General features: G+C 60.3%; 110 protein-coding genes, 7 tRNA genes and 1 other RNA gene (3 of these 118 running past the window's edge). 47 read left to right on the top strand and 71 right to left on the bottom strand.

Going from position 1 to position 112364, the window contains the following annotated elements; translation table 11 throughout:
• Nucleotides 1–938: the 3' portion of an FAD:protein FMN transferase ApbE gene (gene apbE, locus AAIE04_RS20815; protein WP_063919796.1), read on the top strand. It extends 94 nt beyond the left edge of the window; 938 of the gene's 1032 nt are visible here — the last part of the coding sequence; its start codon lies off the left edge, out of view; its stop codon occupies nt 936–938.
• A gap of 62 nt (nt 939–1000) precedes the next feature.
• Here the strand turns inward: apbE and AAIE04_RS20820 are convergent, their stop codons facing one another.
• Together AAIE04_RS20820 and fabB are read right to left on the bottom strand one after the other, a co-directional pair.
• Entirely contained in the window at nt 1001–1222 is a 222-nt protein-coding gene (locus AAIE04_RS20820) for a putative periplasmic lipoprotein (RefSeq protein ID WP_004936201.1), read from the bottom strand.
• Between the two features lie 212 nt (nt 1223–1434).
• On the bottom strand, nt 1435–2655 hold the full coding sequence (gene fabB / locus AAIE04_RS20825) for a beta-ketoacyl-ACP synthase I (RefSeq protein ID WP_016926857.1): 1221 nt from the start codon (nt 2653–2655) through the stop codon (nt 1435–1437).
• Nucleotides 2656–2825: 170 nt separating this feature from the next.
• On the opposite strand from fabB, the gene mnmC reads away from it, so the two are divergent.
• Nucleotides 2826–4847 (top strand): bifunctional tRNA (5-methylaminomethyl-2-thiouridine)(34)-methyltransferase MnmC2/FAD-dependent 5-carboxymethylaminomethyl-2-thiouridine(34) oxidoreductase MnmC1, encoded by a 2022-nt coding sequence (gene mnmC / locus AAIE04_RS20830; RefSeq protein WP_498577632.1) that lies wholly within the window; start codon nt 2826–2828, stop codon nt 4845–4847.
• 41 nt (nt 4848–4888) lie between these two features.
• Here mnmC and AAIE04_RS20835 read toward each other — a convergent pair whose 3' ends face one another.
• The 6 genes from AAIE04_RS20835 to prmB all read right to left on the bottom strand — a co-directional run bounded on the left by AAIE04_RS20835 (nt 4889) and on the right by prmB (nt 9577).
• Entirely contained in the window at nt 4889–5170 is a 282-nt protein-coding gene (locus AAIE04_RS20835; protein WP_016926855.1) for a YfcL family protein, read from the bottom strand.
• 32 nt (nt 5171–5202) lie between these two features.
• On the bottom strand, nt 5203–5760 hold the full coding sequence (locus AAIE04_RS20840; protein WP_063919797.1) for an elongation factor P hydroxylase: 558 nt from the start codon (nt 5758–5760) through the stop codon (nt 5203–5205).
• Between the two features lie 91 nt (nt 5761–5851).
• The gene (locus tag AAIE04_RS20845; protein WP_019453773.1) at nt 5852–6658 is read right to left on the bottom strand and encodes a sulfite exporter TauE/SafE family protein; all 807 of its coding nucleotides are present in this window, start codon (nt 6656–6658) and stop codon (nt 5852–5854) included.
• 3 nt (nt 6659–6661) lie between these two features.
• Nucleotides 6662–7489, bottom strand: coding sequence for a penicillin-insensitive murein endopeptidase (gene mepA, locus AAIE04_RS20850; RefSeq protein WP_025160158.1), 828 nt, complete (start codon nt 7487–7489; stop codon nt 6662–6664).
• Nucleotides 7490–7494: 5 nt separating this feature from the next.
• Nucleotides 7495–8580, bottom strand: coding sequence for a chorismate synthase (aroC, locus tag AAIE04_RS20855; protein WP_019453775.1), 1086 nt, complete (start codon nt 8578–8580; stop codon nt 7495–7497).
• Between the two features lie 64 nt (nt 8581–8644).
• The gene (gene prmB / locus AAIE04_RS20860) at nt 8645–9577 is read right to left on the bottom strand and encodes a 50S ribosomal protein L3 N(5)-glutamine methyltransferase (RefSeq protein WP_025160157.1); all 933 of its coding nucleotides are present in this window, start codon (nt 9575–9577) and stop codon (nt 8645–8647) included.
• Nucleotides 9578–9747: 170 nt separating this feature from the next.
• On the opposite strand from prmB, the gene smrB reads away from it, so the two are divergent.
• Nucleotides 9748–10278: an endonuclease SmrB gene (smrB, locus tag AAIE04_RS20865; protein WP_498577633.1), complete on the top strand. Its 531-nt coding sequence runs from the start codon at nt 9748–9750 to the stop codon at nt 10276–10278.
• Between the two features lie 66 nt (nt 10279–10344).
• Here the strand turns inward: smrB and sixA are convergent, their stop codons facing one another.
• The 4 genes from sixA to AAIE04_RS20885 form a co-directional block, all read right to left on the bottom strand.
• Entirely contained in the window at nt 10345–10827 is a 483-nt protein-coding gene (gene sixA, locus AAIE04_RS20870; RefSeq protein ID WP_033639751.1) for a phosphohistidine phosphatase SixA, read from the bottom strand.
• Nucleotides 10828–11216: 389 nt separating this feature from the next.
• Entirely contained in the window at nt 11217–13382 is a 2166-nt protein-coding gene (gene fadJ, locus AAIE04_RS20875) for a fatty acid oxidation complex subunit alpha FadJ (RefSeq protein WP_019453779.1), read from the bottom strand.
• Nucleotides 13382–14692: an acetyl-CoA C-acyltransferase FadI gene (gene fadI, locus AAIE04_RS20880; protein ID WP_019453780.1), complete on the bottom strand. Its 1311-nt coding sequence runs from the start codon at nt 14690–14692 to the stop codon at nt 13382–13384. The genes fadJ and fadI overlap by 1 nt, the downstream gene beginning before the upstream one ends.
• A 195-nt stretch (nt 14693–14887) precedes the next feature.
• On the bottom strand, nt 14888–15184 hold the full coding sequence (locus AAIE04_RS20885) for a YfcZ/YiiS family protein (RefSeq protein WP_072145088.1): 297 nt from the start codon (nt 15182–15184) through the stop codon (nt 14888–14890).
• Between the two features lie 405 nt (nt 15185–15589).
• Here AAIE04_RS20885 and fadL point away from each other — a divergent pair, with 405 nt between their 5' ends.
• Nucleotides 15590–16930, top strand: coding sequence for a long-chain fatty acid transporter FadL (fadL, locus tag AAIE04_RS20890; RefSeq protein ID WP_025160155.1), 1341 nt, complete (start codon nt 15590–15592; stop codon nt 16928–16930).
• Nucleotides 16931–17043: 113 nt separating this feature from the next.
• On the opposite strand, the gene mlaA is transcribed toward fadL, so the two are convergent.
• The 10 genes from mlaA to ccmA all read right to left on the bottom strand — a co-directional run bounded on the left by mlaA (nt 17044) and on the right by ccmA (nt 24900).
• Nucleotides 17044–17802 carry a phospholipid-binding lipoprotein MlaA gene (gene mlaA, locus AAIE04_RS20895; protein ID WP_019453783.1) on the bottom strand — a complete coding sequence of 253 codons (759 nt, stop codon included), beginning with the start codon at nt 17800–17802 and terminating at the stop codon, nt 17044–17046.
• Nucleotides 17803–17830: 28 nt separating this feature from the next.
• Nucleotides 17831–19048 carry a c-type cytochrome biogenesis protein CcmI gene (gene ccmI, locus AAIE04_RS20900; RefSeq protein WP_498577634.1) on the bottom strand — a complete coding sequence of 406 codons (1218 nt, stop codon included), beginning with the start codon at nt 19046–19048 and terminating at the stop codon, nt 17831–17833.
• Nucleotides 19048–19515: a cytochrome c-type biogenesis protein gene (locus tag AAIE04_RS20905; protein WP_019453785.1), complete on the bottom strand. Its 468-nt coding sequence runs from the start codon at nt 19513–19515 to the stop codon at nt 19048–19050. The genes ccmI and AAIE04_RS20905 overlap by 1 nt, the downstream gene beginning before the upstream one ends.
• Nucleotides 19512–20063, bottom strand: a complete 552-nt coding sequence (locus AAIE04_RS20910) for a DsbE family thiol:disulfide interchange protein (RefSeq protein WP_015378623.1) — start codon at nt 20061–20063, stop codon at nt 19512–19514. The genes AAIE04_RS20905 and AAIE04_RS20910 overlap by 4 nt, the downstream gene beginning before the upstream one ends.
• Nucleotides 20060–22030, bottom strand: a complete 1971-nt coding sequence (locus tag AAIE04_RS20915; RefSeq protein WP_154746581.1) for a heme lyase CcmF/NrfE family subunit — start codon at nt 22028–22030, stop codon at nt 20060–20062. Before AAIE04_RS20915 ends, AAIE04_RS20910 begins: the two co-directional genes overlap by 4 nt.
• Complete coding sequence (gene ccmE / locus AAIE04_RS20920; protein WP_019453788.1) at nt 22027–22521, bottom strand: cytochrome c maturation protein CcmE; 495 nt, start codon at nt 22519–22521, stop codon at nt 22027–22029. The genes AAIE04_RS20915 and ccmE overlap by 4 nt, the downstream gene beginning before the upstream one ends.
• Nucleotides 22518–22754, bottom strand: coding sequence for a heme exporter protein CcmD (ccmD, locus tag AAIE04_RS20925; RefSeq protein ID WP_004936267.1), 237 nt, complete (start codon nt 22752–22754; stop codon nt 22518–22520). Before ccmD ends, ccmE begins: the two co-directional genes overlap by 4 nt.
• Complete coding sequence (locus AAIE04_RS20930; RefSeq protein WP_063919801.1) at nt 22751–23488, bottom strand: heme ABC transporter permease; 738 nt, start codon at nt 23486–23488, stop codon at nt 22751–22753. Before AAIE04_RS20930 ends, ccmD begins: the two co-directional genes overlap by 4 nt.
• A 120-nt stretch (nt 23489–23608) precedes the next feature.
• On the bottom strand, nt 23609–24268 hold the full coding sequence (gene ccmB / locus AAIE04_RS20935; protein WP_019453790.1) for a heme exporter protein CcmB: 660 nt from the start codon (nt 24266–24268) through the stop codon (nt 23609–23611).
• Nucleotides 24268–24900, bottom strand: coding sequence for a cytochrome c biogenesis heme-transporting ATPase CcmA (gene ccmA / locus AAIE04_RS20940; protein ID WP_074055777.1), 633 nt, complete (start codon nt 24898–24900; stop codon nt 24268–24270). The genes ccmB and ccmA overlap by 1 nt, the downstream gene beginning before the upstream one ends.
• A gap of 229 nt (nt 24901–25129) precedes the next feature.
• Here ccmA and AAIE04_RS20945 point away from each other — a divergent pair, with 229 nt between their 5' ends.
• Entirely contained in the window at nt 25130–26056 is a 927-nt protein-coding gene (locus AAIE04_RS20945; protein WP_498577635.1) for a formate/nitrite transporter family protein, read from the top strand.
• A 129-nt stretch (nt 26057–26185) separates the two neighbouring features.
• Nucleotides 26186–26260 (top strand) — tRNA-Arg (locus AAIE04_RS20950).
• Nucleotides 26261–26353: 93 nt separating this feature from the next.
• On the opposite strand, the gene AAIE04_RS20955 is transcribed toward AAIE04_RS20950, so the two are convergent.
• The 4 genes from AAIE04_RS20955 to AAIE04_RS20970 form a co-directional block, all read right to left on the bottom strand.
• Nucleotides 26354–27628 carry a lactonase family protein gene (locus AAIE04_RS20955; RefSeq protein WP_498577636.1) on the bottom strand — a complete coding sequence of 425 codons (1275 nt, stop codon included), beginning with the start codon at nt 27626–27628 and terminating at the stop codon, nt 26354–26356.
• A 20-nt stretch (nt 27629–27648) separates the two neighbouring features.
• Nucleotides 27649–28449: a helix-turn-helix domain-containing protein gene (locus AAIE04_RS20960; RefSeq protein WP_432524593.1), complete on the bottom strand. Its 801-nt coding sequence runs from the start codon at nt 28447–28449 to the stop codon at nt 27649–27651.
• Between the two features lie 707 nt (nt 28450–29156).
• Nucleotides 29157–29378 carry a hypothetical protein gene (locus AAIE04_RS20965; RefSeq protein WP_019453795.1) on the bottom strand — a complete coding sequence of 74 codons (222 nt, stop codon included), beginning with the start codon at nt 29376–29378 and terminating at the stop codon, nt 29157–29159.
• Nucleotide 29379: 1 nt separating this feature from the next.
• Complete coding sequence (locus AAIE04_RS20970; RefSeq protein ID WP_074055774.1) at nt 29380–30351, bottom strand: hypothetical protein; 972 nt, start codon at nt 30349–30351, stop codon at nt 29380–29382.
• Nucleotides 30352–30578: 227 nt separating this feature from the next.
• Here AAIE04_RS20970 and AAIE04_RS20975 point away from each other — a divergent pair, with 227 nt between their 5' ends.
• The 3 genes from AAIE04_RS20975 (at nt 30579) to dsdC (ending at nt 33768) form a co-directional block, all read left to right on the top strand.
• A complete protein-coding gene (locus AAIE04_RS20975; RefSeq protein ID WP_019453797.1) occupies nt 30579–32075 on the top strand; it encodes a helix-turn-helix transcriptional regulator in 1497 nt (498 codons plus the stop codon).
• Between the two features lie 134 nt (nt 32076–32209).
• Nucleotides 32210–32461: a CsbD family protein gene (locus tag AAIE04_RS20980; protein WP_498577637.1), complete on the top strand. Its 252-nt coding sequence runs from the start codon at nt 32210–32212 to the stop codon at nt 32459–32461.
• A gap of 377 nt (nt 32462–32838) precedes the next feature.
• Nucleotides 32839–33768 carry a DNA-binding transcriptional regulator DsdC gene (gene dsdC, locus AAIE04_RS20985; RefSeq protein WP_019453799.1) on the top strand — a complete coding sequence of 310 codons (930 nt, stop codon included), beginning with the start codon at nt 32839–32841 and terminating at the stop codon, nt 33766–33768.
• A gap of 11 nt (nt 33769–33779) precedes the next feature.
• Here the strand turns inward: dsdC and AAIE04_RS20990 are convergent, their stop codons facing one another.
• From AAIE04_RS20990 to AAIE04_RS21000, 3 genes are read right to left on the bottom strand one after another with little or no spacing between them, the layout of a single operon-like run.
• Complete coding sequence (locus tag AAIE04_RS20990; protein WP_498577638.1) at nt 33780–34082, bottom strand: hypothetical protein; 303 nt, start codon at nt 34080–34082, stop codon at nt 33780–33782.
• A gap of 3 nt (nt 34083–34085) precedes the next feature.
• Nucleotides 34086–35009, bottom strand: coding sequence for a DMT family transporter (locus tag AAIE04_RS20995; RefSeq protein ID WP_498577639.1), 924 nt, complete (start codon nt 35007–35009; stop codon nt 34086–34088).
• Between the two features lie 45 nt (nt 35010–35054).
• Nucleotides 35055–35345 carry a hypothetical protein gene (locus tag AAIE04_RS21000; RefSeq protein ID WP_074055769.1) on the bottom strand — a complete coding sequence of 97 codons (291 nt, stop codon included), beginning with the start codon at nt 35343–35345 and terminating at the stop codon, nt 35055–35057.
• Between the two features lie 404 nt (nt 35346–35749).
• Here AAIE04_RS21000 and AAIE04_RS21005 point away from each other — a divergent pair, with 404 nt between their 5' ends.
• Nucleotides 35750–36895, top strand: a complete 1146-nt coding sequence (locus tag AAIE04_RS21005; RefSeq protein WP_019453803.1) for a porin — start codon at nt 35750–35752, stop codon at nt 36893–36895.
• A 57-nt stretch (nt 36896–36952) separates the two neighbouring features.
• Here AAIE04_RS21005 and mltB read toward each other — a convergent pair whose 3' ends face one another.
• On the bottom strand, nt 36953–38041 hold the full coding sequence (gene mltB, locus AAIE04_RS21010; RefSeq protein WP_019453804.1) for a lytic murein transglycosylase B: 1089 nt from the start codon (nt 38039–38041) through the stop codon (nt 36953–36955).
• A 292-nt stretch (nt 38042–38333) separates the two neighbouring features.
• Between mltB and AAIE04_RS21015 the strand changes: the two genes are divergently transcribed.
• The 3 genes from AAIE04_RS21015 to ypdK all read left to right on the top strand — a co-directional run bounded on the left by AAIE04_RS21015 (nt 38334) and on the right by ypdK (nt 39931).
• On the top strand, nt 38334–38786 hold the full coding sequence (locus AAIE04_RS21015; protein ID WP_498577640.1) for a DUF805 domain-containing protein: 453 nt from the start codon (nt 38334–38336) through the stop codon (nt 38784–38786).
• 75 nt (nt 38787–38861) lie between these two features.
• Nucleotides 38862–39299, top strand: coding sequence for a type II toxin-antitoxin system HicB family antitoxin (locus AAIE04_RS21020; protein ID WP_498577641.1), 438 nt, complete (start codon nt 38862–38864; stop codon nt 39297–39299).
• Nucleotides 39300–39856: 557 nt separating this feature from the next.
• Nucleotides 39857–39931, top strand: coding sequence for a membrane protein YpdK (ypdK, locus tag AAIE04_RS21025; RefSeq protein WP_099782600.1), 75 nt, complete (start codon nt 39857–39859; stop codon nt 39929–39931).
• 55 nt (nt 39932–39986) lie between these two features.
• Here ypdK and AAIE04_RS21030 read toward each other — a convergent pair whose 3' ends face one another.
• From AAIE04_RS21030 to AAIE04_RS21040, 3 genes are all read right to left on the bottom strand, one after another.
• Nucleotides 39987–40511: a cytochrome b gene (locus AAIE04_RS21030; RefSeq protein ID WP_498577642.1), complete on the bottom strand. Its 525-nt coding sequence runs from the start codon at nt 40509–40511 to the stop codon at nt 39987–39989.
• Nucleotides 40512–40622: 111 nt separating this feature from the next.
• Nucleotides 40623–41852: an alanine transaminase gene (gene alaC, locus AAIE04_RS21035; protein ID WP_019453812.1), complete on the bottom strand. Its 1230-nt coding sequence runs from the start codon at nt 41850–41852 to the stop codon at nt 40623–40625.
• 119 nt (nt 41853–41971) lie between these two features.
• Complete coding sequence (locus tag AAIE04_RS21040) at nt 41972–42511, bottom strand: GNAT family N-acetyltransferase (RefSeq protein WP_498577643.1); 540 nt, start codon at nt 42509–42511, stop codon at nt 41972–41974.
• A gap of 168 nt (nt 42512–42679) precedes the next feature.
• Between AAIE04_RS21040 and AAIE04_RS21045 the strand changes: the two genes are divergently transcribed.
• From AAIE04_RS21045 to AAIE04_RS21055, 3 genes are all read left to right on the top strand, one after another.
• Nucleotides 42680–43924 (top strand): DUF1479 domain-containing protein, encoded by a 1245-nt coding sequence (locus AAIE04_RS21045; RefSeq protein WP_074055766.1) that lies wholly within the window; start codon nt 42680–42682, stop codon nt 43922–43924.
• 92 nt (nt 43925–44016) lie between these two features.
• A complete protein-coding gene (locus AAIE04_RS21050) occupies nt 44017–45708 on the top strand; it encodes a sensor histidine kinase (protein WP_019453815.1) in 1692 nt (563 codons plus the stop codon).
• Entirely contained in the window at nt 45705–46439 is a 735-nt protein-coding gene (locus AAIE04_RS21055; RefSeq protein WP_019453816.1) for a LytR/AlgR family response regulator transcription factor, read from the top strand. Before AAIE04_RS21050 ends, AAIE04_RS21055 begins: the two co-directional genes overlap by 4 nt.
• A 4-nt stretch (nt 46440–46443) precedes the next feature.
• On the opposite strand, the gene AAIE04_RS21060 is transcribed toward AAIE04_RS21055, so the two are convergent.
• Entirely contained in the window at nt 46444–46776 is a 333-nt protein-coding gene (locus tag AAIE04_RS21060) for a DUF2502 domain-containing protein (protein ID WP_019453817.1), read from the bottom strand.
• Nucleotides 46777–47173: 397 nt separating this feature from the next.
• On the opposite strand from AAIE04_RS21060, the gene AAIE04_RS21065 reads away from it, so the two are divergent.
• Nucleotides 47174–48403 (top strand): L-lactate MFS transporter, encoded by a 1230-nt coding sequence (locus AAIE04_RS21065; RefSeq protein WP_019453818.1) that lies wholly within the window; start codon nt 47174–47176, stop codon nt 48401–48403.
• Nucleotides 48404–48470: 67 nt separating this feature from the next.
• On the opposite strand, the gene glk is transcribed toward AAIE04_RS21065, so the two are convergent.
• Nucleotides 48471–49433, bottom strand: a complete 963-nt coding sequence (gene glk / locus AAIE04_RS21070; RefSeq protein WP_498577644.1) for a glucokinase — start codon at nt 49431–49433, stop codon at nt 48471–48473.
• Nucleotides 49434–49743: 310 nt separating this feature from the next.
• Between glk and AAIE04_RS21075 the strand changes: the two genes are divergently transcribed.
• Nucleotides 49744–50991, top strand: coding sequence for an ion channel protein (locus AAIE04_RS21075; protein WP_154746588.1), 1248 nt, complete (start codon nt 49744–49746; stop codon nt 50989–50991).
• Here AAIE04_RS21075 and AAIE04_RS21080 read toward each other — a convergent pair.
• Both AAIE04_RS21080 and AAIE04_RS21085 read right to left on the bottom strand, forming a co-directional pair.
• Nucleotides 50988–51680, bottom strand: coding sequence for an aspartate/glutamate racemase family protein (locus tag AAIE04_RS21080; protein WP_019453821.1), 693 nt, complete (start codon nt 51678–51680; stop codon nt 50988–50990). The genes AAIE04_RS21075 and AAIE04_RS21080 overlap by 4 nt on opposite strands.
• A 67-nt stretch (nt 51681–51747) precedes the next feature.
• The gene (locus AAIE04_RS21085; RefSeq protein WP_019453822.1) at nt 51748–52200 is read right to left on the bottom strand and encodes a multidrug/biocide efflux PACE transporter; all 453 of its coding nucleotides are present in this window, start codon (nt 52198–52200) and stop codon (nt 51748–51750) included.
• A 98-nt stretch (nt 52201–52298) separates the two neighbouring features.
• Between AAIE04_RS21085 and AAIE04_RS21090 the strand changes: the two genes are divergently transcribed.
• Complete coding sequence (locus AAIE04_RS21090; protein WP_025160151.1) at nt 52299–53189, top strand: LysR family transcriptional regulator; 891 nt, start codon at nt 52299–52301, stop codon at nt 53187–53189.
• On the opposite strand, the gene AAIE04_RS21095 is transcribed toward AAIE04_RS21090, so the two are convergent.
• A complete protein-coding gene (locus AAIE04_RS21095) occupies nt 53165–54826 on the bottom strand; it encodes an alpha-keto acid decarboxylase family protein (RefSeq protein ID WP_498577645.1) in 1662 nt (553 codons plus the stop codon). The two genes, AAIE04_RS21090 and AAIE04_RS21095, sit on opposite strands and share 25 nt — an antisense overlap.
• 189 nt (nt 54827–55015) lie before the next feature.
• Between AAIE04_RS21095 and mgrA the strand changes: the two genes are divergently transcribed.
• Nucleotides 55016–56005 (top strand): L-glyceraldehyde 3-phosphate reductase, encoded by a 990-nt coding sequence (mgrA, locus tag AAIE04_RS21100; protein WP_498577646.1) that lies wholly within the window; start codon nt 55016–55018, stop codon nt 56003–56005.
• Between the two features lie 224 nt (nt 56006–56229).
• Nucleotides 56230–56640, top strand: a complete 411-nt coding sequence (locus tag AAIE04_RS21105; protein ID WP_498577647.1) for a DUF2502 domain-containing protein — start codon at nt 56230–56232, stop codon at nt 56638–56640.
• Nucleotides 56641–56680: 40 nt separating this feature from the next.
• On the opposite strand, the gene AAIE04_RS21110 is transcribed toward AAIE04_RS21105, so the two are convergent.
• The gene (locus AAIE04_RS21110; RefSeq protein ID WP_498577648.1) at nt 56681–57832 is read right to left on the bottom strand and encodes an Nramp family divalent metal transporter; all 1152 of its coding nucleotides are present in this window, start codon (nt 57830–57832) and stop codon (nt 56681–56683) included.
• Between the two features lie 377 nt (nt 57833–58209).
• Between AAIE04_RS21110 and AAIE04_RS21115 the strand changes: the two genes are divergently transcribed.
• Nucleotides 58210–59397, top strand: a complete 1188-nt coding sequence (locus tag AAIE04_RS21115) for a NupC/NupG family nucleoside CNT transporter (protein WP_004936373.1) — start codon at nt 58210–58212, stop codon at nt 59395–59397.
• 120 nt (nt 59398–59517) lie between these two features.
• On the opposite strand, the gene AAIE04_RS21120 is transcribed toward AAIE04_RS21115, so the two are convergent.
• Together AAIE04_RS21120 and AAIE04_RS21125 are read right to left on the bottom strand one after the other, a co-directional pair.
• Nucleotides 59518–59593 (bottom strand) — tRNA-Ala (locus AAIE04_RS21120).
• 59 nt (nt 59594–59652) lie between these two features.
• Nucleotides 59653–59728: transfer RNA gene (locus tag AAIE04_RS21125), tRNA-Ala, on the bottom strand.
• Nucleotides 59729–60036: 308 nt separating this feature from the next.
• On the opposite strand from AAIE04_RS21125, the gene AAIE04_RS21130 reads away from it, so the two are divergent.
• Complete coding sequence (locus tag AAIE04_RS21130; RefSeq protein ID WP_174135606.1) at nt 60037–60822, top strand: formate/nitrite transporter family protein; 786 nt, start codon at nt 60037–60039, stop codon at nt 60820–60822.
• 70 nt (nt 60823–60892) lie between these two features.
• Here AAIE04_RS21130 and gltX read toward each other — a convergent pair whose 3' ends face one another.
• The gene (gene gltX, locus AAIE04_RS21135; protein WP_015378659.1) at nt 60893–62308 is read right to left on the bottom strand and encodes a glutamate--tRNA ligase; all 1416 of its coding nucleotides are present in this window, start codon (nt 62306–62308) and stop codon (nt 60893–60895) included.
• Nucleotides 62309–62602: 294 nt separating this feature from the next.
• Here gltX and AAIE04_RS21140 point away from each other — a divergent pair.
• The 9 genes from AAIE04_RS21140 to AAIE04_RS21180 all read left to right on the top strand — a co-directional run bounded on the left by AAIE04_RS21140 (nt 62603) and on the right by AAIE04_RS21180 (nt 67526).
• Nucleotides 62603–62678, top strand: a tRNA-Val gene (locus tag AAIE04_RS21140).
• A gap of 29 nt (nt 62679–62707) precedes the next feature.
• A tRNA-Val gene (locus AAIE04_RS21145) sits at nt 62708–62783 on the top strand.
• Between the two features lie 39 nt (nt 62784–62822).
• Nucleotides 62823–62898: transfer RNA gene (locus tag AAIE04_RS21150), tRNA-Val, on the top strand.
• Nucleotides 62899–62905: 7 nt separating this feature from the next.
• Nucleotides 62906–62981, top strand: a tRNA-Lys gene (locus tag AAIE04_RS21155).
• Between the two features lie 75 nt (nt 62982–63056).
• Nucleotides 63057–63181, top strand: a non-coding RNA gene (locus AAIE04_RS21160) — RtT sRNA.
• A 204-nt stretch (nt 63182–63385) separates the two neighbouring features.
• Nucleotides 63386–64393: a Fe2+-enterobactin ABC transporter substrate-binding protein gene (fepB, locus tag AAIE04_RS21165; protein WP_498577649.1), complete on the top strand. Its 1008-nt coding sequence runs from the start codon at nt 63386–63388 to the stop codon at nt 64391–64393.
• 216 nt (nt 64394–64609) lie between these two features.
• Nucleotides 64610–65665 (top strand): Fe(3+)-siderophore ABC transporter permease, encoded by a 1056-nt coding sequence (fepD, locus tag AAIE04_RS21170; RefSeq protein WP_019453832.1) that lies wholly within the window; start codon nt 64610–64612, stop codon nt 65663–65665.
• Nucleotides 65665–66702, top strand: coding sequence for an iron-enterobactin ABC transporter permease (gene fepG, locus AAIE04_RS21175; protein WP_063919822.1), 1038 nt, complete (start codon nt 65665–65667; stop codon nt 66700–66702). Before fepD ends, fepG begins: the two co-directional genes overlap by 1 nt.
• A 17-nt stretch (nt 66703–66719) precedes the next feature.
• Entirely contained in the window at nt 66720–67526 is an 807-nt protein-coding gene (locus tag AAIE04_RS21180; protein WP_004936408.1) for an ABC transporter ATP-binding protein, read from the top strand.
• 28 nt (nt 67527–67554) lie between these two features.
• Here AAIE04_RS21180 and AAIE04_RS21185 read toward each other — a convergent pair whose 3' ends face one another.
• The 3 genes from AAIE04_RS21185 to budA all read right to left on the bottom strand — a co-directional run bounded on the left by AAIE04_RS21185 (nt 67555) and on the right by budA (nt 71779).
• Complete coding sequence (locus AAIE04_RS21185; protein ID WP_019453834.1) at nt 67555–69141, bottom strand: ABC transporter substrate-binding protein; 1587 nt, start codon at nt 69139–69141, stop codon at nt 67555–67557.
• Nucleotides 69142–69281: 140 nt separating this feature from the next.
• Complete coding sequence (gene alsS / locus AAIE04_RS21190) at nt 69282–70967, bottom strand: acetolactate synthase AlsS (protein ID WP_074055754.1); 1686 nt, start codon at nt 70965–70967, stop codon at nt 69282–69284.
• A gap of 32 nt (nt 70968–70999) precedes the next feature.
• Nucleotides 71000–71779, bottom strand: a complete 780-nt coding sequence (gene budA / locus AAIE04_RS21195; protein ID WP_004936416.1) for an acetolactate decarboxylase — start codon at nt 71777–71779, stop codon at nt 71000–71002.
• A gap of 451 nt (nt 71780–72230) precedes the next feature.
• Here budA and AAIE04_RS21200 point away from each other — a divergent pair, with 451 nt between their 5' ends.
• On the top strand, nt 72231–73133 hold the full coding sequence (locus AAIE04_RS21200) for a LysR family transcriptional regulator (RefSeq protein WP_019453836.1): 903 nt from the start codon (nt 72231–72233) through the stop codon (nt 73131–73133).
• Here AAIE04_RS21200 and eutC read toward each other — a convergent pair.
• Nucleotides 73112–73903: an ethanolamine ammonia-lyase subunit EutC gene (eutC, locus tag AAIE04_RS21205; RefSeq protein WP_498577650.1), complete on the bottom strand. Its 792-nt coding sequence runs from the start codon at nt 73901–73903 to the stop codon at nt 73112–73114. The two genes, AAIE04_RS21200 and eutC, sit on opposite strands and share 22 nt — an antisense overlap.
• Nucleotides 73900–75285 (bottom strand): ethanolamine ammonia-lyase subunit EutB, encoded by a 1386-nt coding sequence (locus AAIE04_RS21210; protein WP_498577651.1) that lies wholly within the window; start codon nt 75283–75285, stop codon nt 73900–73902. Before AAIE04_RS21210 ends, eutC begins: the two co-directional genes overlap by 4 nt.
• Before the next feature lie 159 nt (nt 75286–75444).
• On the opposite strand from AAIE04_RS21210, the gene AAIE04_RS21215 reads away from it, so the two are divergent.
• Together AAIE04_RS21215 and AAIE04_RS21220 are read left to right on the top strand one after the other, a co-directional pair.
• Entirely contained in the window at nt 75445–75993 is a 549-nt protein-coding gene (locus AAIE04_RS21215; protein WP_498577656.1) for a nucleotidyltransferase family protein, read from the top strand.
• Between the two features lie 52 nt (nt 75994–76045).
• Nucleotides 76046–76513, top strand: a complete 468-nt coding sequence (locus AAIE04_RS21220; protein WP_019453840.1) for a FlxA-like family protein — start codon at nt 76046–76048, stop codon at nt 76511–76513.
• Nucleotide 76514: 1 nt separating this feature from the next.
• Here AAIE04_RS21220 and AAIE04_RS21225 read toward each other — a convergent pair whose 3' ends face one another.
• On the bottom strand, nt 76515–77435 hold the full coding sequence (locus AAIE04_RS21225) for a LysR family transcriptional regulator (RefSeq protein WP_019453841.1): 921 nt from the start codon (nt 77433–77435) through the stop codon (nt 76515–76517).
• Nucleotides 77436–77532: 97 nt separating this feature from the next.
• Here AAIE04_RS21225 and AAIE04_RS21230 point away from each other — a divergent pair, with 97 nt between their 5' ends.
• Entirely contained in the window at nt 77533–78525 is a 993-nt protein-coding gene (locus AAIE04_RS21230) for a bile acid:sodium symporter family protein (protein WP_498577652.1), read from the top strand.
• Nucleotides 78526–78552: 27 nt separating this feature from the next.
• On the opposite strand, the gene AAIE04_RS21235 is transcribed toward AAIE04_RS21230, so the two are convergent.
• The 3 genes from AAIE04_RS21235 to zipA form a co-directional block, all read right to left on the bottom strand.
• Nucleotides 78553–78768 carry a DUF3820 family protein gene (locus tag AAIE04_RS21235; protein WP_004936441.1) on the bottom strand — a complete coding sequence of 72 codons (216 nt, stop codon included), beginning with the start codon at nt 78766–78768 and terminating at the stop codon, nt 78553–78555.
• Nucleotides 78768–80789 (bottom strand): NAD-dependent DNA ligase LigA, encoded by a 2022-nt coding sequence (gene ligA / locus AAIE04_RS21240; protein WP_025160149.1) that lies wholly within the window; start codon nt 80787–80789, stop codon nt 78768–78770. The genes AAIE04_RS21235 and ligA overlap by 1 nt, the downstream gene beginning before the upstream one ends.
• 79 nt (nt 80790–80868) lie before the next feature.
• Nucleotides 80869–81894 (bottom strand): cell division protein ZipA, encoded by a 1026-nt coding sequence (zipA, locus tag AAIE04_RS21245; protein WP_063919828.1) that lies wholly within the window; start codon nt 81892–81894, stop codon nt 80869–80871.
• 221 nt (nt 81895–82115) lie between these two features.
• Between zipA and cysZ the strand changes: the two genes are divergently transcribed.
• The 5 genes from cysZ to crr all read left to right on the top strand — a co-directional run bounded on the left by cysZ (nt 82116) and on the right by crr (nt 87018).
• Nucleotides 82116–82874, top strand: a complete 759-nt coding sequence (gene cysZ, locus AAIE04_RS21250; protein WP_498577653.1) for a sulfate transporter CysZ — start codon at nt 82116–82118, stop codon at nt 82872–82874.
• A 185-nt stretch (nt 82875–83059) separates the two neighbouring features.
• The gene (cysK, locus tag AAIE04_RS21255; RefSeq protein WP_016926786.1) at nt 83060–84028 is read left to right on the top strand and encodes a cysteine synthase A; all 969 of its coding nucleotides are present in this window, start codon (nt 83060–83062) and stop codon (nt 84026–84028) included.
• 399 nt (nt 84029–84427) lie between these two features.
• Nucleotides 84428–84685 carry a phosphocarrier protein Hpr gene (gene ptsH / locus AAIE04_RS21260; RefSeq protein WP_004936458.1) on the top strand — a complete coding sequence of 86 codons (258 nt, stop codon included), beginning with the start codon at nt 84428–84430 and terminating at the stop codon, nt 84683–84685.
• A gap of 46 nt (nt 84686–84731) precedes the next feature.
• On the top strand, nt 84732–86459 hold the full coding sequence (gene ptsI / locus AAIE04_RS21265; RefSeq protein ID WP_025160148.1) for a phosphoenolpyruvate-protein phosphotransferase PtsI: 1728 nt from the start codon (nt 84732–84734) through the stop codon (nt 86457–86459).
• Nucleotides 86460–86508: 49 nt separating this feature from the next.
• Nucleotides 86509–87018 (top strand): PTS glucose transporter subunit IIA, encoded by a 510-nt coding sequence (gene crr, locus AAIE04_RS21270; RefSeq protein WP_004936467.1) that lies wholly within the window; start codon nt 86509–86511, stop codon nt 87016–87018.
• 76 nt (nt 87019–87094) lie between these two features.
• Here crr and AAIE04_RS21275 read toward each other — a convergent pair whose 3' ends face one another.
• The 10 genes from AAIE04_RS21275 to AAIE04_RS21320 form a co-directional block, all read right to left on the bottom strand.
• Nucleotides 87095–88417 (bottom strand): ATP-binding protein, encoded by a 1323-nt coding sequence (locus AAIE04_RS21275; RefSeq protein ID WP_025160147.1) that lies wholly within the window; start codon nt 88415–88417, stop codon nt 87095–87097.
• 6 nt (nt 88418–88423) lie between these two features.
• On the bottom strand, nt 88424–89104 hold the full coding sequence (locus AAIE04_RS21280; RefSeq protein WP_016926783.1) for a response regulator transcription factor: 681 nt from the start codon (nt 89102–89104) through the stop codon (nt 88424–88426).
• A 255-nt stretch (nt 89105–89359) separates the two neighbouring features.
• Nucleotides 89360–90241, bottom strand: a complete 882-nt coding sequence (gene cysM, locus AAIE04_RS21285; RefSeq protein WP_063919973.1) for a cysteine synthase CysM — start codon at nt 90239–90241, stop codon at nt 89360–89362.
• Nucleotides 90242–90325: 84 nt separating this feature from the next.
• Nucleotides 90326–91414: a sulfate/thiosulfate ABC transporter ATP-binding protein CysA gene (gene cysA / locus AAIE04_RS21290; RefSeq protein WP_019453850.1), complete on the bottom strand. Its 1089-nt coding sequence runs from the start codon at nt 91412–91414 to the stop codon at nt 90326–90328.
• On the bottom strand, nt 91404–92279 hold the full coding sequence (cysW, locus tag AAIE04_RS21295) for a sulfate/thiosulfate ABC transporter permease CysW (protein ID WP_019453851.1): 876 nt from the start codon (nt 92277–92279) through the stop codon (nt 91404–91406). The genes cysA and cysW overlap by 11 nt, the downstream gene beginning before the upstream one ends.
• Complete coding sequence (gene cysT / locus AAIE04_RS21300) at nt 92279–93118, bottom strand: sulfate/thiosulfate ABC transporter permease CysT (RefSeq protein WP_019453852.1); 840 nt, start codon at nt 93116–93118, stop codon at nt 92279–92281. Before cysT ends, cysW begins: the two co-directional genes overlap by 1 nt.
• On the bottom strand, nt 93119–94141 hold the full coding sequence (locus AAIE04_RS21305; RefSeq protein ID WP_019453853.1) for a sulfate ABC transporter substrate-binding protein: 1023 nt from the start codon (nt 94139–94141) through the stop codon (nt 93119–93121).
• 201 nt (nt 94142–94342) lie between these two features.
• Nucleotides 94343–95242, bottom strand: a complete 900-nt coding sequence (locus tag AAIE04_RS21310) for a Dyp-type peroxidase (RefSeq protein ID WP_019453854.1) — start codon at nt 95240–95242, stop codon at nt 94343–94345.
• 177 nt (nt 95243–95419) lie between these two features.
• On the bottom strand, nt 95420–96007 hold the full coding sequence (locus AAIE04_RS21315; RefSeq protein ID WP_019453855.1) for an RpoE-regulated lipoprotein: 588 nt from the start codon (nt 96005–96007) through the stop codon (nt 95420–95422).
• Nucleotides 96008–96163: 156 nt separating this feature from the next.
• The gene (locus tag AAIE04_RS21320; RefSeq protein WP_019453856.1) at nt 96164–96628 is read right to left on the bottom strand and encodes a DUF2919 domain-containing protein; all 465 of its coding nucleotides are present in this window, start codon (nt 96626–96628) and stop codon (nt 96164–96166) included.
• Between the two features lie 176 nt (nt 96629–96804).
• On the opposite strand from AAIE04_RS21320, the gene AAIE04_RS21325 reads away from it, so the two are divergent.
• Nucleotides 96805–97203, top strand: coding sequence for a YgiW/YdeI family stress tolerance OB fold protein (locus AAIE04_RS21325; protein WP_019453857.1), 399 nt, complete (start codon nt 96805–96807; stop codon nt 97201–97203).
• A gap of 42 nt (nt 97204–97245) precedes the next feature.
• Here the strand turns inward: AAIE04_RS21325 and AAIE04_RS21330 are convergent, their stop codons facing one another.
• On the bottom strand, nt 97246–97671 hold the full coding sequence (locus AAIE04_RS21330) for a GNAT family acetyltransferase (protein WP_004936504.1): 426 nt from the start codon (nt 97669–97671) through the stop codon (nt 97246–97248).
• Between the two features lie 204 nt (nt 97672–97875).
• Between AAIE04_RS21330 and amiA the strand changes: the two genes are divergently transcribed.
• From amiA to AAIE04_RS21345, 3 genes are all read left to right on the top strand, one after another.
• Complete coding sequence (gene amiA / locus AAIE04_RS21335; protein WP_019453858.1) at nt 97876–98757, top strand: N-acetylmuramoyl-L-alanine amidase AmiA; 882 nt, start codon at nt 97876–97878, stop codon at nt 98755–98757.
• Nucleotides 98758–98822: 65 nt separating this feature from the next.
• Nucleotides 98823–99743 (top strand): oxygen-dependent coproporphyrinogen oxidase, encoded by a 921-nt coding sequence (hemF, locus tag AAIE04_RS21340; protein ID WP_019453859.1) that lies wholly within the window; start codon nt 98823–98825, stop codon nt 99741–99743.
• Nucleotides 99743–100198, top strand: coding sequence for a YaiI/YqxD family protein (locus AAIE04_RS21345; protein ID WP_004936514.1), 456 nt, complete (start codon nt 99743–99745; stop codon nt 100196–100198). The genes hemF and AAIE04_RS21345 overlap by 1 nt, the downstream gene beginning before the upstream one ends.
• Before the next feature lie 22 nt (nt 100199–100220).
• On the opposite strand, the gene AAIE04_RS21350 is transcribed toward AAIE04_RS21345, so the two are convergent.
• The 4 genes from AAIE04_RS21350 to AAIE04_RS21365 all read right to left on the bottom strand — a co-directional run bounded on the left by AAIE04_RS21350 (nt 100221) and on the right by AAIE04_RS21365 (nt 106505).
• Nucleotides 100221–102461, bottom strand: a complete 2241-nt coding sequence (locus AAIE04_RS21350) for a TonB-dependent receptor domain-containing protein (RefSeq protein WP_498577654.1) — start codon at nt 102459–102461, stop codon at nt 100221–100223.
• A 123-nt stretch (nt 102462–102584) separates the two neighbouring features.
• Nucleotides 102585–104711 (bottom strand): S9 family peptidase, encoded by a 2127-nt coding sequence (locus AAIE04_RS21355; protein ID WP_498057681.1) that lies wholly within the window; start codon nt 104709–104711, stop codon nt 102585–102587.
• 54 nt (nt 104712–104765) lie between these two features.
• Nucleotides 104766–105563 (bottom strand): TonB family protein, encoded by a 798-nt coding sequence (locus AAIE04_RS21360; protein WP_198636244.1) that lies wholly within the window; start codon nt 105561–105563, stop codon nt 104766–104768.
• A gap of 102 nt (nt 105564–105665) precedes the next feature.
• Entirely contained in the window at nt 105666–106505 is an 840-nt protein-coding gene (locus tag AAIE04_RS21365; protein ID WP_498577657.1) for a ChaN family lipoprotein, read from the bottom strand.
• A gap of 177 nt (nt 106506–106682) precedes the next feature.
• On the opposite strand from AAIE04_RS21365, the gene mmuP reads away from it, so the two are divergent.
• Together mmuP and mmuM are read left to right on the top strand one after the other, a co-directional pair.
• Nucleotides 106683–108092 (top strand): S-methylmethionine permease, encoded by a 1410-nt coding sequence (gene mmuP, locus AAIE04_RS21370; protein WP_498577655.1) that lies wholly within the window; start codon nt 106683–106685, stop codon nt 108090–108092.
• Complete coding sequence (gene mmuM, locus AAIE04_RS21375; protein ID WP_063919836.1) at nt 108082–109020, top strand: homocysteine S-methyltransferase; 939 nt, start codon at nt 108082–108084, stop codon at nt 109018–109020. Before mmuP ends, mmuM begins: the two co-directional genes overlap by 11 nt.
• Before the next feature lie 9 nt (nt 109021–109029).
• On the opposite strand, the gene AAIE04_RS21380 is transcribed toward mmuM, so the two are convergent.
• Nucleotides 109030–109386, bottom strand: a complete 357-nt coding sequence (locus AAIE04_RS21380) for a type II toxin-antitoxin system death-on-curing family toxin (RefSeq protein ID WP_019453865.1) — start codon at nt 109384–109386, stop codon at nt 109030–109032.
• Nucleotides 109383–109592: a type II toxin-antitoxin system Phd/YefM family antitoxin gene (locus tag AAIE04_RS21385; protein WP_004936539.1), complete on the bottom strand. Its 210-nt coding sequence runs from the start codon at nt 109590–109592 to the stop codon at nt 109383–109385. The genes AAIE04_RS21380 and AAIE04_RS21385 overlap by 4 nt, the downstream gene beginning before the upstream one ends.
• A 109-nt stretch (nt 109593–109701) precedes the next feature.
• Nucleotides 109702–111981, bottom strand: a complete 2280-nt coding sequence (gene maeB, locus AAIE04_RS21390; RefSeq protein ID WP_016926766.1) for an NADP-dependent oxaloacetate-decarboxylating malate dehydrogenase — start codon at nt 111979–111981, stop codon at nt 109702–109704.
• Nucleotides 111982–112196: 215 nt separating this feature from the next.
• Nucleotides 112197–112364: the 3' portion of an Rz1-like lysis system protein LysC gene (gene lysC / locus AAIE04_RS21395; protein WP_172837464.1), read on the bottom strand. The gene runs 6 nt beyond the window's last position; the window shows 168 of its 174 coding nt (coding positions 7–174); its start codon lies beyond the right edge, outside the window; the stop codon is at nt 112197–112199.
• Nucleotides 112351–112364: the end of a DUF2570 family protein gene (locus AAIE04_RS21400; RefSeq protein WP_063919837.1), read on the bottom strand. The gene runs 367 nt beyond the window's last position; the window shows 14 of its 381 coding nt (coding positions 368–381); the start codon falls outside the window, past its right edge; the stop codon is at nt 112351–112353. Before AAIE04_RS21400 ends, lysC begins: the two co-directional genes overlap by 20 nt.

Genomic DNA, 112364 nt, shown 5'->3' on the forward strand with positions numbered 1-112364 from the left:
TCGACGGCAAGACCATGGGCACCTTCTACAGCGTAAAAGTCAGCGGTGACGTCGCGATCGGCAAGCAAGAACTGCAGCGGCAGATAGACAAAGTGCTCGAGCAGGCCAACGACGATATCTCCACCTACCGCGCCGACTCGGTGCTGTCGCGGTTTAACCACAGCGCCAGCCTCGAGCCGCAGCCGATCCCGCGCGGCATGGCGGACATCGTGTTGATGGCCCAACGCATCGGCCGCGATACCGGCGGCGCCATGGACATCACCGTCGGCCCTTTGGTGAATCTGTGGGGATTCGGCCCCGACAAACATCCGGTCAAGGTGCCGGAACAGGCGCAAATCGACGCGGCGAAGCAGCGCATCGGCCTGCAGCACCTGAAACTGATAAGCGACAATCGTGGAGAGTGGCTGCAGAAAGATCTGCCGGACATGTATGTCGATCTTTCGACCCTGGGCGAAGGCTATGGCGCCGATGAACTGGTGCGCCTGATGAACCGTAACGGCATTACCAACTACCTGGTGTCGGTGGGCGGTGCGGTCTCTTCACGCGGCGTCAACGGCCAGGGAAAACCCTGGCGGGTGGCGATCCAGAAGCCGACCGACCGTGAAAATGCGGTGCAGGCGCTGGTGGATCTGCACGGTTACGGCATCAGCACCGCCGGCAGCTACCGCAACTACTTCGAACAAAACGGCCAGCGCTACTCCCATGTCATCGATCCGAGCACCGGCAGGCCGATCAACCATCGACTGGTTTCCGCCACGGTCATAGCGCCGACCGCGCTTGAGGCCGACGGCTGGGATACCGGCCTGATGGTGCTGGGCACGGAGAAAGCCTTGAAGCTCGCAGAGGAGAAAGGGCTGGCGGTCTACCTGATCAGTAAAACCGATGACGGTTTCAGCGCCGTGATGACGCCGCAATTCAAGGCGTTTTTGGTGCAGTAAGATAAAAAAGCCCGGCGCGCAATGGCCGGGCTTGTTGCATGCGCTCGCAGGCGCCGCGCCGATTACTTGGTCAGCGCGATGATGCCGAGGGTCAGACCGGCAACCGCCGCCGCACCGCCGGCGATCGCGCCTGCGGTTTCCCAGTTATCCTGAGTGGTGCCTTTCATACAGGTGTTGGTGTGCACCAGACGTCCCTGGTCATCGTAGACCGGAACGCAGGGAGAATCGGTGGCGCATCCGGCCAACACGGCCGACAGTAACCCAACCGCAATTAACTTTTTCATACTTCTTGCCTCAATGTTCGATCACTTTAAAAAGCCACACCGAGCGATTATCACGCTACCCGGCTATTGTATGCCCAACGCATGTAATGGCGAGGTAATGATGTGTCAGGGGATGTGATTTGGGAAAACTCCGAGCGCCCGGCGGGCGGGCTTCGGGCAGTAAAAAGCCCGCGAAAACGCGGGCTTGATGGCGAGATGGCGCTCAGGCGGGATTATTTCGCCAGTTTGCGCATCACCAGGGTGGCGTTGGTGCCGCCGAAGCCGAAGCTGTTGGACATCACGGTGGTCAGCTCGCGCTGGGTCGGCTGAGTCACGATGTTCATGCCGGCCGCCTGCTCATCCAGAGTTTCGATGTTGATGCTCGGCGCGATAAAGCCGTGCTCCAGCATCAGCAGGCTGTAGATCGCTTCCTGCACGCCTGCGGCGCCCAGCGAGTGACCGGTCATCGCCTTGGTGGAGGAGATAGCCGGGGTATTGTCGCCGAACACTTCGCGGATCGCGCCCAGCTCTTTCACGTCGCCTACCGGTGTGGAAGTGCCGTGCACGTTGATGTAGTCGATCGGCGCATCCAGATCCTGCATCGCCATCTTCATGCAGCGCACCGCGCCTTCGCCCGATGGCGCAACCATGTCGGCGCCGTCAGACGTTGCGCCGTAGCCAACGATTTCTGCGTAGATGTGCGCGCCGCGCGCCAGCGCGTGCTCCAGTTCTTCAACCACCACCATGCCGCCGCCGCCGGCGATGACGAAACCGTCACGATCGGCGTCGTAGGTACGGGAGGCTTTTTCCGGCGTATCGTTGTACTTGGTGGACAGCGCGCCCATCGCGTCGAACTCGCAGGCCATTTCCCAGCACAGCTCTTCGCCGCCGCCGGCAAACACGATGTCCTGTTTGCCCAGCTGAATTTGCTCAACCGCGTTGCCGATGCAGTGTGCGGAGGTCGCGCAAGCGGAGCTGATGGAGTAGTTCACGCCGTGGATTTTGAACGGCGTCGCCAGGCAGGCGGAAACGCCGGAAGCCATGGCTTTGGTCACCACGTAAGGGCCAACCGCTTTCAGACCGCGCGGGCTGCGCATCGCATCGGCGCCGAACACCTGGAAGCGCGGAGAACCGCCGCCGGAACCGGCGATCAGGCCCACGCGTGGGTTGTTTTGATACTCTTCTTCCTTCAGGCCGGAAGAAGCGATCGCTTCTTGCATCGCCAGGAAGGCATAGATGGAAGCGTCGCTCATGAAACGCACCGCCTTGCGGTCGATCAGGCCGGTCGTGTCGAGCTTAACTTGCCCCCATACGTGACTACGCATGCCGGAATCTTTCAGCTCCTGGGAGAAAGTGATCCCAGAACGTCCTTCCTGCAGGCTTGCCAGGACCTCCTGCTGGTTATTACCAATGCTGGAGACAACTCCCAGGCCAGTAATCACTGCACGTTTCATTCAATACCTCTTCCACTATTTACCTACGGGATTTTGCATCGCACTTTAGCGTACAGATGTAAGCCGAACAAGTCCGATCAGCGTTTTTCAGCTTTATTGTTGTCCAGTTTGCGCCGGGGCGCCAGCGCCGTTAGAATTCGCGGCATCCCTTGAATTTCGAGCCATTGACCGTGAACCACTCCCCCATCCAAACCGCAACGCTAACCTGGAACGAACAGGGTACACCTGTTTCGAAACAGTTTGATGACGTCTATTTTTCCAATCAGGATGGGCTGGAAGAAACCCGTTACGTCTTCCTGCACGGCAACCGGCTGCCGCAACGTTTCGCCACCCACCCGCGTTCGCTGTTGGTGGTGGCGGAAACCGGGTTCGGCACCGGGCTGAATTTCCTCACGCTGTGGCAGGCCTTCGCCGGCTTCCGTCAGGCCGAGCCGGACGCCGCACTGCAGCGCCTGCACTTTATCAGCTTCGAAAAATTCCCCCTGCAGCAGGCTGACCTGGCGGCGGCGCATGCGCGCTGGCCGGAGCTGGCGCCTTATGCCGACGAACTGCGCGCCCAATGGCCGCTGCCGCTGCCGGGTTGCCATCGCCTGCTGTTGGCCGAAGGCCGCATTACGCTCGATCTGTGGTTCGGCGACGTCAACGAACTGTTGCCGCAGTTCGACGCCAGCATGAATAACCAGGTCGATGCCTGGTTCCTCGACGGCTTCGCGCCGGCAAAAAATCCCGACATGTGGACCGAGCAACTGTTCGCCGCCATGGCGCGCTTCGCTCGGCCGGAAGGCAGCTTTGCCACCTTTACCGCCGCCGGCTTCGTGCGCCGCGGGTTGCAACAGGCCGGTTTTCAGGTCAACCGCTGCAAAGGCTTCGGCCAAAAGCGTGAGATGCTCGCCGGTTGCCTGCCCGCCGATGCGCAGCCCGCTCCCCACCCGGCGCCCTGGTATCGGCGTCCGGCGGCGGACAACACCGCCGATATCGCCCTGATCGGCGGCGGTGTCGCCAGCGCGCTCACCGCGCTGGCCCTGCTGCGGCGCGGCGCCAGCGTCACGCTGTACTGCGCCGACGAGCAGGCGGCCGAGGGCGCATCCGGCAACCGCCAGGGGGCGATTTATCCCCTGCTGAACGGCAGCGGCGACGCGCTGGAGAGCTTCTTCAGCGCCGCGTTTCCCTTCGCACGCCGCCAATACGACGCCCTGCTGCAACAAGGCGTCGCCTTTGATCACCAATGGTGCGGCGTCAGCCAGTTGGCCTATGACGAAAAGAGCGGCGCCAAGATCGCCAATATGCTGAAAACCGACTGGCCGCCGGCGCTGGCGATGGCGGCCGACCGCGAGACGCTCAGCGAACTGTGCGGCATCGATACCGGCTTTGGCGGCATCACCTACCCGCAAGGCGGCTGGCTCTGCCCGGCCGAGCTGACGCGCGGCGCTATCGCGCTGGCGCAGCGTCAGGGCCTGATCTGCCGCTACCGGCACGATGCGCAGGCGCTGACGCGTGAAGAAAACGGCTGGCGTATCAACTTCACCAACGGTGACAGCCATCGTCATGCCACGGTGATCCTGGCCAACGGGCACCGGTTAGCCGAGCTGGCGCCGACAGAGGCTCTGCCGCTGTACTCGGTGCGCGGGCAGGTATCGCATATCCCGACCTCACAGGCGCTCGGCCAACTGAAACAGGTATTGTGCTATGACGGCTATCTGACGCCGGTCAACGTCAACAACGGCCAGCACTGCATCGGCGCCAGCTACCAACGCGGCGACACCGCCACCGACTACCGCGAGCAGGAGCAGCAGGATAACCGCGAACGCCTGCTGCGCTGCCTGCCGGAACAGGCCTGGCCGCAGCAGGTTGACGTCAGCGCGCATCAGGCGCGTTGCGGCGTGCGCAGCGCCACTCGCGATCATCTGCCGATGGTCGGCGCGCTGCCGGACTATCAGGCTACGCTAATGCAGTATCAGGATTTGCAGCGGCAGAACCAGCGCGGTGAAACCGTCGCCGATGCGCCGGTTTATCCCGGCCTGTTCGCTATCGGCGGATTAGGCTCGCGCGGCTTGTGCTCGGCGCCGCTGGCGGCGGAAATTCTGGCGGCGCAGCTGTTCGGCGAGCCGTTGCCGGGCGATGTGCAGTTGCTGGCGGCGTTGAATCCGAATCGGATGTGGGTGCGGAAACTGCTGAAAGGACGTGCGGTTTAATCAACCCTAAGGGGCGCGGCAATCGCGCCCCGGCATAACGGTCAAGCGGCGGGCGTTGCCGCCTGATAGAGGTTTTCCCACATGCCACGCACCAGGATCTGATCCGGCGGCGAGAGCTCCCCGGCGGCAATCGCCTTGTGCAGGCTCTCTTCCACCCGCGCTTTCAACGCTTCGGCGGTGTGCTCGCCCTGCTCTTCCGCTTCGGCCACCGCCAGCGTCAGATGACCGCGCAGGTAGCCACCGGCAAACAGTTCATCATCGCTGGCGTGCTCTACCATGTCATCAATCAGCGCCAAAATGCGCGCTTCAAATTCTGCGATCATCAAATTTCCTCATTAAATAACGGGCTGTGGCGTCAGTTGAGATCTTCCGGATACGGAAAATGCTCGGCCGCCAACGGTGGCGTATTGTAGAACGATTGCAACGCCTGAATAAAGCGCGCAGGCCGTGTGGGTATTCCCTGCTCCAGCAGCGTCAATACCCGGGCGCGCACCTTGCGCTGGAACGCGATGCGGTCCGGCTCGCAGTCGCCGTTCAGGTTGTCGCAGCTGACGTTGAACGGGAAACCGGCCGCCATGCAAAACATCCATTCCAACGCCTGCGGTTTGATCTCCACCGCTTCGAATTCACTCTGGGTTTGCGCGTCGCGCCCGTCCGGGCAATACCAGTAACCGAAGTCCACCAATTGGCGGCGCGCTTCGCCGGCGATGCACCAGTGCGAGATTTCGTGCAGGCCGCTGGCGTAAAAGCCGTGGGCGAAAACGATGCGGTGATACGGCAGTTCGTCGTCGGCCGGCAGGTAGATAGGCTCGTCGTCGCCCTTCACCAGGCGAGTGTTGTAATCATCGCTGAAACACCGATTGAAGATCTCGATCAGCTGTTCATAGTGATGACGGGTCTGCGTGTCTGACATAAAAAACCCTATAACCACAAAAATAAAGAGGCCATTATACCCGATAACCAGCGGGGGGATATGGGCGCATAACAGACGCCCATTTTCATCGTCAACCGTGCGTGAAGGCAGTCAACCACTGCTGAATCTCCGCGCCGTGGTTGTCGTACAGCAGCTTGAGGCTCATCACCAGCGAGACGATCACGATCATCGGCCGAATCAGTTTCTGCCCGCGGGTCAGCACCATGTGCGCGCCCAAACGCGCCCCCAGCACCTGCCCCACCAGCATCACCAAACCGATGCTCCACACCACCTTACCGCCGATGATGAACAGCGTCAGCCCGCCGACGTTGGAGGTGAAGTTCAGCACCTTGGCGTGCGCCGTAGACTTGGCGAGGTTAAAGCCGCACAGCGTCACATAGGCCAGCGCGTAGAACGATCCGGCGCCGGGGCCGAAAAAGCCATCGTAGAATCCGACGCAACCGCCGGCCACCAGCCCGAACGGCAAGGCGCCGAGGCGGCGTTGACGATCTTCCTCACCCAATCGTGGCATCAGCAGGAAATAGAGACCGATGCCGATCACCAGCAGCGGCAGCATCTGCCGCAGCAGATCGGCGCGCATATGCTGCACCAGAATGGCGCCGACGATCGAACCGATCAGCGTCAGAAATATCGTCAGCTTCTGGTCATTGAGGTTCACCGCACGCCGGCGAATAAAGTACAGGCTGGCGGAGAAAGAACCGCCGACCGACTGCAGTTTATTGGTCGCCAGCGCCTGCGCCGGAGGAACCCCCACCGCCAGCAAGGCCGGCACCGTCAGCAACCCGCCGCCGCCGGCGATGGAGTCGATAAACCCCGCCAGCAGCGCTACCGCAAACAACACCCCGAGCATCTCAGGGCCGATGACGAACCAGTCCATGTGTTATTCCGCTGAGAAATGGTGATCCAGCAATGCCTGACAGGTCGGCGGTAACGGCGGCGGCACGGATTTGCCCGGCTTCGCGTTCGGCTGATGCGGCACGAACCAGCTCGCCAGTTCAGCACCGCAGCCGTCACCCGGTGGCGGCGTATCCTGCTCCTGGCACTCTAGGCTGCCGGCCGGACAACGCAGGCGCACATGCATGTGCGCGCGATGGCCGAACCACGGCCGCACCTTGTGCAGCCAGGCGCGATCGGCACCGGCATCCAGGCACAGACGCTGCTTGATCGCCGGGTTGACGAAGATGCGCGTCACCTCCGCATCCTGCGCCGCCAGCTTGATCAACGACTCAATCTGCGGCTGCCATTGGCTCGCCACCACCTGCTTGCCATCGCCTGACACCAGGTCGATCGGCTGCGGTTTCAGCAATTGCTGCGCGCTCCAGCGTTGGCGCGGCAGCTGCAGCCAAATGTCGACGTCGAGCCCCGACTGATGGCTGGCATGGCCGCTGCTGAAGCGCCCACCGGCCGGCATCGCCATATCGCCGATCAGCACTGTACCCAGCGCTTTCTGGTTCGCCTGGCTGCTGAGGCGCTGAATGAACGCCAGCAGATCCGGGTGACCGAAATAACGGCGTTGGTCGGTACGCATCACCTGGTAGTTCGGTGAATTCAGCGGCAGAGGCTGCGCGCCGATGATGCAGCCGTTGGCGAAACCGCCCACCGCCTGCGGCGCGCCGGCCACCGGATGGTCGATTTTCTGCCACGGCGTCAGCGCCATGGCGGAAGCGGAGGCCGTCAGGGCCAGCAGACCCAACATCCAGTTTTTCATGGTGATTACCAGCGAGGCACGTCGGAAACCACATCACCGTTTTGCGCGCGCTGGCGCAGCAGGTGATCCATCAATACGATCGCCATCATCGCTTCGGCGATCGGCACGGCGCGGATGCCCACGCACGGATCGTGGCGGCCACGGGTGACCATTTCCACCGCTTCGCCCTGGCGATTGATAGTGCGACCCGGCACCATGATGCTGGAGGTCGGCTTCAGCGCCAGATGCGCGATCACCGGTTGGCCGCTGCTGATACCGCCGAGAATGCCGCCGGCATGGTTGCTCTGGAAGCCTTCCGGGGTGATTTCGTCGCGGTTTTCGCTGCCGCGCTTGGTCACCACGGCGAACCCGTCGCCGATCTCCACGCCTTTCACCGCGTTGATGCTCATCAGCGCGTGCGCCAGATCGGCGTCGAGGCGGTCAAACACCGGCTCGCCCAGGCCAACCGGCACATTTTCGGCAATCACGCTGACCTTGGCACCGATAGAGTCGCCCTCTTTTTTCAGCGCGCGCATCAGTTCGTCCAGCGCTTCCAGCTTGTCCGGATCCGGGCAGAAGAACGGGTTCTGTTCGACCTGCTCCCAATCTTTCAGCTCGCAGGTCACGTCGCCGATCTGCGCCAGATAGCCGCGCACCTGCACGCCGAATTTCTGCTGCAGGTATTTCTTGGCGATAGCGCCCGCCGCGACGCGCATGGCGGTTTCACGCGCCGAAGAACGGCCGCCGCCGCGATAGTCGCGCAGACCGTATTTCTGTTCGTAGGTGTAGTCGGCATGCCCTGGACGGAACACGTCTTTGATGGCGCTGTAGTCTTGCGAACGCTGATCGGTGTTCTCAATGATCAGACCGATGCTGGTACCGGTGGTTACGCCTTCGAATACACCGGAGAGAATGCGCACCTGATCCGGTTCGCGGCGCTGGGTGGTGTAACGCGAGGTGCCCGGACGACGGCGGTCCAGATCGTGCTGCAAATCGGCTTCGGTGAGCGGAATGCCGGGCGGCACGCCATCGACGATACAACCCAGCGCCACCCCGTGAGATTCACCGAAGGTGGTGACGCGGAAAATCTGCCCAATACTGTTTCCTGCCATCACGGCTCCTTACCGTTAGTCTTTTATCGTTATGAGGCCCGCCGTGCGGGCCTGGAAATGCGGCTTAGCTGCGATAGAGGCTGAAGTGATCCTTGCAATCCACCAGCTGCTGTTTGGTCAGCATGAACACGCCGTCGCCGCCGTTTTCGAACTCCAGCCAGGTGAACGGAATGTCCGGATATTGTTCCATCAGATGTACCATGCTGTTGCCCACTTCACAAATCAGCACGCCGTCGTCGGTCAGGTAGTCCGGCGCGCAGGCCAGAATGCGGCGCACCAGCTTCAGGCCGTCGCTGCCTGCAGCCAGGCCCAGTTCCGGCTCGAAGCGGAACTCCTGCGGCAGATCGGACATGTCTTCCGCATCGACGTACGGCGGGTTGGTGACGATCAGATCGTACTGGATCGCGGGAACGTCGCGGAACAGATCGGAACGGATCGGGATCACCTGGTGCTCGACGCCGTGCGCCTGAATATTGCGCTCGGTCACCGCCAGCACCTCGCTGGAGATGTCCACCGCGTCCACTTCCGCTTCCGGGAAAGCGTAGCCGCAGGCGATGGCGATGCAGCCGCTGCCGGTACACATGTCGAGAATATGGCGCGGCGGATGCGGGATCAGCGCGCTGAAACGATCGTTGATCAACTCACCGATCGGCGAACGCGGCACCAGCACGCGCTCGTCGACGTAAAATTCCATGCCGCAGAACCAGGCCTTGTTGGTCAGATAGGCGACCGGAATGCGCTCGTTGACGCGGCGGATCACGCGCTCAACGATGCGATGGCGCTCGCTGGAGGTCAGACGAGCGGTGTGCATGTCCTCCGGAATGTCCAACGGCAGGAACAGGCTTGGCAGCACCAATTGCACCGCTTCGTCCCACGGATTGTCGGTTCCGTGACCATAATAGATATTGGCGGCGTTGAAGCGGCTTACCGTCCAGCGCAGCATATCTTGAATGGTGTGCAGTTCGTTCACTGCTTCGTCGACGAAAATTTTGTCCAATTTGCCCTCCGGCAGGCGCTGTGTTTCATGATTTAGCCGCATAGTTTGCCATGAAGCCCGCGACAAATCACGCTCGCCCCTCGCGCTTTTCACTCTGGCCCGAGTTTTGCGTCGACAGCGCTCATTCACAAGGTAAACTAGCGAAATAAACGATTTCCGGTGAATGAAGCATGAAGAACAAGCCCCCTCTGAACAAAGACGAACAACAGCTCTTCAGAGAGTCGGTGGCGGGCGCAAAAAAACTGCGCCAGGACACCATCGTCCACCGCCCGCCGAAGCCCAAGATCAAACAGATTGCGCCGCAGCGGCTGCTGCAGGAGCAGGTCGATGCCAGCTATTATTTTTCAGATGAATACCAGCCGCAGCTGGAAGAGGAAGGCCCGACGCGCTACGTGCGCCCCGGCAGCAGCCCGTATGAGCTGAAGAAGCTGCGACGCGGCGATTATTCGCCGGAGCTGTTTTTGGATTTGCACGGCCTGACCCAGCTGCAGGCCAAGCAGGAACTGGGGGCGCTGATCGCCGCCTGCAAGCGCGAGCACGTGCACTGCGCCTGTGTGATGCACGGGCACGGCAAACACATCCTCAAACAGCAAACGCCGCTGTGGCTGGCGCAGCACCCCGACGTGCTGGCGTTCCACCAGGCGCCGAAGGAATGGGGCGGCAATGCCGCCATCCTGCTGCTGGTGGAGCTGGCGGAATAGCGCTGCACAGAAACGACTCAGGGCGATGTCAGACATCGCCCTGAGTTTATTTTCGCACCGCGCGGCTCAGACCTTGGCCATTACCTGCGACGGGCTGACTTGCCATTCAAACTTGCCGTAGCTGCCGTCCGCCGGCAGATCGACATTGGCGATCGCCGAGGTCGCGAACATCGGCGGGCACTCGCCCGGGCACAGTTCGGCCACCAGATACCCCACCAGCGGCAGGTGCGACACGATAAGCACCGAGTTCACCCCTTGCATCGCCAGCGCCTGCAGATAGCTGCCGACCTGTTCGGCGTTGCCGCCCGGGGTCAGCTCGGGCAGCACTTCTTCGCCCTCCGGCAGCGTCAAGGCTTCACGCACCGTCGCCAGCGTCTGTTCGGCCCGCAGATAAGGGCTGACCAGCACGCGTTCAATATCCACAGACTTGGTGTTCAACCAGGCCGCCATCTGACGGGACTCGTCGCGGCCGCACAGGGTAAGGGGCCTTACCGCATCGCTGGCTGCCTCGAGCGCCGCCTCTCCGTGACGCATAATCAAAACTTGCATATTGCACCGCTGTTGTTGACAAAGTAACGCTATACAGAAACGCCGTGCGTGCTGTACCGCCGAGTTTTACAACCCCAAAGCCAAAGCTTTAAAACGATAACGCGCCGTCTCTTTATGGCGGCCGGGCATTTTGCCTGAAAGTTTGCCTAAAGAAAATGCTGTTTTTTACAGCAACCCTCCCCTGGCAAACCCTGATTGCTCACAGAACAATCAATTCAACAGGTTAAATTTTAACCTCGCCGCCATGAAATTTATTGATGGCGGTCAAGCTAACTTACCGCTGCCGCAGCCATGCTGTACAGCCTCACCGGCTGACGCTGTTGCAAGGAGTGATGGCGATCACAATGCGGCCCTGTTGCAACTATAGTGCAAATCGGGCCGCCCTGCGTTCAGCTCCCCAACGGGTAAAAACGCTCGCCCTGTTGCGCCATGCGCTGCAGGCGTTCACACGGAGTAAAGTGCTCGCCGTGCTGCTGGCGCAGGTATTCCAGCGTCTTCACCACCTTCTCGGCGCCGAGCTCGTCCATATAGCGGAATGGGCCGCCGAGGAACGGCGGGAAGCCGATGCCGAACACCGCACCGATGTCGCCATCGCGCGCGCTGCGGATCACGCCTTCCTCCAGGCAGCGCGCCGCTTCATTCAGCATCATCATCACGCAGCGCTGGGCGATGGTCGCCGGCAGCATATGCGCCTTCGGCGTGACGCCGAGCAGCGAATACAAAGAGGTATCCGCACGTTTACGCCGCTGCCGCTGCTGCCCCTCGCTCGGGTAGAGATAGAAGCCGCGGCCGTTCTTGCGCCCTTTGCGCCCGTCTTTCAGCACCGCATCGAACGCGGCCGGTGCGGCGAAACGCGGTCCCAGCGCCTCGACCAGTACCGGAATGATTTTGGTGCCGACGTCGATGCCCACTTCGTCCAACAACGTGATCGGGCCGACCGGGAAACCGAAATCCACCAGCGCCTTGTCCAGCGATTCCATCGGCTCGCCTTCCAGCAGGCAGCGCGCCGCTTCGTTGATGTACGGCGCCAGGATGCGGTTGACATAAAAACCGGCGCTGTCGCCCACCACGATGGCGGTCTTGCCCTGCTTGTGCGCCAACGCCACGGTGGTGGCGATGGTCTCTTCACTGGTACCTGCATGCGGGATCACTTCCACCAGCGGCATTTTGTCCACCGGGCTGAAGTAGTGCAGACCGATCACCTGCTGCGGCCGCTGGGCTTTCTCGGCGATGAGGCCGATAGGCAGCGAGGAGGTATTGGAGGCGAATACGGTATGCGGCGCACAGTGCGCTTCGACTTCGGCCACCATCTGCTGCTTCAGCGCCAGATCCTCAAACACCGCCTCGACCACGATATCCGCCTGCTCAAAGCCGGTGTAATCGGTAGAGCCGGAGATCAGCATCATCTGCTTTTGCCGCTCCGCCGGACGCATGCGCTTGCTGCGCACCCGCTTGCCGAGCACATCCCAGCTGTATTTCAGCGCGTGATTGATGCCGGTTTCATTGATGTCTTTGATGCGCACCGGCAACCCGCCGCGCGTGGCGGTAACGCAGGCGATGCCGCCGCCCATCAGGCCGCCGCCGAGAATGCCGACGCGATGCAGGGTGTGCGGCCTGGCATTGCCGCCCCGTTCTTTTTTCAGCGCGGTGGAAGCGAAGAACAGGCTGCGCAGCGCCGCCGACTGCGGCGTCATAGCCAATTCGCCGAAGGCGCGCGCTTCGGCCTCATAGCCGCTGGCGCTGCCGTGATCCAGCCCGGTGCGCACCACCTGAATGATGCGCTCCGCCGCCGGGTAGTTGCCATGCGTTTTCGCCAACGTTTTCTTGCGCACTATGCTGAACAGCAGGTTTCTGCCCAGCGGGCCGTTGAGCAGGCGATCCTGCCACGGCAGCTCGCGCTGATGCTTCCAGCCCTGCTTCACCCGCTCGATAGCGGTCTGCAACAAAATCGACGGCGGCACGGCGTCGTCCACCAGCCCCATGCGCAGCGCCTGGCGGGCGCGAATGTGCTTGCCGGTCAGGATCATATCCAGCGCCTTGGCGGCGCCGATCAGACGCGGCAGACGTTGAGTGCCGCCGGAGCCCGGCAGCAGACCCAGCTGCACTTCCGGCAGACCGAGCGCGGTTTTGTCATCCAGCGAACAGACGCGGCCGTGGCAGGCCAGCGCCAGCTCCAGGCCGCCGCCCAGGCAGGCGCCGTGAATGGCCGCCACCACCGGCACTGGAAAAGCGGCGATCTGCGCCAGCGTGCTCTGCCCTTTTTTGGCCAGCGTCTCCGCCTCTTTGGCGCTGGCGCAGGCGGCGATCATAGTGATGTCGGCGCCGGCGATAAACGAGTCCGGCTTGCCGGAAACGATCACCAGCCCTTCCAGCGCGGTATGCTGCTGCGCCCGGATCAGCACGTCGTTGACCTGTTCGACGAACTCGGCCTTGAGCGTATTGACCTTGTCACCCGGCACGTCGATGGTGATCACGCCGATGTTGTCGGGGCGAATCGTCAGCTGAAAAGCCGACGGCGTGGCGCGCTGTTCGTGCAATGCGTTCTCGAAGCTCATTATTCCACCTCCACGATCATCGCGGCCCCTAACCCGCCGGCGGCGCAGGCGGTGGTCAGGCCCAGCCCGCCGCCACGGCGTTTCAGCTCATGCAGCGTCTGGGTGATCATCCGTGCGCCGGTGGCGGCGAACGGGTGGCCATAGGCGATAGAACCGCCCAACACGTTGAATTTGTCCATGTCCACCTCACCGATCGCCTGGCTGCGGCCAAGCTTCTCGCGAGCGAACGCTTCGCTGGCGAACATCTTCAGGTTAGCCAGCGTTTGCGCGGCGAAGGCTTCATGCATGTCGATGAGCGTCAGATCCGCCAGACCGATGCCGGCGCGATCCAGCGCCAGCGGCGTGGCGTAGGAGGGCCCCAGCAGCATGTCTTCCCACACGTCGATGGCGGCGAAGGCGAAACTGCGCAAATAGCCCAGCGGCTGCAGCCCCAGCTCTTTGGCGCGCGATTCGCTCATCATCAATACCGCCGCCGCGCCGTCGGTCAGCGGCGTACTGTTGGCCGCGGTGACGCTGCCATGCTTGCGATCGAACGCCGGCTTCAGCTTGGCGTAGGAAGCCAGGCTGGAGTCTTTGCGGATGTTGTTGTCTTCAGAAAGCTGCGCGCGGTAAGGCGGCACGTAGGCGGTCATCACCTCGTCGCGCAGCCAGCCCTCTCGCCAGGCCTTGGCCGCCAGCTCGTGGGAACGGTGCGCCAGCGCATCCTGCGCTTCACGGGTGATGCCGTGGCTTTTCGCCATCTGTTCGGCGGTATCGCCCATGCGCAGGCCAGTGGAATACTCCGCCACCGCTGGCGGCACCGGCATCAGATCGCGGAATTTAAGCCGGCTGAACAGCTTGAGGCGCTGCGACAGCGTGCGCGCCTTGTTGACGTCCACCAACGTGCGCGCCAGCGCTTTGCTGACGCCGATCGGCAAGACGGAAGAAGAGTCGGCCCCGCCGGCGATGCCGACGCTGATGCTGCCGGCCATGATGCTCTCCGCCACGTTGGCGATCGCCTGGAAACTGGTGGCGCAGGCGCGCGACACGCTGTAGGCGTCGGTGTGGACGCTCATGCCGGTGCCGAGCACGATTTCACGCGCGATGTTCGGCGCCTCGGGCATTTGTACCACCTGGCCGAACACCAGTTGCTCGATAAGCTGCGGATCGATACCGCTGCGCGCCAACAGCTCACTCACCGCCGTTTTCCCTAAATCCACCGCCGGAATGCCGTGATAGGCGGTCGCCTGTTTGGCAAAAGGGGTACGCAGTCCATTCACAATCGCAATGCGGTCACCATGACGGGTCACCAACGGCAGTGCCTTACTCATAAATGCTCCTGAAGAAAATAACGTCAGCGCAATGGGCAGAAAGAGGTCTGACCTGATGAGGTCATTGTTAACCAAACGGTTACATTTGGCAAACCGGCAGAGATCAAAACTGCGAGCAGGCGCACTTTCTACAGGAGGGGATACGGGAAAGGAAATCCCCGGCGCGCAACAGGCGGCGCCGGGGGTAAAGCGGGATTAACGCAGACCGAGCTGGAAGATCAGGGTTTCCGCCTGGCAGGCGAAGGTGAAATCGGCCTCCAACTGCACGCCGCCGTCAACCGGTTTAATGCTACTGCTGATGTCACAAGGGTCGGATTCGACCGCGCGCGCCTTTTCGCTCAGGGCCGCCAACATCGCCTCCGCATCTTGTTGATTGCTGAACACTTGGCTGTAGGATGCGGTGCAATCGGTATTATCCATCACGGTGCCGACATCCACACAGCAGCAGGCTGCGGTTTCCTGGGCGCTGCATTTATTAATTGCATCTGACATGATTGGTTCTCCTCAAGGGCCTCTGTTATCAGCCCAAATTGCCGTTTTACTCACCGGCACAAAGCCACAAAATTCTGCGGGTATTTTACTCCTCCGCGCAGGCAATCACTAGCACTTACTTTTACTGGGTGTTTTAAGTGATGGAAATCACAAATAAAAATGAGCGTCTGCTAAGGAATAGTAAGAATTTTGTTATTTACCGCTGGCTTTTTGTTAAGCGGATCTCTTTTTTGATATCAGGTTAGAAATATTTCAAAAACAAACTTGCAACATCTTCACAGGTCAGACCTATACTTCAGCCACTGGTCTGATTTGTCTGAACGATAACGGACCCTACAATCCCGCGCTCCTTGTTACTTCGTGTAACAATAGTTTAAATAATAAACACATAATGAGGTTTTGGTCATGAGCCAGAAAAACCTATTGACTAAATCAGCTCTCGCAGCTGCAGTGGCAATTATTTCTTCAAACGTGTCTGCCGCAGGATTCCAGCTGAACGAGTTCTCAGCAGCTGGTTTAGGACGTTCGTATTCTGGCGAAGGCGCCATGGCGGATACGGCGGCCTCCGCGAGCCGCAACCCGGCATTGTTGATGATGTATACCCGCCCGGAACTCTCCATCGGCGCGGTCTTCATCGATCCAGACGTAGACATCACCGGCAAATCTCCTTCCGGCGCCAGCCTGGATGCGAAAAACATCGCGCCAACCGCCTGGGTGCCGAACCTGCATTACGTTCACCCGATTAACGATCAGTTCGCCGTAGGCGGCTCTGTCACCAGCAACTACGGCCTGGCGACCGAATTCAACGACGGCTACACCGCGGGCGCTTACGGCGGTAAAACCGATCTGGAAACCCTGAACCTGAACCTGAGCGGCGCTTACCGCCTGGATCAACATTTCAGCTTCGGCCTGGGCTTTGATGCCGTCTACGCCAGAGCCAAACTGGAACGCTACGCTGGTGAATTGCCGAAGCTGCTTGCCGGTCAAGGCCTGCAAACCGGTAAATTAACGCCTCAGCAAGCCGGGATGATTGCTCAAATCCCTGGCGACACCCAGATTTCTCACCTGAAAGGCGATAAATGGGGCTTCGGCTGGAACGCCGGCCTGCTGTACGAAGTGGATGAAAACAACCGTTACGGCTTCACCTATCGCTCTGAAGTGAAAATCAAGTTCGACGGTGACTACAAGAGCAGCCTGCCGGCACAGTACAACCCAATTACCCAGGCGCTGGGCGTGGGCTTACCGTGGGGCACCAGCGGCAGCACCATCCCAGGTTCTCTGGATCTGAACCTGCCGGAAATGTGGGAACTGTCCGGTTACAACAAAGTGGCACCGCAGTGGGCCATCCACTACAGCCTGGCCTACACCAGCTGGAGTCAGTTCCAGGAGCTGAGAGCCACCGGCAGCAACGGTCAAACGCTGTTCCAGAAGCATGAAGGCTTCCGCGACGCTTACCGCATCGCGCTGGGTACCACTTACTTCTACGACGACAACTGGACCTTCCGCGGCGGCGTTGCCTTCGATGACAGCCCGGTGCCGGCACAGAACCGTTCCATCTCCATTCCGGATCAGGACCGCTTCTGGGTCAGTGCAGGTACCTCTTATGCGTTCAACAAAGACGCTTCGGTTGACGTCGGCGTGTCCTACATGCACGGCCAGAAAGTCACCATCAACGAAGGCCCTTACACCTTCAACTCTGTGGGCAAGGCCTGGCTGTACGGCGCCAACTTCAACTACCGCTTCTAATCTCGCTTGAGAAAGATGCCAAAGCGCCCCACGGGGCGCTTTTTCTTTGCCTGCCGCTCGTGGCATAAAAAAACCCGCCTGATGGCGGGTTTTCTTTGGCATAAGGCCAGAGATTACTGCGAGTCGATCTCGTCCAACTCGCCCTGAATCGCCTTGGCGTTCGGGTTCTCTTCCGGCTTGAGCGAACCGCCGTTGGCGATGAAATCGTGGCGCTGGAAGTAAGCCTCGCGCACCATGACATAAGGATCGGAGGAGTTGCGCAGCAGGCCGTCGGAATCCAGCAGTTGGGCGCGAGTTTCGATACCCTCGACCACCCATTTGCCCGCCGACATCCAGAAGGTCAGGTAGCTCAGCATCGGATACAGCGTATCCGCAAAATCACCGCCGTCTTCACGCAGCGTGAAGCTGCCGTAGCCAGGCAACATCACATACGGACCGTAACCCACATCGTAATGGCCCAAGGTGCTGCCGAAACGGTTCGGCTCTTCGCGCGCCAGTTTCGGGTTGGCCATGCCGGCCACGTCGATCAGGCCGCCCATGCCAAGCAGGGTATTCAGGAAGAAACGGTTGAAGTGGATCATCCCACGGTAAGGATCGCCCTTCAGGAAGGCGTTGACCATGCTGGCCGGTTCTTCCAGGTTGGAGGTGAAGTTGCTGATGCCGTTACGCGCCGGCATCGGCACATAGTCGCGCCACGCCACCGCGACCGGGCGCAGGATATAAGGATCCAGGACGTTGTAGTTGAAGTCGAACATCGTCCGGTTAAATCCTTCCAGCGGATCGGAACGCCCTTGCGGCTCGTTGTCTGGCGCGCTGGCACAGCCCACCAGTAATACCGTTGCGAATGCCACCCCAGTCAGGCGAAAATTCATATTTTTCTCCATAAAAACACGTTCGGTCTTATTTTTCAGGGACCTGCTTGTTTATCTGAACGCTAACCTGCTCTTTACCGCTGAATGTCTGCAGCGAGCTTTCGCCGAACCAGTCTCCCGGCTGCGACGTGGCCAATCCGTCCTGTGAGAGGCGCACACGCACCTGCACCTGATGCTGCGCCGAGAGTAGACGCTCGGGCATCATGGCGTTGCTGTCATCCAGAGAGAAAGACAGCGGAAAACGGCTCAGCGGCAATTGTTTTACCGCCACCGGCACCGGGCTGACGCCGTCGGTAACCGAGATGACCAGCGTGCCCTGCGGCGACATGGCTTTCGCCGCCTGCGGTGACAGCGAAACGGTCACATTCAGTTTAACAGTTTCTCCGCCTGCCTGGGCTTTTGCTTGTGCAATGCTGCGCTTTATCACTTCCGCGCGCGGATCGTTGGCCGGCAGAAGCTGCAACATCACCTGCCAGGCGCCGATCGCCTGCTTGAAATCGCCCTGTTCGAAGGCATTGAACGCCAGCAGGCTCAGCACCCGCGGATCGCTGTGATTTTCCGCGATCATGCGCCGCAACAGCTGCGTCGCCTGCTTGTTATCCTCCGGATCGTTGGAGCGAGTCAAGACCTCGGCATAGCCGAGCCGCACTTCCAGACTATTCGGATCCAATTGATAAGCATGGGCAAACGCCTGCGTGGCGGTGGTGGCGTTGTTCAGCGCCATGCCGACGCGCCCCAGCATCATCCAGTCGTTGATGTTGCGATCGTCCTGCTGCAGCTCGGTGCGCAGCCCTAGCCCAAGACGGGCGATCTCTTCCATGCTCAGCGGTTTGGCGCGCTCATTGGCGACGCGCTCGCGCAATTCCGGCATTTGCGCCTGCACCAGATGCCAATCCAACACCTGCGCCAGCCCGCCGGTTTTCAGATAAAAGCCAACCGTCACCACCAACAATAACAGCACGCCCGGCACCAGCGCCCAGCGGTTGATCGGCTTCGCCTGCAGCGCTTGCTGCTCGGCGGGAATGTCGTACAACAGGTTCTGCTGCAGCTCTTTCACCAGCTCCGGGCGCTCGGCCACTACGCCCTGCTGCTCATCCTGCTCCAGTTCGCTGAGGCGATCCTGATAAAACGCCTTGTTCAACGCATCGCGCGTGGCGGCGCTCTGCTTGCCGCGGTGCATCGCCGGCACCACCAGCAGCGCGGCGGCGCCGGCCAGCAACACGCAAATAATCAGCCAAAAAGCCATTAGGGTTTCTTCCTGTCAGTCTCTTGCAACAACGCCGCCAGGCGCTGCCGTTCCCGTTCGGAGAATTCATCGTCTGCCGCTGCACCGGGCCGGCGACGGGTGCGCAGGATCACCACCGCCCCGCCGATCAACACAAACAGCAGCGGGCCGATCCACAAGATCAGCGTCGCCGGCGTTACCGGCGGTTCGTAGGTGACGAAGTTGCCGTAACGCGCCACCATGTAATCGATGATCTGCTGCTTGCTTTGCCCCTGCATCATCAGCTCATACACCTTGGTGCGCATGTCGGCGGCGATGATGGCGTTGGAATCGGCAATGCTGTTGTTTTGGCATTTCGGGCAGCGCAGCTGTTCGGTCAATTCACGATACTGCTGCTCCTGCTCGACGGAGTTAAAGCGATAGGTATCGATCGCCGCAGCGGCGCTCCAGCTCAGCAACGCGGCGCACAGCAGGACAATCAGCCTCATGCTTCACCCCCGTATTTTTTATACAGCGGCAACACTTCCTGCTGCCAGACGCGCTCGTTCATGTCGCCGGCGTGGCGATAGCGAATAATCCCCTGGCCGTCGATAAGGAAGGTCTCAGGCGCGCCGTACACCCCGAGATCCAAGCCCAGCATGCCGTCGCCGTCATACAGGCTGAGGGCATAGGGATTGCCGAGAGAATTGAGCCAGGTCACCGCCTTGGCGCGATCGTCTTTGTAATTCAAGCCGACCACCCGCACACCGCGCGCCGCCAGCGTATTGAGGTACTGGTGCTCCGCACGGCAGGTCGGGCACCAGGTGGCCCAGACGTTGAGCAATATCGGCTTACCGTCGCGCAGCACCGCCTGATCGTAGGTTTTGCCCGGCTGATCCAGCGATTCCAGCCTGAAGGTCGGCACCGGCTTGCCGATCAGCGCCGATTCCAGCATGGTCGGATCTTCGCCGCCGGCGTTGCGCGTCAGCTGCACCATCAGCGCCGCCACCAGCAGCAGAAACAGCACCAGGGGGATAAACAGCAGCTTACGCTTCATGGTTGCGCCTCCAGCTTGCCTTCGCGTTTGAGCTTTTTACTCATGCGGTAACGCGGATCGAGAATGCACAGCAGGCCGCCGATCGCCATAAAGACGCCGCCGAACCAGATCCAGCGCACGAAAGGTTTGTAATACAGACGCACCGCCCAGGAGCCGTCTTCCAGCTCCTCGCCCAGCGCCGCGTACAGATCGCGGCTGAAACCGCCGTCGATCGCCGCCTCGGTCATCATGCTGCGCGCCACGCTGTAGTAGCGTTTCTCTGCGCGCAGCGTCGCCTCTGGCTTGCCGTTGCGCGTGACGTCGATGATGCCGACGCCGCCGCTGTAGTTCGGGCCGCGGATGTCGTGCACGTCGCGGAACACGAAGTGATAGTTGTGGATATCCACGCTGTCGCCGGCCTTCATCCGCACGTCGCGCTCCACGCTGTAATTCTGGCTGAAGGCGATGCCGATCACCGTCACCGCCACGCCGAGGTGGCCGAGCACCATGCCCCAGTGGCTGCGGGACAGCTGACGCAGGCCGCGCCAGAAACCGTGACGATGGGTGGCGCGCTCATGCAGCTCCATCAGCGTCAGGATGATCACCCACAGCGCCATGATCAGGCCCACCACCGTCATGCCGGCGATGCTGTCCTGCAACAGCCACGGCAGCAGGATTGACAGCACCAGCGTCGCCAACAGCGCCACGCCGAGGCGGCGCCACAGCTTGCTCGGCTCATCGCGGCGCCAGCGCACCAGCGGGCCGATGCCCAACAGCAGCGCCAACGGCGCCATCAGCCAGGTGAACATGGTGTTGAAGAACGGCTCACCGATCGAGATGCTGCCCAACCCCAGCTGTTTGTGCACCAGCGGCAGCAACGTGCCCAGCAGCACCACCAGCATGGCGGCGATCAGCAGCACGTTGTTGCCCAGCAGAAAGGTCTCGCGCGAGAAGGTTTCGTGCTGCACTCGGCTGCGCACCTGGCCGCCTTTGACCGCGTACAACAGCAGCGAGCCGCCGATCACGATCACCAGATAGGCGAGGATAAACATGCCGCGCGCCGGATCGGAGGCGAAGGAGTGCACCGAGACCAGCACGCCGGAGCGCACCAGGAAGGTGCCCAGCAGGCACAGCGAGAAGGCAGTGATCGCCAGCAACACCGTCCAGGCTTTGAACGTGCCGCGTTTTTCGGTCACCGCCAGCGAATGCATCAGCGCGGTGCCGGCCAGCCACGGCATAAAGGAGGCGTTTTCCACCGGATCCCAGAACCACCAGCCGCCCCAACCCAGCTCATAGTAGGCCCAGGCCGATCCGAGCACGATGCCCAGCGTGAGGAACACCCAGGCGGCGGTGGTCCACGGGCGCGACCAGCGCGCCCAGGCGGTATCGAGCCGGCCTGCCATCAGCGAAGCGATAGCGAACGCAAAGGCGACCGAGAAGCCGACATAGCCCATATACAGCAGCGGCGGGTGGAAGATCAGGCCGATATCCTGCAGCAGCGGGTTGAGATCGCTGCCGTCGATTGGAAAATTCGGCAGCGTACGGGTGAACGGGTTGGAGGTCATGATGATGAACAGCAGGAAACCGGCGGTGATCATCCCCATCACCGACAGCACCCGCGCCACCGCATCCTGCGGCATCGCCCGGCTGCACAGCGCCACCGCCAGCGACCAACAGCTCAGCAGCAGCACCCACAGCAGCAGCGAACCTTCATGCGCCCCCCAGGTGGCGGCGATGCGGTAATACACCGGCAGTTGAGTATTGGAGTTGGTGGCCACGTAGGCGACGGTAAAATCGTTGACCACGAAGGCGTGCACCAGGCACAGGAACGCCAGCGCAATCGCGGCGAACATGCCGTAGGTCAGCGGCCGCGCCACCGCCATCATGCGGCTGTCCTGCCGCGCCGCGCCCCACTGCGGGTAAATGCTCAGCAGCAGCGCAATCGCCAGCGCCAGGCACAGCAGAAAACTGCCCAGTTCCGGCATCATGACTTGGCACCCTCCGCCTGCGGCGCGCTATACGCCTGCGCCGGCCCTTGGTGGTTCTCTTTCATCGCGTCGGCCACTTCCGGCGGGGTGTATTTCTCATCGTGTTTGGCCAACACTTCGCGCGCGTTGACCACGTTGCCCTCACCCAGCACGCCCTGCGCCACCACGCCCTGCCCTTCGCGGAACAGATCCGGCAGAATGCCGGTGTAGGTCACGCCGATCGCGCCGCGCGCGTCGTAAATCTTGAAGCTGACCTGCAGCGTATTGGGATCGCGCTTCACCGAGCCGGGCATCACCATGCCGCCGATGCGCAGCCGCTGGCCGACTTCGGGCTTCTCATGGTTTTCGCCCTTGCCCTGCAGGATTTCCCCCGGGGTGTAGAACAGATCGATGTTGGAGCGCAGCGCGTACAGCATCAGGGTCGCGGTCAGCGCGATGCCGATCAGCACAACGATCGCCAGATAAAGGCGGCTTTTACGACGTGGATTCACAATGATTTCTCCCGCGGTGCGGCGGATTTTTGTTTTGATTGTTGCGCATGGCGAATGCGCCGCTCGCGCGCCTGACGCCGGCCGATCTCGGCGAGCAGTTGCCGCCGCTGCCAGACGGTGTGCGCCACCAGCCCCAACAGCGAAATCAGCGTGGCGGCGACCGCCAGCCAGACATAGAAGGCGTAGCCGCCCATGGCGAAAAACGCCGACCAGGAATCGAACGCGGCGTTCATGACTGACGCTCCTTATTCACCAGCCCGGCGACCCACGGGCGCTGGCGCTCCTGGAACAGGATCAGATTGCGCAGGCGCATCAGCGTCAGCGTGACGAACAGCAACAGGTAGCCGAGGATCGCCCAGCGCAGCGGGGTGCGCATGCTCGGCGCGATGGACTGCTGCATATTGGTCGAGCCCTGATGCAGCGTATTCCACCATTCAACGGAGAAATGGATGATCGGAATATTCACCACGCCCACCAGCACCAGAATGCCGGCGGCGCGGCCCGCCAGGCGGCGGTCTTCGAAGGCGTTATACAGCGCGATGACGCCCATATAGAGAAACAGCAGCACCAGTTCGGAGGTCAGACGCGCGTCCCACACCCACCAGGTGCCCCACATCGGCTTGCCCCAGGCAGAGCCGGTCACTAACGCAATAAAGGTGAACACCGCGCCGATCGGCGCCATCGCCGCCACCACGGTATCGGACATTTTCATCTGCCACACCAGGCCGATAAACGCCGCCACCGCCATCGAGGCGTAGATGCCCATCGACCACATGGCCGCCGGCACGTGAATATAAATGATGCGGAAGCTGTCGCCCTGTTGATAGTCTTTCGGCGCGAAACCAAAGCCCCAGGCCCAGCCGAACAGCAGGCAAACCGCCGCCGCCAGCCCCAGCCAGGGGATGAAGCGGCCGCAGACGTGATACAGCCGCTCGGGCCGCGCCAGTTGATGTAACCATTTCCACATTGTCGTCAGTGCTCACGGTAATTTTTGTGCGTCGGCCGCCCCGAGCGATCGAAACGGCGAAAATCTTCTGCGGGGTACGCTCTTGTCGGCCTTGCCCCGTATGTTCATTCAATCAGTTAGCTAGTGTACGCTCACTCGCAGCGCCGCCGCGGTGGCAAACGGTGCCAATGTCACGCTGCCCGCCAGCATCGCGCCGAGTATCGCCAGATAACCGTCGATCGGCATGCCCATCGAGGCGGCGTCGATCGCGCCGGTGGCGAAGATCAGCACCGGGATATACAGCGGCAGCACCAGCAGGCTGAGCAGCACGCCCCCTTTGCGCAGACCGACGGTCAACCCCACGCCGATAGCGCCTATCAGGCTCAGCGTCGGCGTGCCGAGCAGCAGCGTCCCCGCCACCGCCAGCCAGGTCTGCATGTCGAGCGACAGCAGCAGCGCCACCAGCGGCGACAGGATCAGCAACGGTAATCCCGTCACCACCCAGTGAGCACACACTTTGCCCAGCACCGTCATCGGCAGCGGCGTCGGCAGCAGCAACAGCTGCTCCAGCGAACCGTCGAGAAAATCGTCGCGAAACAGCCGCTCCAACGAGAGCAGCGAGGCCAGCAGCGCCGCCACCCACACGATGCCCGGCGCAATGCGCGCCAGCAACTGCGGCTCAGGGCCAATCCCCAACGGGAACAGCGTGATGACGATCAGGAAAAACCACAGCGGGTTGACGATCTCCGAACCTTTACGGCAGGCGATTTTCAATTCGCGACGCAGCAGGGTCAAAAACATCACAAACTCCCCGCGTCGTGTTCCGCCAACCGGATTCTGCCCACCGTTTGGCTGACGCCGGCCAAATCCTGGTGCGTGGTCAACAATACCATGCCGCCCCGCTGCGCATGTTGTTCAAAAAGGCTAATCAACTCGGCCACGCCCTGTTTGTCGATCGCCGTTAGCGGCTCATCGAGGATCCACAGCGGCGCCGCGCTCAGCCACAGGCGCGCCAGCGCCACGCGCCGCTGCTGCCCCGCCGACAGCTGCGCCACCGGCAGATCTTCATAACCCACCAGCCCCACCTGCTCCAGCGCGCGCCAGATGGCCTGATGATCGGCGGCGCCGCGCACCGCTTGATAAAACTGCAGATTTTCGAAGGGCGTCAATACGGCCTTGATGCCGGGCTGATGGCCGATAAACAACAAGTCTTGCTGGTAGGCTGCACGATCGCGCAACGTGCTGCGCCCGCGCCAGTACACCTCGCCGCCGTCCGGCCGCGCCAGACCGGCGAGAATGCGCAGCAGGCTGGTCTTGCCCGCGCCGTTCGGCCCTTCTACCTGAATGATATCGCCCGGCTGAACTGAAAAGCTTAGCTCGCTAAACAGGATGCGCTCATCGCGCACGCAACTCAGACTTTTGGCTTCCAGCATCGGGGAACTCATATTTTTCTTTGGGATAGCGAATCATAGCATAAGCCTTTCCCCGCACGCAGCCCGCGGCGGGCGCGCCAACGGGACAATATGGCGAGCAGGATCAAGAATGCGTGGAAAAAACCGGCGGATTTTAACTCTTGTTACCTTTTTCTGTATTTCGCCGCATTTAGGCCGGGCAGCTACGCTTAATGACGTGAACTCACCCTTATTGAGCAGGAGCGACAGCATGAACGAACAGCAGCGCCAGGAGCACGAGCAGGATGAGACGATGCAGGTAGAGAGCGAAGAGCAGGAACAGGGCAAGCGCGAAATCGAAGTCAGGGAAGAGAATCTGCCGTCGCGCGCGGCGGCGGTACATGAACAGATCCGGATGGAGGGCGAAAAAGAGCTGGAGCGCGACGGGCTGGCGTTACTGTGGTCGGCAGTCGCCGCCGGGCTGTCGATGGGCGCCTCGCTGGCGGCGAAAGGCATTTTCCACGCCCGTCTGCCGGACGATCCCAGCCGTTTTTTCATCGAGAACCTCGGCTACACCTTCGGTTTTATCATCGTCATCATGGCGCGCCAGCAGCTGTTTACCGAAAACACCGTCACGGCTGTGTTGCCAGTCATGCATAAACCCACGCCGCGTAACCTGCTGATCCTGCTGCGCCTGTGGGGCGTGGTGCTACTCGGCAACCTGATCGGCACCGGGCTGGCGGCGCTGGCGTTTACCCATATGCCGCTGTTCGACACCGAAACACGCGGCGCCTTCATCAGCCTGGGCGAAGAGGTGATACGCCATACGCCGGGAGAAATGTTCGCCAACGGCATTCTGGCCGGCTGGATCATCGCTACCATGGTATGGATGTTCCCGGCCGCCGGCGCGGCGAAAATCTGGGTGATCGTGCTGATGACCTATCTGGTGGCGATTTGCGATTTGACCCATATCGTGGTCGGTTCGGTAGAGATCCTGTATCTGGTGTTCAACGGCGCGATTGGCTGGCGAGAATTCGTTTATCCGTTCGCCTTGCCGACGCTGGCGGGCAATATCATCGGCGGCACCTTTATCTTTGCGCTGATAAGCCATGCGCAAATCCGCAACGATTTGAGCGCCAAAAATAAGGCGGCGCGCGTGCAAGAGGAAAAACGGCGCCACGGCGGGGAAAAACCGTGATCGCCGTCGGTTAGCCGAGGAAATTTCGGCGCGAACTGGCGAGGTATTGAGCAAACGCGCCGCTAAGCGCTTATTCTGCGGGTAAAAAAAGGTATAATGCCCCGGCAGCTTCGGTTGCCGACCCGCAGCGTCCCCGTAGTTAAACGGATATAACAAGCCCCTCCTAAGGGCTAGTTACTGGTTCGATTCCAGTCGGGGACACCATCCTTTCTTATCAAGCCATTCTCCATCATCTGCACCCGCAATCCGCCCTTTTCCCCTGTACAGACACGGTTTGCCCGCGCGTTATGATTGGCGTTAATTAAAAAACTTGATATCCGTCGGCGTTGAGATCGTCGCCGCCTCCCCCCTGGCCTGCAACTTGCCCGTCTCATCATCGAAATCGAACAGGGTCACGGTATTGGTGAACACATTCGTGGCATAGAGGTAGCGGCCTCCGACATCGAACGCGAGCGCACGCGGTTCAATGCCGCCGGCTTGATAGCGCGCCGGCGCGCCTGGCAGACCATTCTTGGCAATGCTTAATACCAGCAGTTGATTATCGCTGCCGCGATTGGTGGCAATAAGATATTTTCCGCTCGGGCTAAGGATAATGGCTCCGCCGCTTTTAAATTCCGCCGAGTCCTGCCCACCGTTCAGCTTCACTTTCCCCAGCGGCGTCAATCGATGGTCGTTGACGGCAAACGCCTCGATGTCGCCCGCCATTTCGGTGATGACATAGGCATATTCGCCTTGCGGCGAGAACACCATGTGCCGTGGACCGGCGCCGGGTGCAAAGCTGACATCGCGCGAGGCATCCGCCTGCAACGGCTGCGCGCTATCCGAACGGTAGCGATAGGCGTGCAGCTTGTCCCCGCCAAGATCCGCCGCATACAGATAGTTGCCATCGCGGCTGAAGGTGGTGGAGTGCGCATGGCCCCCTTCCTGACGCCCCTGCACGGCGCCGGAACCTGATGTAAACGGATAATGCTGCACGGACTCACCCAGCTTGCCGTCGGCGCCAATCGGCAATGCCGTCACGCCCGCGCCACCTTGAGTGACGGAGTAGTTGGCGACAAACAGATACCGGCCATCCGGGCTGAGTGTGGCATGCGTCGGCTGCCGGCCTGCACTGTTCACCGTATTCAGTACCCGGACGGCGCCGTCTTGGCCTATCGCCAACGCGGTCACCGTTCCCGCGTCCTCTTCATTGGTGACATAGGCAAAACGGCCATCGCGAGATTTTACGATCCACGACGGGCTTTTCATCTTAATCACATCGAGCGGCGTTAACGTGCCGTCGCCATTCACCGCCAGGCGATAGAGCCCTTCACTGGGATGCGCCGGTTTCTGCACCGCCGGCGCATCTGGAATATGGGTCCAGGTTCCGACCAACGCTATTTTCTGATGTTCCTGCTTATTTGCCATCGCATTTCCTGAAAACATGAAAAAAATTAACACCACCGTAAATTTAATGGCCTGCTGACCTAAACCGGCAACCCTTGTTCGGCCAGGCGCAGGTAATGTAAAAGGTAGCATAAAGCGAACCTGTTGGCGTTTATTAATCGGGTCGAGGCTTTTTTCTCTATTCATGATGTCTTCTTGCCTTATCACTAGGTTACAGGAATAAGTATATCGACATTGATAACATTACCATTTAAATTATCTTGTCTATATAACTCGATAAAAAAGCTCTCCCGCATTTTGACATTGATAGCCGGCAGATAGATGTCGTATATTCCTTCGAAAAATTTAACGTACTCTGACAACTCCCCCATAAAGGGGATGACAATATATCTACCCATAGGGATATAAAAATTAAAAATAGAATGAAAAACCTCTGGTTCCTTGCTGCTGGAATGCCATTTATGGCTCCTGTTCTTTTCGACATTACACACCCCTCGCTGCTTGCTTAACCATTTCTCATTGGTCTGTGCAATGTCACTGGCATCTCTGTATTTTCTTATAGAATGAAAAATCAGTGCCTTGTAATGCTTTAACATCTCAATGTCATCCGGCATGACCGCGTGGTAGAAATAGGGTTTCTTGTCGTTGCCATATGGCGGGATCTGCATGGAAAAATCCCACCCCCTGCTGTTCCTGAAGCTGTTGGGCGTTTCGCCAAAGAAACGTTTGAATGCCCGCGTGTAACATTGCTGAGAGGCAAACCCGGATGCCAGGGCAACATCCAATATATTTCCTTGGTGCTGTTTGAGCAGAATAGCAGAGCGACTCAGTTTTCTATTCCTTATATAAGTCCCGAGCGTTATGCCAAAATAATGCTTAAACAGCCGTTGCAAATGCCATTTAGAGTAGCCTGAAATAATGGAAACCTTTTCAACTGACAGCCCCTCGACAATATTCTTCTCCATATACTCCAACACCTGTACAAGAATATCTTTTCTGTAATCCATATGTGCTCCTTGCCTTTATAAGATTTGCGTCCTTTTTATTAAAATCGTTAACCAAACAAACCAAGTCATTAAGATTAATCCTAAAAAAAATCACCCTGCCAATTCATTTTTTACGGCATAGGAAAAACTATCGCATAAATAACTGAAAATGATCATGTTATATAAATCCCGCCATGGGAAACCCATAAAACAAAATCAAGCCATGTAAAATGCACTCATCAAAGATGCACTTGCCACACCTGGTGGAATCACACTTTTTGTTAATTGTTTTACCTTAAAGTGTTTTTTTTACAGCCGGATTGCATGGCCGAATAGGAATTTCATCATCACAAATGAAAACGCATTTTATAGTTTGGCCCGCCGATAAATATTACTGCGGCCGATATGTAAAAGGATGATCGTCAGTCAAAGAAAACAAGAGGGGTAAGCTCAGGAATTGAACGTTGTTCTCAATAATCTCGCGTCGCAATAGCACATTTCTTTTTTATCGTTCCAGCGCAGAGAAAACGGATGTTTTAACCAACCTTGCTCGATGCCCTGTTTTACAAACCACGCCCATAGGGAGCCACGTCCACTCCCGTGAACCGCACACCTCTCCCCCGGTAAAATACCGAGCCGACTCGCCCCGTGCCTTGTCGCCAGAACGGCCTACGGCCCCAAACAAAAAGCCCAGCACGTGAGGCTGGGCTTTTCATTCAACAAATGGATTAATCAGTCAGGTTATCGATCTCTGCCGATCGGTGTTTACGCAACAGATACAGCAGCAAAGATACTCGTCGTTCGGTGCGTTCCGGGGTATCCGGTGGCAGGTTGTAGCGCAAGGTGTAGCGCTCGTTGTTCTCGTTGCAAAAATCGATGACGAGCACGGGGGCTGACGCCCCCGCCACTTTTCGATAATTCAGCGAGATGCACGACAGGTTTTTCTTCATCTCAACTTACCGCGACGGTACGACGGGTGGATTCAGCAATCCGCCCCACGCCCGCGCTCAGCGCGGCGCCCAACAGCAGCACCAACAGGGAGCCCCATGCGGCGCGAGACAGCTGTTTGGCCGCTTCATCGGCCGCTTCGCGCGCCTTTTGTTCGGCCTGCGCCTTGAGTTTTTCCACTTTTTGCACCGCCTGCTGGTAAGCCTGAGCGTAGTTATCGACGATTTGGCTCGCTTCGTCGCGGCTCTTCCCGGTGCGCGCGGCAACGATATTCACCAGCGCGTTCTTATCGGCGGCGCTCAGCGTCGGCTCTCCGGACTGTTTGACGCGTTCGAACCACTGCTTAAGCTCGGTGGCGGCCTGCGCAGGATCGGCAGCGGCATCCATGGCTGATTGTTTGCCGTCAGCGGCCACCCGATCGGCCTTCTGTTCCAACCGTGCAGGATCCAACTCCGGCTTACCGGTCTGCTTAAGCGTGGCGTTCAACTGGTTTTCCAGACTTCCCCAGTCCAGGCTGATGCCGTTTTTATCCAGCTGTTGCTTGAGGCCTTCGCCCACGTTTGGCGCCGCCGCCGCCAGGCCGCTGCCCGCCAGCGAAAGCCCCTTGCCCACCGCGCTGCCCGCCAGTCCAACCACGCCACTTGCCAATGAAACCATCAGCCAGGTGGTCAGCAAGGTGGTGATAGACCAGCTCAGCAGGCCATGCAAGCCGCCGCGGTTCGGCGCGGTGCGCCCGGCGACGAACGCGCCAGCGGCCAGCGCCACCAGCGTTGAAACCAGCAGCCAGATGCCGGTGCCGGTGCCAAAGCCGCTCAGCGGATTGCCCTGTTGCATCATATCCACGGCCTGGGCGCCAATAGCCGTACCCAGCACGCTGAATATCAGATAAGTCACCAGCGCCACGGCACTCCCGGCCAATATCGAGCCCCATGACACCTGAAACGCAAAGCGATTTGATTCATAGACAGTGGTCATCGTTGTTCCTTATATTTTCTGGACAAGTGATTGCACGCACGGCGGATAACCGCGCAGACAAATTCAGTCTGCCGCGCGGCGTCGTCGGCCGTCCCGGTTCATTTGCGCCAGAATGACTAGTGCATTCACACCCTGCGAATTCGCACGTTATGCACTAAGCTGCTCAGCGAGTAGCGTAATCTGCGGCCCCCGCCAGAGGCCGCCCCCTTCTGTCTAGCGGAGAATCCATGAGCCAATCCGTCCTCGCCAGCGAAACCCAGCGCGGCCACCTGCAGCAAATCATCTCCGGCTTGTCCGACGGCGTGATCCTGACGGATACCGAGCAAACCCTTCTCTGGGCCAACGAGGCCGCGCTCGCCATGCATGGCGTGGGTCATCAGAAAGCCCTGGGGGCCAATGCCGGCGAGTACGCGGCGCGTTTTGCCCTGCGCTATCGCAACAATCATCCGCTGGCGCTGGAACAGTACCCGCTGAGCCGGGTTGCCGATGGCGAGACCTTTACCGATGTGGTGGTGGAAGTTCGGCGGTTAGACGATCCGGACAGCTTCTGGGTGCACCGCCTGCGGAGCCTGATCGTCACCGATCCGCAGGGGCAGCCGGAGCTGCTGGCGCTGATCCTGAGCGATGCTACCGAGTGGGCCAGCGCGGAGCAGCGTTTTGAAAAAACCTTCAACGCCAACCCGGCGCCGGCGGTCATCTGTCGGCTAAGCGACCTGCGCTACGTCAAGGTCAATCAAGGGTTTCTGGATATGACCGGTTATCAACGCGAACAGGTCATGGGCCGTTCGGTTTATGAAGTGGATGTCCTGGAACAAGCGGAGCACAAAGAGCTGGCGGTACAGCGCCTGGGAGAAGGCGCCACCATTCCGCAGATGGAGGCCGAGCTGAAACTGCCCGGTGGCGGAAGCAAGCTGGTGGTGGTTGCCGGCCAACCATTGGACTTCAATGAAGACGATTGCATGCTGTTCACATTCACCGATCTCGAACCCCGACGCCAGGCTGAATCGGCGCTGCGAGAAAGCGAAGAGCGATTCGCCAAGGCATTTCGCCTGAGCCCGGTGCCAACGCTACTGTGCACCGCAGACGAGCGGCGCGTGCTGGATGTCAACGAAGCCTTCACCCGCACCACCGAGTACGAGGCCGAAGCCTTGATCGGCAAGACGGTCGATGAGATCCAGTTTATTGACGATCCCGAGGCAAGCCGCCGGCTGTTTGCCGCCCTGGAAAAAGGCGGTAACGTCGAAGGGCTGGACATCCAGGTGCGCAAGAAAGGGAGTGAGCTGATCGACTGCGTGGCCTCGGCGGACGCCATCAGCATCCACAATGCGCCCTGTTATCTGTTGGTCTTGATGGACATTACCGAACGCAAACGCTCGGAGCTGGAGCTGGTGAGCGCCATCGAAGAAGTGATGCAGGACGCTTCCTGGTTCAGCCAAACCCTGATCGAAAAACTGGCTAACGTGAAAAGCATCAACCGGCCCGACCAGGCCAGATTTAACGCCAGCGATCTCACGCCGCGCGAGCGCGATGTGCTGGAATTGATTTGCGAGGGGCTGCCGGACAAGAAAATCGCGGCGCGTCTCAATCTGGCGCTCAACACCATTCGCAACCATGTCGCGACGGTCTATTCCAAACTGGGTGTGCATAGCCGCAGCGAAGCCATCGTCTGGGCCAGAGAACGCGGGCTGTTTACCGGTGGGCCGAGCGCCAGGAACAGCAAGTAGCCTGCAAATGCACTATCCGCACCGATGCAAACGCCCCTTATAGGCACCCGATGTAGTGCATAACATGGAAATGCAAATGCAAGCTTTCGCCCTGTGCGGAAGCCAAACGGATCGAACCTTAGGAGCGCATCATAATGAACAGCGAAAAAGCCGATGGCATGATAGAGAAAGTGGCGGGCAAAGCGCAGGAAATGGCGGGCGACGTTACCGGAAACGAACGTTTGCAAGCCGAAGGCGCCACGCGCTATGCAGCGGGCGCGCTGCAAGAAAAATACGGCGAAGCCCTGAGCTGTACCGGCAGCATGATGAAGAAAAACCCAATCGTCGCGTTGGCTTTGATTGCCGGCGCAGGCCTATTGACCGGCCTGCTGCTGCGCCGCCGTTGATGCGCGCCGACGAGCAAACCGCTTTTCACTGAATGCCGGGCCCGGTGGGTAGCCATCAGGCCCGGTCCTCTCGGCCAAAGAGCAAACACAGCGGGTGCGCCGAATTATCATAGTGAAGCCGCTATATCCCTCATAGATAGGCGTATTTAGTCGCCGCTTAACCGCAGCCATGTTATTTTACTCACCGATTCCCGACGCTCATCGTCTTCTCACCCCAAGCCATCCGCCCGTTATTTACGGTCATGAGGCAATAAATCAGCTTACCCTCAGCATCACTGAAATCGTCAGTTTAACATCCGAATATATTCACCAACCTGGGTTTATCCCTTTCTCCATTAAATGTTAGTATCGCTGCATTGCGCGCACGGAGAAATAACATGTTCCCCAGTAGAAAATATTCACAACGGGCCACCCCGCTGACCAGCTATCAATTTTCCCGGCTGCATACTTTCGAATGCGTCGCCCGTCATTTATCTTTTGCGCTGGCGGCGCAAGAATTGTCGATCACCCCCAGCGCCGTGAGCCATCGCATTAATTTGCTCGAAAAGGAGTTGGGCTTTCTGCTATTCCAGCGTTTTCATCGCAGAATTACCCTGACGCCGGAAGGTGAGCGCATGCAATGGGCGCTGGACAGTTCCTTCAACACTTTGAATCAGGAAATTCTGGATATCAAAAATCGCGAGTTGACGGGGACATTGACGCTCTACTCGCACCCATCCCTGGTGCAATGTCTGCTGCTGCCGCGCATCGGCGACTTTATCGCCCAACACCCCACCATTCACCTCAATATTCTGACCGGGCAAGAGATCATCAACCTGGCCAACCGTGGCGTGGACCTGGCGATGTACTTCGGCAAACTGCCCTCTGGGCGGCATCTGGACGAAGCCTTTATGCAGGAATCAATGGTGCCGATCTGCACCCCGCAGTACGCCGCCGCGCATAATCTGTACGACGCGCCGGAAAACCTGGCCCACTGCACGTTGCTGCACGATCGCTACAATTCTGGCGAAGATGAATGGCAAACCTGGTCGCAACACTTTGCGCTGGGGTTGGATACCGACAGCAAAAGCATGGAGTTCGACCGCTCCGATCTTGCGGTGCTGGCCGCCACGCGGCACCTTGGCGTCGCCATGGGGCGGCTCAATCTGGTGCAGGATTGGATCAAAAGCGGTGAGCTGATCATCCCGTTCAGCAATATGACCGTGCCCTGTGAGCACTGCTATTTTACCTCGACCATCTCCGAACGGCAGTGGCCGAAAATCCTCGCCTTTAAACAGTGGATCATGAAGACCTTTCCTCTGGCCTGACGGCCAGAGGCTTATTTCCATATGTTGGGGGAATAAGAGAAGTGCAGCGCACAGGCATAAATGCGCCCGTCTTTTGAATAGGAGATGTATTTCCGATTTTTATCCCAGGCCAGCAGGGAATTATTGGCAAAGTAATAAACTTCCAACGCCATCCCGTTAGCCAACTTTGACCAGCCTCGGCTTCTTATTACGGTCAAATCGCCGTTATCGCTGAGCGTAATCAGCGGCACGCCCCAGGCATAGCGAGATATTTGCAGTTGAATAATGAATTGGCTTTCGCAGCTTATTTGGTAGCTCTGTACATCAACATCCATAATTTATATTTTTGGTGCCACCCTTCGGTCAACATAAATAAGATATGAGCAACTCACTACGACTAGCCCCAGCACGATCAGCAAAGCACCCAATACAAACTCAATTTGCAGCGGTTCGCCGAGAATGACGACACCCGCCAGGATACCGAATACCGGGGTCATAAAGGTAAGAATGCCCAGCGAAGAAGCCTGATAGCGGCGCAACAGTGAAAACCAGATCAGGTAGCTGAAAAACGACACGATCACCGTTTGGAACAGCAAACTGCCCCAGACCACCGTGCTCATGACGGCGTGCAAATTGCCCGTCGCTATCGCCAGCAGCGACAGCAGCACGCCGGCGCCCGTCAACTGAAACAGCAGCGTCTGTTTGGCGGGGCACTCCGCCAGACGGGTGGTGCGAATCACCAGAGTAGAACCGCCCCAGGCGATCCCCGCCAGCAGGCCGTAGAGATCGCCTTTCAGCCGCTCGGCACCGCCGCTTTCCCCGGCCATGCCCGACATGGCCAGCACCACGCCGCCAAAGGCGATGAGCATGCCAAACCACTGCATCGGCGACAGGCGCTCCTGATGAATAAGAAAATGCAGGCCAAGCGCGGAAAACAGCGGCGCGGTGTACAAAAACACCGCCATATGTGAAGCACTGGTGTAACGCAGCCCCTCGGAGACAAAAAAGAACTCCAGCGCAAACAATCCCCCCACGCTCAAACCGGCGCACAGCGTAGCGCGATCCCAGGTGAAGCGTTCGCCGCGGCAGCGCGCCAGCAGATAAACCCCCAGTGCGGCGAGACCCGAGCGAATGGCAATCTGCAGCACCGCCGACATGTCCGACTCTGCCGCCTTGATCGCCACCTGCTGCATCCCCCAGATGGCGCATAGCATCACCATGGCGGCGGCAGCTCTGCCGTCGATACCAATTCTTGCATTCATAATAAGTTCTCGCCGCCGTTGGAATAATAACAGGCTGCCGTCGTCTTATTCTTTATAAACCACGATTTCCTGATAAAGTTTAATAACCTCACCATCGCTGTCTACGGCGTCGGTATATTCGGTTTGCTGCGCCAAATGAATCACCTTCCATCCTTTACGCGCCAGTTCAGGGATCGTCAGGCGCCCCACGCCGCGGCAGGTAAACAGGGTATCGTCGGACAACCTGAGCTTGCTAACCTCAGCATAATCATAAGCTTGAGAATGGCAAACGTGCGACTCCGCCGCCATCGCCGGTAATGAAAACAACCCCACTAACAACATTAACAGGTTTCTCATGGCGACCTCCCAATCGCTTATTTATCCCGACCGATTGCGCAGCTAAAGGCCAACGTTAATACGGCGGTGACAGGCTAAAATCAATTATCTCTTGCACGGTTGAAATTACAGGCAGGCGCCGGTGGCTGACAAATGAAAAATATAAACCTTGGCGTTAAATGAATTCATCCAAGCGGAGAGGCATGCATAGCGCCCGTTTTCGCCGCACGAAATGGTCAAAAACCGGCCAATAATTAGCAAGAAAAGTAATTATTTATCTCGTCGTTTATGTTACAAATGCCGCCCGCCGCGAAAACACTAAAAAACACCGTCAAAATGCGCAAAAATGCAGCTTTTTGCGCAAAACATCGGCATGGCGGCGCTGATGGGGGCGGTCATACATAAAACAGGGATAACACATGGCAATGAAATTGCGCGTAGTGACTCAGGCAGTGGCGCTGGGTCTGGCGATCGGCAGTGCGTCGTTCGCCGCTCAGGCGGAAATCACCCTGCTGAAGCAAGATCCGCAGGCCGGCGATCCGCTCAGCCGCCTGAACTTCACCGTTGGCGGCAGCATCCGTCCGCAGTTCAACAACATGACGGGCGACGGTGACAAGGGCTCCTACAAGCGTAACGGCTTCGACGGCGGCACCCGTTTCCGTTTCGCGGCGGACTACTACCTGTTCGACGATATCAGCTGGATCAGCTACTACGAGCTGGGTGTGAACATTCCGGCGCTGTTTGACTGGGATCATCACTATGCCGACGGCGCGCGAAACACCAGCCGCCGCATGCTGTATACCGGCCTGAAGAGCAAAACCTGGGGACAGATGACCTTCGGCCAGCAGAACAGCGTTTACTATGATGTCGTCGGTGCCAAAACCGACATCTGGGACTACGACATGCTGGCTCAGGCGCCGGGCAACGGCATCAACGGCGACTACGACGGCTCTTACCGTTCACGCAAAATGCTGAAGTACAAAAATAGCTTCGGCGATGCGGACGTTTACGCTTCGTACCTGTTCAGCGACAGCGACTACCTGCCGGGCAACGGCCTGCGCTATAAGCGCAAAGGCGGCGGCTCACTGGGCGTGGATTACCACATTACTCAGGATCTGACCTGGGGCACCGCCTGGAACTACACCCGCGCCGAAATGCGCAACCCGTCCACCAGCGGCAGCAAAAGCTACGACCAGAACATCGTCGGCACCGCCATCAGCTGGAAACCGGACAACTGGACGCTGACCTTCGGCGGCGGTTACTACCACGACTTCCTGACCACCAAGAAAGCCGACATCAACAATTACTTCGCCGGCGACGCGTGGGGCATCGAGTACCTGGCCGGTTATACCGTGCCGGTTGGTCAGTACGCGGTGAAATCGGTGATGCCGTACTTCATGGGCGATCGCCTGGAATACGTCACCGGCCGCAACTACCAGCGCATCGACAACGGCCTCGGGGTTACCGTGCAGTTTGACTACGGCTTCCGCGTTGACGTAGAGCATGTGCTGACATCGAGCACCGACAACCTCGGCGATATGACCGTGGTGCGTCTGCGCTACGACTTCTGATTGCTCAGAACGTAAAAAAGGCCGCGCAAGCGGCCTTTTTCGTTGATTGAAGCAGCGTCAGAAACCGCCGCGCGCCGAGCGCCCAACCGCTTCGCCCAACTGCCACACCGCCATGGCGTAGTGGGTGCTGTGGTTATAGCGGGTGATGACGTAGAAGTTCGGCAAGCCGTACCAATACTGGTAGCCGGTGCCAACGTCCAGCCGCAGCAGGCTGGCCTCCTGATTATCGCCGAGCGAACCCTGTGGGCTTAGGCCGGCTTCCGCCAGCGCGGCAACCGAATAGCGAGTCTTGAAGCCGTTTTCCAGCCCCGGCGCCTGGCCGTTGGCCTGGATGGCGACCGGTTCGCCTTTGGACCACCCGTGCGCCTTGAAGTAATTGGCCACGCTGCCGATGGCATCGACCGGATCCCACAGGTTGATATGACCATCGCCGTTAAAGTCGACCGCATAGCTTTTGAAGGAGGAAGGCATGAACTGCCCGTAGCCCATCGCGCCGGCGAAGGAGCCACGCAGCTCGAGCGGATCGTCGCCTTCGGTGCGCGACATCAGCAGGAAGGTTTCCAGCTCACCGGCGAAGTAATCGGCACGGCGCGGATAGTCAAAGGCCAGCGTCGCCAACGCATCGATAATGCGGGTTTTACCCATTACGCGGCCCCAGCGGGTCTCCACGCCGATAATCCCCACGATGATCTCCGGCGGCACGCCGTACACCTGCCAGGCACGCTGCAGCGCATCCTGATATTGGTTCCAGAACACCACGCCGTTCTGCACGTTATCCGGCGTAATAAATTTGTTGCGATAGCGCAGCCAGGAGCCATTCGGCCCGGTTGGCCCCTGGGTAGACGGCGTCGGCGCTTGCCTGTCCATCAGCCGCAGCACCGAATCCAATCGTCGGGCCTGCGCCAGCACATCGTGCAGCTGCTGCCGATCAAAGCCGTGTTCCTGCACCATCTTATCGATAAAGCGTGCGGTATTCGGGTTATTGGCGAAATCCCCACCCAGCGGCGCGCCGCTGTGCGCCGGGCTCAGCAAAAAGCCGCCTTTTACCGGGGCGTTCTGCGGCGTAGCGGTGGTACTGGGTTTCGGCGTGCTGCTACAGGCAGCAAGCAAGGTAATCAGCGGTAAAAGCGCAACCAGGTGACGCATCGGATATCCATATAGCCATGCAAGAGATAAGTGAGAGTTATGTTAATGCATTGTTCGGTGCGAACAAACAGGATTATGTCGCCAATTACCGCCTCAGGTAGCCAAACGTGCCAAATTGTGACGTTTTGCGCGGTGAAAGGACGCCAGAGGTGGTCACGCTGAATCTCAACCGCGACTAAATGAGAAAAGTTATCACCTTGACGCTCCCGGTTACCCGGATAAAATGCCCCGCTGTTTGCCCTGCTTACCGCCAGACGGCGATTCATCACCATTATCGCGACAACGGACTGTTATGGAATCTCTCGGACAACTCGCTAAAGACCTCTATCGCGGGCGCGTCTCGCGCAAAACCTTTATTTTTTCGCTGGCCATCTTCGCCATCGGCATCGCGCTGCTGTCGTTTCTGTCGACCTATCTAGACAAAAATCATTTTCGCGCCCATGCACACAGCGATACCGCCGAATTCGTCGCGGTGCTGCTGTATCTGCTGTGCATTATGGTGTGGGCGCTGTTCTGCTTCGGTCTGGTGACGTGGTTCATGGCCAAAACCGCGTTCCGGTTCAACGATATCGGTCTGCCCGGTTGGGCGCTGGCCGTGGCGTGCTATGTGTGTTCGGTGCTGAACAATTACTCTCCTGGCCCGGTGGCCCGCTGGCTGCCGCTGTTCAGTCTGGCGGGGATGATCTGCGCCCTGCTGTTGCCGCCCGACGGGCTGCGCCGCAAGCCGGGAGAAGAGACCGATTGAGCGCCCAGAACGCTGGTCATCCGCCGGCCATATCGTCACAATAGCGCCTCATTCAGGTTTCAATCAGGGATTGCCATGTACAGCCACTACCCCGCCCATTACACCTTCGATAGCGACAGCGACGCCTGGCAGATCGGTTTCCACGACTTCCCCGAGTGGCAAGCCGCCTGCTATAAACGCGAAGACGTCGAGCTGGAAGCGCAGGAAAGCCTGCTGGCCGCCATCGCCGCCGCGATGGACGAAGGGCTGCCCCTGCCCGCCCCTTCCCCTCTGCAAACCGATGACTTGAGGGTACACCTGCCGGCGCTGGTGGCGCTGAAAATCGAACTGCACAACGCCATGCTGCGCAAAAACACCGGTAAAGCGGCGCTGGCGCGCAAGCTGGGATTCAACGGCGGGCAAATGGAGCGGTTGCTGGATATCGGCTACGCCTCAAAAGTTGAAGCGCTGGAACAGGCGCTGTATCTGTTGGGCTATGAAGTGCGCGTGACAATAAGCGAAGTTTGCCAATAAGTTAGCTGCAGGTAAGCAAAATATTATCCGCAAGGGCTAAATTTTCCCCAGTTGGCGCCGATGTGATCGTTACCTAATCACTTGTCGCAACAACGAAGGCTAAAAATGGAGTGGAGTCGCCGTCATATTTGGGCCGTTATTCTGCTGTCTTGTCTCGTTTTTTGGGCCATTTTGGTGACCGGCATCAACGCCCTCGCCTGAGCGCCTGCCACCGCATTGCCACCCCCCGATTTTGCAGCCCGCCACGGCGGGCTACTTCCTGTCGCTTGCCGATGAAAAGCGTTATAAAACAGCACAAGCAGGTCAAAAAATAGCCAAAAATTGTGATCAAAAACACAGTATTGAAATCAGACCAGTATTGAGAGTACATTAGCGCCGATCCTGTCGCGGTTCAGATTTTACCTCACGGAGCATGAGGCGCGACAACCGGACAACCCGCGCTCGAGGACGTTGTTCTTTCGCTTGGAAGAACCCGCCCGACAAGCTGGTTGCCCATAAAATACTCAGCACAACAATCGGGATCATTGCTGGCGAGGACTCCAGACAGGAGTTGTTCAGTGAAATATTTTTTGATGGGCGTGTCATTCATGCTGGTTGCCTGGGTTGGCACCTTCATGTTGATGGTTGCCTGACCAAGAATACAGCCAAAGGGACGCGCAAGCGTCCCTTTGTCGTTTCAGTCTACGATTATTTTCCCGGCATCATGCGGCGCAAGGTGTCATCCTTACGCAGGTAGTGGTGATACAGCGCCGCCAGCGCATGCGCGCCAATGATAAAGTAGCCGATGTTGGCCAACGTCTCATGCACCGTTTTGACCAACTTGCGCATCACCGGATCCGGCGTCACCCATTGCGGTACCGGCCATCCCAGCAACGCCCACGATTTTCCGCCGTAGGCCAGGGTTAACATCCCCAGCAGCGGCAACATCAGGAACACCACGTACAGCAGCCAATGGAAGATCTTGGCACCCACTTCCTGCCATTCGGCCAACGGCGGCGTGGTCGGCGGCGCCGCGTGAAAGGTGCGCACCGCCAATCGAATCAGCATCAGGGCAAAGACCGACACCCCAAAATTAAAGTGCAGATTTTTGACCATCGGCGCCCACTCGTCCGGCACCGAATCCTTCAGCAACATCGCCGCATAGGTGAGGATCACCATCAGCAACGTCAGCCAATGTAAAACGATTTGCGATCGCGCGTAGCGGTTGCTCATACACTCTGTCCAAAAAATAAAACTCAGCGTAGTCGAGCATAATGGGGAAATAATGAAGAAAACCTTGGGACGGAAAAAAATAAGGCCGGGCGAGCGCCCGGCCTGACGGGATTATTTGGCGCCGCCGCCTTTGCCCGGCTTCAGCAGTCCGTCTGCGCGGAACATCGCCTTGATGCCGCGCACCGCCTGGCGAATGCGGTCCTGATTCTCGATCAGCGCGAAACGCACATGCGTATCACCGTAATCGCCGAAGCCGATGCCCGGCGAGACGCAAACCTTGGCTTCCGCCAGCAGGCGCTTGGCGAACTCCAGCGAGCCGAGGTGGGCATAAGGTTCGGGAATTTTCGCCCACACGTACATCGACGCCTTCGGATTTTCCACCATCCAGCCGGCCTCATGCAGCCCCTTCACCAGCACGTTGCGGCGCTGCCGATACTGTTCGGCGATATCGCGCACGCACTGCTGATCGCCTTCCAGCGCGGCGATGGCCGCCACCTGCAGCGGCGTGAAGGTGCCGTAGTCGTGATAACTCTTGATGCGCGCCAACGCGCTGACCAGCTCGGGGTTACCGACCATGAAACCGATGCGCCAGCCGGCCATGTTGTAGCTTTTCGACAGGGTGAAGAACTCCACCGCAATGTCTTTCGCCCCCGGCACCTGCATGATCGACGGCGCTTTCCAGCCGTCATAGACGATGTCGGCATAGGCCAGATCGTGGATCACCAGCACGTTGTACTGCTTGGCCAGCGCCACCACCCGTTCGAAGAAATCCAGCTCCACGCACTGCGCGGTCGGGTTGGACGGGAAGCCGAGGATCATCATTTTCGGACGCGGAATGGTTTCCCGAATGGCGCGCTCCAGCTCACCGAAGAAATCCACGCCGTCCACCAACGGCACCGAACGCACCTGTGCGCCGGCGATCACCGCGCCGTAAATGTGGATCGGGTAGCTGGGGTTCGGCACCAGCACGGTATCGCCGTGATCGAGGGTCGCCAGCATCAGGTGCGCCAGCCCCTCTTTCGAACCGATGGTGACGATGGCTTCGCTTTCCGGATCGATATCCACCTGATAACGATCGGCATACCAGCGCGAGATGGCGCGGCGCAGGCGCGGAATGCCACGCGAGGTGGAGTAACCGTGGGTGTCGTCGCGCTGGGCGACGGCGCACAGTTTTTCCACGATGTGCGGCGGCGTCGGGCCGTCGGGGTTACCCATGCTGAAGTCGATAATATCCTCGCCGCGACGGCGTGCGGCCATCTTCAGTTCGGCGGTGATGTTGAATACGTAAGGGGGAAGGCGTTCAATGCGCGTGAAACGGCGCTGTGGACTGTTATCAGCCATAGGGGATTCCTCGATAAACGTTAGCGCCCGGACCGTCCGAGCGACGCTGGCCAGCGAACTGACCGAATATCGAACATAGCGCAGCGCCGACGAGCTTGTCGATACCCGGCGCGATATTTTTATTTGCCGCCCTGAAACTCCGCCGCCAGCAGCCCGAACAGCCAGTCGTCGCGCCACTCTCCCGCCAGGCGGAAGTTATCGCGCAGCGTGCCTTCCAACTGAAAACCGCACGACTCCAGCAGACCGCGCGAGGCGAGGTTGCCGGAGGTCACGGTAGCGGTCAGCTTGTGAAAACCGCAGGCGTTCACCGCAAAATCCAGCACCGCCCGCAGCGACTCCTTGCCATAGCCCTTGCCCTGCCCGGCAGGCAAACTGCCGTATCCCACCTCCGCTTGCCGATACGGCAGCCACTGCGGGCGAAAGCCGGTAATGCCCACCGCCTCCTCGCTGTGCTTCTCACGCATCACCAGGCACAGCCACTGATCGCCGTGTTTGTCCCAGGCCGGCAGCCGCGCGTCGAAACGCTCGCGGATCGCCGCTTCGCTGAGCGGATCGGCGATATAGCGGATCACCTCAGGATCCTGGTAAAGGCGTAGAAACAGCGGCCAATCCTCGGCGGTTATCGACTGTAAGTGCAGACGTTCAGTGACCAGCTTCATAAAATCTCCGAAAAACGAAAAAGAGGAACTTACGAATGAAAGATATCTCTTTATTTTCCCCGATTGGTTGCCGATAATCATTCACGTTAAAACCACAAAACCATAACGTCTTGCCCGATTCCCTACAACTGCCCGCCGCAGTCACTCACGCGGCACCAGGAGAACACCATGGCCTCTTTAGTCATCGACGATATTCCGCAGGCGATTGTTAACGTTAAGCGCCAGCTGCGCCAGGCATTGCCGAACTACCGCGAAGTCTTTCAGGCGCTGGAAGAGAACATCCGCGGCCAAGTCGAACAGATCCGTCGCGAGCTGGCCGCCGGCCACAATCCGGTGCCGCAGATCGACGCGGAAGATATCCTGCAGCAACGCGTCAGCGAGCAGCAGATAGCGCTGATCAAGCAGCGCGGTGCCTGCGCCATTCGCGGCGTATTTCCGCGCACCAAAGCCGAGGGCTGGAATCGCGAAATCGGCGACTACCTCGAGCGCAACAACTTCGTCGAGCGGTTGAAAAACGCCGCCGAAGACAACTATTTCGGCAAGCTGGCCGCCAGCAAACCGCAAATTTACGGCATCTATTGGTCGAAACCGCAGGTTGAAGCGCGGCAGGATGCGCGCATGCACGCAGTGCAGGTGTTCCTCAACAGCCTGTGGGCCACCGAGAGCAACGGCAAACAGCATTTCGATCCGACCCGCGTCGCCACCTACGCCGATCGCACCCGCCGCCGCCCGCCGAACTCCTCGTCGCTGGGCCTGTCGCCGCACGTCGACAGCGGCACCATCGAGCGCTGGCTGGACGAAAACTTCCGCTATGTGTATCGCCACGTGTTCTCCGGCGACTGGCAACAGTACGACCCCTTCGCCGCCGACGGCCGCACCGAGGTGCGCGAGATAGCCTCCCCGGCGGTCTGCTCGATGTTCCGCACCTTCCAGGGCTGGACGGCGCTGACGCCGCAGCGCACCAACGCCGGCACGCTGAACCTGGTGCCGATCGCCAACGCCATGGCCTATGTGCTGCTGCGCGCGCTGCAGGACGACGTCGCCGACGACGATCTGTGCGATGCAGCGCCGGGCCGCGCGCTGTCGATCTCGGAAAAATGGCATCCCCTTTTATTAAGTGGGATTTCCCCTATTCCCGACCTGGAGCCGGGCGACACGGTATTTTGGCATTGCGACGTGATCCACGCGGTGGAGAACGAGCATAACGGCGAGTTCGACAGCAACGTGATGTACATCGCCGCCGCGCCGGGCTGCGCGAAAAACGACGCCTACCTGCAGCGCCAACTGCCGAGCTTTATCGACGGCAGAACGCCGCCGGACTTCGCTCCCGACGACTTCGAAGTGGATTTTGACGGCCGCGCCACCGCCGATCTGCTGACGCCGCTGGGCAAAACGCAGCTCGGCATGCGCTGACCGCCGGCCTGAGCCACGGGCCTTTCTCGCTGTGGTATACTGCCGCCATCCGTAGGCCGCAGCGAGAACCCGTCGTGCACCCTTTTTTTGAAATGCTGTTGGCGGTGTTTGATCGCGCCGCGCTGATGTTGATCTGTCTGTTTTTCCTGACCCGCACCCGGCTGTTCCGCCAACTGCTGCAAAAAGAAGATCATACGCCGCTCGAACTCGGCATCGTCACGGCGATCTTCTCGCTGTTTGCGCTGTTCAGCACCTACTCCGGCATCAACGTTGAGGGATCGCTGGTCAACGTGCGCGTCATCGCCATCATGGCCGGCGGCATCCTGTTCGGCCCCTGGGTGGGGATCGTCACCGGCATCATCGCCGGCGTGCACCGCTACCTGATCGACATCGGCGGCATCACCTCGGTGCCCTGCCTTATCACCAGCATCATCGCCGGCATCAGCGCCGGCTACATCAATCTCAAGGTGAAAAAAGAGCAGCGCTGGCGCGCCGGCATCGTCGGCGGCATGCTGTGCGAATCCCTCACCATGCTGCTGATCGTGCTGTGGGCCAAACCGACCGAGCTCGGGCTGGATATCGTGTCGCAGATTGCCCTGCCGATGATCCTCGGCACGGTGTGCATCGGCCTGATCGTGCTGCTGGTGCAGAGCGTCGAGGATGAAAAAGAGGTGATCGCCGCGCGTCAGGCCAAGCTGGCGCTGGATATCGCCCACAAGACGCTGCCCTATTTCCGCAATATCAACAGCGAATCGCTGGCCACCATCTGCGATATCATCCGCCAGGACATCCGCGCCGATGCGGTGGCGATCACCGATACCCATCAGGTGCTGGCCTACGTTGGCGTGGGGCGCGAAGCCTACCCGATCGGCCGCGAAGGGCTGAGCCGCGTCACCCGCGAAAGCATTCGCCACGGCAAAATCATCATCAAGAACAACCTGGAAAACCCGGCCGCGCCGCAGATCCATTCGCAGCTGGTAGTGCCGCTGTGGGAAAAAGGCGAAGTGACCGGTGCGCTGAAGATTTACTACTGCCACGCCCACCAGATCACCAACACGCTGAAGGTGATGGCGGTCGGGCTGTCGCAAATCATCTCCACGCAGATGGAGGTTTCCCGCATCGAGCACCTGCGCCAGATGGCGGACAAGGCCGAAATGCGCGCGCTGCAGAGCAAGATTAACCCGCACTTCCTGTTCAACGCGCTGAACGCCATCTCTTCCTCTATCCGGCTGAATCCGGACACCGCGCGCCAGCTGATCATCAACCTGTCGCGCTACCTGCGCTACAACCTGGAGCTGAACGACGAGCTGATCGATATCCGCAAGGAACTGCACCAGATTCAGGACTATATCGCCATCGAACAGGCGCGCTTCGGCGCCAAGCTGACGGTGATTTACGACATCGACGACGACGTCTCGGTGCGCATTCCAAGCCTGCTGATCCAGCCGCTGGTGGAGAACGCCATCGTGCACGGCATCCAGCCCTGCAAAGGGAAAGGGGTGGTGGTGATCGCGGTGAAAGATCAGGGCGACCGGGTGAAAATTTCGGTGAAGGACACCGGTAACGGCATCAACCAGGACACCATCGACCGGGTGGCGCGCAACGAGATGCCGGGCCACAATATCGGCCTGCTCAACGTGCATCATCGCGTGTCGTTGCTGTACGGTGAAGGCTTGCATATTCGCCGCCTGGAACCGGGCACCGAAATCGCGTTTTACATCAGCAAAAACGGCGGCAAACTGCATCAGGAACCGAGCGCGCCGCCGATCGGGGAGGCCTCATGAAAGCCATTATCGTGGAAGACGAATTCCTCGCGCAGGAAGAACTCAGCTACCTGATCAAGAAACACAGCAACATCGATATCGTCGCCACCTTTGAGGATGGCCTCGATGTCCTCAAATACCTGCAGACGCACCAGGTCGACGCCATTTTTCTCGACATCAACATCCCGTCCCTGGACGGCGTGCTGCTGGCGCAAAACATCAGCAAGTTCGCCCATCGGCCGTCGATCGTGTTCATCACCGCCTATAAAGAGCACGCGGTGGAAGCCTTCGAGATAGAGGCGTTCGACTATATCCTCAAGCCTTATCACGAAGCGCGCATCGTCACCATGCTGCAAAAGCTGGAGGCATTGCATCAACGCCCCGCCGGCGCGGCCGAGCCGGCCAGCGCGCCGAGCCGCGGCAGCCACAGCATCAACCTGATCAAAGACGAGCGGATCATCGTTACCGACATCAACGATATCTATTACGCCGCCGCCGATGAAAAGGTGACGCGGGTCTATACCCGCCGGGAAGAGTTCGTGATGCCGATGAACATCACCGAGTTTTACGGCCGGCTGCCGGAAGAGCATTTCTTCCGCTGCCACCGCTCTTACTGCGTTAACCTGGCGAAGATCCGCGAGATCGTCCCCTGGTTCAACAATACCTACATTCTGCGGCTGAGCGATCTCGAGTTTGAAGTGCCGGTCAGCCGCAGCAAGGTGAAAGAGTTCCGCAAGCTGATGCGCCTGTAAGCGCTTACCAGCGCGGGCCCGGACGGTAGTAATAGCCCGGCGGCGGCGGTGGCGGCATGCGGTAATGCGGCCGATCGCGCCAGTCGCGCGGCGGCGGCCCGTAGTAGATCACCCGTGGCGGCGGGCCATAGTAGTAACCGCGCGGGCGTTCATACCGGTGGTGATCGGCCCACCAGCGCGGATCGCGCCAGCGATAGCCGTCCCAGTAGTGGCCGCGATTGTCGCGATCGCCGATATGCAACGACAGGCCCGGCACGTTCACGCCGATGGACACATCGGCCTGGCTCGCCAGCGGCAGCGCCAACAGCGCAGCCAGTAACAACAGCGTTTTTTTCATTTCATGGACTCCTGCAGAGCGGACCTTGTCCGATCGCAGATAACATAGTCCCGCGCTCACCGCCGCTCTATAGGCGCAATGCCGATTTACGCCTTTCAGACGCATCCTTCACAATTTCACCACAATCGTTCACCGGCGATTAACAATAAATCGTTGATATCTTTGATGTAGATCACGTGTCACCTGCGGCATTTCACGCGCTTTTCGGCGCAAAAACGGCAACTCACGCCGCATAAAATGCATTTCATTCCTTCCGTCGTGCAACTCATTCCCGATCCGCCGTCCACCGGGAGAGCCGGCCATATAATAAGCCCATACCGCGGGAACGTTGATTCACCCCGCAAATTTCAGCCAGCGGCTCACGCCCGGCAACGCACACACAGGAAGGAGACCGGCCATGAACACCAAACCGGCAAATCGCAGCTTAATCGTTCTCGGCACCATCATCTGTCAGATGGGTCTGGGCACCATCTACACCTGGAGCCTGTTCAACCAGCCGCTGGTCGACAAGTTCCATTGGGGGCTGGCGGACGTCGCCACCACCTTCTCCATCACCAGCTTCTTCCTGGCCTTCGCCACGCTGTTCGCCGGCAAACTGCAAGAGCGTTTCGGCATCCGCAACCTGACGCTGTGTGCCGGCATTCTGGTCGGCCTGGGCCTTATCGCCAGCGCCCACGTCAGCTCGCTCGACATGATCTACCTGCTGGCCGGCGTAGTGGTGGGCTTTGCGGTCGGTATCGCCTACATCTCCACCCTGTCCAACCTGATTAAGTGGTTCCCGGCCAACAAAGGCCTGATTTCCGGCATCTCCGTCGGTGCCTTCGGCAGCGGCAGCCTGCTGTTCAAATACGTCAACGCCGCCCTGATCGCCGACGTCGGCGTTTCCGGCGCCTTCTTCTACTGGGGTGTCATCGTGATGGGCCTGATCGTCGTCGGTTCGCTGCTGCTGAAAGAGCCGGTGCTGGCGACCCGCACCGCACAGCAAGGCGCCAACGGCCTGGGCAACGACTTCAGCGTGCGCCAGATGCTGGCCACCAAAGAAGCCTACCTGCTGTTCACCATCTTCTTCGCTGCCTGCATGAGCGGTCTGTACCTGATCGGCATCGTGAAAGACATGGGCGTTCAGCTGGCCGGGATGGACTTGGCTACCGCCGCCAACACCGTATCCGCCGTCGCCATCTTCAACACCGCCGGCCGCATCATCCTGGGCACGCTGTCCGATAAAGTGGGCCGTATGCGCGTCATCAGCTTCACCATGCTGGTTACCGTGCTGGCGATTGTCGCACTGAGCTTCATGACGCTGAACCACACGCTGTTCTTCATCTGCGTCGGTGCAGTAGCCTTCTGCTTCGGCGGCAACATCACCGTGTTCCCGGCGATTGTCGGCGACTTCTTCGGCCTGAAAAACCACAGCAAGAACTACGGCATCATCTACCAGGGCTTCGGCCTGGGCGCGCTGGCCGGTTCGTTCGTCGCCAAATACTTCGGCGGCTTCCACGCCACCTTCATGGTAATTGGCGTCCTGTCCGCCGCCTCCCTGCTGATTACGCTGTTCATCAAAGCGCCGAAAGCAGTGGAAGTGGAAACCGAAGAAACCGCACAGGCGGCGGAGCTGGCCAAAGCCTGATCCCCGCGAAAACGACAAGGGGCGCAACCTGTGGGTTGCGCCCCTTTTTATTGTTCTGCCGCAGAGCTTACAGCTGCATGCCCAGCGTCTGGCGCAGATGCGCGCCGGCTCCCAGCAGGCCCGGTTGGCCATGCGTGATCATGAACACCGGAATGTCGCGCACATAGTCGCGGAAGCGCCCCTTGTCTTCAAAGGCGGCGCGGAAGCCCGAAGCCTTGAAGAATTCCATAAAGCGCGGCACGATGCCGCCGGCGATGTACACGCCGCCAAAGGTGCCCAGAGTCAGCGCCAGGTTGCCGCCGAAGCGCCCCATGATCACGCAAAACAGCGACAGCGCACGGCGGCTGTCGATGCAGCTGTCGGCCAACGCCCGCTCGGTGATGTCCTTCGGCTCCAGCTTTTCCGGCAGGCGGTTGTCCGCCTTGACGATGGCGCGATAAAGGTTGACCAGGCCCGGCCCGGACAACACGCGCTCGGCGGAAACGTGCCCCACTTCCGCGCGCAGCACCTCCAGAATGATGTCCTCTTCTTCGCTGTTCGGCGCGAAATCGACATGGCCGCCCTCGCCCGGCAAGCTGACCCAGCGGCGATCGACATGCACCAAATGGGCAACGCCCAGCCCGGTGCCGGCGCCGTACACTGCGATCGGTTTGCCCGGCTGAGCCTCGCCGCCGCCAAACTGCAGCACGTCGTCCGGCGAGAGCATCGGGATCGCCATCGAGACGGCGGTGAAATCATTGATCACTTCCAGATGACTCAGCCCCAGGCTGGCCTTCATCGCTTTGATCGAGAACGCCCAGCTGTGGTTGGTCATCGCCACCCAGTCTTCGGTCACCGGGCAGGCGATGGCGATACAGGTGTCCTGCACCTCGATATCGCACTCTTTCAGGTAGTGGCGGATCACCGCCTCCAGGCTGTCGAACTCCAGGCCGGAATAGGTTTTCGCCTGGGTAATCTCACCCGTCGCAACAGTGCACAACGCCAGGCGGGCATTGGTGCCGCCAACATCACCTACGAGGGCATAGGTCATTGATTTCGTCTCCGTAAAATGAAAAATAAACAGCTGCCCACACTGTAAAATCCTGCCGCAAAAACAACAATCACCCGCCTCGGATCTGCGCCCCAATAGCGATCCGGATCACAAAAAACGTTTCAGCTTGCCCGCCACGCCGCGTTTTGAAACAAATTGCGGCAAAAAACGCCCCCCGGCGACTGTTAACCGTCATCGACGCCGGGCAATATCAGTGCGTGCCTGCACGCCGATAGTCTGGCAAGCTGTGGCCACTGTCCAACCACCCGCTCTCCTTGCCCGGCATGGAGGCATCGACAAGGGAATACCCATGCTGCATCCGCGCGCCAATGCCATGTTGGCCTTTGCTTTGCCTGCGCTGATTATCGGTTCCGCATCCAGTCTGGTGCTGCTGTTGGTGATGAACGTCGCCGCCACACTGCAGCAATGGCTGTGGGTGACGCTGCCCGATATGCTGAGCCTGGACGCCCAGTCGCCCTGGTGGCCGGTCGCGATGCTGACGCTGACCGGCGTGGCGGTGGGCCTGATCGTGCGCTATATGCCGGGCCACGCCGGGCCGGACCCGGCGACGGAATCGCTGATCGGCATGCCCCTACCGCTCTCCGCCCTACCGGGGTTGGGGTTGGCGCTGATCGTCGGCCTGGCCGGCGGCGTCAGCCTGGGGCCGGAGAACCCTATCACCGCCATCAATATCGCGCTGGTAGCGGCGGCTGGGGCGCGCCTGCTGCCGAAGGTGCCGCGCATGGACTGGATCATCCTGGCGGCTGCGGGCACCATCGGCGCGATGTTCGGCACACCGGTCGCCGCCGCGCTGATCTTCTCGCAAACCCTGGCGGGCAATAACGAAACGCCGCTGTGGGATCGGCTGTTTGCCCCGCTGGTCGCCGCTGCCGCCGGCGCGGTCACCACCCAGATGTTCTTCGTGCCCAACTTCGCCCTGCAGCTCGACGCCTACGACGTGACGCGGCTGCCGGACATCTTCAGCGGCGCCATCGTGGCGCTGATCGCCATCGCGCTCGGCATGGTGGCGCTGTGGTGCTTCCCGCACGTTCACCGCCTGTTCCATTCGATGAAGAACCCGGTGTTGATGTTAGGGCTGGGGGGCTTTGTGCTGGGCCTGCTGGCGCTGGTGGGCGGAGAGATTACCCTGTTCAAAGGGCTGGATGAAATGAAGCGCCTCGCGCAAGACGATGGCTATTCGGTGCCGGCGCTGTTGACCATTACCCTGACCAAGCTGGCGGCGCTGGTGATCGCCGCCGCCTGTGGCTTTCGCGGCGGGCGCATCTTCCCGGCGGTGTTCGTCGGCGTGGCGCTGGGGCTGATGCTGCATCAACACGTTCCCGCAGTGCCGGCGGCGATCACCGTCTCCTGCGCCATCATGGGGCTGGTGCTGGTGGTGACGCGCGACGGCTGGCTCAGCCTGTTCATGGCGGTAGCGGTGGTGCCGGATCTGCACCTGCTGCCGGTGCTGTGTATCGTGATGCTGCCCGCCTGGCTGGCGCTGGCGGGCAAACCGCTGATGCTGGTGAACCGCCGGCAGCCGCCGCACGACGATTAGGCCAGCGCGAACGCCGCGGCGGCACGGGCGTGGATCGCGGTGGTGTCGAACACCGGCACCGACGCATCCCGCTCGCTCACCAGCAAGCCTATTTCGGTGCAGCCGAAAATAATCCCCTGTGCGCCCTGCTGCTCCAGATCGCTGATGATCCGGCGATACTCGTCGCGCGAGGCGTCGCGAATTTTGCCCAGGCACAGTTCGTCATAGATGATGCGGTGTACGATGTCGCGATCGGCGCTGACCGGCGTCACCACGTCGATGCCGTGCAACTCCTGCAGGCGACCGCGGTAGAAGGTCTGCTCCATGGTAAAGCGCGTGCCCAGCAGCCCGACGCGGCGAATGTTTTTTTCCCGCACCTGCAGCGCCGTGGCATCGGCGATATGAATCAGCGGCAGGCCGCTGGCCTGCTCGACCGCCTCCGCCACCTTGTGCATGGTATTGGTGCAGATCACGATCGCTTCGGCACCGGCGGCGCGCAAAGCCACGGCAGCGGCGGCCAGCAGCCGGCCGGCACCGTCCCAATCGCCCTGGTGCTGCAAGCGTTCAACCTCCTGAAAATCGACGCTGTAGAGCACGATTTTGGCCGAATGCAGCCCGCCGAGGCGCGCCTTTACCTGCTCGTTGATAGTGCGGTAATAAGGAATGGTGGATTCCCAGCTCATGCCGCCCAGCAAGCCCAACACTTTCATCATTCGTTCCTCAGCATTTTCCGACGATCCTCTGACCTTACCTGAGAATCGCCGGGCTGACGACGCCTTATTTGGCGCCGGAATTGATCGGCTGGCGCGCTTCGAACCAGCGCTGGCGCAGCGTGTCGTACAGCCAGTTGTAGGCCATGGTGTACGGCAGGAAGAACAGGAAGAAACCGATTTCCAGCATAAACGCCTGCCCCCAGGAAATGCTCAGCATCCAGGCGGCGATCGGCACCCCGATCAGGATAAAACCGGCCTCAAAGCCGACGGCGTGCAGCGCACGCACTTTCAGGTTACGCACCACCCGGCTGACCGGCCACAGACGGTCGAACACCGTGTTGTAAACCATGTTCCACAGCATCGCGACGGTGGAGAGCATCACCGCCAACGCACCGACCTGCACCATTGAGCGGTTGAGCAGCCACGCGCCCAGCGGGGCGCAAACCATCACGGCGATGGCCTCGAAACCGACGGCGTGGACGATACGTTCAATGAGAGACTTGTTTTGCAGTTGCATACATCACCTTTTATTCGACAGTTGTTGCGAAAGCCAGGTGATTATCATCGTTTTTTTGGGTAGATTAAAAATAGGTTCCATCGATAAAGTAGATATATATGCACTATTCACCGGAAGCGTTACAAGCCTTTGTGGAAGCCGCCGCCCTCGGTTCATTTTCCGCCGCCGCGCGCAAGCTGCGTAAAAGCCAATCCACCGTCAGCACCGCCATCGCCAATCTGGAAGCAGACCTGGCCTTGACGCTGTTCGATCGCAGCGCGCGCCAGCCGGTGCTCACCGCCGCCGGCCGCAAAGTGTTGGGGCACGTACAGGAGATCCTGGCTGCCAGCGAGCGGCTCGATGCATTGAGCATTCAGCTGGCGGGCAACGTCGAACCGCGCCTGAGCATGGTGTTTTCCGACACTTACCAGCCCAAGCACCACGACAGCCTGATGCAGCGGTTCGAACAGCGTTATCCGGAGATTGAACTGGAATGGATGATCGCCGAAGAAGGCGACGTCATCGATCTGCTGCAGAGCGGCCGCGCGCACCTGGGCATGGTGGAAGTGCAAAAAACCTATCCGCCGGATATTGCCTTTTCCCGGCTGCCTGAACAGACCGAAATGGGGCTGTTCGTCGCCCATCAGCACCCGCTGGCGCAGGTCGCTGCGCCGACGCCGGAACAGTTATCCAGCACCCGTCAGCTGATCCTGAACACCTACACCGGCGCCGAGGCGGCCAGGCAAGGAGGATTGGTGTGGTCGGCGCCCAGCTATCTGCTGCTGCTGGAGATGGCGGAACAGGGATTCGGTTGGGCGGTGTTGCCGCACTGGCTGGTGCAGCAATACGGCCACGGCAGGCTCACCCAGTTGCGCCCGCGCGGCTGGCCCAAACTGATTTCGGTGGATGCGGTGTGGTCGAAACTGACCCCGCCGGGCCCGGCGGGGTACTGGATGCTGGAGCGGCTGTTGGAAGACGACGCGGCTCAAGCGGCGGCGTTGCGCGAATGAATCACGCGCGAGAGGGTATCGAGCAGTTCGGGGATGTCCCTCTTCGGCAGCACCACTTCGATGAAAGCCAGCCGATCGCCGTCCGCTACCTCACGCAGCGCCTGGCTCAACCCCTCAGCATCGCTGACGCGCAATGCCTTCACCGGCCGATCACCTGCCAGCGCCGCCGGCAGCTGTGTCCAATTCCAAGCCGCAATGTCATTGTAACTCTGCTCCGGCCCGTGGATGGCGCGCTCGATGGCGTACCCCTGATTATTCAGCACGAAGATCACCGGTTTAAGCCCGTCGCGCAGCATCGATCCCAGTTCCTGCACGGTGAGCTGTGCGGCGCCGTCGCCGATCAACAGCACGACCCGACGCTGCGGTTCGGCGGTTTGCACGCCGAACGCCGCCGGTAAGGTATAGCCAATCGATCCCCACAGTGCCTGCACGATCATTCGGCTGCCGCGCGGCAGCGTTAACGTGGCCGCACCAAAACAGGCCGTGCCTTGATCGGCCAGCACGATATCGCCCGGCCGCAGGAAATCCTGCATCTGTCGCCAGAAAGCGTGTTGATCCAGCCCTTCGCCCGCCGCTTCCGGCAACGCAGGGCGGGCGATCGTCGGCAACGGCCAGCGCGCCGCCAGCGACAGGCTCAGACGATGCAGCGCCAGCACGGCATCTCGCATCGGAATGCGGCTGAACCGCCGCCGCCCTACCCAGGCTTCGAACGGCTGGATATCGATGCACTTTTCTATCGGCAGATGATGAGTGAATCCCCCGGTGATGGTGTCGGTGAAACGCACGCCAACGTTGATCACCACGTCGGCGTTTTCGATCGACTGTTGCACCGCCGGATCGCTGGCGCCGCCGCAGTAGGTGCCGACAAAACCGGCGCGGTTCTCATCCAGCACGCCCTTGCCGAGCAGCAGGCTGGCGTGTGGGATCGCCACTTCCTGCATCCAGCTATCCAGCGCCGTTTCAACGCCGAAGCGATCGGCCAAAAAATCCGCCAGCAGCGACACCCGCCGCGCCCCCAGCAGCTTTTCACGCGCCGCAGCGATAAACGCCCGCAATGCGTTTTGCGACAACCCGGCCTGACGCAGCATCAGCGGCGCCGGTTTGGCCGGCAGCGGCGCTTGCGCAACGTCGCTGGGCAACATCAGGTAAACCGGGCGATGTTCCAGCAAGGCAGCACCGATCAGGCGATCGATCTCCACGGCGGCGTTGTCGGCGGTCAGATTAGCCTGGGCAACGCTGACCTCTTTGGCGATCCGGGCGAAGTGGGTGAAGTCGCCATCCCCCAGCGAATGGTGCAGCAAATCGCCGGCGCGCTGGGCGCGCAGCGCCGGGGTGCCGACGACGTGGATCACCGGCAAATATTCGGCATAGCTGCCGGCTACGCCGTTCAGCGCGCTCAACTCACCGACGCCAAACGTGGTCAGCAGCGCCGCCGCCGGTTTGCAGCGCGCATAGCCGTCAGCCGCATAGGCGGCGTTCAACTCGTTGGCGCAACCTACCCAGCTGACCTGCGGATGCGCAATGACGTGATCGAGGAATTGCAGGTTGTAATCCCCCGGCACGCCAAAGACGTGGCGAATGCCAATCTGAGCCAGACGATCGAGCAGATAATCGGCCACCGTATAGATCTGAGTCATGATCATCACCTGTCTGCAGCTGGAGCGATTATCTTTAAGTATCGAAGATGTTGTTCAAATTTCGAACGATGGCTCTCGCCTCAATCGGCAACCTGGCGTTACATGCTGGCCTTGTGATCCTTCCCCCGGCAGCGCGGAGTGAAAACGCATACACTTAAAGCACTTCACCTCTCGTCGACAAGGATACCCATGTCCTACCAAGCCTCTCCCTCCCGTTATCAAGAGATGGAATACCGGCGCTGCGGCCGCAGCGGACTGAAGCTGCCCGCGGTCTCGCTCGGGCTGTGGCACAACTTTGGTGACGCCACGCTGTATGACAACGCCCGCGGCCTGATCCGCTGCGCCTTCGATCGCGGCATTACCCATTTCGATCTGGCTAACAACTACGGCCCGCCGCCCGGCGCCGCCGAGGAGAATTTTGGCCGCATTCTCCACGCCGATCTGCGGGCCTGGCGCGACGAGCTGATCGTTTCATCCAAAGCCGGTTACACCATGTGGCCCGGCCCCTATGGCGACTGGGGCTCGAAAAAGTACCTGGTCGCCAGTCTCGATCAGAGCCTCAAGCGCATGGGGTTGGAATATGTGGATATCTTTTATCACCATCGTCCAGACCCGGAAACGCCGCTGGAAGAAACCATGGCGGCGCTGGATCTGCTGGTGCGTCAGGGCAAAGCGCTGTATGTCGGCCTGTCCAACTACCCGGCCGAGCGCGCGCGGCAGGCGTTCGACATTCTGCAGCGCCTCGGCACGCCGTGCGTGATCCACCAGCCCAAGTATTCGATGTTGGAACGCGGACCGGAGGCGGGATTGCTGGATACATTGGCGGAACATGGCGTCGGTGCCATCGCCTTCTCGCCGCTGGCGGGCGGCCTGCTGACCGACCGCTACCTGCACGGCGTTCCGCAAGATTCCCGCGCTGCCAGCAGCAGCCGCTTCCTGCAGCCGGAACAGCTGACCGCCGAACGGTTGGACAAGGTGCGCCGCCTCGATGCGCTGGCGCGGCAACGCGGGCAGAAGCTGTCGCAGATGGCCCTGGCCTGGGTGCTGCGCGGCGATCGCGTCACCTCGGTGCTGATCGGCGCCAGCAAGAATGCGCAGATAGAAGACGCGGTGGGCATGCTGGCCAACCGTCGCTTCAGTGAAGAAGAGCTCGCGCAGATCGAGCAAATCTTATTGTAATCGCTTACAAATAACGCCGCTCAATCGAGCGGCCATACTCCAGAAAAATCTCAAATCTCGGCCTGCGGCGTCCTTTTCAGAGTTGTTCTCAGATTCAACCCTATATTGCCGGCGCTATGATGCCGATATTGCAGTAAAAATAACGATAAGGCCGCTTTTTAAACTGATGAACGCGCTTCATAAAGTGATCAACGGCCAAGCCGCGCAAGCGGGAAGGAGAAGTCATGTTTAAACCTCTGCTCTTGGCCGCCATCCTGGCGGCGACGGTGCTGCCCGCCGCACAGCAGGCGCATGCCGAAGGCCTCAGCATCGATCTGATGCCGGGCGTTTCATTACGCATCGGCGATCAGGACAATCGCGGCCGTTACTGGGACGGTTACGACTGGCGCGATCGCGATTGGTGGCGCTCACATCAGGGGCGTTATCTCGGTGACCGCAGCCCGCGCGGCTATTACTGGGATGGCTATCGCTGGCGCGACGGCGGCTATTGGCGCAAGCATTATTACTATCACGAGGGGCATTACCGTAAGTACGACAAGCACTACGATAAACACCACTGGAAGAAAGAGAAAAAACACCACCACGATCATGACCGCGATCGCTGGCGCCGCCACGGCGACGACGACCGCGATTAACCACGACGGGCCGGCGCAACGCCGGCCCGCGCTGTTTCGCTTACAGCACACTGCCGATCAGCAGATAGCCGTTCAACCCAACCACCACCACTACGATCAGTTTGCCCAGGTTTTGCACCACCGGACCGTTGACCATCTCGCCCATCAGCGCCCGATTGCCGGTGAAAGCCAGCAGCGGCACCAACGCCAGCGCAATGCCGAAGCTCAGCAACACCTGGCTCAGCACCAGAATGCGCGTCGCGTCCATCCCCAGCATGATGACGATAAACGACGGCAGCATGGTCACCGCACGGCGCAGCCACAGCGGGATATGAAAATGCACGAACCCCTGCATCACCACCTGCCCCGCCAACGTGCCCACCACGGTAGAAGAGAGGCCGGCAATGCCGCTGTGGCCGCTGAAATGAAACGCGGCGGCGGCGGTGGCCATCATCGCCAGATTAACGAAACCGGCGATGGTCATGGCCACGGCGACGTCGACTTTGGTGGCGGCATAGCGCTCCGCCTTGTCGTGCTCGCCGCCGATTTGGGTGAGCGATGAATGCAGATAGATCACGTGCGGCATAATCGTGGCGCCCAATACCCCGGCGGCCAGGAATACCGCATCGCCGTTAGGCAAATCGGGCAGCGCCATGCCCTGCAACAGCGGCGCCAGCTGCGGTTGTGAGAACGCCAGTTCGACGATGTAGGCGGCAGCGACGAACAGCAACAGGCCACCAATCACCAGTTCCAGCGGCTTTTGCCCACGCTTTTGCAGCATCAGAATTAAAAAAGTGGCGATGCCGGTCAGCACCGCCCCCTGCAGCAGGGAGACGCCAAGCAGCAGCTTAAAGCCGATCGCCGCGCCGATAAACTCAGCCAGATCGGTCGCCATGGCGATGATCTCCGCCTGTACCCAATAAGCCCATACCGCCGGCCGCGGAAAGCGATCGCGAATATGCTCGGCCAGGTTTTTTCCGGTGGCGATCCCCAGCTTGGCGGACAACAGCTGGATCAGCATCGCCATCACGTTGGCCCAGACCACTACCCACAGCAGGCTGTAGCCGAACGAAGCGCCGGCCTGAATGTTGGTGGCGAAGTTGCCGGGATCGATATAGCCGATAGCGGCGATAAAGGCGGGCCCCATCAGCGAGAGTTTGATTTTTCTGGCGGAGCGACCGGAGGTGGTTTCAACCACGCGACTGTTCAGCATATGTTGAACCCTTACTGAAATTACGTTTATCTCCACTCTATATAAATGATAATAATTATCAAGCGCATTTAGAGCGGTAAAACTTATCTCTGTAATAGCCAACATTAACGGTTTTATCGTAGGGTTCAGCGCGGAGCTGGCCGATTTCCGTGCTTTTCTGATGGGATTTTGGCTGCAATACCCCTGAAAGACAGGTTAGCACAAGAATACGAATTTCCTATTCCTGCTTTAACATATTGATTTTTTATGCTTTTACGCAACACTTTAGGAGAACTCCCACTATGATTTTCCATATTTGCAATAGAAGTCTCGTTTTTAAACGTAGCGTTACATAAAATGACAGCCGAAATTCAGCCTGCCTCAAATTTGGAGCAAACATGTCCCATATTGCGCACTTTGCGTTGGCGATAGTGGTGGTGGCGATCCTGGCCCTGTTGGTGTGCCGCGATCGCAAGAGCATCCGCATTCGTTATGTTATTCAATTACTGGTTATCGAAGTACTGCTGGCCTACTTTTTCCTGCATTCGGAAGCGGGTTTGGGCTTCGTAAAAGGATTCGCCGCGCTGTTTGACAAACTGCTCGGGTTTGCGGGACAAGGGACTGATTTCGTATTCGGCGGCATGGGCGACAAAGGCCTGGCGTTCTTCTTCCTGAAGGTGCTGTGCCCGATCGTGTTCATTTCTGCGCTGATCGGTATTCTGCAGTACATCAAAGTGCTGCCGTTCATCATCCGCATTATCGGCACCGTGCTGTCGAAAGTGAACGGCATGGGCAAGCTGGAGTCGTTCAACGCCGTCAGCTCGCTGATCCTGGGCCAGTCCGAAAACTTCATCGCCTACAAGGATATCCTGGGCAAGATGTCGGAAAAGCGCATGTACACCATGGCGGCGACCGCGATGTCTACGGTATCCATGTCCATCGTCGGCGCCTACATGACCATGCTGGACGCCAAGTTCGTGGTGGCGGCGCTGGTATTGAACATGTTCAGCACCTTTATCGTACTGTCGCTGGTCAACCCGTATGACACCAATAAAGAAGAAGAGCTGCACCTCGGCAACCTGCACGAAGGCCAGAGCTTCTTCGAAATGTTGGGCGAGTACATCCTGGCCGGCTTTAAAGTAGCGATTATCGTTGCCGCGATGCTGATCGGCTTCATCGCCCTGATCGCCGCGCTTAACGGTGTGTTCAGCGCCATTTTCGGCCTGAGCTTCCAGGAGATCCTCGGCTACTTCTTCTACCCGTTCGCCTGGATCATGGGCATTCCTAAGCACGAAGCCCTGCAGGTTGGCAGCATCATGGCCACCAAGCTGGTTTCCAACGAGTTCGTGGCCATGATGGAGCTGCAGAAAGTGTCTGCCGAACTGTCGCCGCGCAGCCTGGGGATCCTGTCGGTGTTCCTGGTGTCCTTCGCCAACTTCTCTTCCATCGGTATCGTGGCCGGTGCGATCAAGGGCCTGAACGAACACCAGGGCAACGTGGTGTCGCGCTTTGGCCTGAAGCTGGTGTACGGCTCTACGCTGGTCAGCATCCTGTCCGCTTCCATCGCGGGCCTGGTGCTGGGCTAAGCCTTTCGAACCTACTGCGATAACAAGGCGCCTGCGGGCGCCTTTTTTGTTGACCTGCATTCGGCGAAGGTGAAATGACGCAAAGCAAAAAGCCGACCCTGAGGTCGGCTTTTTAAATGGTGGTGGAGCTAGACGGGATCGAACCGTCGACCTCTTGCATGCCATGCAAGCGCTCTCCCAGCTGAGCTATAGCCCCACAAAAGTGGTACGCATTGACCGGCGTTACGGTATCCCCAACCTTGCTGAGAAGAAGGTTGGTGGAGCTAGACGGGATCGAACCGTCGACCTCTTGCATGCCATGCAAGCGCTCTCCCAGCTGAGCTATAGCCCCGTTCCACAATCACTTTGTGCTGTGAACGGGGCGCATAATATGAAACCCGCTCAAAGCTGTCAACGGCTAAATTGAATTACTGAATCAAGCGTTGAAAAAGCCGCCAAATCAGCATGTTTGGCACCAAAAAATCATCACGTTGCGCAGAGTTCAGCCATTTTGAGCGTTACATCTCAAAATGGCGAAAGACCCTGCATATCACGTTGATTTTTAATTAACGGAATGTTAGCGAAATGCGCTTGAGTCGGACTCCTGCGCGGCATAGACTGCCCGCGCCTTAAACTTCATTACTATAAACCGAGTCCGTCATGTCTTTGCATTCACCAAAAGAAATCGCCGCCCTCGCCGTTCAGGCCGGGGTGAACAAAAGCCGCGCCCCTCTCGCTAATCTGTTGATTCTGGGCTTTCTCGCCGGCGCCTTTATCGCTACCGGCTTTCTGCTGGATATTCACGTCATCGGCACCCTGCCGGCCGAATGGGGCTCTTTCGGCGCCCTATTAGGTGCGGCGGTGTTCCCTATCGGCCTGATCCTGACAATTCTGGCCGGCGGCGAACTACTGACCGGCAACATGATGACCTTGCCGATGGCCTGGTTCGCCCGCGAAATCCCCGCTATCGCCGTGCTGCGCAACTGGTTTTGGGTCACCCTGGCCAACTTCGCCGGCAGCGTGGCCGTCGCCTACTTCTTCGGCCATCTGCTGGGCCTGACCGAGGGCGCGTTTTTGCATAAAACGCTGGCCATCGCGCAGGCCAAAGTGGATGCGGACTTCCTGCACGCCTTTATTTCCGGCGTCGGCTGCAACTGGCTGGTGTGCCTGGCGGTATGGTTAGCCTTCGCCAGCAGGGATGTACCGGGTAAAGTCATCGGCATGTGGTTCCCGGTCATGGCTTTTGTCGCCATCGGCTTCCAGCACGTGGTGGCGAATATGTTCATCATACCGGCGGCCATCTTTGCCGGCGGCATGGGTTGGGAGCAATACCTGCCTAACTTTGCTGCGGTATTCCTCGGCAACGCGCTGGGCGGGGCCGGCTTTGTCGGGTTGATGTATTTCCTCGCCTATCGCCCGGGATTGCCGGCCGGCGAACAAGCCTGATAAACGACAATAAAAAAGCCCCGGGATCGCTCCTCGGGGCTTTTTCTTTATGGATGGCGTATCAGCCTAATCAGGCCTGCGCTTCACGCTCGGCGATGTAAGCCAGCGCCATATCGATGCGCTGCAGCGAACGCTTCTGGCCGATCGCATGCACGGTCACGTCCATGCCCGGCGACTGACCGGCGCCGGTCACCGCCACGCGCAGCGGCATGCCAACCTTGCCCATGCCGACGCCCAGCTCGTCCGCCGTACCCTGAATGGCATCATGCACGTTTTCCGGCGTCCAGACGGTGATGGCGGCCAGCTTGGCGCGCACCGCTTCCAGCGGCTGACGTGCAACCGGGCGCAGGTGTTTCTTGGCGGCGTCGGCGTCGAACTCGCTGAAGTCTTCGTAGAAGTAACGGCAAGACTCCGCCATTTCCTTCAGCGTCTTGCAACGCTCGCCCAGCAGCTTGACGATGTCCTTCAGTTCCGGGCCGTTGCGGGTTTCAAGACCCAGTTGCTCAACGTGCCACGCCAGATGCACCGCCACTTCTTCCGCCGGCATGTGGTTGATGTAGTGGTGGTTCAGCCATTGCAGCTTCTCGGTGTTGAACGCACTGGCAGATTTGTTGATCGCTTCCAGCGTGAAGAACTCTTTCATCTCATCGATGGAGAAGATCTCCTGATCGCCGTGGGACCAGCCCAGACGCACCAGGTAATTCAGCAGCGCCTGCGGCAGGTAGCCGTCATCGCGATACTGCATCACGCCCACCGCGCCGTGGCGCTTGGACAGCTTTTTACCGTCGTCGCCGAGGATCATCGACACGTGCGCGTATTCCGGCACCGGCGCGCCCAGCGCTTTGAGAATGTTGATCTGGCGCGGGGTGTTGTTGATGTGGTCTTCACCGCGGATCACATGGGTGATTTCCATGTCCCAGTCATCGACGACGACGCAGAAGTTATAGGTTGGCGAACCGTCGGTGCGGCGGATGATCAGATCGTCCAGCTCCTGGTTGCTGAATTCGATCGGGCCGCGAATTTTGTCGTCGAAAATCACCGAACCTTCCTGCGGGTTGCGGAAACGCACCACGTGCGGCTCGTCGTCGGTGTGGCTGCACTGGCTGTCGCGGCAGTGGCCGTCATAACGCGGCTTCTCGCCGTTTTCCATCTGCTTCTCGCGCAGCGCTTCCAGGCGTTCCTTGGAGCAATAGCATTTATAGGCGGTGCCCTGCTCCAGCATCTCGTCGATGACCGCGTTATAGCGATCGAAACGCTTGGTCTGGAAATACGGGCCTTCATCCCAATCCAGGTTCAACCAGTTCATGCCATCCATAATTGCGTCGATCGCGTCCTGGGTGGAGCGTTCCAGATCGGTATCTTCGATACGCAGAACGAACTCACCGCCCGCATGGCGGCTGAACAACCAGGAATAAAGTGCGGTACGCGCGCCGCCGACGTGAAGATAGCCGGTCGGGCTCGGTGCAAAACGGGTTTTGATTTTCATTGGGTTCACTGCCTTATTACGCAACGCGTGTCGGCGGTTGCCGACGATTGCTCGGAATTGAAAAAAGAGTGGACGACATTGTATCACCACGCGCTAATTCCTCAACGCCGACACGATATTGCACCGGTCGATTTCACGCGATTTGCGGCCAGTTCCGCATAACATTGCGCAAAGAATCGGCGTCTCTGGTGATAATTATCGCGCCCTGCCTAAATTTGCGGCGAACGATTGAAATCATTTTAAAAACCGTTGACTCACTTTGAACTATCCCTATAATGCGACTCCAACAAGACGGGGCGATTAGCTCAGTTGGTAGAGCATCTCCTTTACACGGAGGGGGTCGGCGGTTCGAGCCCGTCATCGCCCACCATCTTGTTGAGAAAAAATGAGAACGAATGAGGGTGATTAGCTCAGTTGGTAGAGCATCTCCTTTACACGGAGGGGGTCGGCGGTTCGAGCCCGTCATCACCCACCATCATTCTCTCGTTTAGCAGTAACCTGGAAGTCCTGAAGTGGGTGATTAGCTCAGTTGGTAGAGCATCTCCTTTACACGGAGGGGGTCGGCGGTTCGAGCCCGTCATCACCCACCACTTCTGCGGGTCGTTAGCTCAGTTGGTAGAGCAGTTGACTTTTAATCAATTGGTCGCAGGTTCGAATCCTGCACGACCCACCAATTCAGAAAAAAGCGCCTTTTGGCGCTTTTTTCGTTTCTGCGCCACCTGACTCTGCCTTTATCCTCTTACTGACATGGCCCACTGAGTCGTGCGGGTGAGGTCCTGCGTTCAGGTTCGAGCATCGCGTAGCGATACGACAACGCGCAGCGTTGCCCGCAGGGTGAGGCCACAGGCCGAATCAATCCTGCACGACCCACCAATTCAGAAAAAGCGCCTTTTGGCGCTTTTTTCGTTTCTGTCACTCGGCTCCCCCGCTTCTTCTTTCTATTCTTTTCTCCACCACATGCTGAGATACGAATGGTTATCATTTTGGCCGCTTGAATGGTAAATTAGCGGGCAACCCCCACGGCCACTCCGCCGTCGGATTGATACGCCTTTGTGCAAGGAAAGAAAGAGCCCGCTCATGACCCTATCCTTACGTCAGCTGTTTATTTCATTCATCGCCGTTTCCACCTTGCTGCTCAGCGGCTGCGGCCCGGACGACAAGAGCGACGAGCAGAAACCGTCCGCCTCCACCGCCGACAGCAGTTGGCCGCGCACCATCGACAGCGCCAAAGGGAAATTTACGCTGGAAAAACCGCCGCAGCGCATCGTGTCCACCAGCGTCACCATCACCGGCACGCTGCTGGCGATCGACGCCCCGGTGGTCGCCAGCGCCGCCACCAGTCCGAATCCCCTGGTAGCCGATAAACAAGGTTTCTTTACCCAATGGAGCGAAGTGGCCAAACAGCGCCACGTCGAGCGGCTGTATCAGGTGGAGCCGAATGCCGAAGCCGTCGCCGCCGCCGCGCCGGACTTGATCGTCGTCGCCGCAACCGGCGGTGATTCTGCGTTAAAACTGTACGATCAGCTCTCCGCCATTGCGCCGACGCTGGTGCTTGATTACGGCGACAAAAGCTGGCAACAGCTGGCGAGCGAGCTCGGCGAGATCACCGGCCATGAGGCCGGCGCCAAACAGGCGGAAGATCGTTTCGAACAGCGCGTGGAGCAAGTGAAGCAGGCGATTACACTGCCGCCGCAGCCGACCACCCCGCTGGTGTATGCCGACAATGGCCGCGAGGCCATGCTGTGGACGCCGGGCTCCGCCCAGGGCAAGCTGCTGACCCAGCTCGGCTTCCAGCTGGCCACTCCGCCGGAAAGCGCCAAAGGCAACACCAGCATGGGGAAACGCCATGACATCATCCAGATCTCCGGCGAGAAAATGGCCGAGGGCCTGAACGGTAAAACGCTGATCCTGTTCGCCACCAATGAACGCAAAGTGCAGGAGCTGTTGGCCAACCCGTTCCTCAAGCATCTGGAGCCGGTGGAGCAGCGGCACGTCTACGCCGTCGGCAACGACACCTTCCGCCTCGATTACTACAGCGCCACCAACATGCTGAACCAAATCGAGCAGTTGTTCAAAAAGCCCTGAATCACGCTGTCGGCAGGCCAATCCCCTGCCGACGCTTTCCGCAAACGGATCGGCAGTTCACATTCAATCAATTGAAATATCAATAGTTATTAACATCCTCAACGCAGCTAAACCACGAACCGACGGGTGCATGCGGGCGTAAACTCGTGCTACTATTTGGCGCCCGTTATAAACGCAAATAGCAATGAGAATAAAAATCATAAAGGAGTTACCGGTGTGAACGTACCCACTCCGACTGAGCGGACGCTTTCGTCCGCACCGCACGCAGCTTACGCCAGTGGCTTCAAACGCATCGCCGGGTTCGGTATCGGTTTGGCGCTGTTGCTGCTGTGCGTCATTGCCAGCCTGATGCTGGGTTCCAAAGCCATTCCTTTCCATACCGTCTGGCTCAGCCTGCAGGGCGTAGCGAGCGGTTCCGACAGCACCATCATTCTCAACGCCCGGGTGCCTCGTACGCTGGCGGGCATTTTGGCCGGCATGGCGCTCGGCGCCGCCGGCGCGCTGATTCAGGCGTTGACGCGCAACCCGCTGGCCGATCCCGGCGTGCTCGGCATCAACGCCGGCGCCAGCTTCGCCGTGGTCATCGGCATCATGTTTTTCGGCGCCGCCACCACCGAAAGCTATATGGTCTACGCCTTCGCCGGCGCCGCCGTCACTACCCTGCTGGTCTACCTGATCGGCACGCTGGCGGGCGGGCGCATCAACCCGGTACGGCTGACGTTGGCCGGCGTGGCTATCGGCGCGGTGCTGCTCGGCATCACCACCGGGCTGTCGCTGATCGATCCGCAAACCTTTGACCAACTCCGCTTCTGGCAGGCCGGCACGCTGGATATCCGCACGCTGTCCACGCTGCCGGTGACCGCCCCCGCCATTCTGCTCGGCTGCCTGCTGACGCTGCTCATCGCCCGGCCGCTGAATACCATCGGCATGGGGGAAGATCTGGCTATCGCGCTCGGCGCGCGCGTGGTGCTGACTCAGGTGATCGCGGTGATCGCCATCACCTTGCTGTGCGGTGCAGCAACCGCCACCGTCGGCCCGATCAGCTTCATCGGCCTGATGGTGCCGCATATCGCTCGTTGGTGGGTCGGCCCCGACCAACGCTGGATCCTGCCCTACTCCATGCTGCTGGCGCCGATTTTACTGCTGTGCGCCGACGTGGTCGGCCGCTTGCTGGCGGCCGGTGAACTGCGGGTTTCCATCGTCGCCGCCTTTATCGGCGCGCCGGTGTTGATCTGGCTGGTGCGACGCAAGAAAACGCTGGGGGGCTTGTGATGAGTCTGCCCCACACTCTGCATATTGGCCGCCCGGACGGCATCATCAACTGGCGCATGCCGCTGCGCCTGCTGCTGGTCAACCTTTCGCTGCTGGCTTTGTGCCTGGCGATGGCGGTTGCCGCGCTGTGCTACGGCACGCTGCAGCTCTCGCTGGAGCAGGTCTTTGCCGCGCTCAGCGGCGAGGCGCCGAAAAACCTGGTGACTGTGGTCACCCAATGGCGCTTGCCTCGCATCGCCATGGCGCTGTTGTTAGGCGCCGCGCTCGGCATGAGCGGCGCCATTTTCCAGTCGATTATCCGCAACCCGCTCGGCAGCCCGGACGTGATCGGCTTTAATATGGGGGCTTACACCGGCGCGCTGATCGCCATCACCCTGTTCAACGGCGGCTACTATTACGTCGCCGGCGGCGCGCTGGCCGGCGGCATTCTCTCGGCGCTGGCCATCTATCTGCTCGCCTGGCGGCAAGGCATTGCCGGCTTCCGGTTGATCATCGTCGGCATCGCCATCAGCGCAGTGCTGGTCTCCACCAACACCTGGCTGATCATCACCGCTTCGCTCGAGCGCGCCATGGACGCCGCCATGTGGCAAGCCGGTTCGCTCAACGGCATGACCTGGCAAAAAGCCCAGCCCGCGACGGCGTTCATCGTGCTGGCGGCGGCCGCCGCGCTGCTGATGGGCAAACGGCTGCAGCTGCTGGAAATGGGCGACGATACGGCGCGCGCGCTGGGCGTCAATGCCGAAAGCAGCCGGCTGTGGCTGATGCTGTTCGGCGTCACCCTCACCGCCGCCGTCACCGCCACCGCCGGGCCGATTTCCTTTATCGCGCTGGCGGCACCGCAGATCGCCCGTCGCCTGGCCGGACAATCCTCGGTCACCCTGACCTCCTCGGCGCTGATGGGCGCGGCGTTGCTGCTCGGCGCCGACGTGGTGTCCCAACATCTTTTCGCGCCGATCCAACTGCCGGTCGGGGTCGTGACCGTCTGCATCGGCGGCCTGTACCTGATTTGGCTGCTCATTCGAGAGGCCCGCAGATAATGAAGAGTGATAATGCCATGAGCCACCGCCTGCACGCCTCGCATCTGAAGCTGGGCTACGACAATAAAATCATCGCTGACGATCTGAGCGTGGCGATCCCCGACGGCGCCTTCACGGTGATCGTCGGGCCGAACGCCTGCGGAAAATCGACGCTGTTGCGCGCCCTGTGCCGCCTGCTGAAACCCAGCGCCGGCGAGGTGATGCTGGACGGCAAGAACATCAGCAGCTTCGCCACCAAGGCGCTGGCGCGCGAGCTTGGCCTGCTGCCGCAAACCTCGATCGCGCCGGACAGCATCACCGTGGCGGACCTGGTGTCGCGCGGCCGCTATCCGCACCAAAGCCTGCTGAAACAGTGGACGCAGGCCGACAAACAGGCGGTGGAAGCCGCAATGGCGGCCACCAACGTCAGCCAACTGGCGGACCGCAGCGTCGACGAGCTGTCCGGCGGGCAGCGTCAGCGCGTCTGGGTGGCGATGGCGCTGGCACAGCAAACCCCGCTGCTGCTGCTGGATGAACCGACTACCTATCTGGACATCGCACACCAGATCGAGCTGCTGGATCTGTTCCGCCAGCTCAACCGCGAGCGCGGTCAAACCCTAATCGCGGTGCTGCACGATCTCAACCACGCCTGCCGCTATGCCGATCACATCATCGCCATGCGCGACGGCAAGATCGTGGCGGAAGGGAAACCGGCGGAGATCATCACCGCCGAACTGGTGGAGCGGGTGTTCGGCATGCCGTGCATGATCATCGACGATCCGCTGTCCCACACGCCGCTGGTGATCCCGCGCGGCCGCTACCACTGCGACGCGCCGCAAGCATGAAAAAGGCCGGGTTAACCCGGCCTTTTCGTTATTTTTCCAGCGACACCTGCTTGAAGATGTGTTTGCCGAACGGGTCGATTTCGTAGCCTTTTACTTCCTTCCGCACCGGTTCGAAGATAGTCGAGTGCGCGATCATCAGCGCCGGCATCTGATCGTGCATCATCACCTGCGCCTGCTGGTACATCGCGACCCGTTTGGCGTGATCGTTCTCTTCGCGCGCCTGCAGGATCAGCTGGTCGAACGGTTTGTAGCACCATTTCGCCGAGTTGGAGCCGCCGAGCGAAGCGCAGGTGAACAGCGGGCCGAAGAAGTTGTCCGGATCGCCGTTGGCGGTGGTCCAACCCATCAACGCGGTCTGGTGTTCGCCGTTTTTAATCCGCTGCAAATATTCGCCCCACTCGAAGGTGACGATGTGGGCGCGCACGCCGATTTTGGCCCAGTCGGCCTGAATCATCTCCGCCATGCGCTTGGCGTTGGGATTATAGGGCCGCTGCACCGGCATCGCCCACAGATCGATGTCGAACCCCTGGCCCAGCCCGGCCTCCTGCAACAGCTGCTTCGCCCGCTCCGGCGAATACGGATAGTCTTCAAGCTGCGCGTTGCTACCCCATTGGGTCGGCGGCAGCAGGTTCTTGGCCGGCTGGCCGGCGCCGTGGAACACCGCGTCGATGATCGCCGGTTTGTTGACCGCCAGCGCCAACGCCTGGCGCACCTTGACGTTATCCAACGGTTTCTTCTGGGTGTTGAAGGCCAGGAAGCCGATATTCAAGCCGGATTTTTCCATCACCTGGATGTTGCCGTCCTGCCGCATGCGCGCCAGATCCGCCGGATTGGGGAACGGCATCACCTGGCACTCGTTTTTTTGCAGCTTGGCGTAACGCACCGCCGCATCCGGCGTGATCGAGAACACCAGCCGGTCTATCTGCGGTTTGCCTTCCCAGTAGCGATCGAACGCCTTGTAGAGGATTTTCGCGTCCTTCTGGTACTGCACCAGTTGGAACGGCCCGGTGCCGATCGGATCGTTGTCCACCCGCTGTGGCGTGCCGGCCTTCAGCATCGCGTCGGCATATTCCGCCGAAAAAAGGGTGGCGAAGTACATGCCCAGATCGGCGACGAACGGCGCCTCGGCGCGGGAGAGCTCAAAGCGCACGGTGTGGTCGTCCACCTTGACGATCCGGTCGATCAGCGTACCGAACTCCATCGACTCGAAGTTGGTGTAGGCGCCGTTGGAGACGTTGTGATAAGGGTTGTTGGCGTCCTTCTGGCGCATAAACGAGAAGATGACGTCGTCGGCGTTGAAATCGCGGGTGGGCGTAAAATATTTATTGCTTTGGAATGCCACGCCCTTGCGCAGATGGAAGGTATAGCGCTTGCCGTCCTCGCTCACCTCCCAGCTTTCCGCCAGGCTGGGTTGCAGCTCGACGGTGCCGGGTTTGAAATCCACCAGCCGGTTGTAGATCGCCGCTGAACTGGCGTCTACCGTGGTGCCGGAGGTGAACAGCTGCGGGTTGAAGCCTTCCGGTGAGCCTTCGGAACAGTAGACCAGCGTATTGGCCCGCGCGCCGCCGGCAATCGCCAACGCCAGCAGCCCGATCGTTATTGCTTTTCTTTTCATTGCGCTATCCCCAGTGGTGAAAAAACAGCCCAACGGATAGCAATAAATCATGCAGTTAGCGATGTAAAGGACAAATTCCGCGCATAAAAACGGGCAGGCGCGCAAGCGGCCTGCCCCGGTGAAACCGCGCGATGATGAAATTAAATCATCTGGCTGAAGTTCATCTGCGCCATCAGCTTATAGTTGTCGGCGTAGTCGACCGGAATGGCCACCACCACCGGCCCCTGGATCTCCATCGCCTTGCGCAGCATCGGCCGCAGATCGTCCACCGACTGTACGGCGAAACCGACCGCGCCGCAGGATTCCGCGTAGGCCTTGAAGTCAATCGGCCCGAACTCCACGCCGGATTTGCGCTGGTATTTGTTCACCTCCTGCATCTCCACCATGTTGTAGGCGTTATCCACCCAGATGACGTGCACGATGTTGTTTTTCAGCCGCACCGCGGTCTCCAGCTCCATGCTCGACTGCATGAACCCGCCGTCGCCGGAGATCGACACCACCTTGTCGCCGGGGCGCACCAACGCCGCGCCAATGGCCCACGGCAACGCCACCCCCATGGTTTGCTGGCCGTTGGAGATCAACAGCTGGCGGGCGCGGAAGCTGTAAAGATAGCGGGCGATCCAGATGTGGAAGCTGCCCATGTCCACGCACAGCGTCACGTCGTCGCTGACGATGTCCTGCAGCTCCTTGACGATGCGCAGCGGGTGGATCGGCATACCGCCGCGCCGCGCGGCGCGCTCCGCCAGTTCAGTGCGTTGACGGCCGAGATCGGTGAGGATCAGTTCCACCTCGGGCGGCACGCAGACTGCCTCACTGAACGCTTCGGTCATCATGTTCAGCGTGGCGCTGATGTTGCCCACCAGCTCGACGTCCGGACGATAACAGGTATCGATATCCGCCGGCAGCACGTCGAGATGCACCAGCTTCAGCCGCCCGTGGCTGTTCCACATGCAGGGATCGTATTCGATCGGATCATAGCCGACGCTCACCACCAGATCGGCCTTCTGCAGCAACTGATCGGCCGGCTGGTTGTTGAACAGACCGACGCGGCCGGCAAAACGGGCGAAGTGATTGACGTCGATCACCCCCGCCGCCTGATAGGTGCCGACCACCGGCATATGGGTGCGGTACAGCAGATGGCGCACCGCCTCGCTGTTCTCTGGCCGGCTGGCCTGCAAACCGAGCAGCAATACCGGGCATTTGGCCTGGCGGATCAGCTTCACCGCCGCCTGAATGTCGTCCGCCGCCGCGGCCCCCATGCGCGGCAAGCGGCAGCCGGCCAGCACCGGCGCCGTGACCGGTTCATTGACGATATCCATCGGCAGGCTGACGAACGACGCCCCCGGGCGGCCGAACTCGGCGCGGCGGAAGGCGTTGGCGATCACCTCGGAAATCGCCGAGCCGGCGTGCACTTCGGCGCAATACTTGGTCACCGGCCGGAACATGCTGACGGTATCCATGCTCTGGTGCGTCTGCTTCAGGCTGTCGGCGCGCTTCACCGCTCCGCCGAAGGCCACCACCGCATCCCCTTCCGAGGTGGCGGTGGCCAGCCCGGTGATCAGGTTGGAACTGCCCGGCCCGGAGGTGACCAGCGCCACCCCGGCCTTGCCGGTCAGGCGGCCGACCGCCGCCGCCATAAAGGCCGCGTTGGCCTCATGCCGCACCACCACTGTTTCGATCGACGGTGCGTCCTCCAGCGAATCGAACACCCGGTCTATCTTGGCGCCCGGAATGCCGAAAACGTGTTTGACGCCCTGCGCTTCCAGGTTTTTCACCACCAAATCGGCGCCGCATTGCCAGTCATTGCCTGTTTTTTCCTGTGCCATGGTTCCACCTCCTAAGAAAACGATCGCCGGGGTTAGCCCTCGGCGGAACGAATCGCGCGGTCCAAATCCTCTGGGCAGAGGTTGGCGCGCAAGAAATCCGCATCATGCGGCAACTGAAGATTGAGACGGGTGATGACGCCGAACTGCAGGCGGCCGTGATCGAGCTGGTAGTCCAGCACGTGGCCGCCGCCGCTGCGGTCGTCGGTAACGAAATGTTCGTGATAGCCGGCCACGCCGATGCCCTGCATGTAATCCGGCGAGCGGAAGCCGACCAGCGTGCCGCGCCGCTGATGAAACGAGAAGGTCGGCTGCTCTTCTATCGCTTCCAGCATCGGGCGATAGGGCCGTTCCTGACGCGGCACGGTGCGGGTTTCCACATGGCTGAACTCGCCATCAACCCTTACCGCGCAAAACAGGTTCGGCGAGGCGACCTGCTCGTCGATGCACTGGTGCAGCTGCGCCTTGGTGATTGGCCGGTCGAACTGCTGGCTGATGCTGGGCTGGAAAAAGGTGACGACGGCGAAAGGGGTTTTCTGTTGCAGACCGGCTGGGCGGGCGCTGCCGTCGGCGCGCAGCTGGTGTATTTCCTGGTCGAAGGCGATCAGTTCGCCATCCAGATGATTGAAGGTGCCGAGGCCGAAATCGCCGTGTTTGAGCAGCTCGGCAATGGTGGTTTCGCCCTCGTAGACCCCGTCAATGAGCGCGCTCATCAGCGAGATTTGATAGATTTCGCCCTCCCCGGCGTTGATCGACTGCCTGGCGAAACCCTGCGCCAAATGGCGCGCACAGGAACACCCGTGTTTTTCGTTCATGACTAACTCCTCCACCAGCGCGGAATCGCGGTTCCGCGCGTTCAAAAGACCCACCGGCGGTGAGCCAAGATGCCGCCCAGGTCGCGTTCATCAGTTGGAACGATTCAGCCTGAGGCGACAAAAAAACCGGCACGGCTGGCCGGCCGATATCCAGAACTCACGGCATAATGTGTGACAGTAAAGGCTCACTAATCATTAATACCGAGTCGGATATCAAATTGAACGGTTAATCTGGTGTTGGAGCGACAATCAACTCCGCAGGCGGCTCGTGCAGCCTGGGAAAAACATCTGTTATTTAGTGCTAAGCGCCGCGAGGTTTATGCGTTTTCTCTCTATACGGCCGGGATGCGGCGGCGTTGAAGCCCGTCGTCAACCCGCAGCCAGAGTAGCCGCAGCGCCGCCGACAGAGAAGCGGGTATTCATAAGAAACGCTTTTGCATATAATGCAAAAATGAATGACGCCCGTTATGTTGAACATCTACCGATCTTTCTCGACGTGGCCCGCCTGGGCAGCTTTTCCGCCGCCGCACGCCGGCTGGGCATGGTGCCCTCCTCGCTGGTGCGCCATATCGACGCGCTGGAAAGCGCGCTCGGCGCCGCGCTGTTCGTCCGCTCCACCCGTGGGCTGCTGCTGACCGACGCCGGCGAGCTGCTGCTGACGCGCGCCGCCGCGCTGATGACGGACATTACCGGTATTCACGCCGAGCTGAGCGCGTTGAACGAAACGCCGCAGGGCACGCTGCGCATCAGCTGTCTGCCGACCTTCGGCAAAACCTATGTGTTGCCGTTGCTGCCGACGCTGACGGAGCGCTATCCGCAGCTGTGGATCGATCTCGATCTGACCGAACGCCAGACCGATCCGACGCAGGAACCGCTGGACGCCGCCATCCGTATCGGCGAGCAGAAGGACAGCGCGCTGTACGCCAGCCGTATCGCCACCCAACGCTGGGTTATGTGCGCCAGCCCCGCCTACGTCGCGCGCTATGGTCTGCCGACCGATCTGGAGGCGCTGCCGCAGCACCGGCTGATCGCCCGCTACCACAAACAGCAGCCGGCCTGTTGGGCGCAGATCCTCGACGCGGCGCTGATGAGCCGCTGCACCATGGCGCTGCGCTGCGACGATTTCACCGCGCAGCGTCAGGCCGCGCTGCTCGGCCTGGGCATCGCTTTTCTACCCAACTGGGTGGTGGGGCCGGACGTGCAGAACGGACAACTGGTGCAGATGCTGGAAGATCCGCGCCATGAGCAGCAAGGCATCTACCTGCTGCGGCCGATGGCGAAGGTATCAGCCCGGCTGGCGGCCTTCACCGCCCTGCTGCAGCAAACCATCGGTCAGCCGCCCAGTTGGGCGTAAAGCGGCGTGACCCGATTGTGCAGCGCCGGGTTATCGCTCTCGTCCTTCAGCTCGATGCCGGTCAATCGCCGCTGAAACGCCTGCTCCAGCAGCCAGGCCAGGCGGAACGCCGCCTGCGGATAATCCAGCCCCTCAGGCCGCACATTGGAGATGCAGTTGCGCTCAGAGTCTCTTCTGTGCGAGTTCGGCTCCCAGGTCAAATAGACGCCCAGGCTGTCCGGCGACGACAGCCCCGGCCGTTCTCCGATCAGTACCGCCACCGCCCGGGCTTGCAGGCATTCGCCGATCTCATCCCCCAGCGCCACCCGCGCCTGATGCGCCAGCGCCACCGGCGCGACGGCCAGCCCCAGCGTCTCGAGATAGGGCAACAGCGCCTGCAGCAACGGCAGCGCCTGGCGATGCACCGCCTTGGAGGAGAGGCCGTCCGCCACCACCAGTAACAAATCGATGCGGCGCGGCGGCAGACCGAGCAGCAGGCTGCGGCTGTCCGGCGCCAGTCGCCGCCCCAGATCCGGCCGACGCAGGTAGGCGGCGCGGTCAGCAGCCTGGCTGCGCACCGCCAGCGAGGGCCAACCGGCCTCGTGCAGATCCGCCGCCAGCCGCTCGCTGTCGAAAGGCTGATGCACCGCGTCGCGCGCCTGGGCATGGGCCAGGCCGAAGCGCAGCAGCTCGTCGGTCGGCAGGCTGACGCCGGTGCGCCCCAGCGCGATGCGCGCATCGGTAAAGGCGCGCAGCGCGTCCCAGCTGTTGACGTGTACCGGTTTGCTCATGTGCGTTCTCCCTGCAGCGCCAGCAACAGCGGGTGATTGGCGGCGGCGTCGCGCAGCCGCCCGCGCTCGTCGGTGATGTTCATCGCCGCCAGCCAGGCGGCGAATTCCGGCGCGTGTTTCAGCCCCAGCAGCTCGCGGATATAAAGCGCATCATGGAACGAGGTGCTTTGGTAGTTAAGCATGATATCGTCCGCGCCCGGCACGCCGATCAGGAACGTCAGCCCGGCGGCGGCCAACAGCGTCAGCAAGGTATCCATGTCGTCCTGATCGGCTTCGGCATGGTTGGTATAGCAGACGTCGCAGCCCAGCGGCAGGCCGAGCAGCTTGCCGCAGAAGTGGTCCTCCAGCCCGGCGCGGATGATTTGTTTGCCGTCATACAGATACTCCGGGCCGATAAACCCCACTACGGTGTTGATCAGCAGCGGCGAAAAATGGCGCGCCACCGCATAGGCGCGCGCCTCGCAGGTTTGCTGATCGACGCCGTGATGCGCGTTGGCCGACAGGCAACTGCCCTGCCCGGTTTCGAAATACATCACGTTATCGCCCAATGTGCCGCGCTTGAGGCTCAGCGCCGCCTGCTGCGCCTCCGCCAGCAGTGCCAGACTGATGCCGAAACCGCGGTTGGCCGCCTCGGTGCCGGCGATCGACTGAAACACCAGATCCACCGGCGCGCCGCGCTCCATCAGCCGCAGCGTGTTGGTCACGTGGGTCAGCACGCAGGATTGGGTGGGAATGGCGAAGCGCTGGATCACGTCGTCCAACATGTAGTTGAGTTTTTCCAGCAGCGGCAGGCTGTCGCTGGCCGGGTTGATGCCGACCACCGCGTCGCCGCTGCCGTACAGCAGGCCGTCCAGCATGCTGGCGGCGATGCCCTGCAGGCTGTCGGTCGGGTGATTGGGCTGCAGCCGCACGCTGAGGTGGCCCGGCAGGCCGATCGTATTGCGAAAACGCGTCACCACCCGGCATTTCTTCGCCACCAGGATCAGATCCTGATTGCGCATGATCTTGCTGACCGCCGCCGCCATCTCCGGCGTTATGCCGGCGGCCACCTGCGCCAGCATGGTGCTGTCCGCCTGCTCGCTCAGCAGCCAGTCGCGAAAATCGCCGACCGTGAGGTGCGAGATGGGCGCAAAGGCGACGGCATCGTGGCTGTCGATAATCAGGCGCGTCACCTCGTCCTGTTCGTACGGCACCAGCGGCTGCTGCAGGAACACCTTAAGCGGCAGATCCGCCAGCGCGATGCGCGCCGCCATGCGTTCTTCGGCGCTTTGCGCCGCCACTTCCGCCAGATAATCGCCGGAACGCGCCGGCGAAGCCTTCGCCATCAGCTGGCGCAGGTCGCCGAAGCGATAGCCGCGTTGGCCCAACGTTGCCTGATACATAGCCCCCTCCCTTGCCCTGCGTGACGAGATACAAGCCCTGCACCAAGTGTAGTCAGCGGGAGAAGAAAATTATTTTGCCGGCGATCGCCGCCATCACGCTTCCCCCCATTTCGCCCGCCGCCGCTTCGGGTTACAGTAGCCGCGAAAACGGGAGGGATGATGGATCCGCAACGGCAAATTATCGAATGGCTGCAACAAGATAACGCTCGCATGGCGGCCCTGCGCACCGTGCGCAGGCTCGGCCTGAATGACTGGTGCCTCGGCGCCGGCTTTGTACGCAATCTGGTGTGGGACCGGCGGCATGGCTACGCCGTGACGACGCCGCTCAACGATATCGACGTGATTCATTTCGATGCGGAGCGTGCGCAGGCCGAACGCGATCGCATGCTGGAAGCGCGTTTGCAACAGTGGCTGCCGCAGCCGTGGTCGGTCAAGAACCAGGCGCGCATGCACCTACGCAGCGGCCGGGCGCCCTACCGCAACAGCGAAGAGGCCATCAGCTTCTGGACCGAAGTGGAAACGGCGATCGGCGCGCGCCTGAACGCCGACGACAGCATCACGCTGGTGGCCCCCTTCGGGCTCGCGGCGCTGTTCAACGACACCATCACCTTCAACGTGAAAAACGGCGACCGCGCCGCCTATGCCCAGCGGGTGCTCGACAAAGGCTGGCTGCTGCGCTGGCCGCATCTGCGGCAGGTAAAGATTTAGCCGCCGCTGCCGATACCCTGAACAGCGATATACCGACTCAGGGAGAGCATCCATGTCGACCACCATCACCATGATAGTACCGATCAAAAATACCGTTCCCGGCGTCAGCAACGTGTTCAGCGCGCCGGGCCATCAGGGCGAACTGCTGATGGCCAAACCGGTCAACAACCAGCCGCAAGGCGGCAAGATGGAGAAAAACGAACGCGCCAACGGCAATGACGAACCGGTCAACCTCAACGAAAGCCGCGCCTCGGCCCGCATCAAGGCGCTGAACCGGCAGATTCAGGCGCTGCAGCAAAAGTTGGTGGAGCTAAAGGACTCCGACGCCGATCCTAAGGAAATCGAAAAGCAGAAGCAGCTGATCGAAGCGCAGATCAAGATGTTGCAGGCAGAAATCGCCCGCATCCAGAAAGAAGAAATGGAAAAGCAGCAGCAGGAGCAGATGGCAAAAGCCGCGGCGCAATCCGGCGACGGCGTAAACCGCCCAACGCCGCTCAACGCTGTGGACGTCTATATCTGAGTCAATATTCCGCGTTTTCCTGCCGGCGCTGTTGCAGCAGCGCCGCCTGCTGACGCGCCACCTGCCAGATGGCCTCCGCCGCCGGCGTCAGCGAACGGTTCTTGCGCCGCACCAGCATCAGAGCACGGTTGATCTCCGGCACCAGCCGCCGCACCCGGAGCCGCCCCCCTTCCGGCAGCGGCAACGCCAACGCCGGGAAAATGCTGATGCCGATCCCCTCCGCCACCATCGGGAACAGCGTCGCCGGATGGCCGATTTCCTGCACTACCTGCGCCTCCACGCCCTGCTGTCTCAGCGCGCTGTCGATCAGCGGTCGGCTGCCCGACGCATAGTCCTGCAACACCAGGCGGCAACCGTTCAGCGCCGACCAATGTACCGCCTGTTGCGCCGCGAACGGATGATCGTCGCGGCACAGCAACAGGAACGGCTCGTGCAGCACCGCTTCGCACTCCAGATCCACCGCCTGTACCGGATCGACCACGATGCCGAAATCCACCTCCGCGTTGCGTACGCTGTGCAGCACCTGCTGCTGCGCCTGATCGCGCAGCATGATGCGGATCTCCGGGTATTCGCGCTCACCGGCGGCGATGCACTGCGGCATCAGATGGGCGGAAATGGTTTGGCTCGTCGCCACCCGCACCGTGCCGCTGCGCTGTACGCCAAAGCTGCGCGCATCCAGCAACGCGGCCTGCAGTTCGTCCAGCAGCCGCTCGACCCGGTTGGCCAGCCGCAGGCCGGCGTCGGTCAGCACCACTTCACGCGTGGTGCGATCCAGCAGGCGCACGCCGACCTCTGCTTCCAGCTCTTTCACGCTGTGGCTGACCGCCGATTGCGTCAGACCAATCGCCTCACCGGCGCGGCTGAAACTGCCGTGGCGGGCGATGGCGACGAACACCCGCAGCTGTTTGAGTGAGTAATTCATGTGTTTTATTCATATATGAATTAAATAAATCAATTTAATTATTATATGCCCAGGCGGGAGAATAGCCCCATCGATTTTCTACCCTGAGCGCACCGCCATGAGATTTCTGCCCGATCGTTTTACCCTGACGCTGATCGCCACCGTATTGCTGGCGTCGTTCCTGCCGGCGCGCGGCGAGTTCGTCGGCTGGCTCAACGCCCTGACCATCGCCGCCATCGCCCTGCTGTTCTTCATGCACGGCGCCAAGCTGTCGCGCGAGGCCATCCTGGCCGGTAGCAATAACTGGCGGCTGCATCTGTGGGTGATGTTCAGCACCTTCATCATTTTTCCGGCGCTGGGCATGCTGTTCGCCTGGTGGGCGCCGATCGACGTCAGCCCCGAGCTGTACGCCGGTTTCATCTACCTGTGCATCCTGCCCGCCACCGTGCAATCGGCCATCGCCTTCACCTCGCTGGCGGGCGGCAACGTGGCGGCGGCGGTGTGCAGCGCTTCCGCCTCCAGCCTGCTCGGGATCTTCGTGTCGCCGCTGCTGGTCGGCCTGCTGATGAATGTGCACGGCGATACCGGCAGCCTACGGCAGGTCGGCTCGATCGTGCTGCAGCTGCTGGTGCCGTTCGTCGCCGGCCACCTGCTGCGGCCGCTGATCGGCGGCTGGATCGAACGCCATCGCCCGCTGATCGGCAAAACCGACCAGACCTCGATTCTGCTGGTGGTGTACGCCGCCTTCAGCGAAGCGGTGACGCACGGCATCTGGCATCAGGTCGGGCTTGGTTCGCTGGCGTTTATCGTCGGCGGCAGCATCGTGTTGCTGACGATCGTGCTGGTGGTGAACACTTACATGGCGCGTTGGCTGGGGTTCAGCAAGGCGGACGAGATCACCATCGTGTTCTGCGGCTCGAAGAAAAGCCTGGCGAACGGCATTCCGATGGCCAATATCCTGTTTCCGGCGGCTCAGGTGGGGATCATGGTGCTGCCGTTGATGGTGTTTCATCAGGTGCAGTTGATGACCTGCGCAGTGTTGGCGAAGAGGTACCAGCGTAAGCGGCAGACGCAACAGGCGGTGCCCAACACACAGGCGTCGCGCGGGTAAAAAAAAGACGGGCCAAGGCCCGTCAGATCAGCTTTTCTTCAGCGGCTTGACCAGGTGGTCAAGCCCTTCGATTTTAATCGCCAGCGTCATCTCCATCAGCATGCCGAGCTTGCCTTTGGGGAATTCGCCTTTGCGAGCGAACCACAGCAGGTACTCTTCGGGCAGGTCGATCAGCACCCGCCCCTGGTACTTGCCGAACGGCATCACGGTATTGGCGATCTCCAGCAGGTTTTCTTTTTCCATCAGTCACCCAGCAGGCGGATCATCTCCGCTTCATCGATCACCGCGATACCCAGCTCCTGCGCCTTCGCCAGCTTGGAACCGGCCGCCTCGCCGGCGATCACCAGGTCGGTTTTCTTCGATACGCTGCCACTGACCTTAGCGCCCAGCGCCGTCAGGCGATCTTTGGCTTCGTCACGCGACAGCTGGCTCAGCGAACCGGTCAGCACCACGGTTTTGCCGGCGAACGGGCTGTCTATCTCTTCCGCCACCACCACCACCGGCGCCGGCCAATGAATGCCGATCTCAGCGCCCACCAGCTCGTTGATCACCTGCTGATTGAGCGCTTCATCGAGGAAGTTGCGGGTGTGTTTGGCCACCACTTCACCGACGTCCGGCACTTCTTTCAACGCCTCGATATCGGCGGCGAACAGCTTCTCCAGCGAACCGAAATGCGCCGCCAGGTTGGCAGCGGTCGCCTCACCGACCTCGCGAATGCCCAGCGCGTACAGGAAGCGGGCGAAGGTGGTCTGCTTGGATTTCTCCAGCGCGTTGACCAGGTTCTGCGCCGATTTCGGCCCCATGCGATCCAGGCCGGTCAGAATGCCGGCGGACAGGCGGAACAGATCGGCCGGATTCTTCACGTACTCCTTGTCCACCAGCTGCTCGATGATCTTGTCGCCCATGCCCTCTACGTCCAGCGCGCGACGGGAAACGAAGTGCTTCAACGCCTCTTTGCGCTGCGCACCGCAGATCAGCCCGCCAGTGCAACGCGCCACGGCCTCGCCTTCCACGCGCTCAACGTCGGAACCGCACACCGGGCAATGCAGCGGGAACACCACTTCGCGCGCATCCTGCGGCCGGCGGTCTTCCAGCACCCCCACCACCTGCGGGATCACGTCGCCGGCGCGGCGCACGATCACCGTATCGCCGATGCGCAGCCCCAGACGCTCGATTTCATCGGCGTTGTGCAAGGTCGCGTTGCTGACGGTCACCCCAGCCACCAGCACCGGCTCAAGGCGGGCCACCGGCGTAATCGCGCCGGTGCGGCCAACCTGAAACTCCACTTCGCGCACCACGGTGATTTGCTCCTGCGCCGGGAATTTGAACGCCGTCGCCCAGCGCGGCGCGCGCGCCACGAAGCCCAGCGTTTCCTGCAGGTCGATGTCGTCAATCTTGATCACCACGCCGTCGATGTCGAAACCGAGCTGCGCGCGGTCCTGCTCGACCTGGCGATAAAACGCCAGCACTTCCTCGCTGCCGGTGCGGCGTTGGGCGCGATCGCTGACCGGCAGACCCCAGGCTTTGAACTGCATCAGGCGCTCAAAGTGGCTGCGCGGCAGCTCGCCGCCTTCCAGCAGGCCAACGCCATAGCAGAAGAAGGTCAACGGACGTTTGGCGGCAATACGCGGATCGAGCTGACGCAGCGAGCCGGCGGCGGCGTTGCGCGGATTGGCGAACACCTTGCCGTCTTTGCGCCGGGCTTCTTCGTTCATTTGCTCAAAACCGGCCTGCGGCATAAACACTTCGCCGCGCACTTCCACCCGGCGCGGGATGTTGTCGCCGGTCAGGCGCAGCGGGATGGCGCGGATGGTACGCACGTTGGCGGTGATGTTCTCACCGGTGGTGCCGTCGCCGCGCGTCGCCGCGCGCACCAGCTCGCCGTCTTCGTACAGCAGGCTGACCGCCAGGCCATCCAGCTTCAGTTCGCAGCAGAAGGTCAGCGGATCGCTGCTCTTGAGCCTATCTTGCACGCGCTTGTAAAACGCCAGGAAGCTCTCTTCGTCAAACACGTTGTCCAGCGACAGCATCGGCACTTCGTGACGCACCTGGTCGAACGCCGCCAGCGGCGCCGCGCCCACGCGCTGGGTCGGCGAATCGGCGGTGACCCACTCAGGATGCGCGCTCTCCAGCTCGCGCAGCTCGCGCATCAGACGGTCATATTCCGCATCCGGCACTTCCGGCGCATCCAGCACATGATACTGGTATTCATGATGGCGCAATGTGGCTCGTAGTTGATTGATTTGTTGGATTATCGATTCCATGGCTCACCATCAAAGATAAAAAACCCCCGGCTAGCGGGGGCTTTGTTGTTACGGATGTTCAGTGCGCGCGGCAACCCGATCAGGCGTTGTTTTCCAACACTTCACGGATGCGCGCTTTGTAGGTTTCCAGCTTCTGCGGCGTCATCATGCGGCGCTCGTCGTCCAGCACCACGCCGCCCACGTCGTCGGCGATGCGCTGCGCCGACTGCAGCATCAGCTTGAAGTTCTGATTGGCGTCGCCGTAAGACGGCACCATCATGAACATCGACACGCCCGGCGTGGAGAAGTCGGACATCATGTCAGGATCGAACGATCCCGGCTTGACCATGTTCGCCAGGCTGAACAGCACCGGGCCGCTGCCGGCCGGGCTGATATGGCGGTGGAAGATGCCCATCTCGCCAAACTGGAAGCCCGCCTGCAACACGCTCTGCAGCAGCACTTCGCCGCCGATCACGCCGCCCTGATGGGCCGCGACGTGCAACACCAGCACGGTCTCTTTCAGCTTAGCCGGAATTGGCGCAACCGCCGGCTGTTGTGGCTGCGGCGCAGGTTCCTGCGCCGGCTTCGCTGCCGGCGCGGGCTGCACAGGGGCCGGTTCGGCGTGGAATGCCGGTTCCGCCACCTGCGGCGCCTCATGTTCATGCGGCAGATCGTCGACGCGCGGCTCGCGGCGCGCGGCCGGTTGCGGTTGCTGCGGCTCGGCCTGTTCTTCGTCCGGCGCGTAGTTGTTCAGCAGGATGTCATCATACTCCGGCCGCTGAGACAGCGGAGGCGGTGTCTGATGAGCGGCCGGCTGAACGGCGCGGGGCGCTGGCGCAGCCGCCGGAGCGGGCTTCGGCGCGGCCACGGGTTCTTCGCGTGCGGCATCGAAATGGCCGAATGACGGCTCGTCTTGCGGGTGAGCGGCGCGCACGCGCACCTCACCGACGCCTTCTTCGAGATCGTCGATCGGAGTTTGTTCACGTTCCTTTTGGGAACGTTTGGCTGGGCGATCGCGGAAGAGCGCTGACCGTTCTTTGCGACTGGTCCACAGACCGTGCAATAACAGCGCTATTATGGCGATCGCGCCAACAACGATTAATATCAGACGCAAATCCTGCATCATTGCTATCTCTGTTGTTCCAATACATTGCCACCGCGGCAAACATTCACTCTTTAACTCTATTTGCCCGCGCACACAAGTGCAAGTCCGTGCTGAACTTTATGCCAATAAAGATGATTATACTGCCTTTTTCTGCTGGTTTTTCAGCCAACCCTACCCTAGCCAGTGGAAAATCATCCCTATATGATAATGATGCCTGTTCAGACAACGAGATAACTTAAGATATGTCCTATACGCAGCCCCCTTCCCGCCCGACCAGCGGCATTCACTATTTCGCCGAAGGCTGGCGCCTGATTTCACGCCCGGGGATTAAACGCTATGTGGTCCTGCCGTTGCTGGTCAACGTGCTGCTGATGGGCTCCGCTTTCTGGTGGCTGTTCAGCCGGCTCGGCGACTGGATCCCGGCGATGATGAGCCACGTGCCCGACTGGCTGCAATGGTTGAGCTACCTGCTGTGGCCGCTGGCGGTCGTTTCGGTGCTGCTGGTGTTCAGCTATCTGTTCAGCACCATCACCAATCTTATTGCCGCGCCGTTCTGCGGCCTGCTGGCGGAACAGCTCGAAGGCAGCCTGACCGGCAAACCGCTGCCGGACACCGGCCTGCTCGGCATCGCCAAAGATCTGCCGCGCATCATGGCGCGCGAATGGCGCAAGCTGATGTATTACCTGCCGCGCGCGCTGCTGCTGCTGGCGCTGTATTTCGTGCCCGGCATCGGTCAGACGGTGGCGCCGGTGCTGTGGTTCCTGTTCAGCGCCTGGATGCTGGCGATCCAGTATTGCGACTACCCGTTCGACAACCACAAGGTGAGCTTTGCCGACATGCGCCGCGCCTTGCGCCAGCACAAAACCGACAACCTGCAGTTCGGCGCGCTGGTCAGCCTGTTCACCATGATCCCGATCCTGAATCTGGTGATCCTGCCGGTCGCCGTCTGCGGCGCCACCGCGATGTGGCTCGATCGCTACCGCTCGCAATTCGTCCGATAATCGCCGTTTTTTACCGCCGATAGCGCGGGAATTTTCGACAGGGCGCGCATTTCGCGCCCTTATCATTGTGCTTAAAACTTATTTCCTAATAACATATAGATATACCAATTCTTTACTTCCCTGCCGGTACTGTTAGCGTATGCTTTCGATGTTCCCCACATTTTCATAGAGTTAAAGGACGGGCTATGAGCAAGATATATGAAGACAACTCATTAACAATCGGCCATACGCCGCTGGTTCGTCTGAACCGTATCGGCAACGGACGCATTCTGGCCAAGGTTGAATCACGCAACCCGAGCTTCAGCGTCAAATGCCGCATCGGTGCCAATATGATTTGGGATGCGGAACAACGCGGCGTGTTGACCGCCGGCAAGGAACTGGTAGAGCCCACCAGCGGCAACACCGGCATCGCGCTGGCCTTCGTCGCCGCCGCGCGCGGTTACAAGCTGACGCTGACCATGCCGGAAACCATGAGCATCGAGCGCCGCAAGCTGCTCAAGGCGCTGGGCGCCAACCTGGTGCTGACTGAAGGGGCGAAAGGCATGAAGGGCGCCATCGCCAAAGCGGAAGAGATCGTCGCCACCGATCCGAACCGTTACCTGATCCTGCAACAGTTCAGCAACCCGGCCAACCCGGCGATCCATGAGAAAACCACCGGCCCGGAAATCTGGGAAGACACCGATGGGGAAGTCGACGTGTTCATCTCCGGCGTCGGCACCGGCGGCACGCTGACCGGCGTCAGCCGCTACATCAAGAACACCAAAGGCAAGGCCATCACCACCGTGGCGGTCGAGCCGACCGACTCGCCGGTCATCAGCCAGGCGCTGGCCGGTGAAGAGCTGAAACCGGGCCCGCACAAGATTCAGGGTATCGGCGCCGGTTTCATTCCGGGCAACCTCGATCTGGACCTGGTGGATCGCGTCGAGAAAATCTCCAACGACGAAGCCATCAGCATGGCGCGTCGCCTGATGGACGAAGAAGGCATCCTGGCGGGCATCTCCTCCGGCGCGGCGGTCGCGGCGGCGGTAAAACTGGCCGAAGAACCGGCGTTCGCCGACAAGACCATCGTGGTGATACTGCCGTCTTCCGGCGAACGTTATTTGAGCACCGCGCTGTTTGCCGATCTGTTCACCGAGCAGGAATTGCAACAGTAATTCCTGCACTGCACAAATCGCTAAAAAAGCACCCTGCGGGGTGCTTTTTTGTGGACTGGATCAAACTTTATAGCAGTCCAAGATTGCTTTTGCCCGTCTCCTTTAGTATTTAACGGTGCATTATTTCGATGCGCAAAATTAATCTCCCCCCGAGCCCGGTCAAGGCTGAATCGATTTACTCATCTGTCGCCGACGCGTCGAATCGGGCATAATGGGGAGCGGATTGGAACGACGTCTAAAGCCGAGTTTTTTGATCTGAAGTGCCTAACGCGTCGTTTTCTGTTGCATCAACGTTCGCCCCTGTCCATAGTCAGGCGCTATAACCAGGCAAGCTAAAGTCAGGCCCCTGGGCTAAACTTTAGCACCACAACATTAATCCAATAAGTTGGGGAAACATCAATGTTCCAGCAAGAAGTTACTATTACCGCTCCGAATGGTCTGCATACTCGCCCTGCCGCTCAGTTCGTTAAAGAAGCCAAAGGCTTCACGTCTGACATCACCGTGACCTCCAACGGCAAAAGCGCCAGCGCTAAAAGTCTGTTCAAACTGCAAACTCTGGGGCTGACTCAAGGGACCGTAGTGACCATCTCCGCTGAAGGTGAAGACGAGCAGAAAGCCGTTGAGCACTTGGTAAAACTGATGGCAGAGCTTGAGTAATCGGCCCGTCTTTTTAGTTAACACCAGTCAAGAGTAAGGTAGGGTTATGATTTCAGGCATTTTAGTATCACCGGGCATCGCTTTTGGTAAGGCTCTCTTGCTGAAAGAAGACGACATTGTCATCAACCGGAAAAAAATCTCTGCTGATCAAGTAGAGCAGGAAGTCTCGCGTTTTCTGGCCGGCCGCGCGAAAGCGTCCGAACAGCTGGAAGCGATCAAGACCAAAGCTGGCGAAACCTTCGGCGAAGAGAAGGAAGCTATCTTCGAAGGCCACATCATGTTGCTGGAAGACGAAGAGCTTGAGCAGGAAATCATAGCCCTAATCAAAGATGAGCTGGCCTCCGCAGACGCCGCCGCCTACACCGTGATCGAAGGTCAGGCGAAAGCATTGGAAGAGCTGGACGACGAATACCTGAAAGAACGCGCCGCCGACGTGCGCGACATCGGCAAGCGCCTGCTGCAAAACATCCTGGGCATGCCGATCGTCGATCTGGGCTCCATTCAGGACGAAGTGATCCTGGTGGCCACCGATCTGACCCCGTCAGAGACCGCGCAGCTGAACCTGGACAAAGTGCTGGGCTTCATCACCGACCTCGGCGGCCGTACCTCCCACACCTCCATCATGGCGCGCTCCCTGGAGCTGCCGGCGATCGTCGGTACCAGCGACGTGACCAAGCAGGTGAAAAACGACGACTACCTGATTCTGGACGCGGTTAACAACAAAATTTACGTTAACCCGACCGCTGACGTTATCGATCAGCTGAAGGCCGCCCAGAACCAATACATCACCGAGAAAAACGATCTGGCCAAGCTGAAGGACCTGCCGGCGATTACGCTGGACGGCCATCAGGTTGAAGTCTGCGCCAACATCGGCACCGTGCGCGACGTCGCGGGTGCAGAGCGCAACGGCGCGGAAGGTGTCGGCCTGTATCGTACCGAATTCCTGTTCATGGACCGCGACTCGCTGCCGACCGAAGACGAGCAGTTCCAGGCTTACAAGGCCGTGGCGGAAGCCATGGGCTCGCAAGCGGTGATCGTCCGCACCATGGACATCGGCGGCGACAAAGACCTGCCGTACATGAACCTGCCGAAGGAAGAGAACCCGTTCCTCGGCTGGCGCGCCATCCGCATCGCGATGGACCGCCGTGAAATCCTGCATGCCCAGCTGCGCGCCATCCTGCGCGCCTCGGCGTTCGGCAAACTGCGCATCATGTTCCCGATGATCATCTCCGTGGAAGAAGTGCGCGATCTGAAAGGCGAAATCGAGACGCTGAAGGCGCAGCTGCGCGAAGAAGGCAAGGCGTTTGACGAGAGCATCGAAGTGGGCGTGATGGTGGAAACACCGGCTGCGGCGGTCATCGCTCACCACCTGGCGAAAGAAGTCGACTTCTTTAGTATTGGGACAAACGATCTAACCCAGTATACTCTGGCGGTAGATCGCGGCAACGAGCTGATTTCTCATCTCTATAACCCGATGTCCCCATCAGTACTTGGCCTGATTAAACAGGTTATTGATGCATCTCACGCGGAAGGCAAGTGGACCGGCATGTGCGGTGAACTGGCTGGCGATGAGCGTGCTACACTGTTGTTATTGGGCATGGGGCTGGATGAGTTCAGCATGAGTGCGATTTCAATCCCGCGCATCAAGAAAATTATTCGCAACACGAATTTCGAAGATGTGAAGGCGTTGGCAGCGCAAGCCTTGGCACAGCCAACGGCACAAGACCTGATGAATTGCGTCAATAAATTCATCGAAGAAAAAACGCTCTGCTAAACTTCCACGACACTGGAACGCCGCCCAATTTAATGCTTAGGAGAAGATCATGGGTTTGTTCGATAAACTGAAATCTCTGGTTTCTGATGACAAGAAAGACACGGGCACTATCGAGATCGTCGCTCCCCTTTCTGGCGAAATCGTCAATATCGAAGATGTGCCGGACGTAGTGTTCGCTGAAAAAATCGTTGGCGACGGTATCGCTATCAAACCGGCCGGCAACAAAATGGTTGCTCCGGTTGACGGCACCATCGGCAAGATTTTCGAAACCAACCATGCATTCTCTATCGAATCCGACAGCGGCATTGAGCTGTTCGTCCACTTCGGCATCGATACCGTAGAACTGAAAGGCGAAGGCTTCAAACGCATCGCCGAAGAAGGTCAGCGCGTCAAGAAAGGCGACGTCGTTATCGAGTTCAACCTGCCTCTGCTGGAAGAGAAAGCCAAGTCGACCCTGACGCCGGTCGTTATCTCCAACATGGACGAGATCAAAGAGCTGATCAAACTGTCCGGCAGCGTAACCGTTGGCGAAACCCCGATCATCCGCATCAAGAAGTAATCGCGGATGATCAATAAAAAACGGCGCCCTCGGCGCCGTTTTTTTTATCCCTTCGGGGTATCCCCATCTCGCTGCGTCATGACGACCAGCGCGGCACGCGCAGAGTGATGATCAGCCCCTCTTTGTCGCCGTTGCGCGCCTCAACCTGGCCGCCGTGCGCCAGCACCACCTTGCGGGTAATCGCCAGCCCAAGGCCGTAGCCCTTGCCCGACAGCGCCGATTTCACGCGCACGAAAGGATCGAAGATGCTCGACAGCTTCGACTCCTCGACGCCCGGCCCCTGATCGCTGACGGCGATCTGAAACTGATTGTCGACGCGCGACAGCGCCACCGTCACCCGCTGACCGTGGCTGGAAAAGCGCAACGCATTACGCACGACGTTATCCACCGCACGCCGCATCAGCTCCGCATTGCCCTTGACGGTGTACTCCACATCCGATTCGGCCTGCAGCACGATATCCACGCCGGGCACCTGAGCCTCGTAGCGCGCATCGCTCACCACCGCGTCCACCAGACCATACAGATCGAAATACTCTTCGTCCGGCAAGCTGCTGTGTTCGGTACGCGACAGCGCCAGCAGTTCGCCGATCATTTTGTCCAACCGCCCCGACTCATGTTCGATGCGCTTCAGCGAGGTTTCGACGTTGCCGGCATTCTGCCGCGCCAGACCGATGGCCAACTGCAGGCGCGCCAACGGTGAACGCAGTTCGTGCGAAACATCGTGCAGCAACTGCTCGCGGGCGCTGACCAGCAACTCCAGCCGCTCGGCCATGGTATCGAAATCGCGCGCCACGTCAGACAGTTCGTCATGACGCCGCCGCATATTCGGGTACAGCCGCACCGACAGATCGCCCTGCGCCACCCGATCCAGGCCGCCGCGCAGCTGACGCATCGGGCGGGTCAGGTTCCAGGCCAGCACGGCGCTGAACAGCAAACCGCCCAGCCCGCCGACCCACAGCATCGGCGCTGGAATGTTGAAGAAGTGGGAACGCCGCTCCGGCCGATACTCTTCCCGCAGCCCGCGCACGTTATAACTCAGCCAGTACCCCTGCCCTTCTCCAGTTTGCACCCAGGCGGAAATCTCTTTCGGCATCCGCCGCCCTTCAAACACCGGTTCTTCCGGCTCAGGCGGCGGTTGGGTCATCGGCGTAACGGACAGCAGACGCCGATCGTCCTCCGGCCAGTCGCGCATCAGGGCTTCCAGCGCCGGCATGCCGCCGCTGCGCAACTGGGTGGTGGCGGAGGTCAGCAGCAAGCCGATCGCCCGCCGTGCCATGGAATTCTCCGGCGGCACATAGCGGTCGCCATAAAGAGAAAACGCCACCCACAAGGCCTGCGTCATAATGAGGAAGGTCAGCCAAAAGCCGAGCAAAATTTTCCAGAACAGTCTTCCGCGCATGTCTGGTTACCGTATGCGATAGCCGATGCTGCGCACCGTCTCGATGCTCAGCTTACTGCCGGCCAGCGCGCTCAGCTTCTGGCGGATATTGCTGATATGCACGTCCACGCTGCGATCATAGGCCTCGCGCGGGCGCCCCAGCCCCTTCTCAGACAGTTCGTCCTTCGACACCACGCGATCCGGCGCGCGCAGCAACAGCTCCAGCAGATTGAATTCCGAAGCCGTCAGATCAAACGCCTTGCCCCGCCATTCACTGCTGCGTGTAGAAGGGTTCAGCGTCAGCTCACCGAAGCTGATGGCGGCCTCTTCGTCCGCCTCTTGCGGCCGCTCTTCGAAACGGCGCAGCACCGCGCGCAGACGCGCCACCAATTCGCGCGGATAGCATGGCTTGGGCATGTAATCATCGGCCCCCATCTCCAGGCCAATCACCCGATCGATGTTGTCGCCTTTGGCTGTCAGCATGATGATCGGCAGCCGGCTCTTTTTACGCACGTCGCGCAGCACGTCGATGCCGCTCATGTCCGGCAGCATGATGTCGAGGATCATCGCGGTATAGTCGCCCGACAGCGCGCCTTCTACCCCCGCCTTGCCGGTCAGCACCAGCGTGGCGTCGAAGCCTTCGCCCGTCAGGTATTCGCTCAGCATGGTGCCAAGCTCCAGGTCATCGTCGACCAGTAAAATTTTCATGCCTTGCTCCTTCACCGATTTTCGTTATTTTCCCGCCAATTCCGCCGGCCCGCAGCCGGTTTTACTCAATCCTTACACATCGCTCTTTGCGTCTCGCCACCGTTATTGTGGCCGCTGTTGCGCGATTTCTCTACTTCAGTCAGGGGATTGGCGCGCGAGCAGGCGATAGCCGCCGCTTCGGCGGGCCGGACAGGCAGTCTGTAACAGGGAGGTGAGAAGGCGTTTCCCGGCGGGACGCGCCGCCGGGAGGGGGACTCAGTCGAATACGCCGGTGGAGAGGTAGCGATCGCCGCGATCGCAGACGATCGCCACCACGACGCTGCCGGGGTGAGCCGCCGCGACGCGCAGGGCGCCGACTACCGCGCCACCGGAGCTGACGCCGCAGAAGATACCTTCACGCTGCGCCAACTGACGCATGGTCTGCTCGGCATCGCCCTGTTCGATATCCAGCACCTGATCCACCAGCTCCGGGCGGAAAATGCCCGGCAGGTAAGCGGGTGCCCAACGGCGAATACCGGGGATGCTGCTGCCTTCCGCCGGCTGCAGGCCGATGATCTGCACCTGCGGGTTCTGGCTCTTCAGGTAACCGCCCACCCCGGTAATGGTGCCGGTGGTGCCCATGCTGGAAACGAAGTGCGTGATGCGCCCTTCGGTCTGGCGCCAGATCTCCGGACCGGTAGTGGTGAAGTGGGCATAGGGGTTGTCCAAGTTATTGAACTGATCCAGCACCTTGCCCTGCCCCTGGCGCTGCATCTCCAGCGCCAGATCGCGCGCGCCTTCCATTCCCTGTTCACGGCTGACCAGGATCAGCTCGGCGCCGTAGGCACGCATTGCCGCCTGCCGCTCCAGGCTCATGTTCTCCGGCATCAGCAGCTTCAGCGTATAGCCTTTCAATGCAGCGATCATCGCCAGCGCAATGCCGGTGTTGCCGCTGGTGGCCTCGATCAGCACGTCGCCGGGCTTGATCTCACCGCGCAGCTCCGCCTGCTGGATCATCGCCAACGCAGCGCGATCCTTCACCGATCCCGCCGGGTTATTGCCTTCCAGTTTGACCCATACTTCGCTGCCCGCCTGGGCGGCCAGCCGTTGCAGTTTTACCAGCGGGGTATTCCCGATGCATTGTTCGAGCGTTGTCACGATCTTTGCCTGTGTGTTGTTGATGTACGTAAAGTAAAAAGGCAACCCTGGGGTTGCCTTGAATAAAAGGGCAGCTAAAACCTATCAGGCGCTTTTGGCTAACGCAACAGGTTGCAGCAGTTGATCGCCGGCATACAGCCGCGCATTGAGGCTGCCGACGTAATAGCGGCCGCCGCGCACCGGCGTGGCGTTGCCTTCCGACAGTACCACGCTGATCGGTTCCTGGTGCCAGCCGATCGGTTGCACCGTCAGCTGCCAGAAGTGGCCGCGCGGGCTGACTTCCAGCACCTGTACCGGCAGCGGGCAGCGCTCGCTGCTCTCAGTCGCCACTTCCATTTCCCACGGGCGCAGGAACAGATCGACGCTGCCCTGATGCATCGGCTGGAACGACAGCGGCCACTGGTGCGCACCGACGAACAGCTGGGAACCGCGAATTTCGCCGTTCAGGCGGTTCACTTCCCCCATGAATTCCAGCACGAAGCGGCTGGCCGGTTCGCGCATGATTTCGATCGGCGAACCGACCTGTTCGATATTGCCCTGGCTCATCACCACGATGCGGTCGGCCACTTCCATCGCCTCTTCCTGATCGTGGGTGACGAACACGCTGGTGAACTTCAGCTCTTCATGCAACTGACGCAGCCAGCGGCGCAGCTCTTTGCGCACCTGCGCATCCAGCGCGCCGAACGGTTCGTCCAGCAGCAGAATTTGCGGTTCCACCGCCAAGGCGCGCGCCAGCGCCACGCGCTGTTTCTGGCCGCCGGACAGCTGCGACGGATAGCGGCTGGCCAGGTGGCCCAGCTGTACCATTTCCAGCAGCTGAGTGACTTTCTGTTTGATCGCCGCGGCGTTCGGACGCTCGCGACGCGGCAGTACGGTCAGGCCAAAGGCGATATTGTCGAACACCGTCATGTGGCGGAACAGCGCATAGTGCTGAAACACGAAGCCCACACGCCTGTCGCGCGCGTGCATGTGGCTGACATCGGTGCCGTGGAAGCCCAGTTTGCCGCCGCTCTGGCTTTCCAGCCCGGCGATGATGCGCAGCAGCGTGGTCTTGCCGGAACCGGACGGCCCGAGCAGCGCCACCATCTCGCCGGAAGCAATATCGAGCGAGATATCGTTCAATACCTTGGTGCGACCGAAGTACTTGTTGATGCCGTTAATCTCAATGCTCATGATTTTCCTCCCGCTCGAGACGCGCGTTCTGGCGTTCCAGACGCCACTGCAGCGCACTCTTCAAAAATAGGGTAACGATCGCCATCAGGGTCAACAGCGCGGCGGCGGTAAAGGAGCCGACGGTGTTGTAATCCTGCTGCAACAGCTCGACCTGCAGCGGCAAACTGTAGGTTTCGCCGCGAATCGAACCGGACACCACCGACACCGCGCCGAACTCGCCGATGGCGCGCGCGTTGGTCAGCACCACACCGTATAGCAACGCCCAGCGAATGTTGGGCAGCGTCACGCGGCGGAACATCTGCCAGCCGGACGCCCCCAGAAGAATGGCGGCCTCGTCTTCCTGGCTGCCCTGGCTGAGCATCATCGGCACCAGCTCGCGCACCACGAAGGGACAGGTGACGAAAATGGTCACCAGCACCATGCCCGGCCAGGAGAACATGATCTGGATGTTATGCGCGTCCAGCCAGCCGCCCAGCAGGCCGTTGCTGCCGTAAAACAGCAGGTAAATCAGCCCCGCCACCACCGGTGAAACGGCGAACGGAATGTCGATCAGCGTCAGCAGCAGCTGGCGGCCGGGGAAGGTGAAACGCGTCACCAGCCACGCCAGCAAGGTGCCGAACACCAGGTTGAACGGCACGGTGATCAGCGCGATCAAGACCGTCAGCCAGATGGCGTGCAGCATGTCCGGATCGAGCAGGTTGCTCCACATCGCGCCGAACCCTTTGGAGAAGGCCTCGGCGAAAATCGACATCATCGGCACCACCAGCAGCAGCACCGAAAACAGCGCGCCGATGGCGATCAGCGTCCACTTGCCCCAGTTGACGCGCGGGCGCTCGGCGCCGTTGAAGGCGGAAACATCAGCCATCAGTGCCCTCCTCCCAAACGTCTGCCGAAGCGGCTTTGCAATACGTTAATGCTGAACAGCAGCAGCAGCGACGCCGCCAGGATCACCGAAGCGATAGCGCTGGCCGCCGGGTAATCGAACTCCTGCAAACGTACAAAAATCATCAGCGAGGTCACTTCCGTCTTCCAGGCGATGTTGCCGGCGATGAAAATCACCGCGCCGAACTCGCCCAGGCTGCGGGTAAAGGAAATGGCGGTGCCGGCCAGCAGTGCCGGCGCCACCTCGGGCAACACCACGCGGCGAAAACTCTGCCAGCGCGTGGCGCCCAGCGTCTCGGCCGCCTCTTCGTATTCCGGCCCCAGCTCTTCCAAAACCGGCTGCACGGTGCGCACCACAAACGGCAGGCTGGTGAACGCCATCGCCACCGCGATCCCAAGCCAGGTGAAGGTGACCTTAATGTCAAAGTGCGCCAGCCACTGACCGTACCAGCCAGTGGTGGAAAACAGACCGGCCAGCGTCAGGCCGGCCACCGCCGTCGGCAGCGCGAACGGCAGATCGATCAGGCCGTCCAGCAGCGAACGGCCGGGAAAACGGTAGCGCGTCAGGATCCAGGCCATCAGCATGCCGAACACCGCGTTGAACAGGCTGGCGACGCCGGCGGCCAGCAGCGTCACTTTGTACGCCGCCACCACCTGCGGGTTGGAAATCACTTCCCAATATTGCGCCAGGCTCATCTGCGCCAGCTGCATCACCAGCGCGGTGAGCGGCAGCAGCAGGATCAGACAGGTATAAAACAGGCTGCTGCCGAGGCTGAGGCCAAATCCGGGCAGCACCCGCTTACTGGACGACAACGCCAACATTTACTTGCGCCCTGCCGCTAACAGCTGATCCAACTCGCCGCCGGTGGCGAAGTGAGTTTTCATTACCTGCGGCCAACCGCCGAACTGGTCTTCCACCCGGAACAGTTTGGTGTCCGGGAATTGCCCTTTCGCCGCCGCCATCGCTTTCTGGTCATAGACGCGGTAGTAGAAGCTGGTGATCACCTGCTGCGCCGCCGGGCTGTAGAGGTAGTTCAGATAGGCTTTGGCCGCCTGCTCGGTGCCGTTGCGCTCGACGTTTTTGTCGACCCAGGCCACAGGAAACTCTGCCAGAATATCGACCGGCGGCACGATCACTTCGTACTTGTCTTCACCGTATTGCTTACGAATGTTGTTCACTTCGGACTCGAAGCTGATCAGCACGTCGCCCAAGCCGCGTTCGACGAAGGTGGTGGTCGCGCCGCGGCCACCGGTATCGAACACCAGCACGTTTTTCAGGAAACGAGTCATAAAGGCGCGGGTCTTGGCCGGATCGTTGCCGTCAGCCTGGCTGGCGGCGCCCCAGGCGGCCAGATAGGTGTAGCGGCCATTGCCGGAGGTTTTCGGATTCGGGAACACCAGCTTCACGTCGTCGCGCACCAAATCGTTCCAGGTGTGGATGCCCTTCGGGTTGTCCTTGCGCACTAAAAATGCCATGGTGGAATAGAACGGCGAGCTGTTGTTGGGCAGGCGCGCCTGCCAGTCCGCCGGGATCAGCTGCCCACGATCGTGCAGGATCTGCACGTCGGTCACCTGGTTGTACGTCACCACGTCGGCGCGCAAGCCCTGCAGGATAGCCAGCGCCTGCTTGGAGGAACCGGCGTGCGACTGTTTGATGGTCAGCTTGTCGTTCGGGTGCTGTTGATTCCACTGCTGTTCAAAGCCGGGGTTCAGCGCGACGAACAATTCACGGGAAACGTCATAAGAACTGTTCAGCAATTCCGCCGCCGACGCTGCGCCGCTCGCCAACAGCGCAGCCGCCAGCCAACCTTTCAGCACGAGATTTTTAACCCGGTTTTGTTTCATTCTGCACCTTATCACTGAGTCAGTCCTTCAGGCTTTCGCCTTATTGACGACCAGTGTATTTATAACTCGGTGCGGAGCTGTAACGCTTTTATATACCGTTTAGTGATTTACAAGCATCAAACGCTATAAGGCAGGAAAAGAGCGGCGTTTTCGGGTCGGGAATGCGGGCCGAAGCCGGGCGCGCCGGCTTCGGCAACGGCGTCAAAGTGACAGCAGGCGCGTCAGCGATGGCGCAAAGTAGTAGCTGCCGGTCACCGCTCGGCTGAAACGCAGCATCGCGTCGCGTTTGCCGTCCAGATCGCCGAACATGCTCAGCAGCTGCTGCTCGATATTGTGCAGGCGCGCGCAATAGGCGATGAAGAACAGGCCGTGCTTGCCGCTGGCGGTGCCGTAAGGCAGGCTCTGGCGCAGAATCTTCAGGCCCTTGCCGTCCTCTTTCAGATCGACACGGCTGACGTGCGAAGTATCCGGGCGCTGGTCCGCCGGCAGCTCTTCGCTGTCGTGCTTGGTGCGGCCGATGATCTGCTCCTGCTGTTCGGTGGTAAAACGCTGCCACTGGCGCAGGTTGTGCTCGTAACGTTGCACCAGCACGTAGCTGCCGCCCGCATCCTCTTCACCCTCGGCGATCGTCGCCACTGCCGGGCGCTGGTCGCCCTGCGGGTTTTCGGTGCCGTCGATGAAGCCGCTCAGATCGCGCTCTTCCACCCAGCGGAAGCCATGGGTTTCTTCTTCGATCTTGATGACGTTACCGAACGCCGCCAACGCGGCCTGCGCCAGCGTAAAGTTGACGTCGTGGCGCAGCGACTGAATGTGGATCAGCATATCGCGCTGGGTGGCCGGCGCCAGTCCTTTGCCGAGCGGCGTAAACGGCTTCAGTTCTTTCGCGCCCTGGCCGCTGGAGAGATCGTGCCAGACGTCATAGCCGAAAGCGATAACCGCGCCGAGGCGCGCATCGGGAAACTGCTGTTGCAGCTCGCTCAACGTCTGACAAAACTGTTTGCAGCCCTGGCGCAAATCGGCGAATTCGCCCTGTACGCTGGCTTCCATAAAAATGGCGAAACGGCAGTGCTCCAGCAGAATGCCGCTCTGAACCTGTGTCATGTTGTTATCCTCAATACCAGAATCCGGCAACAGGTATGGCGGTTGACGCGCGGGTTCCCTGTTACAAACGCGCGCTATGATACCGCAAGCACGGGCGATTGCCTTGCAGCAGCGCAAAGAAAATAGGGGTAATGGCTTGAAAAGGCAGGCGCCGCACACCGGCGCCCGTTGACAGCGTTACTGCTGCGGTTTGGCGTGCCAAACGATCTTGCTGACCGTCCAGCTTTTCAGGGTGTCGTCCGGCGGGATGATATCCTGCGCCCCGGCCCACTTGCCGCTGAAGATGTAGGTGACGTACTTGCTCTGCTCCGCCACGCACTCCACCTTGCCGGCGTCTTCGCCGCTGCCCGGTTTACAGGAACCGAACGCCTTGCTGTACATGTCGCCGAACGGCGTGCCGAGCTTGTTGCCCCACTCCGTCGCCACTTTAGGATCCATCACGTCCACCCGCTGCAGGCGCCCTTTCGGTTCGCCGGTGATCACCAGCTTCACTTCGTCGCCGGACAGCGCCTGATAGTAAGAGACGATCTGGCCGTTGTTGGTCGCCATGCCGCCGCGCAGGCGGTAGTTGCCGTCCAGCCCGTCGTTGATGGCGCTTTCCGACATCGGCGTGCCGGCGTTGAGCTTGCCGACGCCCTTGGCGCCGACCTCCAGGCTGCTGCCGAACCAGTTGAACGGCGACAGGCTGGACCAGGAGAAATTGGACATGCTCGAACAGCCGGTCAGTAACAGCGGAAGCCCTAACAGCAGGGGGCGAATATTCATCTCTAGCTCCTTAAACATCAATGGCACGGGGCGGTAACCCGCCCCTGCCGCACTCGGCGTTTTGCTGCGTGCCAGCCTCTCACAACGGCCCGCACTACGCCAACGGTTGCCTGCTTGGAGTGCGGAAAATGCGAAAAGTGCCGCACTTCTCGGCAATTAGTCAGCCTGCTCCGCCGGCGCGAAACAGGCTTTCAGGCGCGCATTCAGCAGCAGATAGCTCAGCGCCAGCGCGTCGAACAGCGCCAACGCCAACTCCAGCCCCGGCGCATCGCCGTCCTGGCGCCACAGGCTGAACAGCGAGCCGCCGAGCGACGCCAGCAGAGAGGCTGCCAACACCCAGCGCCAGCCGCGCCACAGCCGCGGCCATTGGTGGCGACGGCCGCTCAGCAAAAACGCCAGCGCCGCCGGCAGACCGAGCAGCATGCCGTACCAAAAGCGTTGGGTATCCGGATAAAACAGCGCCAGCAAGCTTTCGCCCTGCTCGCGCGAAGCGCCGGCCATCACGAACAGCAGCCAGGTGCGCGCCTGCAGAATCAGCACGGCCCAAAACCCCAGCGGCAGCCGCAGCGTGCCGTGCTGATCGTAATCGTCCGGGGAAAAGCGGGGTGAGAATGGCTTCAACGGTCGTTCCTTGCCAACAGAATAAAAAGACTATGGCTACAGATGGGCGCCGGCGATGGGAATTTCAATGCGTCGGCTTAAGAAGCTCTTAAGATCGGCGTGTTTTAATCCTTATCACCAAGCAAGCACCCGATATCAGCGGGATGTGATTTTCGATAACGATAAGGAAGCGCAACATGAAAAAACTGACTCTGGCCGCTCTGATCGCGCTGTGCAGCGCACCGGTACTGGCACAACAAGGCGGGTTCCTCGATCCGGCCGCGCCGCAGGCGCAAACACAGCCTGCTCCGCAGGGCGGTTTCTCCGGCCCCAGCGCGGCGCTGACCACCGTGGACAAGGTGAAATCGCTGAGCGACGACACCTGGGTGATGCTGCAGGGCAACATCGAACAGCGCATCGGCGACGAAACCTATACCTTCCGCGACGCCACCGGCACCCTGACGGTCGATATCGACCGCAAACGCTGGAACGGCCAGACCGTTACGCCGAAAGACAAGGTGCAGTTGGAAGGTAAAGTGGATAAAGACTGGAACAGCCTCGAAGTGGACGTGAAAACCGTCAAAAAGCTGCCGTAATGCGCTGCGGCGGGCGGTGCAACGCCGCCGCCCGCTGCCTGCTCAATATTCCTGATCTTCGATCAGCCGCTTGCCCAGGCTGGTGATGCCCTGGATCTCGTAGCCGAGCTTCTCGTACATCTCGACCACCGTGTCGTTGTCTTCGCGCACCATAATCTGGATCTTCGGGCAGCCACGGGCGATCAACTTCTTCTCCAGACGGTTGATCAACGCATTGGCGATGCCGCGCCCGCGATAGTCGGGATGCACCCCGAGGTAATAAGCCGATCCGCGGTGGCCGTCATAGCCGCCCATCACCGAACCGACCACTTCACCGCCAACCTCCGCCACCAGGAACAGCTCCGGGTCGTGGTTCAGCTTGCGCTCGATGTCCATTTCCGGATCGTTCCAAGGGCGCAGCAGATCGCAGCGCTCCCACAGGGTAATGACTTCTTCAAAGTCGTCTTGTCGAAATACGCGAATTTCCATCGATGTTGGCCGCTGTTAATTAAGGTGTTTATCTGATTATCGCGTGATTATTCACTTACGCAATATCAAACTGCGATTTACCGCGCTATTTGCCCGGAAATCGCCGGTAACAGGCGTAATAAATGGAAATAGTTATCGGGTCGATTAATGATTATCAATACGATATAACGTCGCAAAATAGAAACGTCGATGGAGCGTTGCGTAATGAAAAAGCAGGGTAAACCATTCCTCAATTTTAAACCGCTTGCCGTTTCCCCGACGCGACGCCAACTTTTGCTTTCCGGCCTGGCGGTGGCGCTGCTCGGCGTAAAAAGCCAAAGCGCCAAGGCGGAAGGCCTGCTGCGCAATCAGCACAGCAAACCGGCGGCAAAACCGATCGGCGGCAAAAAGCTGGTGATGATCGATCCCGGCCACGGCGGCATCGATTCCGGCGCGGTCGGCCACGAAGGCTCGCAGGAAAAACACATCGTGCTGGAAATCGCCAACCACGTGCGCCGTTTTCTGCATGAGCACGACCACGTCGAAGCGCGCCTGACGCGCGAAGAAGACGAGTTCATTCCGCTGTTCCAGCGGGTGGAGATCGCCCACCAGCACCAGGCCGATCTGTTCATTTCGATTCACGCCGACGGCTTCACCAGCCCATCGGCCTCCGGCGCTTCGGTGTTCGCCCTGTCCAACCGCGGCGCCAGCAGCGCCATGGCGCGCTACCTGTCCAACCGTGAAAACGCCGCCGACGACGTGGCGGGCGGCAAGTACAAGGATCAGGACAACTACCTGCAGCAGGTGCTGTTCGATCTGGTGCAAACCGATACCATCAACAACAGCCTGACGCTCGGCCGCCACGTGCTCGGCCAGATCCGCCCGGTGCACCACCTGCACAGCGACAGCACCGAACAGGCGGCGTTCGCGGTGCTGAAATCGCCGTCCATTCCCTCAGTACTGGTAGAAACCTCGTTCATCACCAACCCGAACGAAGAGCGGCTGCTGGGCACCACCGCGTTTCGCGAGAAAATAGCCCGCGCCATCTCGGACGGCATCATCAATTTCTTCGATTACTTCGATGCCCACCAGCGCAAACCCCGCTGATGCCGCGGGCGGCGAATAAGAGTATACTCAGCGCCTTGTTCAGCCAGACGCTATAAAGACCCCGCATGAGTTTACCTAACATCGCTGAAGTAAAATCCTTCCTGCTGGCGCTGCAGGATCATATCTGCGCGCAGCTCGCCCAGGCCGACGGCGGCGCCACGTTCACCGAAGACCAATGGACGCGTGAAGAAGGCGGCGGTGGCCGCAGCCGCGTGCTGACCAACGGCGCGGTGTTCGAACAGGCGGGGGTCAACTTCTCGCACGTCTCCGGCGCCACCCTGCCGGCCTCGGCCACCGCGCACCGTCCGGAACTGGCCGGGCGCAGTTTCCAGGCGATGGGCGTCTCATTGGTGATCCACCCGCTCAGCCCCTACGTGCCCACCAGCCACGCCAACGTGCGCTTCTTCATCGCCGAAAAGCCGGGCGAAGCGCCGGTGTGGTGGTTCGGCGGCGGCTTTGACCTAACGCCGTTCTACGGTTTCGCAGAGGATGCCGTGCACTGGCACCGTACCGCGGCCGAGCTGTGCGCGCCGTTCGGCGACGAGGTTTACCCCAAATACAAGCGGTGGTGCGACGATTACTTCTTCATCAAGCACCGCAACGAAGCGCGCGGCATCGGCGGCCTGTTCTACGACGATCTGAACACCCCGGACTTCGACCACTGTTTCGCCTTCACCCGTGCGGTGGGCCAGGGCTTCCTCGACGCCTATCTGCCGATCGTCGAAAAACGCAAGGCCTTGACCTGGGGCGAGCGCGAGCGCCAGTTCCAGCTCTATCGCCGCGGCCGCTACGTGGAGTTCAACCTGGTGTGGGATCGCGGCACGCTGTTCGGGCTGCAAACCGGCGGGCGCACCGAGTCCATTCTGATGTCGATGCCGCCGCTGGTGCGTTGGGAATATAACTACCAGCCGGAAGGCGACAGCCCGGAAGCGGCGCTGGCGCGCGATTTCCTGCCGGTGCGCGACTGGCTGCAGGAGCCGAAATGATGCAGATTTGGGTCGATGCGGACGCTTGTCCGAACGTGATCAAAGAGGTGCTGTTCCGCGCCGCCGATCGCACCGCCATCACCGTGACGCTGGTGGCGAACCAGCCATTGCGCACGCCGCCGTCGAAGTACATCCGTTCACTGCAGGTGGCGGCCGGTTTCGACGTGGCCGACAACGAGATCGTGCGCCGCTGCGAAGCGGGCGATCTGGTGATCACCGCCGACATTCCGCTGGCGGCGGAGGTGATAGAGAAAGGCGCGGTGGCGCTGAACCCGCGCGGCGAGCGCTATACGCCGGACACCATCCGCGAGCGCCTCAACATGCGCGATTTTATGGATACCCTGCGCGCCAGCGGCATTCAGACCGGCGGCCCGAACGCCCTGAACCAGCGCGACCGCCAGCAGTTCGCCAACGAGCTGGACAAATGGCTGCTGCAGGCAAAACGGGCGCAGTGACTGCGCCCTGCTCTGCTGCGGTTTAGAAGCGTACCTCCCCGCCGAAGATATAAGTCCGCCCACGGGCGGTGTTGGTCGGCGTGAAATCTTGTGACTGCGACGGTAGCGAGTTCATCTTGTTCAGCGCGTCCGAATAGTCTTTGTCCATCAGGTTTTGCACGCTGAGCTTCAGCAACAGATTGCGATTCACCTGATAGGTGCCGTACAGATCGATAATGGTCGGAATATGCGGCGCCGGCTCCTTCATCAACTGTTCGTTTTCATCGGGAGTGGAATCAGGCGACAGGCGCACCGCTTTGCCGGTGTATTTCACCACCCCGCCCAGCGTCAACGTCTCGTCCAGCAGGCGCACCCCGCTGTCCAGCGTGAAGTAGAATTCCGGCAGTTCGCTGATGTCGCCCGCGCCGAATTCGTTGCTGGCCTGGTTGGTCGGCTGGGAAGTATGCTCCTTGCTTAACGACAGTTTGGTGAAGGCGAAACCGGCGTCGTACAGCGCTTCGAGCTCCACCCCGCGCATTTTGACCGGCTCGGGAGCGTTGCTGTACATGGTCATTTTGACGTTGGCGTCCGCGTTATCCCACTCTTCCTGCGTCGCCTGCGAGCGATTGCACTTCTGGCGATTTTTACACACCAGGTAGGATTGGCTGGAAATGTAGTTTTTGATCCTGGTTTCGAAATAGACCGCTTTCAGTTGGAAGCTGTCCTGCTTGAACAACAGATCGTGGGCATTGGCATTGAACCCGCCCTGCCAGGTCTCCGCTTTTTCGCCCTTGAGGAACGGGTTCATCGATTGCCCTTCGCTGTTGGCGAAGAACACCTCCTGGATATTCGGCCCGCGCATCGACTTGCTGTAGCTGACGAACGGCTGCAGCCACGGCGTCACCTGCGCCGACAGCATCACCGACGGGTTGAAGCCGTGTTCGTTGCGGGTGATATTGCTGGCGCCCTGCGGGAAGCATTCTACGCGCTCGTCACAGGCCGGCTTATAACCGGAGAGACGATAGGCGGTGTAGTTCAGATCGAAATTCCCCTGCCAGATGCCGTAGTTAGCTTGCAACCCGCTGTACAGGCTGGAGATATCTTGTTTGCCGGCAATGCCCACCGGCATGCTTTCCGCCTGATTGTCATCCGTCACCAAGCCGGAGGCCTTTTTCTTATACTCGTTGCGCACCAGCTTGCCGCCGTAGCTGAAGGCGAAATCGACGTCCTGCAGGCTGAAACGGCTGGTGTTGTTGATATCCAGCGCATCGGAGATGTTTTTCGCCGTGCTGTCGCTGAACCCCGCCATGTTGTCGGACATGAACTGCTGCTTGCCGCGGCTGGTGCTGGCGGTCAGGTTGAAATCGATCAATTCCGAGAACGGCGCGTAGTGATATTTGAGGTAGAAATCGTCGCTGTCGATGTGGCGGCGGGTGATTTTATTCTGGTAGCTGCGCGCCGACAGTTCGATGCTGTTGAAGGCATCCGGCTTGATGTCCACTTTGAACAGTTGGGATTTCGGGTTCTGGCGGTAGGTTTTATCGACGTTGAACATCTCGCTGTCGAAACCGGCGCCGTTTTTGTAGTTGGAGGTGATGGAGCTGCCGCTGATCGCCGCCATCGCCCCCAGGCTGCCGCCGTCGGCAAAGGCGGCGGTTTTGGCGCCGACGGCGATCATGCCGCTGCGGCCGATGCCGTTATTGCCCACCGAGAATTTGGTACGCACGCCGAACGGGTTGTCGCCAAATACTACGTCGTCCACGCCGATAGTGCGGAAGTTGGCGCTGCCCGCCAGGGCGTTGACGCCGTCGGAACCGGTGGCGTTGCCGCGCGCCACGTCGACGCCGACGATAAAGTTAGGATCGATCAGCGCCCCGAACTGGCTGGTGGGCAATCCCCCGTGCGCTGCGTCGCTCGGCGAGTTGCCGTAGTAGTTTTGCGTGATGCCATCGACCATGGTGTTGACCCGGCCGAAACCGCTCAGGCCGCGTATATTGACGCTGACCGATCCCTGGCCGGGATCGATCTGGGTATAGGTGCCCGGCATGCTGCGCAGAATGCTGTCCACCGACTCCAGATTTTTGTTTTCATCGCGCGAGCTGAACGCGCCTGGCCTGGCCAACGCGTCTTTTTCGCTGCTTTTGCCGCTCTCGGCAGCCGAGACGTTAAGCGGGCTGAACGCCACGCTGCCTTTATTATTTTCCGCCTGTTCCTGCGCGGCCGCAGCCGGCCCGTGCAGCGCCAGTCCCGCGCCGATCAGGCTCGCTATCATTTTGATTTTCATATATCCCCAGAAATAGCCAATAAGGTTTGATGGCCGACAATGCCCAGCAAAAAGCCCGCCGAAAACGCGGTAAATAAGGTTGTTATTGTTTTATTGCGCCGCAGCGTGCCGCGGCGCTGAAGGTTATTTCTGCGCCTGCCGGTCCGCCGCCAGAATAAAGGCGTACTCCAGCGCGCCGGTTTCCAGCCGCGCCAGGCGGCCCGATTTGCCGCCGTGGCCGGCGGTCATGTCGGTGGAGAGCAGCAGCAGTGAATCGCCCTGTTTGAAACGCCGCAGCTTCGCCACCCATTTGGCCGGCTCCCAATACTGCACCTGCGAGTCGTACAAACCGCTGGTGACCAGCAGGTTCGGATAACGCTGCTTGCGCACGTTGTCGTACGGGCTGTAGGACTTCATCAGCGCATAGGCGGCCGGCTGGTTCGGGTTGCCCCACTCCTCGTATTCGCCGGTGGTCAGTGGAATGCTGTCGTCCAGCATGGTGGTCACCACGTCGACGAACGGCACCTGCGCCACCACCGCGTTGTACAGCTGCGGCGCCTGATTGATCACCGCCCCCATCAGCAAGCCGCCGGCGCTGCCGCCCATGGCGTAGATGCGCCCCGGCTGGCCGTAGCCGTCTTTGATCAACGCCTGGGTGGCGTCGATGAAGTCGTTGAAGCTGTTCGGTTTGTGCGTCAGCTTGCCCTGTTTGTACCAGCTCTGTCCCAGCTCGCCGCCGCCGCGCACGTGGATCAGCGCATAGACGAAGCCGCGATCCAGCAGGCTGATGCGGTTGGCGCTGAACGCCGGATCCATGCTCATGCCGTAAGCGCCATAGCCGTAGACCAGCAGCGGGTTATGGCCGTTTTTGAACAGCGATTTGCGATACACCAGCGAGACCGGTACCTTCACGCCGTCCCGCGCTGCGATCCAAATGCGCTCGCTGTGATACAGGCTGGGATCGACGCCTTTCACGTCCTGCTGTTTGAGCAGGGTGCGCTCGCCCTTATTCAGATCCCACTCATAGGTGCGGGTCGGCGTGGTCATCGCCGAATAGCCGTAGCGCAATCGATCGCTGTCCGGCTCCGGGTTATAGCCCAGCCAGGCCATGTAGCTGGCGTCGTCGAACGGGATGGCGCGCTCGGTTTTACCGTCCCAGCTGATTTGCCGCAGCTGTACCAGCCCGTTGGCGCGTTCCTGCACCACCAGCCAGTCACGGAACAGGCTGAAGCTTTCCACCTCGTGCTGCGCCTGCGGCGCAATCAGCGTCTGCCAGGGTTTACCCGCCGCCGCCGTACGGTACAGGCCAAAATTCGGGTCCTGATGGTTGGAACGCAGATAGAACTCGCCGCGGTAGTGATCGAGGTAATACTCGCGGCCGTTTTGTCGGGCGGCGAACAACTGCGGCTCGCGCTGCGGCTGGCTGGCGTCGATCAGGCGCACTTCGGAAGTGGTATTGCCGCTGATGGTGAGTATCAGGTAATCGCGTGAGGATGAGCGGCCGAGGCTGAGGTAAAACGCCGGATCGTTTTCCTGGTACACCAGCTTATCTTGCGCCGTCGGCGTCCCGTACTGATGGCAGTAAACCTGATACGGCAACAGCGTTTGCGGGTGGTTGCGCACGTAGAACAGGGTTTGATTGTCGTTGGCCCACAGCATGTTGCCGGAGGTATTTTCCAGCGTTTCCGGCGACCAGCTGTCACTGCCTATCTCCCGCAGGGAGATGCGGTATTGGCGGCGGCCCTGCAGATCTTCGGCCACCGCCAGACGGCGGTTGTCCCGGCTGACGTCCATTGCCCCCAGTCGATAATAGGCCTGGCCGGCCGCGCGCTGATTGGCGTCCAGCAAGGTTTGCCACGGCGCGTCGGCGGTGAGCGCCTGGCGCTGATACAGCGCGAACTCTTTACCGGCGGCGTAGCTTTCCTGATAGCGATAGCCGTTGAGCTGATAGGGCACCGAACGATCGTCAGGATTCATGCGGCCCAGCATCTCCTGATACAGCGTGGCGCGCAGCTTCTGGTACGGCACCATCATTTGCTCGGTGTAGCGGTTCTCCGCCTTCAGGTAGTCCAGCACCTTCTGCTCTTTTCGGCTGTCGTCGCGCAGCCAGTAATAATCGTCGATGCGCGTCTCGCCGTGGGCAGTTAGCACTTTCGGCGCGCGTTCCGCCAACGGCGGCTGCGGTTGCGCCAGCGCGGCGCCGGCGACGCCTAAAGAAAGCCAGAACGCGGCCGCAATGCGGCGGCGCGGGGTGAATAACAGCGGGTTCATAATCCCTCACGAAGTTTGAAAAGGCGGACGGCAGCGAGGCGGCGTCTGCCAGCATTAACGGCGGGCGTTCAGCTCCGCCAGATTGAAATCGATCGGCATCGTCACCCTGACGGCCCCCTGCTGCAGCATCTCCGGCGGCGGCGGCGGCAACGGCTGCGCGCGCGACACTACCGCCACCGCTTCCCGATCCAGCGACGCGGTGCCGGAGCGCACCTGCAGGCTCACATTCGACACGCGCCCCTGCGCATCGACGCTGAAACTGACCTGCGGCATGCCGCTACGCCGGCGGCTGCGGGCATCCAGGGGATATTCCTTGATGCGGTTCAGCTTGCCCTTCACCAGACTCTCCCACGACAGCTTGGCCTGCGCGTTGCTGTTGGCATCGCTGTTGATCGGCGCGGCGGTTTGGTGGGAGAGCGTCTGCGCCTGCGGCGCGGCGGCGCTGGACGCGGCGGCACTGCGCGTCTCTTTGGCCTGTTCCTGCGGTTTCGGCTGCGCTTTTTGCGGGGGGCGGTGTTCGGCGCGCTTCTTCTGCGCCGTCACGATTTTCGCTTTATCGGCGCGCGCCAGCTTGGGCAGATCCGGCTGTTGCTGCTGCTCAGCGGGCTGCGCCGCGGCGGACTCCGCTTGCTGCACGCCCAACGGCAGCGGCTTGCTTTCCGGCGCTTCAATCTGCGCCGCCCAGCTCATCATCACCGCCGGCGGCGGCAGCACCACCGGTTCCAGCGCCGTCTGCGGCCAATAAAACAGCAATACCAACGCCGCGTGCGCCGCCAGGGCGAGCAGCAGGCCGCGCGCCCAGCGAGGCTGCGGCAGCTCAAAGGCCGGAAGGGAATAAGACTGACTTAACATAGGGGCATTAGCTTGCTTAATTGCGAATGATTGCAGATCACATTTACTAATGATAATCATTTGCAAATATAATTAACACCCCTTTTCACTGCCTTAACGTATTCATTTCACTGATGGTGTGATCCACAGGTAGTCCGCTGTGTTCGCATCAACCTGTACGCCCGGCTCCGCCAACATCAGCACCGCCGAGGCCGCCGCCGGTTGCAGATCCCGCACGTGCAGCGGCACGCCCACCGATTTGGCGGCGTGATAGCCACCGGCGATCAACAGCGCGGGCGTGGGCGCCGCCAGCAAACGTTCCGCCATACGCCGATCGCGCTGCTGCTGGATCGCCAGCATCGCGTGCAGTTGGTCGGCCTCAATCTTGCCGCCGTGCGAAGTGCGGATGGTTTCTTCCAACGCCTTGCGCACCGCCGGCTGCGCCGATAACTGCCCCGCCGGGAACTGCGGCTGCTGATAGAACGCCGTAATCTCGCTGCGATCCAGGTTGGCTGACCACAGCGGGTATGGCGCACGCATCGCCGCCATCGTCACCCCGCCATACAGTTCCCACTTCCAGCCCGGCTGCCAGGCGATCAGTTCCGCCACGCGGCCGTCACGCACTGTGGGATCGCTCTGCAGCCACTGCTTAACTTTGTCCACCTGCGCCTGCTGGTTCGGGTTGATCATCTCCATCAGCACGCTGCCCTGCGGCCGCCGCTGCGGCAGCTGCTGCACCAGCCATTGCTCAATCTGATGGTGGTAAGGATTGTCATGCTTTTCCCCGACGATCACCCGCGGCTGCTGCGCCAATCGCGTCAACAGCTGCTCAGGCGTCAGGGTCGCGCCGCTGTGCAGATCGGTGATATTACCCAGGTTGTCGATGCTGTTGGCCGGCGTTTGCACCGAGTTTTGGCTGCAGGCGCCGAGCGCCAACGCCGCCAATAAAATCAGATATCTCATCATGTTGCCCCATTATCGAAAATGGCGACATTATAGATAATAATTATCATTTGCATATAGATCCGACTTAACGATTTTTTTACGCGGCGATCGCCGGTGGCGCATTGCGTTGGAAAGGCATTGCGGGTATAACCAATAGCCATTCAGATATTTAGACGTCTATACGGATAGATTATTATGCACGCATCGGCGCCCGCCGCAGGGCAGTTCAAACGCAGCATGAAGGCCCGGCACCTGGTGATGTTGTCGCTGGGCGGTGTGATCGGTACCGGGCTGTTTTTCAACACCGGTTATATCATCTCTACCACCGGGGCGCTCGGCACCCTGCTGGCCTACCTGATCGGCGCGCTGGTGGTGTACCTGGTGATGCTGTGCCTGGGTGAGCTGTCGGTGGCGATGCCGGAAACCGGCGCTTTTCACGTCTATGCCTCGCGCTATCTGGGGCCGGCCACCGGCTATGCCGTCGCCTGGCTGTACTGGCTCACCTGGACAGTGGCGCTCGGCTCCAGTCTGACCGCCGCCGGATTCTGCATGCAGTACTGGTTCCCGCAGTCGCCGGTGTGGCTGTGGTGCCTGATCTTCTGCGCGGCCATTTTTCTGCTTAACGTGGTGAGCACCCGCTTTTTCGCCGAAAGCGAATTCTGGTTTTCGCTGATCAAAGTGGTGACCATTCTGGCGTTTATCATTCTGGGTGGCGCCGCCATGTTCGGTCTGCTGCCGATGAAAGACGGCACCCCGGCGCCGTTCCTGCACAATCTGACCGCTTCCGGCTGGCTGCCGCACGGCACGCTGCCGATCCTGATGACCATGGTGGCAGTGAACTTCGCCTTCTCCGGCACGGAACTGATCGGCATCGCCGCCGGTGAAACCGAGAACCCGGAAAAAGTCGTGCCGCTGGCGATCCGCACCACGGTGATCCGCCTGATGCTGTTCTTTATCGGCACCGTGTTCGTGCTGGCGGCGCTGATCCCAATGGATCAGGCGGGGATCGTCAAAAGCCCGTTCGTGCTGGTGTTTGAACGCATCGGCGTGCCTTACGCCGCCGATATCTTCAACTTCGTGATCCTGACCGCCATCCTGTCGGCGGCCAACTCCGGCCTGTACGCCTCCGGGCGCATGCTGTGGTCACTGGCCCACCAGCGCACCCTGCCGGCCTACTTCGCCCGCGTCAATGCACGTGGCATTCCGATCAATGCCCTGACCTTCAGCATGCTCGGCGGCGTCCTGGCGCTGCTGACCAGCGTGATCGCGCCGGATACGGTGTTTGTCGCCCTGTCGGCAATCTCCGGCTTTGCGGTGGTGGCGGTGTGGCTGAGCATCTGCGCCGCCCACTATGCTTTCCGCCGCGCCTACCTGCGCAGCGGCCAGCCGATAAGCGGCCTGAAATACCGCGCGCCCGGCTACCCATTGACGCCGATCCTCGGCTTTGCGCTGTGCCTGCTGGCCTGCATCGGACTGGCGTTCGATCCGGAGCAGCGCATTGCGCTCTACTGCGGGCTGCCGTTCGTCGCCCTGTGCTACCTCACCTATTTCCTGACCCGGCGCGCCGGGCAAAAAACCGCTTTGGGAGAACAACATGTCGGTTAACAACCCCGTCGCCCACCTGCTGGCCGAACAGCCCACGCTGATCCTGGACGGCGCGCTGGCCACCGAACTGGAAGCGCGCGGCTGCGATCTGACCGATCCGCTGTGGTCGGCCAAGGTGCTGATTGAAAATCCCGAGCTTATCTATCAGGTGCATCTCGATTATTTCAACGCCGGCGCCCAGTGCGCCATCACCGCCAGCTATCAGGCCACGCCGCAGGGCTTCTTGCGCCGCGGCCTGGATCAGGATCGGTCGCTGGCGCTGATCGCCAAAAGCGTGCAGCTGGCGCAACGCGCGCGCCGCGATTATCTGGCCGAACACCCGCAGGCCGCGCCGCTGCTGATCGCCGGTTCGGTAGGCCCATACGGTGCCTATCTGGCCGACGGATCGGAATACCGTGGCGACTATCGGCTGGCGCAGGATGACATGATCGCCTTCCACCGCCCGCGCCTCACCGCGCTGGCCGCCGCCGGCGTCGATCTGCTGGCCTGCGAAACGCTACCGTCTTTCGCTGAACTGCAGGCGCTGCTGACGCTGCTGCAGGAGTTCCCGACGCTCGGCGCCTGGTTCGCCTTCACCCTGCGCGACAGCCAACACCTCAGCGACGGCACGCCGCTGACGGAGGTCATGTCCGCGCTGCGCGGCAACCCGCAGGTGCTGGCCATCGGTATCAACTGCATCGCGCTGGACAAGGTCGCCCCGGCGTTGCGTCAGCTGAGCGCGCTGGCCGACAAACCGCTGCTGGTCTACCCGAACTCCGGGGAGCATTACGATGCAGTCAGCAAAACCTGGCACGCCTGCGGCAGCGAGCACGGCAGTCTGGTCGATCAGGCGGTAGAGTGGCGCGCGCTCGGCGCACAATTGATCGGCGGCTGTTGCCGCACTACCCCGCAGGATATCCGCGCCATCGCCGCGCGCTGCAAGAAATGAGAAAGGGGGTTATTCGGTTAACCGGCGCAGTTGCTCCGCGGCTTGTTCGACGTTGAGGCGGCCTTGAGCAGCCTCGACCGTGAGTTCAACCAGCTGCGCATCTTCACGCAGTGCAATGCCATTGATACCGAGAAATAACGCCATGCTTTGGAAGGCCGTGCGCTTATTGCCATCAAGAAAAATATGACCATGACTGATAGCAATGAGATAAAGTGCGGCCAAACGGTAAACGTCGGTGACGTTCTCATAGTGGTAAGCATTGAGCACGCGGTTGGCTACGGCCTCAACTTTACTGCCATCCTGGCGGCCGTGAGGCACAATTTCAGCATTGAATTCCGCAATATCCTCTGCGGTCAAAAAGATCATCTATTGGCCAGCGCCTTAATCGTATCCGCGTGTTTAGCCTGAATGCGCGCTTTCACCTTGGCTTTGACCAAAACCTCATAGTCGGCCTTACTGATGATGTAAACCTCATCGTGTCCGCGGCGCGTCACTTCCACCGGCTGTTTTTGCGCTTCCAAAAGCACCTCGGCAAGGTTGTTTCTGGCCGCCGTGTAGCTAATCGTAGTCATTTTCTTTACCTGTACATGTACATGTTTGACGATTATTTGTACCACGTCCGCTGGAAATAAAAAAGCCCCCGGCGCCAAGGGCGCAGGGGGCCAGTCACTCAGCCCGGCCTTACAGCGGTTCGGTCTGGGCTTCCACTACCGCCAGCGCCACCATGTTGACGATGCGGCGCACCGAGGCGATCGGCGTCAGGATGTGCACCGGCTTGGCGACCCCCATCAGCACCGGCCCGACGGTCACCCCTTCCGAGCAGGAGACGCGCAGCAGGTTGTAGCTGATGCGCGCGGCTTCCATGTTCGGCATGATCAGCAGGTTGGCCGAGCCTTTCAGCGGGCTGTCCGGCATCAGATCGTGACGAATGCTTTCCACCAACGCGGCGTCGCCGTGCATTTCACCGTCGATCTCCAACTCCGGCGCCAGCTCGTTCACCAGCTCCAGCGTTTTGCGCATCTTGCGCGCCGCCGGGCAGTCAGATGAGCCGAAGCTGGAATGAGACAGCAGCGCCACCTTCGGCTCAATGCCGAAGCGGCGCACGGTTTCCGCCGCCATCAGGGTGATCTCCGCCAGCTGTTCCGGCGTCGGATCGTCGTTGACGTAGGTGTCGGCGATAAAGGTGTTGCCGCTCGGCAGCAGCAGCGCGTTCATCGCACCGGCGACGTGTGCGCCCTCACGGAAACCGAATACGTTCTTCACCACGTCGTAATGCTCGTGGTAGCTGCCGATGGTGCCGCAGATCATCGCATCCGCTTCGCCGCGATGCAGCATGATGGCGGCGATCAGCGTCGGGTTGCCGATCACCGCGCGCCGCGCCTGCTCTTGCGAAACGCCGCGGCGTTTCATGATCTGGTAGTACTCGCCCCAGTATTCGTTGAAGCGCGGATCCGACTCGTTGTTCACCACTTCGAAATCTTTGCCCGGCGTCAGCTGCAGGCCCAGCTTTTTCAAGCGCATCTCGATCACGCTCGGACGGCCGACCAGGATCGGGAAGGCCAGCCCCTGCGACACCAGCTCCTGCGTGGCGTGCAGCACGCGCTCTTCCTCGCCTTCCGCCAGCACCACCCGCTTCACCTCTTTGCGCGCCTGCGAGAAGATCGGTTTCATGAACAGGTTGGTTTTGTAGACGAACTCTGCCAGCTTCTCCACATAGGCGTCGAAGTCTTCGATCGGTCGCGTCGCCACGCCGGAGTCCATCGCCGCCTTGGCTACCGCCGGCGCGATCTTGACGATCAGGCGCGGATCGAACGGTTTCGGAATGATGTATTCCGGCCCGAAGGAGAGATCCTGGTCGTCATACGCAGAAGCCACCACGTCGCTCTGCTCCGCCAGCGCCAGATCGGCGATGGCATGCACGCAGGCCAGCTTCATCTCTTCGTTGATGGTGGTCGCGCCCACGTCGAGTGCGCCGCGGAAGATGAACGGGAAGCACAATACGTTGTTCACCTGGTTCGGGTAGTCGGAACGGCCGGTGCAGATGATGGCGTCCGGACGCACCGCTTTGGCCAGCGGCGGCAGAATTTCCGGTTCCGGGTTAGCCAGCGCCATGATCAGCGGATCGCGCGCCATGGTTTTCACCATATCCTGCGTCAGGACGCCCGGGCCGGAGCAACCGAGGAAGATGTCGGCGTTCGGGATGGCATCGCCCAACGTGCGCTGGCCGTTATCCTCGATGGCATAGGCGGCCTTGGTCTGCTCCATGTTGGCGTCGCGGCCTTTATAGATGACGCCCTTCGAGTCACAGACGGTGATGTTCTGTTGACGCAGCCCCAGCGCCACCAGCAGGTTCAGACAGGCGATAGACGCCGCGCCGGCGCCGGACACCACCAAACGCACGTCGGAGATATTCTTCTTCACCACGCGCAGGCCGTTGAGCACCGCCGCAGTGGTGATGATCGCCGTGCCGTGCTGGTCGTCGTGGAACACCGGGATCTTCATGCGCTCACGCAGTTTCTGCTCGATGTAGAAACACTCCGGCGCCTTGATGTCTTCCAGGTTGATACCGCCGAAGGTCGGTTCCAACGCGGCGATAATGTCGATTAATTTGTCAGGGTTATGCTCATCCACTTCGATATCAAATACATCAATACCGGAAAACTTCTTGAACAAAACGCCCTTGCCTTCCATCACCGGCTTACCGGCCAACGCGCCGATATTGCCCAGACCCAGTACCGCCGTGCCGTTGGAAATCACCGCCACCAGATTGCCGCGTGCGGTGTATTTGTACGCCGCCAGCGGATCTTCGGCGATCTCGAGGCAAGGCGCGGCGACGCCCGGCGAATAGGCCAGCGCCAGATCGCGCTGGGTCGCCAACGGTTTGGTGGGGGAAACCTGGATCTTCCCTGGGACAGGAAACTGATGGAAATCAAGGGCACTCTGTTTGAGCTGTTCGTCCATTATGGATTCCTTTGTTTTTTGCTTTTATGTTGAGGTAAGGCTTTGAGGCTGCGCCCTGCCGTGGGCCATGGCGCCCAGGTACAATGACAGGGCACAGCCTTGAAGTATAGTGAGAGAAACATCACAAACTTTGAAGCACGCCATAACCTTGGTCGAAATACCGTTTTAAAAGTAAAAAAAGAAGGCCTGCGGGACGAGTCAGAGAAGCGCCGCCGTCAGTGCGACGGCAGCGTGGCGCGCCAGGCGTTGAGCGTCTCCACCTGGCCGGCGCAAATGTGTAACGAGGTTTGTAACGCCAGGGTATAGCTTACCGCATCACCCCAGGTCTCCCCCTGCAGCTGCGGCTGTTCGCAGGGCGCGAACACCGACTCAGGGGGCAACAG

The sequence above is a fragment of the Serratia sp. Ae19-1 genome (genome assembly GCF_059801225.1).

Coding starts and splice junctions, on each gene's coding strand:
- ccmB (WP_019453790.1), bottom strand. CDS start 24,268: ATGTTTTTGACCCTGCTGCGTCGCGAATTGAAAATCGCCTGCCGTAAA.
- AAIE04_RS20905 (WP_019453785.1), bottom strand. CDS start 19,515: ATGAGGCTGATTGTCCTGCTGTGCGCCGCGTTGCTGAGCTGGAGCGCC.
- cysA (WP_019453850.1), bottom strand. CDS start 91,414: ATGAGCATTGAGATTAACGGCATCAACAAGTACTTCGGTCGCACCAAG.
- AAIE04_RS20930 (WP_063919801.1), bottom strand. CDS start 23,488: ATGTGGAAATGGTTACATCAACTGGCGCGGCCCGAGCGGCTGTATCAC.
- AAIE04_RS20915 (WP_154746581.1), bottom strand. CDS start 22,030: ATGATGCCGGAACTGGGCAGTTTTCTGCTGTGCCTGGCGCTGGCGATT.
- AAIE04_RS21380 (WP_019453865.1), bottom strand. CDS start 109,386: ATGATCTTTTTGACCGCAGAGGATATTGCGGAATTCAATGCTGAAATT.
- fadJ (WP_019453779.1), bottom strand. CDS start 13,382: ATGAGCTTCGAGAACGCATTGCACGAACAGCGCGCCACGCCGTCGGCT.
- AAIE04_RS21000 (WP_074055769.1), bottom strand. CDS start 35,345: ATGAGAAACCTGTTAATGTTGTTAGTGGGGTTGTTTTCATTACCGGCG.
- ccmI (WP_498577634.1), bottom strand. CDS start 19,048: ATGGCTTTTTGGCTGATTATTTGCGTGTTGCTGGCCGGCGCCGCCGCG.
- fadI (WP_019453780.1), bottom strand. CDS start 14,692: ATGAGTAAGGCACTGCCGTTGGTGACCCGTCATGGTGACCGCATTGCG.
- AAIE04_RS21315 (WP_019453855.1), bottom strand. CDS start 96,007: ATGAATATTCGCCCCCTGCTGTTAGGGCTTCCGCTGTTACTGACCGGC.
- glk (WP_498577644.1), bottom strand. CDS start 49,433: ATGACCTATGCCCTCGTAGGTGATGTTGGCGGCACCAATGCCCGCCTG.
- ccmD (WP_004936267.1), bottom strand. CDS start 22,754: ATGAACGCCGCGTTCGATTCCTGGTCGGCGTTTTTCGCCATGGGCGGC.
- AAIE04_RS20955 (WP_498577636.1), bottom strand. CDS start 27,628: ATGAATAGAGAAAAAAGCCTCGACCCGATTAATAAACGCCAACAGGTT.
- AAIE04_RS21030 (WP_498577642.1), bottom strand. CDS start 40,511: ATGAGCAACCGCTACGCGCGATCGCAAATCGTTTTACATTGGCTGACG.
- AAIE04_RS21365 (WP_498577657.1), bottom strand. CDS start 106,505: ATGAGATATCTGATTTTATTGGCGGCGTTGGCGCTCGGCGCCTGCAGC.
- AAIE04_RS21280 (WP_016926783.1), bottom strand. CDS start 89,104: ATGAAAATTTTACTGGTCGACGATGACCTGGAGCTTGGCACCATGCTG.
- fepG (WP_063919822.1), top strand. CDS start 65,665: ATGAGTCTGCCCCACACTCTGCATATTGGCCGCCCGGACGGCATCATC.
- AAIE04_RS20995 (WP_498577639.1), bottom strand. CDS start 35,009: ATGAATGCAAGAATTGGTATCGACGGCAGAGCTGCCGCCGCCATGGTG.
- AAIE04_RS21355 (WP_498057681.1), bottom strand. CDS start 104,711: ATGAACCCGCTGTTATTCACCCCGCGCCGCCGCATTGCGGCCGCGTTC.
- AAIE04_RS20970 (WP_074055774.1), bottom strand. CDS start 30,351: ATGACCACTGTCTATGAATCAAATCGCTTTGCGTTTCAGGTGTCATGG.
- AAIE04_RS21325 (WP_019453857.1), top strand. CDS start 96,805: ATGAAAAAACTGACTCTGGCCGCTCTGATCGCGCTGTGCAGCGCACCG.
- AAIE04_RS20835 (WP_016926855.1), bottom strand. CDS start 5,170: ATGATCGCAGAATTTGAAGCGCGCATTTTGGCGCTGATTGATGACATG.
- AAIE04_RS21040 (WP_498577643.1), bottom strand. CDS start 42,511: ATGAAGCTGGTCACTGAACGTCTGCACTTACAGTCGATAACCGCCGAG.
- budA (WP_004936416.1), bottom strand. CDS start 71,779: ATGAACGAAAAACACGGGTGTTCCTGTGCGCGCCATTTGGCGCAGGGT.
- AAIE04_RS21350 (WP_498577654.1), bottom strand. CDS start 102,461: ATGAAAATCAAAATGATAGCGAGCCTGATCGGCGCGGGACTGGCGCTG.
- AAIE04_RS20945 (WP_498577635.1), top strand. CDS start 25,130: ATGAACGAACAGCAGCGCCAGGAGCACGAGCAGGATGAGACGATGCAG.
- AAIE04_RS21110 (WP_498577648.1), bottom strand. CDS start 57,832: ATGCTGAACAGTCGCGTGGTTGAAACCACCTCCGGTCGCTCCGCCAGA.
- ptsI (WP_025160148.1), top strand. CDS start 84,732: ATGATTTCAGGCATTTTAGTATCACCGGGCATCGCTTTTGGTAAGGCT.
- maeB (WP_016926766.1), bottom strand. CDS start 111,981: ATGGACGAACAGCTCAAACAGAGTGCCCTTGATTTCCATCAGTTTCCT.
- AAIE04_RS21045 (WP_074055766.1), top strand. CDS start 42,680: ATGGCCTCTTTAGTCATCGACGATATTCCGCAGGCGATTGTTAACGTT.
- cysW (WP_019453851.1), bottom strand. CDS start 92,279: ATGGCTGATGTTTCCGCCTTCAACGGCGCCGAGCGCCCGCGCGTCAAC.
- AAIE04_RS21085 (WP_019453822.1), bottom strand. CDS start 52,200: ATGCAACTGCAAAACAAGTCTCTCATTGAACGTATCGTCCACGCCGTC.
- hemF (WP_019453859.1), top strand. CDS start 98,823: ATGAGTTTACCTAACATCGCTGAAGTAAAATCCTTCCTGCTGGCGCTG.
- ptsH (WP_004936458.1), top strand. CDS start 84,428: ATGTTCCAGCAAGAAGTTACTATTACCGCTCCGAATGGTCTGCATACT.
- AAIE04_RS21220 (WP_019453840.1), top strand. CDS start 76,046: ATGTCGACCACCATCACCATGATAGTACCGATCAAAAATACCGTTCCC.
- smrB (WP_498577633.1), top strand. CDS start 9,748: ATGAAGAACAAGCCCCCTCTGAACAAAGACGAACAACAGCTCTTCAGA.
- AAIE04_RS21305 (WP_019453853.1), bottom strand. CDS start 94,141: ATGAAACAAAACCGGGTTAAAAATCTCGTGCTGAAAGGTTGGCTGGCG.
- gltX (WP_015378659.1), bottom strand. CDS start 62,308: ATGAAAATCAAAACCCGTTTTGCACCGAGCCCGACCGGCTATCTTCAC.
- AAIE04_RS21080 (WP_019453821.1), bottom strand. CDS start 51,680: ATGAAAGTGTTGGGCTTGCTGGGCGGCATGAGCTGGGAATCCACCATT.
- ccmA (WP_074055777.1), bottom strand. CDS start 24,900: ATGCTGGAAGCCAAAAGTCTGAGTTGCGTGCGCGATGAGCGCATCCTG.
- AAIE04_RS21360 (WP_198636244.1), bottom strand. CDS start 105,563: ATGTTAAGTCAGTCTTATTCCCTTCCGGCCTTTGAGCTGCCGCAGCCT.
- eutC (WP_498577650.1), bottom strand. CDS start 73,903: ATGAGCAAACCGGTACACGTCAACAGCTGGGACGCGCTGCGCGCCTTT.
- ligA (WP_025160149.1), bottom strand. CDS start 80,789: ATGGAATCGATAATCCAACAAATCAATCAACTACGAGCCACATTGCGC.
- AAIE04_RS20960 (WP_432524593.1), bottom strand. CDS start 28,449: ATGGATTACAGAAAAGATATTCTTGTACAGGTGTTGGAGTATATGGAG.
- mlaA (WP_019453783.1), bottom strand. CDS start 17,802: ATGAATTTTCGCCTGACTGGGGTGGCATTCGCAACGGTATTACTGGTG.
- sixA (WP_033639751.1), bottom strand. CDS start 10,827: ATGCAAGTTTTGATTATGCGTCACGGAGAGGCGGCGCTCGAGGCAGCC.
- AAIE04_RS20820 (WP_004936201.1), bottom strand. CDS start 1,222: ATGAAAAAGTTAATTGCGGTTGGGTTACTGTCGGCCGTGTTGGCCGGA.
- AAIE04_RS21020 (WP_498577641.1), top strand. CDS start 38,862: ATGTACAGCCACTACCCCGCCCATTACACCTTCGATAGCGACAGCGAC.
- AAIE04_RS20975 (WP_019453797.1), top strand. CDS start 30,579: ATGAGCCAATCCGTCCTCGCCAGCGAAACCCAGCGCGGCCACCTGCAG.
- AAIE04_RS21180 (WP_004936408.1), top strand. CDS start 66,720: ATGAGCCACCGCCTGCACGCCTCGCATCTGAAGCTGGGCTACGACAAT.
- aroC (WP_019453775.1), bottom strand. CDS start 8,580: ATGGCAGGAAACAGTATTGGGCAGATTTTCCGCGTCACCACCTTCGGT.
- AAIE04_RS20980 (WP_498577637.1), top strand. CDS start 32,210: ATGAACAGCGAAAAAGCCGATGGCATGATAGAGAAAGTGGCGGGCAAA.
- AAIE04_RS21060 (WP_019453817.1), bottom strand. CDS start 46,776: ATGAAAAAAACGCTGTTGTTACTGGCTGCGCTGTTGGCGCTGCCGCTG.
- AAIE04_RS21105 (WP_498577647.1), top strand. CDS start 56,230: ATGTTTAAACCTCTGCTCTTGGCCGCCATCCTGGCGGCGACGGTGCTG.
- AAIE04_RS21015 (WP_498577640.1), top strand. CDS start 38,334: ATGGAATCTCTCGGACAACTCGCTAAAGACCTCTATCGCGGGCGCGTC.
- AAIE04_RS21210 (WP_498577651.1), bottom strand. CDS start 75,285: ATGTATCAGGCAACGTTGGGCCAACGCGGCTATCGCTTCGGCGACCTG.
- AAIE04_RS21230 (WP_498577652.1), top strand. CDS start 77,533: ATGAGATTTCTGCCCGATCGTTTTACCCTGACGCTGATCGCCACCGTA.
- dsdC (WP_019453799.1), top strand. CDS start 32,839: ATGTTCCCCAGTAGAAAATATTCACAACGGGCCACCCCGCTGACCAGC.
- cysT (WP_019453852.1), bottom strand. CDS start 93,118: ATGTTGGCGTTGTCGTCCAGTAAGCGGGTGCTGCCCGGATTTGGCCTC.
- AAIE04_RS21065 (WP_019453818.1), top strand. CDS start 47,174: ATGAACACCAAACCGGCAAATCGCAGCTTAATCGTTCTCGGCACCATC.
- fabB (WP_016926857.1), bottom strand. CDS start 2,655: ATGAAACGTGCAGTGATTACTGGCCTGGGAGTTGTCTCCAGCATTGGT.
- AAIE04_RS21095 (WP_498577645.1), bottom strand. CDS start 54,826: ATGACTCAGATCTATACGGTGGCCGATTATCTGCTCGATCGTCTGGCT.
- mgrA (WP_498577646.1), top strand. CDS start 55,016: ATGTCCTACCAAGCCTCTCCCTCCCGTTATCAAGAGATGGAATACCGG.
- AAIE04_RS21215 (WP_498577656.1), top strand. CDS start 75,445: ATGGATCCGCAACGGCAAATTATCGAATGGCTGCAACAAGATAACGCT.
- AAIE04_RS21330 (WP_004936504.1), bottom strand. CDS start 97,671: ATGGAAATTCGCGTATTTCGACAAGACGACTTTGAAGAAGTCATTACC.
- AAIE04_RS21185 (WP_019453834.1), bottom strand. CDS start 69,141: ATGAAAAGAAAAGCAATAACGATCGGGCTGCTGGCGTTGGCGATTGCC.
- AAIE04_RS20910 (WP_015378623.1), bottom strand. CDS start 20,063: ATGAAGCGTAAGCTGCTGTTTATCCCCCTGGTGCTGTTTCTGCTGCTG.
- AAIE04_RS21275 (WP_025160147.1), bottom strand. CDS start 88,417: ATGCGCGGAAGACTGTTCTGGAAAATTTTGCTCGGCTTTTGGCTGACC.
- cysK (WP_016926786.1), top strand. CDS start 83,060: ATGAGCAAGATATATGAAGACAACTCATTAACAATCGGCCATACGCCG.
- AAIE04_RS21090 (WP_025160151.1), top strand. CDS start 52,299: ATGCACTATTCACCGGAAGCGTTACAAGCCTTTGTGGAAGCCGCCGCC.
- crr (WP_004936467.1), top strand. CDS start 86,509: ATGGGTTTGTTCGATAAACTGAAATCTCTGGTTTCTGATGACAAGAAA.
- mmuP (WP_498577655.1), top strand. CDS start 106,683: ATGCACGCATCGGCGCCCGCCGCAGGGCAGTTCAAACGCAGCATGAAG.
- zipA (WP_063919828.1), bottom strand. CDS start 81,894: ATGATGCAGGATTTGCGTCTGATATTAATCGTTGTTGGCGCGATCGCC.
- AAIE04_RS21385 (WP_004936539.1), bottom strand. CDS start 109,592: ATGACTACGATTAGCTACACGGCGGCCAGAAACAACCTTGCCGAGGTG.
- AAIE04_RS21005 (WP_019453803.1), top strand. CDS start 35,750: ATGAAATTGCGCGTAGTGACTCAGGCAGTGGCGCTGGGTCTGGCGATC.
- AAIE04_RS20845 (WP_019453773.1), bottom strand. CDS start 6,658: ATGGACTGGTTCGTCATCGGCCCTGAGATGCTCGGGGTGTTGTTTGCG.
- AAIE04_RS21225 (WP_019453841.1), bottom strand. CDS start 77,435: ATGAATTACTCACTCAAACAGCTGCGGGTGTTCGTCGCCATCGCCCGC.
- mltB (WP_019453804.1), bottom strand. CDS start 38,041: ATGCGTCACCTGGTTGCGCTTTTACCGCTGATTACCTTGCTTGCTGCC.
- alsS (WP_074055754.1), bottom strand. CDS start 70,967: ATGGCACAGGAAAAAACAGGCAATGACTGGCAATGCGGCGCCGATTTG.
- mmuM (WP_063919836.1), top strand. CDS start 108,082: ATGTCGGTTAACAACCCCGTCGCCCACCTGCTGGCCGAACAGCCCACG.
- cysZ (WP_498577653.1), top strand. CDS start 82,116: ATGTCCTATACGCAGCCCCCTTCCCGCCCGACCAGCGGCATTCACTAT.
- AAIE04_RS20885 (WP_072145088.1), bottom strand. CDS start 15,184: ATGTCAGATGCAATTAATAAATGCAGCGCCCAGGAAACCGCAGCCTGC.
- mepA (WP_025160158.1), bottom strand. CDS start 7,489: ATGAAAAACTGGATGTTGGGTCTGCTGGCCCTGACGGCCTCCGCTTCC.
- AAIE04_RS21200 (WP_019453836.1), top strand. CDS start 72,231: ATGAATGACGCCCGTTATGTTGAACATCTACCGATCTTTCTCGACGTG.
- AAIE04_RS21115 (WP_004936373.1), top strand. CDS start 58,210: ATGTCCCATATTGCGCACTTTGCGTTGGCGATAGTGGTGGTGGCGATC.
- AAIE04_RS21235 (WP_004936441.1), bottom strand. CDS start 78,768: ATGGAAAAAGAAAACCTGCTGGAGATCGCCAATACCGTGATGCCGTTC.
- AAIE04_RS20840 (WP_063919797.1), bottom strand. CDS start 5,760: ATGTCAGACACGCAGACCCGTCATCACTATGAACAGCTGATCGAGATC.
- AAIE04_RS20965 (WP_019453795.1), bottom strand. CDS start 29,378: ATGAAGAAAAACCTGTCGTGCATCTCGCTGAATTATCGAAAAGTGGCG.
- AAIE04_RS21050 (WP_019453815.1), top strand. CDS start 44,017: ATGCTGTTGGCGGTGTTTGATCGCGCCGCGCTGATGTTGATCTGTCTG.
- AAIE04_RS21130 (WP_174135606.1), top strand. CDS start 60,037: ATGTCTTTGCATTCACCAAAAGAAATCGCCGCCCTCGCCGTTCAGGCC.
- fepB (WP_498577649.1), top strand. CDS start 63,386: ATGACCCTATCCTTACGTCAGCTGTTTATTTCATTCATCGCCGTTTCC.
- AAIE04_RS21055 (WP_019453816.1), top strand. CDS start 45,705: ATGAAAGCCATTATCGTGGAAGACGAATTCCTCGCGCAGGAAGAACTC.
- AAIE04_RS20990 (WP_498577638.1), bottom strand. CDS start 34,082: ATGGATGTTGATGTACAGAGCTACCAAATAAGCTGCGAAAGCCAATTC.
- fadL (WP_025160155.1), top strand. CDS start 15,590: ATGAGCCAGAAAAACCTATTGACTAAATCAGCTCTCGCAGCTGCAGTG.
- AAIE04_RS21310 (WP_019453854.1), bottom strand. CDS start 95,242: ATGACACAGGTTCAGAGCGGCATTCTGCTGGAGCACTGCCGTTTCGCC.
- AAIE04_RS21075 (WP_154746588.1), top strand. CDS start 49,744: ATGCTGCATCCGCGCGCCAATGCCATGTTGGCCTTTGCTTTGCCTGCG.
- alaC (WP_019453812.1), bottom strand. CDS start 41,852: ATGGCTGATAACAGTCCACAGCGCCGTTTCACGCGCATTGAACGCCTT.
- AAIE04_RS21345 (WP_004936514.1), top strand. CDS start 99,743: ATGCAGATTTGGGTCGATGCGGACGCTTGTCCGAACGTGATCAAAGAG.
- amiA (WP_019453858.1), top strand. CDS start 97,876: ATGAAAAAGCAGGGTAAACCATTCCTCAATTTTAAACCGCTTGCCGTT.